General features: G+C 73.7%; 108 protein-coding genes and 4 pseudogenes (1 of these 112 cut by a window edge). 91 read left to right on the top strand and 21 right to left on the bottom strand.

All coding sequences use genetic code 11. The annotated features are described in order from the left end of the window. Positions 1–1,908 carry the 5' portion of a helix-turn-helix domain-containing protein gene (locus ACFOYX_RS34910; protein ID WP_322440546.1) on the bottom strand. 12 nt of this gene lie to the left of the window's left edge, so only the first 1,908 of its 1,920 coding nucleotides appear in the window; it begins with the start codon at positions 1,906–1,908; the stop codon falls past the left edge of the window. Positions 1,909–1,922: 14 nt separating this feature from the next. Then, a complete protein-coding gene (locus ACFOYX_RS34905; protein WP_109803166.1) occupies positions 1,923–2,705 on the bottom strand; it encodes a 3-hydroxybutyrate dehydrogenase in 783 nt (260 codons plus the stop codon). A gap of 221 nt (positions 2,706–2,926) precedes the next feature. Between ACFOYX_RS34905 and ACFOYX_RS34900 the strand changes: the two genes are divergently transcribed. The 9 genes from ACFOYX_RS34900 to ACFOYX_RS34860 all read left to right on the top strand — a co-directional run bounded on the left by ACFOYX_RS34900 (position 2,927) and on the right by ACFOYX_RS34860 (position 12,802). Next, a complete protein-coding gene (locus tag ACFOYX_RS34900) occupies positions 2,927–3,241 on the top strand; it encodes a DUF1905 domain-containing protein (protein ID WP_322440547.1) in 315 nt (104 codons plus the stop codon). A 119-nt stretch (positions 3,242–3,360) separates the two neighbouring features. Then, a complete protein-coding gene (gene ruvC / locus ACFOYX_RS34895; RefSeq protein WP_322440548.1) occupies positions 3,361–3,888 on the top strand; it encodes a crossover junction endodeoxyribonuclease RuvC in 528 nt (175 codons plus the stop codon). Further along, positions 3,885–4,487: a Holliday junction branch migration protein RuvA gene (ruvA, locus tag ACFOYX_RS34890; protein WP_322440549.1), complete on the top strand. Its 603-nt coding sequence runs from the start codon at positions 3,885–3,887 to the stop codon at positions 4,485–4,487. Before ruvC ends, ruvA begins: the two co-directional genes overlap by 4 nt. A 58-nt stretch (positions 4,488–4,545) precedes the next feature. Beyond that, positions 4,546–5,610, top strand: a complete 1,065-nt coding sequence (gene ruvB / locus ACFOYX_RS34885) for a Holliday junction branch migration DNA helicase RuvB (RefSeq protein ID WP_322440550.1) — start codon at positions 4,546–4,548, stop codon at positions 5,608–5,610. Positions 5,611–5,803: 193 nt separating this feature from the next. Continuing rightward, the gene (gene yajC, locus ACFOYX_RS34880; RefSeq protein WP_377534774.1) at positions 5,804–6,097 is read left to right on the top strand and encodes a preprotein translocase subunit YajC; all 294 of its coding nucleotides are present in this window, start codon (positions 5,804–5,806) and stop codon (positions 6,095–6,097) included. A 220-nt stretch (positions 6,098–6,317) separates the two neighbouring features. Further along, positions 6,318–8,237, top strand: coding sequence for a protein translocase subunit SecD (secD, locus tag ACFOYX_RS34875; protein ID WP_322440551.1), 1,920 nt, complete (start codon positions 6,318–6,320; stop codon positions 8,235–8,237). Between the two features lies 1 nt (position 8,238). Continuing rightward, positions 8,239–9,426 (top strand): protein translocase subunit SecF, encoded by a 1,188-nt coding sequence (gene secF / locus ACFOYX_RS34870; RefSeq protein ID WP_322440552.1) that lies wholly within the window; start codon positions 8,239–8,241, stop codon positions 9,424–9,426. Positions 9,427–9,527: 101 nt separating this feature from the next. Beyond that, positions 9,528–10,094, top strand: a complete 567-nt coding sequence (locus tag ACFOYX_RS34865; protein WP_322440553.1) for an adenine phosphoribosyltransferase — start codon at positions 9,528–9,530, stop codon at positions 10,092–10,094. A 218-nt stretch (positions 10,095–10,312) separates the two neighbouring features. Further along, the gene (locus ACFOYX_RS34860) at positions 10,313–12,802 is read left to right on the top strand and encodes a bifunctional (p)ppGpp synthetase/guanosine-3',5'-bis(diphosphate) 3'-pyrophosphohydrolase (RefSeq protein ID WP_109804312.1); all 2,490 of its coding nucleotides are present in this window, start codon (positions 10,313–10,315) and stop codon (positions 12,800–12,802) included. Positions 12,803–12,865: 63 nt separating this feature from the next. On the opposite strand, the gene ACFOYX_RS34855 is transcribed toward ACFOYX_RS34860, so the two are convergent. Together ACFOYX_RS34855 and ACFOYX_RS34850 are read right to left on the bottom strand one after the other, a co-directional pair. Further along, on the bottom strand, positions 12,866–13,702 hold the full coding sequence (locus ACFOYX_RS34855) for a peptidylprolyl isomerase (RefSeq protein WP_322440554.1): 837 nt from the start codon (positions 13,700–13,702) through the stop codon (positions 12,866–12,868). Between the two features lie 61 nt (positions 13,703–13,763). Next, a complete protein-coding gene (locus ACFOYX_RS34850; RefSeq protein WP_322440555.1) occupies positions 13,764–14,630 on the bottom strand; it encodes a peptidylprolyl isomerase in 867 nt (288 codons plus the stop codon). 260 nt (positions 14,631–14,890) lie between these two features. On the opposite strand from ACFOYX_RS34850, the gene ACFOYX_RS34845 reads away from it, so the two are divergent. The 3 genes from ACFOYX_RS34845 (at position 14,891) to ACFOYX_RS34835 (ending at position 17,996) form a co-directional block, all read left to right on the top strand. Continuing rightward, a complete protein-coding gene (locus ACFOYX_RS34845) occupies positions 14,891–15,610 on the top strand; it encodes an MBL fold metallo-hydrolase (RefSeq protein ID WP_322440556.1) in 720 nt (239 codons plus the stop codon). Between the two features lie 55 nt (positions 15,611–15,665). Next, complete coding sequence (gene hisS / locus ACFOYX_RS34840; protein WP_322440557.1) at positions 15,666–16,988, top strand: histidine--tRNA ligase; 1,323 nt, start codon at positions 15,666–15,668, stop codon at positions 16,986–16,988. A gap of 69 nt (positions 16,989–17,057) precedes the next feature. Continuing rightward, a complete protein-coding gene (locus ACFOYX_RS34835) occupies positions 17,058–17,996 on the top strand; it encodes an acyl-ACP desaturase (RefSeq protein WP_322440558.1) in 939 nt (312 codons plus the stop codon). Between the two features lie 119 nt (positions 17,997–18,115). Here ACFOYX_RS34835 and ACFOYX_RS34830 read toward each other — a convergent pair whose 3' ends face one another. Continuing rightward, complete coding sequence (locus ACFOYX_RS34830; RefSeq protein ID WP_322440559.1) at positions 18,116–18,631, bottom strand: PaaI family thioesterase; 516 nt, start codon at positions 18,629–18,631, stop codon at positions 18,116–18,118. 56 nt (positions 18,632–18,687) lie between these two features. On the opposite strand from ACFOYX_RS34830, the gene ACFOYX_RS34825 reads away from it, so the two are divergent. Beyond that, positions 18,688–19,164 carry a helix-turn-helix domain-containing protein gene (locus ACFOYX_RS34825; RefSeq protein ID WP_322440560.1) on the top strand — a complete coding sequence of 159 codons (477 nt, stop codon included), beginning with the start codon at positions 18,688–18,690 and terminating at the stop codon, positions 19,162–19,164. 70 nt (positions 19,165–19,234) lie between these two features. Here the strand turns inward: ACFOYX_RS34825 and ACFOYX_RS34820 are convergent, their stop codons facing one another. Then, a complete protein-coding gene (locus ACFOYX_RS34820) occupies positions 19,235–20,065 on the bottom strand; it encodes an SGNH/GDSL hydrolase family protein (RefSeq protein WP_322440561.1) in 831 nt (276 codons plus the stop codon). Between the two features lie 248 nt (positions 20,066–20,313). Between ACFOYX_RS34820 and ACFOYX_RS34815 the strand changes: the two genes are divergently transcribed. Continuing rightward, positions 20,314–21,372, top strand: a complete 1,059-nt coding sequence (locus ACFOYX_RS34815) for a S1 family peptidase (RefSeq protein ID WP_322440562.1) — start codon at positions 20,314–20,316, stop codon at positions 21,370–21,372. 206 nt (positions 21,373–21,578) lie between these two features. Next, positions 21,579–21,644: pseudogene (locus ACFOYX_RS34810) on the top strand (hypothetical protein); the annotation flags it as partial. Here the strand turns inward: ACFOYX_RS34810 and ACFOYX_RS34805 are convergent. After that, a complete protein-coding gene (locus ACFOYX_RS34805; protein ID WP_322440563.1) occupies positions 21,619–22,353 on the bottom strand; it encodes a DUF998 domain-containing protein in 735 nt (244 codons plus the stop codon). The pseudogene ACFOYX_RS34810 and the gene ACFOYX_RS34805 overlap by 26 nt on opposite strands. Before the next feature lie 155 nt (positions 22,354–22,508). Between ACFOYX_RS34805 and aspS the strand changes: the two genes are divergently transcribed. The 4 genes from aspS to ACFOYX_RS34785 all read left to right on the top strand — a co-directional run bounded on the left by aspS (position 22,509) and on the right by ACFOYX_RS34785 (position 27,281). Further along, entirely contained in the window at positions 22,509–24,314 is a 1,806-nt protein-coding gene (gene aspS, locus ACFOYX_RS34800; RefSeq protein WP_322440564.1) for an aspartate--tRNA ligase, read from the top strand. A 75-nt stretch (positions 24,315–24,389) separates the two neighbouring features. After that, positions 24,390–25,202 carry a sugar nucleotide-binding protein gene (locus ACFOYX_RS34795; RefSeq protein ID WP_322440565.1) on the top strand — a complete coding sequence of 271 codons (813 nt, stop codon included), beginning with the start codon at positions 24,390–24,392 and terminating at the stop codon, positions 25,200–25,202. Positions 25,203–25,290: 88 nt separating this feature from the next. After that, positions 25,291–25,890, top strand: a complete 600-nt coding sequence (locus tag ACFOYX_RS34790) for a helix-turn-helix domain-containing protein (protein ID WP_322440566.1) — start codon at positions 25,291–25,293, stop codon at positions 25,888–25,890. Next, positions 25,887–27,281, top strand: coding sequence for an MFS transporter (locus tag ACFOYX_RS34785; RefSeq protein ID WP_322440567.1), 1,395 nt, complete (start codon positions 25,887–25,889; stop codon positions 27,279–27,281). Before ACFOYX_RS34790 ends, ACFOYX_RS34785 begins: the two co-directional genes overlap by 4 nt. A gap of 64 nt (positions 27,282–27,345) precedes the next feature. On the opposite strand, the gene ACFOYX_RS34780 is transcribed toward ACFOYX_RS34785, so the two are convergent. Beyond that, entirely contained in the window at positions 27,346–28,086 is a 741-nt protein-coding gene (locus ACFOYX_RS34780; protein ID WP_322440568.1) for a GNAT family N-acetyltransferase, read from the bottom strand. 132 nt (positions 28,087–28,218) lie between these two features. Between ACFOYX_RS34780 and ACFOYX_RS34775 the strand changes: the two genes are divergently transcribed. From ACFOYX_RS34775 to ACFOYX_RS34725, 11 genes are all read left to right on the top strand, one after another. Beyond that, positions 28,219–28,431 carry a hypothetical protein gene (locus ACFOYX_RS34775; RefSeq protein ID WP_322440569.1) on the top strand — a complete coding sequence of 71 codons (213 nt, stop codon included), beginning with the start codon at positions 28,219–28,221 and terminating at the stop codon, positions 28,429–28,431. Positions 28,432–28,506: 75 nt separating this feature from the next. Further along, positions 28,507–30,009: a replication-associated recombination protein A gene (locus ACFOYX_RS34770; RefSeq protein WP_322440570.1), complete on the top strand. Its 1,503-nt coding sequence runs from the start codon at positions 28,507–28,509 to the stop codon at positions 30,007–30,009. Between the two features lie 2,564 nt (positions 30,010–32,573). Then, on the top strand, positions 32,574–33,191 hold the full coding sequence (locus ACFOYX_RS34765) for a hypothetical protein (protein WP_109802370.1): 618 nt from the start codon (positions 32,574–32,576) through the stop codon (positions 33,189–33,191). A 150-nt stretch (positions 33,192–33,341) separates the two neighbouring features. Then, a complete protein-coding gene (locus tag ACFOYX_RS34760) occupies positions 33,342–33,803 on the top strand; it encodes a DUF948 domain-containing protein (protein WP_109802369.1) in 462 nt (153 codons plus the stop codon). A gap of 16 nt (positions 33,804–33,819) precedes the next feature. Beyond that, positions 33,820–34,125, top strand: coding sequence for a hypothetical protein (locus tag ACFOYX_RS34755; protein WP_109802368.1), 306 nt, complete (start codon positions 33,820–33,822; stop codon positions 34,123–34,125). Beyond that, complete coding sequence (gene alaS, locus ACFOYX_RS34750; RefSeq protein WP_322440571.1) at positions 34,122–36,800, top strand: alanine--tRNA ligase; 2,679 nt, start codon at positions 34,122–34,124, stop codon at positions 36,798–36,800. The genes ACFOYX_RS34755 and alaS overlap by 4 nt, the downstream gene beginning before the upstream one ends. 69 nt (positions 36,801–36,869) lie before the next feature. Then, entirely contained in the window at positions 36,870–37,328 is a 459-nt protein-coding gene (gene ruvX / locus ACFOYX_RS34745; RefSeq protein ID WP_109802366.1) for a Holliday junction resolvase RuvX, read from the top strand. Next, entirely contained in the window at positions 37,328–38,545 is a 1,218-nt protein-coding gene (gene mltG, locus ACFOYX_RS34740) for an endolytic transglycosylase MltG (RefSeq protein WP_322440572.1), read from the top strand. The genes ruvX and mltG overlap by 1 nt, the downstream gene beginning before the upstream one ends. Beyond that, the gene (locus ACFOYX_RS34735; protein ID WP_322440573.1) at positions 38,542–39,345 is read left to right on the top strand and encodes a shikimate dehydrogenase; all 804 of its coding nucleotides are present in this window, start codon (positions 38,542–38,544) and stop codon (positions 39,343–39,345) included. The genes mltG and ACFOYX_RS34735 overlap by 4 nt, the downstream gene beginning before the upstream one ends. A 192-nt stretch (positions 39,346–39,537) precedes the next feature. Beyond that, positions 39,538–40,716 carry a chorismate synthase gene (gene aroC / locus ACFOYX_RS34730; RefSeq protein WP_322440574.1) on the top strand — a complete coding sequence of 393 codons (1,179 nt, stop codon included), beginning with the start codon at positions 39,538–39,540 and terminating at the stop codon, positions 40,714–40,716. Positions 40,717–40,735: 19 nt separating this feature from the next. Next, complete coding sequence (locus ACFOYX_RS34725; RefSeq protein ID WP_322440575.1) at positions 40,736–41,242, top strand: shikimate kinase; 507 nt, start codon at positions 40,736–40,738, stop codon at positions 41,240–41,242. On the opposite strand, the gene ACFOYX_RS34720 is transcribed toward ACFOYX_RS34725, so the two are convergent. Both ACFOYX_RS34720 and ACFOYX_RS34715 read right to left on the bottom strand, forming a co-directional pair. Beyond that, complete coding sequence (locus ACFOYX_RS34720) at positions 41,232–42,005, bottom strand: cytochrome c oxidase assembly protein (RefSeq protein ID WP_322440576.1); 774 nt, start codon at positions 42,003–42,005, stop codon at positions 41,232–41,234. The genes ACFOYX_RS34725 and ACFOYX_RS34720 overlap by 11 nt on opposite strands. Next, positions 42,002–42,526: a DUF2243 domain-containing protein gene (locus ACFOYX_RS34715; RefSeq protein ID WP_322440577.1), complete on the bottom strand. Its 525-nt coding sequence runs from the start codon at positions 42,524–42,526 to the stop codon at positions 42,002–42,004. The genes ACFOYX_RS34720 and ACFOYX_RS34715 overlap by 4 nt, the downstream gene beginning before the upstream one ends. Before the next feature lie 138 nt (positions 42,527–42,664). On the opposite strand from ACFOYX_RS34715, the gene aroB reads away from it, so the two are divergent. The 4 genes from aroB (at position 42,665) to nusB (ending at position 45,304) form a co-directional block, all read left to right on the top strand. Further along, complete coding sequence (gene aroB / locus ACFOYX_RS34710) at positions 42,665–43,741, top strand: 3-dehydroquinate synthase (RefSeq protein WP_322440578.1); 1,077 nt, start codon at positions 42,665–42,667, stop codon at positions 43,739–43,741. Continuing rightward, positions 43,738–44,178 carry a type II 3-dehydroquinate dehydratase gene (gene aroQ, locus ACFOYX_RS34705; RefSeq protein WP_109802358.1) on the top strand — a complete coding sequence of 147 codons (441 nt, stop codon included), beginning with the start codon at positions 43,738–43,740 and terminating at the stop codon, positions 44,176–44,178. Before aroB ends, aroQ begins: the two co-directional genes overlap by 4 nt. Positions 44,179–44,312: 134 nt before the next feature. Continuing rightward, positions 44,313–44,870, top strand: a complete 558-nt coding sequence (gene efp / locus ACFOYX_RS34700) for an elongation factor P (RefSeq protein WP_109802357.1) — start codon at positions 44,313–44,315, stop codon at positions 44,868–44,870. Between the two features lie 23 nt (positions 44,871–44,893). Beyond that, the gene (nusB, locus tag ACFOYX_RS34695; RefSeq protein WP_201749689.1) at positions 44,894–45,304 is read left to right on the top strand and encodes a transcription antitermination factor NusB; all 411 of its coding nucleotides are present in this window, start codon (positions 44,894–44,896) and stop codon (positions 45,302–45,304) included. An 89-nt stretch (positions 45,305–45,393) separates the two neighbouring features. Here the strand turns inward: nusB and ACFOYX_RS34690 are convergent, their stop codons facing one another. After that, a complete protein-coding gene (locus ACFOYX_RS34690) occupies positions 45,394–45,882 on the bottom strand; it encodes a transcriptional regulator (protein ID WP_322440579.1) in 489 nt (162 codons plus the stop codon). A gap of 284 nt (positions 45,883–46,166) precedes the next feature. Here ACFOYX_RS34690 and pyrR point away from each other — a divergent pair, with 284 nt between their 5' ends. The 20 genes and pseudogenes from pyrR (at position 46,167) to ACFOYX_RS34590 (ending at position 70,789) form a co-directional block, all read left to right on the top strand. After that, positions 46,167–46,751, top strand: a complete 585-nt coding sequence (gene pyrR, locus ACFOYX_RS34685; protein WP_322440580.1) for a bifunctional pyr operon transcriptional regulator/uracil phosphoribosyltransferase PyrR — start codon at positions 46,167–46,169, stop codon at positions 46,749–46,751. Then, positions 46,748–47,674: an aspartate carbamoyltransferase catalytic subunit gene (locus ACFOYX_RS34680; protein ID WP_322440581.1), complete on the top strand. Its 927-nt coding sequence runs from the start codon at positions 46,748–46,750 to the stop codon at positions 47,672–47,674. The genes pyrR and ACFOYX_RS34680 overlap by 4 nt, the downstream gene beginning before the upstream one ends. After that, positions 47,671–48,948 (top strand): dihydroorotase, encoded by a 1,278-nt coding sequence (locus ACFOYX_RS34675; RefSeq protein ID WP_322440582.1) that lies wholly within the window; start codon positions 47,671–47,673, stop codon positions 48,946–48,948. Before ACFOYX_RS34680 ends, ACFOYX_RS34675 begins: the two co-directional genes overlap by 4 nt. Next, positions 48,945–50,150 (top strand): glutamine-hydrolyzing carbamoyl-phosphate synthase small subunit, encoded by a 1,206-nt coding sequence (gene carA, locus ACFOYX_RS34670; protein ID WP_322440583.1) that lies wholly within the window; start codon positions 48,945–48,947, stop codon positions 50,148–50,150. Before ACFOYX_RS34675 ends, carA begins: the two co-directional genes overlap by 4 nt. Then, entirely contained in the window at positions 50,143–53,490 is a 3,348-nt protein-coding gene (carB, locus tag ACFOYX_RS34665; RefSeq protein WP_322440584.1) for a carbamoyl-phosphate synthase large subunit, read from the top strand. Before carA ends, carB begins: the two co-directional genes overlap by 8 nt. Next, on the top strand, positions 53,487–54,527 hold the full coding sequence (locus tag ACFOYX_RS34660; RefSeq protein WP_322440585.1) for a quinone-dependent dihydroorotate dehydrogenase: 1,041 nt from the start codon (positions 53,487–53,489) through the stop codon (positions 54,525–54,527). Before carB ends, ACFOYX_RS34660 begins: the two co-directional genes overlap by 4 nt. A gap of 171 nt (positions 54,528–54,698) precedes the next feature. Further along, positions 54,699–55,973 (top strand): adenosylmethionine--8-amino-7-oxononanoate transaminase, encoded by a 1,275-nt coding sequence (locus tag ACFOYX_RS34655; RefSeq protein WP_322440586.1) that lies wholly within the window; start codon positions 54,699–54,701, stop codon positions 55,971–55,973. Between the two features lie 133 nt (positions 55,974–56,106). Then, a complete protein-coding gene (gene pyrF, locus ACFOYX_RS34650) occupies positions 56,107–56,943 on the top strand; it encodes an orotidine-5'-phosphate decarboxylase (RefSeq protein WP_322440587.1) in 837 nt (278 codons plus the stop codon). 179 nt (positions 56,944–57,122) lie between these two features. Further along, entirely contained in the window at positions 57,123–57,440 is a 318-nt protein-coding gene (mihF, locus tag ACFOYX_RS34645) for an integration host factor, actinobacterial type (RefSeq protein WP_013285515.1), read from the top strand. Positions 57,441–57,465: 25 nt separating this feature from the next. Then, the gene (locus ACFOYX_RS34640; protein WP_109802346.1) at positions 57,466–57,999 is read left to right on the top strand and encodes a guanylate kinase; all 534 of its coding nucleotides are present in this window, start codon (positions 57,466–57,468) and stop codon (positions 57,997–57,999) included. Between the two features lie 45 nt (positions 58,000–58,044). Beyond that, positions 58,045–58,308: a DNA-directed RNA polymerase subunit omega gene (rpoZ, locus tag ACFOYX_RS34635; protein WP_322440589.1), complete on the top strand. Its 264-nt coding sequence runs from the start codon at positions 58,045–58,047 to the stop codon at positions 58,306–58,308. 14 nt (positions 58,309–58,322) lie between these two features. Continuing rightward, positions 58,323–59,531 carry a bifunctional phosphopantothenoylcysteine decarboxylase/phosphopantothenate--cysteine ligase CoaBC gene (gene coaBC, locus ACFOYX_RS34630; RefSeq protein ID WP_322440590.1) on the top strand — a complete coding sequence of 403 codons (1,209 nt, stop codon included), beginning with the start codon at positions 58,323–58,325 and terminating at the stop codon, positions 59,529–59,531. 99 nt (positions 59,532–59,630) lie between these two features. After that, positions 59,631–60,821, top strand: a complete 1,191-nt coding sequence (metK, locus tag ACFOYX_RS34625; protein WP_238453861.1) for a methionine adenosyltransferase — start codon at positions 59,631–59,633, stop codon at positions 60,819–60,821. Positions 60,822–60,880: 59 nt separating this feature from the next. Further along, a complete protein-coding gene (locus ACFOYX_RS34620; RefSeq protein WP_322440592.1) occupies positions 60,881–63,061 on the top strand; it encodes a primosomal protein N' in 2,181 nt (726 codons plus the stop codon). A 246-nt stretch (positions 63,062–63,307) separates the two neighbouring features. Continuing rightward, positions 63,308–64,291, top strand: a complete 984-nt coding sequence (locus tag ACFOYX_RS34615; protein WP_109802753.1) for an AAA family ATPase — start codon at positions 63,308–63,310, stop codon at positions 64,289–64,291. Between the two features lie 146 nt (positions 64,292–64,437). Continuing rightward, the gene (locus ACFOYX_RS34610; protein ID WP_377534782.1) at positions 64,438–65,679 is read left to right on the top strand and encodes a cytochrome P450; all 1,242 of its coding nucleotides are present in this window, start codon (positions 64,438–64,440) and stop codon (positions 65,677–65,679) included. 45 nt (positions 65,680–65,724) lie between these two features. Then, on the top strand, positions 65,725–66,282 hold the full coding sequence (gene def / locus ACFOYX_RS34605; protein ID WP_109802755.1) for a peptide deformylase: 558 nt from the start codon (positions 65,725–65,727) through the stop codon (positions 66,280–66,282). 7 nt (positions 66,283–66,289) lie between these two features. Then, positions 66,290–67,216: a methionyl-tRNA formyltransferase gene (fmt, locus tag ACFOYX_RS34600; RefSeq protein ID WP_322440594.1), complete on the top strand. Its 927-nt coding sequence runs from the start codon at positions 66,290–66,292 to the stop codon at positions 67,214–67,216. Further along, positions 67,213–68,844 (top strand): RsmB/NOP family class I SAM-dependent RNA methyltransferase, encoded by a 1,632-nt coding sequence (locus ACFOYX_RS34595; RefSeq protein ID WP_377534761.1) that lies wholly within the window; start codon positions 67,213–67,215, stop codon positions 68,842–68,844. The genes fmt and ACFOYX_RS34595 overlap by 4 nt, the downstream gene beginning before the upstream one ends. Positions 68,845–69,061: 217 nt before the next feature. After that, positions 69,062–70,789, top strand: a pseudogene (locus ACFOYX_RS34590) (M28 family peptidase). Between the two features lie 40 nt (positions 70,790–70,829). On the opposite strand, the gene ACFOYX_RS34585 reads toward ACFOYX_RS34590, so the two are convergent. Then, positions 70,830–71,720: a septum formation family protein gene (locus tag ACFOYX_RS34585; RefSeq protein WP_109802757.1), complete on the bottom strand. Its 891-nt coding sequence runs from the start codon at positions 71,718–71,720 to the stop codon at positions 70,830–70,832. Between the two features lie 85 nt (positions 71,721–71,805). Then, on the bottom strand, positions 71,806–72,693 hold the full coding sequence (locus ACFOYX_RS34580; protein WP_322440595.1) for a septum formation family protein: 888 nt from the start codon (positions 72,691–72,693) through the stop codon (positions 71,806–71,808). 257 nt (positions 72,694–72,950) lie between these two features. Here ACFOYX_RS34580 and rpe point away from each other — a divergent pair, with 257 nt between their 5' ends. From rpe to argH, 28 genes and pseudogenes are all read left to right on the top strand, one after another. Continuing rightward, positions 72,951–73,631, top strand: coding sequence for a ribulose-phosphate 3-epimerase (gene rpe / locus ACFOYX_RS34575; RefSeq protein WP_109802759.1), 681 nt, complete (start codon positions 72,951–72,953; stop codon positions 73,629–73,631). Position 73,632: 1 nt separating this feature from the next. Next, on the top strand, positions 73,633–74,589 hold the full coding sequence (locus tag ACFOYX_RS34570) for a response regulator (RefSeq protein ID WP_109802760.1): 957 nt from the start codon (positions 73,633–73,635) through the stop codon (positions 74,587–74,589). A gap of 423 nt (positions 74,590–75,012) precedes the next feature. Beyond that, positions 75,013–76,074, top strand: a complete 1,062-nt coding sequence (gene ribD, locus ACFOYX_RS34565; protein WP_109802761.1) for a bifunctional diaminohydroxyphosphoribosylaminopyrimidine deaminase/5-amino-6-(5-phosphoribosylamino)uracil reductase RibD — start codon at positions 75,013–75,015, stop codon at positions 76,072–76,074. 1 nt (position 76,075) lies between these two features. Beyond that, positions 76,076–76,702, top strand: a complete 627-nt coding sequence (locus tag ACFOYX_RS34560; protein ID WP_322440596.1) for a riboflavin synthase — start codon at positions 76,076–76,078, stop codon at positions 76,700–76,702. Continuing rightward, the gene (pnuC, locus tag ACFOYX_RS34555; RefSeq protein WP_322440597.1) at positions 76,702–77,397 is read left to right on the top strand and encodes a nicotinamide riboside transporter PnuC; all 696 of its coding nucleotides are present in this window, start codon (positions 76,702–76,704) and stop codon (positions 77,395–77,397) included. The genes ACFOYX_RS34560 and pnuC overlap by 1 nt, the downstream gene beginning before the upstream one ends. Further along, a complete protein-coding gene (locus tag ACFOYX_RS34550; RefSeq protein WP_322440598.1) occupies positions 77,394–78,659 on the top strand; it encodes a bifunctional 3,4-dihydroxy-2-butanone-4-phosphate synthase/GTP cyclohydrolase II in 1,266 nt (421 codons plus the stop codon). The genes pnuC and ACFOYX_RS34550 overlap by 4 nt, the downstream gene beginning before the upstream one ends. A 2-nt stretch (positions 78,660–78,661) precedes the next feature. Next, on the top strand, positions 78,662–79,162 hold the full coding sequence (gene ribH, locus ACFOYX_RS34545) for a 6,7-dimethyl-8-ribityllumazine synthase (RefSeq protein WP_109802765.1): 501 nt from the start codon (positions 78,662–78,664) through the stop codon (positions 79,160–79,162). Positions 79,163–79,576: 414 nt separating this feature from the next. Further along, the gene (locus ACFOYX_RS34540) at positions 79,577–79,840 is read left to right on the top strand and encodes a phosphoribosyl-ATP diphosphatase (RefSeq protein WP_109802766.1); all 264 of its coding nucleotides are present in this window, start codon (positions 79,577–79,579) and stop codon (positions 79,838–79,840) included. 45 nt (positions 79,841–79,885) lie between these two features. Continuing rightward, positions 79,886–80,731 carry an ATP phosphoribosyltransferase gene (gene hisG / locus ACFOYX_RS34535; protein ID WP_322440599.1) on the top strand — a complete coding sequence of 282 codons (846 nt, stop codon included), beginning with the start codon at positions 79,886–79,888 and terminating at the stop codon, positions 80,729–80,731. Then, positions 80,728–81,549, top strand: a pseudogene (locus ACFOYX_RS34530) (DMT family transporter); the annotation flags it as partial. The gene hisG and the pseudogene ACFOYX_RS34530, both read left to right, overlap by 4 nt. Positions 81,550–81,699: 150 nt before the next feature. After that, positions 81,700–82,158, top strand: a complete 459-nt coding sequence (locus ACFOYX_RS34525) for a PH domain-containing protein (protein WP_109802770.1) — start codon at positions 81,700–81,702, stop codon at positions 82,156–82,158. Between the two features lie 355 nt (positions 82,159–82,513). Further along, positions 82,514–83,164 (top strand): translation initiation factor IF-3, encoded by a 651-nt coding sequence (infC, locus tag ACFOYX_RS34520; protein WP_089015062.1) that lies wholly within the window; start codon positions 82,514–82,516, stop codon positions 83,162–83,164. 19 nt (positions 83,165–83,183) lie between these two features. Next, on the top strand, positions 83,184–83,378 hold the full coding sequence (rpmI, locus tag ACFOYX_RS34515; protein ID WP_109801027.1) for a 50S ribosomal protein L35: 195 nt from the start codon (positions 83,184–83,186) through the stop codon (positions 83,376–83,378). Positions 83,379–83,410: 32 nt separating this feature from the next. Continuing rightward, positions 83,411–83,803 carry a 50S ribosomal protein L20 gene (gene rplT / locus ACFOYX_RS34510; RefSeq protein ID WP_109801026.1) on the top strand — a complete coding sequence of 131 codons (393 nt, stop codon included), beginning with the start codon at positions 83,411–83,413 and terminating at the stop codon, positions 83,801–83,803. 29 nt (positions 83,804–83,832) lie between these two features. Next, positions 83,833–84,672, top strand: coding sequence for an RNA methyltransferase (locus tag ACFOYX_RS34505; RefSeq protein ID WP_322440600.1), 840 nt, complete (start codon positions 83,833–83,835; stop codon positions 84,670–84,672). A 219-nt stretch (positions 84,673–84,891) separates the two neighbouring features. Further along, entirely contained in the window at positions 84,892–85,965 is a 1,074-nt protein-coding gene (gene pheS / locus ACFOYX_RS34500; RefSeq protein WP_322440601.1) for a phenylalanine--tRNA ligase subunit alpha, read from the top strand. A 38-nt stretch (positions 85,966–86,003) separates the two neighbouring features. After that, a complete protein-coding gene (pheT, locus tag ACFOYX_RS34495) occupies positions 86,004–88,550 on the top strand; it encodes a phenylalanine--tRNA ligase subunit beta (RefSeq protein ID WP_322440602.1) in 2,547 nt (848 codons plus the stop codon). A 227-nt stretch (positions 88,551–88,777) separates the two neighbouring features. Then, positions 88,778–89,989, top strand: coding sequence for a nucleotide sugar dehydrogenase (locus ACFOYX_RS34490; protein WP_322440603.1), 1,212 nt, complete (start codon positions 88,778–88,780; stop codon positions 89,987–89,989). Beyond that, entirely contained in the window at positions 89,986–90,786 is an 801-nt protein-coding gene (locus tag ACFOYX_RS34485; RefSeq protein WP_322440604.1) for a glycosyltransferase family 2 protein, read from the top strand. The genes ACFOYX_RS34490 and ACFOYX_RS34485 overlap by 4 nt, the downstream gene beginning before the upstream one ends. Before the next feature lie 8 nt (positions 90,787–90,794). Then, a complete protein-coding gene (locus tag ACFOYX_RS34480; RefSeq protein WP_322440605.1) occupies positions 90,795–91,820 on the top strand; it encodes an NAD-dependent epimerase/dehydratase family protein in 1,026 nt (341 codons plus the stop codon). A gap of 171 nt (positions 91,821–91,991) precedes the next feature. Beyond that, positions 91,992–92,993: an N-acetyl-gamma-glutamyl-phosphate reductase gene (gene argC, locus ACFOYX_RS34475; protein ID WP_322440606.1), complete on the top strand. Its 1,002-nt coding sequence runs from the start codon at positions 91,992–91,994 to the stop codon at positions 92,991–92,993. After that, positions 92,990–94,162, top strand: coding sequence for a bifunctional glutamate N-acetyltransferase/amino-acid acetyltransferase ArgJ (gene argJ, locus ACFOYX_RS34470; protein WP_322440607.1), 1,173 nt, complete (start codon positions 92,990–92,992; stop codon positions 94,160–94,162). Before argC ends, argJ begins: the two co-directional genes overlap by 4 nt. Further along, on the top strand, positions 94,159–95,046 hold the full coding sequence (gene argB / locus ACFOYX_RS34465) for an acetylglutamate kinase (protein ID WP_109801018.1): 888 nt from the start codon (positions 94,159–94,161) through the stop codon (positions 95,044–95,046). The genes argJ and argB overlap by 4 nt, the downstream gene beginning before the upstream one ends. After that, a complete protein-coding gene (locus ACFOYX_RS34460) occupies positions 95,043–96,323 on the top strand; it encodes an acetylornithine transaminase (RefSeq protein ID WP_322440608.1) in 1,281 nt (426 codons plus the stop codon). Before argB ends, ACFOYX_RS34460 begins: the two co-directional genes overlap by 4 nt. After that, positions 96,320–97,249 (top strand): ornithine carbamoyltransferase, encoded by a 930-nt coding sequence (gene argF / locus ACFOYX_RS34455; protein WP_322440609.1) that lies wholly within the window; start codon positions 96,320–96,322, stop codon positions 97,247–97,249. The genes ACFOYX_RS34460 and argF overlap by 4 nt, the downstream gene beginning before the upstream one ends. Beyond that, positions 97,246–97,761, top strand: a complete 516-nt coding sequence (locus ACFOYX_RS34450; RefSeq protein ID WP_109801015.1) for an arginine repressor — start codon at positions 97,246–97,248, stop codon at positions 97,759–97,761. Before argF ends, ACFOYX_RS34450 begins: the two co-directional genes overlap by 4 nt. After that, positions 97,758–98,960 (top strand): argininosuccinate synthase, encoded by a 1,203-nt coding sequence (locus ACFOYX_RS34445; protein WP_109801014.1) that lies wholly within the window; start codon positions 97,758–97,760, stop codon positions 98,958–98,960. The genes ACFOYX_RS34450 and ACFOYX_RS34445 overlap by 4 nt, the downstream gene beginning before the upstream one ends. 17 nt (positions 98,961–98,977) lie before the next feature. After that, complete coding sequence (gene argH / locus ACFOYX_RS34440) at positions 98,978–100,441, top strand: argininosuccinate lyase (protein WP_322440618.1); 1,464 nt, start codon at positions 98,978–98,980, stop codon at positions 100,439–100,441. Positions 100,442–100,482: 41 nt separating this feature from the next. On the opposite strand, the gene ACFOYX_RS34435 is transcribed toward argH, so the two are convergent. Next, positions 100,483–100,836 (bottom strand): MmcQ/YjbR family DNA-binding protein, encoded by a 354-nt coding sequence (locus ACFOYX_RS34435; protein WP_109801012.1) that lies wholly within the window; start codon positions 100,834–100,836, stop codon positions 100,483–100,485. Between the two features lie 59 nt (positions 100,837–100,895). Further along, a complete protein-coding gene (locus ACFOYX_RS34430) occupies positions 100,896–101,330 on the bottom strand; it encodes a DNA-binding protein (protein WP_236647405.1) in 435 nt (144 codons plus the stop codon). A gap of 83 nt (positions 101,331–101,413) precedes the next feature. On the opposite strand from ACFOYX_RS34430, the gene ACFOYX_RS34425 reads away from it, so the two are divergent. The 5 genes and pseudogenes from ACFOYX_RS34425 to ACFOYX_RS34405 all read left to right on the top strand — a co-directional run bounded on the left by ACFOYX_RS34425 (position 101,414) and on the right by ACFOYX_RS34405 (position 105,068). Further along, positions 101,414–102,040 carry a DNA-3-methyladenine glycosylase gene (locus tag ACFOYX_RS34425; RefSeq protein ID WP_109801011.1) on the top strand — a complete coding sequence of 209 codons (627 nt, stop codon included), beginning with the start codon at positions 101,414–101,416 and terminating at the stop codon, positions 102,038–102,040. A gap of 151 nt (positions 102,041–102,191) precedes the next feature. Next, positions 102,192–103,277: an exo-alpha-sialidase gene (locus ACFOYX_RS34420; RefSeq protein WP_322440610.1), complete on the top strand. Its 1,086-nt coding sequence runs from the start codon at positions 102,192–102,194 to the stop codon at positions 103,275–103,277. Continuing rightward, positions 103,278–103,553 carry a ubiquitin-like small modifier protein 1 gene (locus tag ACFOYX_RS34415; protein ID WP_322440611.1) on the top strand — a complete coding sequence of 92 codons (276 nt, stop codon included), beginning with the start codon at positions 103,278–103,280 and terminating at the stop codon, positions 103,551–103,553. A gap of 235 nt (positions 103,554–103,788) precedes the next feature. Further along, positions 103,789–104,445: pseudogene (locus tag ACFOYX_RS34410) on the top strand (LLM class flavin-dependent oxidoreductase); the annotation flags it as partial. Beyond that, positions 104,442–105,068, top strand: coding sequence for an FMN reductase (locus ACFOYX_RS34405; protein ID WP_109801006.1), 627 nt, complete (start codon positions 104,442–104,444; stop codon positions 105,066–105,068). The pseudogene ACFOYX_RS34410 and the gene ACFOYX_RS34405, both read left to right, overlap by 4 nt. Positions 105,069–105,222: 154 nt before the next feature. On the opposite strand, the gene ACFOYX_RS34400 is transcribed toward ACFOYX_RS34405, so the two are convergent. Together ACFOYX_RS34400 and ACFOYX_RS34395 are read right to left on the bottom strand one after the other, a co-directional pair. Continuing rightward, on the bottom strand, positions 105,223–106,104 hold the full coding sequence (locus ACFOYX_RS34400; protein WP_322440612.1) for a universal stress protein: 882 nt from the start codon (positions 106,102–106,104) through the stop codon (positions 105,223–105,225). Between the two features lie 309 nt (positions 106,105–106,413). Then, positions 106,414–106,716: a hypothetical protein gene (locus ACFOYX_RS34395; protein WP_322440613.1), complete on the bottom strand. Its 303-nt coding sequence runs from the start codon at positions 106,714–106,716 to the stop codon at positions 106,414–106,416. Between the two features lie 164 nt (positions 106,717–106,880). On the opposite strand from ACFOYX_RS34395, the gene ACFOYX_RS34390 reads away from it, so the two are divergent. From ACFOYX_RS34390 to ACFOYX_RS34380, 3 genes are all read left to right on the top strand, one after another. Beyond that, positions 106,881–107,384, top strand: coding sequence for a GNAT family N-acetyltransferase (locus ACFOYX_RS34390; RefSeq protein WP_322440614.1), 504 nt, complete (start codon positions 106,881–106,883; stop codon positions 107,382–107,384). Between the two features lie 10 nt (positions 107,385–107,394). After that, positions 107,395–108,021, top strand: coding sequence for a hypothetical protein (locus tag ACFOYX_RS34385; protein WP_236648484.1), 627 nt, complete (start codon positions 107,395–107,397; stop codon positions 108,019–108,021). 131 nt (positions 108,022–108,152) lie between these two features. After that, positions 108,153–109,475 carry a hemolysin family protein gene (locus ACFOYX_RS34380; protein ID WP_322440615.1) on the top strand — a complete coding sequence of 441 codons (1,323 nt, stop codon included), beginning with the start codon at positions 108,153–108,155 and terminating at the stop codon, positions 109,473–109,475. Positions 109,476–109,525: 50 nt separating this feature from the next. Here ACFOYX_RS34380 and ACFOYX_RS34375 read toward each other — a convergent pair whose 3' ends face one another. The 4 genes from ACFOYX_RS34375 to ACFOYX_RS34360 form a co-directional block, all read right to left on the bottom strand. Further along, positions 109,526–109,843: a PRC-barrel domain containing protein gene (locus ACFOYX_RS34375; protein ID WP_322440616.1), complete on the bottom strand. Its 318-nt coding sequence runs from the start codon at positions 109,841–109,843 to the stop codon at positions 109,526–109,528. After that, positions 109,830–110,201 carry a hypothetical protein gene (locus ACFOYX_RS34370; protein ID WP_109805180.1) on the bottom strand — a complete coding sequence of 124 codons (372 nt, stop codon included), beginning with the start codon at positions 110,199–110,201 and terminating at the stop codon, positions 109,830–109,832. Before ACFOYX_RS34370 ends, ACFOYX_RS34375 begins: the two co-directional genes overlap by 14 nt. After that, complete coding sequence (locus ACFOYX_RS34365; protein WP_322440617.1) at positions 110,198–111,424, bottom strand: divalent metal cation transporter; 1,227 nt, start codon at positions 111,422–111,424, stop codon at positions 110,198–110,200. The genes ACFOYX_RS34370 and ACFOYX_RS34365 overlap by 4 nt, the downstream gene beginning before the upstream one ends. An 88-nt stretch (positions 111,425–111,512) precedes the next feature. Beyond that, the gene (locus ACFOYX_RS34360) at positions 111,513–111,896 is read right to left on the bottom strand and encodes a PaaI family thioesterase (protein ID WP_201749965.1); all 384 of its coding nucleotides are present in this window, start codon (positions 111,894–111,896) and stop codon (positions 111,513–111,515) included. A 108-nt stretch (positions 111,897–112,004) separates the two neighbouring features. Between ACFOYX_RS34360 and tyrS the strand changes: the two genes are divergently transcribed. After that, positions 112,005–113,288: a tyrosine--tRNA ligase gene (tyrS, locus tag ACFOYX_RS34355; RefSeq protein WP_109805184.1), complete on the top strand. Its 1,284-nt coding sequence runs from the start codon at positions 112,005–112,007 to the stop codon at positions 113,286–113,288. Positions 113,289–113,827: the final 539 nt, after the last annotated feature.

Below are 113,827 nucleotides of genomic sequence, written 5' to 3'. Positions count from 1 at the left end.
CGTACGCAGGCGGTGCAGGCGCAGCGCCAACTGCACCTCGAGGGCCCGCTCCGGCTTCTGCCAGTCCGCGCCGAGCAGCTGCCCGACCCGCTCCAACCGTTGGGTCACCGTGTTGACGTGCACGTGCAGCAGCTCCGCCGCCCGGGCCAGGCTGCCGCCCACCCCGAAGTACGCCTCCAGCGTCTTCACCAGCGCGGTGCCCCGCCGGGCGTCGTAGTCCACCACCGGCCCCACGGTGGTGCTGAGGAAGCGGGCCACGTCCCGATCGCCGGAGTCGCCGACCGCGCCCAGCAGCAGCCCGACGAAGCCCAGCTCCGCCGTGCTGGCCCCCTGCCCCGAGCGGCCCAGCGCGCCCAGCGCGGTCAGGCAGCGCTCCGCCTCGGCGAAGGTGGTGGCCAGCGACGTCGGACCGGCCGACGGCCCGCTGGCGCCGGCGGTCACCGGGCGACCGGTCACCCGGGACAGGTCCCGGGCCACCGCCCGGGCGCTGCCCCCGGCGTCCCGCCCGGGCAGCATCAGCACCACCCGGCCGTCCCGCGCCGCCGCCAGCCCACCCCGGGTGGAGGCGTACGTGGTGGCCCAGGAGAGCACCCGCTGCCGGGCGGAGCCGGTCGCGGCGATCGCGTCGTCGCCAACGGCGACCAGCACGTGCGGGGCGTCCAGGTCCACCCCGAGCCGGCGGGCCCGGCTGCGCAGCGCGTCGGCGTCGCGCAGCGGCCGGGCGATCAGGTCGTCGAGCAGCTCACCCCGGACCCGCCCCTCCGCCTCGGCGACGGTCCGGCGGAACAGCAGCAGCAGCGCGGTGACCAGCGCGGCGCGCTCCAGGATCCGCTGGTCCGCGTCGACCAGCTCGCCGTCGGGGCGCAGCACCAGCGCGCCCAGGTTTTCCGCGCCGGCCACCACCGCGGCGTACCAGAGCGGGCCGCGGCGCACGCTGCGCCCCTCGGTACGCGACGCGGCCACCGCCTCCACCATGTCGGCGCGGTCCGGCTCGGCGATCTGCCCGACCCGGGCGAGCTGACGGCCCTCGGCGTCCAGCGCCAGCAGCGCCCCGCCGAGCACGTCGGTCACCGCGGCCGCCACGTCCTCCACCCCGCCGCCCCGCAGCACCAGCGCGGTCATCCGGTCGTGGGCCGCCGCGGCCCGCTCCACCGAGCTGCTGTGCGCCCGGATGGTGCTGTTCGCCGCGGACAGCTCCGCCAACGCCGAGCGGGTCTCCGCGAGCAGCCGGGCGGTGTCGATCGCCACCGCCGCGTGGGCGGCGAGCGACACCAGCAGCGACACCTCCTCGCGGGCGAACGGTCGGGCCGACCGGTTCGCCGCGTACAGCACGCCGATCACACTGGAGCCCAGCCGCAGCGGCACGCCGAGGATGGCCACCAGGCCCTCCTCGCCGACCCCGCCGTCGATCTCCCCGGTGTGCTTGAACCGTTCGTCCTCCTGATAGTTCGAGGTGACGTACGGCGTGCCGGTCTGCGCCACCAGACCACCCAGCCCGTCGCCCATCTCCAGGCGCAGCCGCTGGAAGCGCGCCGAGATCGACCCGTCGGTGACCCGCATGTACGTGTCGCCGCGCTCGTCGTCGTTGAGCGTCATGTACGCCACGTCGGTGCCGAGCAGGATCCGCGCCCGATGCACGATCGCCCGCAGCACGTCGTCCAGGTCGCGCAGTCCGGCCAGGTCGCTCGCCGTGTCGTACAGGCCGGAGAGCTCGATCTCCCGGCGGCGCCGGCGCTCCAGCAGCGCGCGGACCCGCAGCGCCACCACCTTCGCCTGCTCCAGCTCGGCGAGCCGCTCGGCCGGCAGGCCGGCGGCCCGGGCGGCCACCAGCGGCCCCTCGAACTCGACCGCGGCGGCCTCCCGGGCCAGTAGCTCAAGGAACTCGACCGGCGACGACATGAGCGACATTGTGCGCGACGCCACTAGTTGGCCGTCCAGCCCCCGTCGAGGGCGATCGAGGCGCCGGTGATGAAGGCCGCCGGCGGGGAGCACAGGTACGCCACCAGCTCCGCCACCTCCTCCGGCTCGATCAGCCGCTTGATCGCCGCCCGGGCCAGCATGATCTTCTCGACCACCTCGTCCTCGTCGATCCCGTGGCTGGCGGCCTGGTCGGCGATCTGGCTCTCCACCAGCGGCGTGCGGACGTACGCCGGGTTGATGCAGTTGGCCGTCACCCCGTGCGCGGCGCCCTCCAGCGCGACCACCTTCGACAACCCCTCCAGGGCGTGCTTGGCGGACACGTACGCCGCCTTGTACGGCGACGCGCGCAGCCCGTGCACCGAGGAGATGTTGACGATGCGGCCCCAGCCGTTGGCGTACATGTGCGGCAGCATCCGCCGGATGAGCAGGAAGGGCGCTTCCACCATCACCCGCTGGATGTACTCGAAGCGCTCGGTGGGAAAGTCCTGCACCGGCGCGACGTGCTGCAGCCCGGCGTTGTTGACCACGATGTCCACGTCGGCGTCGAGCCGGTCCACCGCCGCCGCGTCGGCCAGGTCGATCCCCTCGGCCCGACCCCCCGCCTCGGCGGCCACCGCCTTGGCCGCCTCCACGTTGCGGTCCACCACCAGCACGCTCGCGCCGGCCGCCGCCAGGCGCAGCGCGCAGGCCCGGCCGATGCCGCTGCCACCACCGGTCACCAGGGCGCTACGACCGGAGAGGTCGACGCGTACGACGTGGGGGACCGCCACGGGTTCTGCCGTCATGGCGCAAGAAGTTACGAGCTGTGTGGCCGGTGGCACATGGGGCGGCGGCACATACTCCACCGTCGTTCTGTGTGGGAGTGGGGAGACGCCGCGGGCCCGGACGGGCCGGGGGACGACCCGGCGGGCGGACGGGAGTGTCCGACCGGCGTGGCACAGTCGGCGGCGGGACGTCACCGCGCCGACCATCCACCCGGTCGGCCCCGACCGGACGGAGCGTGCAGATGTCGACAGTCTCGCGTCCGGGCGGCGGCTCCGGCGAGGGAGCGCCGGTGGCCTTCGAGGCGACGCTGGTCCGCTGGCCGGGTCCCGGCGGCTGGGTCTTCGCCCCGGTGCCCGACGAGTACGCGCCACCCACCGCCGGTCCGTTCGGCCGCGTGCCGGTGACCGCCACCGTGGACGCCCGCACCTGGTCGACCAGCGTCTGGCGCGACCGGACGGCGGGCTGGCTGCTGGCGGTGCCGGCACGGATCCGCGCCGGGAAGGACCACGGGGACGTCGTCTCCGTCGCCATCGAGATCGACCACGCCCGGCTGTAGCGGTGACCGCGGCGGTGCCGTCGGCCGACGGGGGCCGGCGTGTCCCGCCGGGTGCCGGCGCGAGCCGACCAGTAGGGTGTCGAACACACGTACTGCTGGCGGCTGGGGGAGGAGGCGGCGTGCGGGTGCTCGGCGTCGACCCGGGGCTGACCCGGTGCGGGGTCGGCGTGGTCGAGGGGGTGCCGGGCCGGCCCTGCGCGCTGGTCGCCTACTACGTCGTCTACACCGACCCGGGCGACGAGCTGCCGCTGCGCCTGCTGCACCTGGACCGGTCGCTGACCGACCTGGTCGCCGAGCACCGGCCGGACGCGGTCGCCGTCGAGCGGGTGTTCAGCCAGCACAACGTCCGCACCGTGATGGGCACCGCGCAGGCCAGCGGGATCGCCGTGCTCGCCGGGGCACGCGCCGGGCTGCCCGTGCAGACGTACACCCCGAGCGAGGTCAAGGCGGCGGTGACCGGTTCCGGTCAGGCCGACAAGGCACAGATGACCGCGATGGTGACCCGGCTGCTGCGGCTGCCCGAGCCGCCGAAGCCGGCCGACGCCGCCGACGCCCTGGCCCTGGCCATCTGCCACGTGTGGCGCGGCGGCACCCGGTCCAAGCTGGCCGCCGCGGCCGAGCGGGCCCGACGAGGAGGAGCGCGATGATCGCCAGCGTGCGCGGCACGGTGACCGCAACCGGTCCGGACCATGCGGTGGTGGAGGTCGGCGGGATCGGCCTGGCGGTGCAGTGCGCCCCCGGCACCCTCGCCGAGCTGCGGGTCGGCCAGCCGGCCCGGCTCGCCACCAGCCTGGTCGTCCGGGAGGACTCGCTCACTCTGTACGGCTTCCCCGACGACGACGCCAAGCAGCTCTTCGAGCTGCTGCAGACCGCCAGCGGCGTCGGCCCCCGGCTGGCCCAGGCGGTGCTCGCCGTGCACACCCCGGACGCGGTCCGCAAGGCCATCGCCAACGCCGACACCGCCGCGCTGACCCGGGTGCCGGGCATCGGCAAGAAGGGCGCCGAGCGGCTGGTCCTCGAGCTGCGGGACCGGATCGGCCCGGTGCCGGTCGGCGTCGACGGCGCGGCCGGGGTGACCGGCGGCGCCTGGCCCGAGCAGGTCCGCCAGGCGCTCGTCGGGCTCGGCTGGTCCAGCGCCCAGGCCGAGCAGGCGGTGGCGACGGTCGCCGAGACAGTCGACGGGCAGACCCCGCCGGTGCCGATCCTGCTCAAGCAGGCCATCCGCCTCCTGGGCCGGACGCGGTGATGAGCGCGAGGAGTGAGCCGGGTTTGCGAGCCCCGCAGTCGCGAATGAAGGAACCCTCATGACCGGGGAGAACCTGGTCTCGGCGTACGTCAGCGACGCCGAACTCGACGCGGAGGCGAGCGTCCGGCCGAAGCGGCTCGACGAGTTCATCGCCCAGCACCGGGTCCGCGACCAGCTCGACCTGCTGCTCCAGGGCGCGATGCGGCGCGGCTCCCCGCCAGACCACATTCTCCTCTCCGGGCCGCCTGGCCTCGGGAAAACGACGTTGGCCAATATCGTCGCGGCCGAGCTGGGCTCGGGCCTCCGGGTGACCAGCGGCCCGGCGATCGAGCGCTCCGGCGACCTGGCGGCCATCCTGACCAGCCTCGCCGAGGGCGACGTGCTCTTCATCGACGAAATCCACCGGATTGCCAAGCCGGCCGAGGAGCTGCTCTACAGCGCGATGGAGGACTTCCGGGTCGACGTGGTGGTCGGCAAGGGCCCGGGGGCCACCGCCATCCCGCTCGACGTGGAGCCGTTCACCCTGGTCGGCGCGACCACCCGGTCCGGCCTGCTCACCGGGCCGATGCGGGACCGTTTCGGATTCGTCGCCCACCTCGACTTCTACGCCCCGGCCGACCTGGAGGTGCTGCTGCGCCGCTCGGCGCGGATCCTCGGCGTGCCGATCACGGAGGAGGGCGCGGCCGAGATCGCGGGCCGGTCCCGGGGCACCCCGCGGATCGCCAACCGGCTGCTGCGCCGGGTGCGGGACTTCGCCGAGGTCCGGGCCGACGGCGTGGTCAGCCTGGAGACCGCCCGGGCAGCCCTGACCGTGTACGACGTCGACGCGCTGGGCCTGGACCGGCTGGACCGGGCGGTGCTGACCGCGCTGGTCGACTCGTTCCGGGGCGGCCCCGTCGGGCTGTCCACCCTCGCGGTGGCGGTGGGGGAGCAGCCGGACACCGTCGAGGAGGTCTGCGAGCCGTTCCTGGTCCGGGCCGGGCTGCTGGCGCGTACGCCGCGGGGCCGGGTGGCGACCGAGGCGGCCTGGCACCATCTGGGGCGTACACCGCCCAATGGTACATTTGGCACGGATGCCCCTACCGTGCCCGATCTCTTCTCCGCACCGCCGGAAGAGCCGTGATCCGAACGTGATCTGTGCCGCATTCGGTGTTCTCAGGTGCAGGGATTAGACTTCGCCGCGGTCTGTACAGGACGTGAGATTCCGCCTCCGCTCCGGCACCCCTCGTGCTGGTCGGAGGCCAATGGGAAGGTCGACAACCGTGCTTTACCTTGCAGCGGGTGGTGGAGGAGCCGGCGGTCTGACGCCGATCCTGATGATCGCCCTGCTCTTCGGCGTCATGTACTTCATGATGATCCGCCCCCAGCAGAAGCGGCGCCGCGAGGCCGAGCAGATGCAGTCCCAGCTCGGCCCGGGCGACGAGGTGGTGACCATCGGCGGCCTCTATGGCACGGTCACCGAGGTGGACGACGACATCGTCCTGCTCGAGGTCGCCCCGGGCGTCCAGACCCGGTACGCCCGGCCGGCCATCGCGCGGGTGACCACCCGGGCCGAGCGCCCCGAGGCGACCGAGCCGGTGGCCGAGGAAGCCGACGCCGTCAAGGAGTGACCGATCGCCCCGACGGGGCAGCGGATTCATCCCGACAAGTGGATAGTTGGGTCGGCGCCCGACGCCGACACGCGGAACTCCCCCCGACGCCGCCGCGTCGTGACCCGGAGGCGTGTCGACCGGCGGCGTCGACCCGCCAGAGCAGTCGGCCGGACACCCCCGGCCCGACTTTCGTCGCCGCTGCGCAGGCGGCGCGACCGTACAGGGAGACAGGACAGCCGTGGCACCACCTCAGGGACAGATGCGCCCCGGGCGGCAACTAGCCGTTCTCGGGCTCATCTTCGTCGTCCTCTATCTTTTGGTGTTCTTCTCGGGCGGCGCCAGTGGTGGCTGGAAGGACCGGCTGGAGCCGCGGCTCGGCCAGGACCTGATCGGCGGCACCCGGGTGGCGCTCGAGGCCACCAACAGCGTGGACGGCAAGCCTCCGACGGCCGAGAACCTCGAGGAGGCGCGCCAGATCATCGAGAACCGGGTCAACGGCTACGGCGTGGCCGAGGCCGAGGTGGTCACCGAGGGCAACCGGAACATCGTCATCTCCCTGCCCGGTGTGAACCGGGACCTGACCGACGTCGGCAGCGCCGCCGAGCTGCGGTTCCGCAAGGTGCTCAAGGCGACCGACGGCAGCGGCGCGACCGCCGCCCCGGCGCCGCCCCCCACCGCCACCCCCGCCCCGACCGGCAGCGCGACGCCGAAGCCCTCGGGCAGCGCCTCGCCGCAGCCGTCGGCGAGCGCCCCGAAGGTCACCGCCTCGCCGAGTGCCGGCGGGCAGGGCGGCATGGCTCCGACGCCGAGCGCCAGCGTGGCCGCCCCGACGCCGTCGGCCTCGCCGAGCGCCGCCGCGCCGTCGCCGAGCGCCACCGCCGCGCCGGTGCCGCAGAGCGTCGAGCAGCAGCGCAAGGCCGTCGAGCAGAAGGTCGGGCCGGCCGCCTGGGCCGCCGCCACCGGCCTGAAGGCCCCGGCCGACGTCTCCGCCGATCCGTCACTGGCCGAGAAGCTCAAGCCGTTCGGCACGCTCTCCCCACAGGAGATCGCGGTGCTGCCGGTGGACATGCAGTTCAACGTCCCGACCATCACCTGCGCCCAGCTCGACAAGCGGCCACCGGCGTCGATCAAGGACGAGAAGCAGCGGGCCGTCGCCTGCGAGTCGGGCGCGAAGTACCTGCTCGACGTGGCGAAGGTGGTCGGCACCGACGTCAAGGACGCCTCCGCCCAGCTCGACCAGACCAGCGCCTGGGTGGTCAGCCTGAACTTCACGGGCAAGGGGCAGGAGCACTGGACCAACCTGACCCGCGAGGCGTTCAACAACGAGGGCCAGGCCTGCGACCAGACCGCACTCGGTCAGGACGGCAAGTGCCGGGTGGCGGTGGTCCTGGACAACCAGATCGTCTCCTCCCCCGAGATCCAGGGCGTGCTCACCGGTGACTCGCAGATCACCGGCAGCTTCGACAACAAGACGGCCAACGCGCTGGCCAGCCAGTTGCGCTACGGCGCCCTGCCGGTGACCTTCGTGCAGCAGGAGAAGCAGAACGTGACGGCCACACTGGGCGAGAGCCAGCTGCGGGCCGGTCTGCTCGCCGCCGGCATCGGCATGCTGCTGGTCATCATCTACTCGTTCTTCTACTACCGGCTGCTCGGCTCGGTGATCTTCCTGAGCCTGGTGCTCTCCGCGCTGCTGGTCTTCGGCGCCCTGGTGGTGCTCGGCCGGTCGATCGGATTCACCCTCACCCTCGCCGGCATCGCCGGCATGATCGTCTCGCTCGGCGTGGCGGCGGACTCGTTCGTCATCTACTTCGAGCGCCTCAAGGACGAGATCCGCGAGGGACGCAGCCCGCGCAGCGCGGTGCCACGCGCCTGGATCCGGGCCCGCCGGACAATCATCTCGGCGAACTCCATCACCCTGATGTCCGCCGTGGTGCTCTACATCGTCTCGGTCGGCACGGTGAAGGGCTTCGCCTTCGCCCTAGGCCTGGCGACCGTGCTCGACCTGGTGGTCGTCTTCCTCTTCCGTCACCCGATCATGACGATGTTCGCCCGGAGCCGGGCGTTCCTGTCCCCGCGGGTCAGCGGCCTCGGCCGGGCCCTGCCGGCCCGTTCGACCGAGCAGGGCACCGCCCGTAACCCGCGCGTCAAGGAGGCCTGAGATGGCTAAGAGTGGTCTGGCGTCCCGGCTCTACCGGGGCGAGGCCGATCTCAACATCGTCGGCCGGCGCAAGCTGTGGTTCGGCGTCGCCGCCGCGCTGGTGCTGCTCGCGGTGCTCAGCTTCGCCGTGCGCGGCTTCAGCCTCGGCATCGAGTTCGCCGGCGGCACCTCGCTCCAGGTGCCGGCCAGCGTCGGCACCCTGGACGAGGCCGAGCAGCAGGTGAACGACGTGCTGCGGACCAAGGGTGGCGGCGCCGAGGTGGCCACCGCGCAGAAGGTCGGCGGCACCAGCCGCGACTCGTACGAGATGCGCACCTCGGAGCTGACGCCTACGCAGTCGAACGAGGTGAAGACCGAGATCGCCCAGAAGTTCGGGCTCAAGTTCGAGCAGGTCGGCGCGAACCAGGTCAGCGCGTCGTTCGGTGGCCAGGTGACCGAACGTGCGTTGCTCGGCCTGCTCATCTTCCTCGCGGTGGTGGCGATCTACCTGATCCTGCGCTTCGAGTGGCGGATGGCCGTCGCCGCGATCAGCTCGCTGTTCATGAACCTGATCCTCACCGCCGGCATCTACTCGCTGGTCGGCTTCGAGGTCACGCCGTCGACGATCATCGGCTTCCTCACCATCCTGGGCTTCGCGCTCTACGACGTGGTGGTGGTCTTCGACAAGGTCCAGGAGAACACCCGGGGCATCACCGCGAACAACAACCTGACCTACGGCGAGGCGTCGAACCTGGCGCTGAACCAGAGCCTGATGCGATCGCTGAACACCTCGGTGGTCGCCCTGCTCCCGGTCGGCGGCCTGCTCTTCATCGGCGCCGGCCTGCTGGGCGCGGGCACGCTGAAGGACCTCGGTCTGGTGCTCTTCGTCGGTATGGCGGTGGCGTTCCTGACCTCGATCCTGCTGGCCACCCCGCTGCTGGTGCTCCTGAAGAACCAGGACCCGCGGATCAGCGCGCACAGCAAGCGGGTGCTGGCCCGCCGGGGCGCCATCGCCCGGGGCGAGGTGACCCCGAAGGGCGCGCCGCGGTCCGCCGAGGCCGGCGAGCCGGCCATCGACCAGGAGGCGGCGGCGCTGGCCGGCTCGGCGCCGAAGGTGGGCGCCCGACCGGCCGCCAAGCGTCCGACCGGTGCCCGGGGCGGTCGTCCCGGCGGCGGGGGCAACCGTCCGGGCGGCGCCAAGCGCCGCTGACCGGTCCACCGGACCCGGTAGCGATCGACCTGACGGCGTCCGCCATGCTGTGCGAGCAGCATGGCGGACGCCGTCGTCGTCGGAAGGGAAGCGGGACAACCGTGACGGAGACCCACAGCACCGGGGTACGGGGAGACAGCGGCCCGGAGGTGGCCCGGCTGGTGGCCAGCCGGGTACTGGACGTGCCGGACTTCCCGAAGCCCGGCGTCATGTTCAAGGACCTGATGCCCCTCTTCGCCGACGGTGCCGTGTTCCGCGAGGTGATCGACGGGATCGTCGCGTACCACGGGCGTGACTCGTTCGACGCGGTGGTCGGCATCGAGGCGCGCGGCTTCGTCATCGCCGCCGCCATCGCGTACGCGACCGGGGTGGGTGTGGTGCCGGTCCGCAAGGCCGGCAAGCTGCCCCGTCCGGCGTACTCGGCCTCCTACGACCTGGAATACGGCGAGGCGACCCTGGAGGTGCACCAGGACGCCTTCACCGCCGGCCACCGGGTGCTGGTCGTCGACGATGTGCTCGCCACCGGCGGCACCGCCGAGGCCACCCTCGACCTGGTGGAGCGGGCCGGCGGCACGGTCGCCGGTTTCACCGTGCTGCTGGAGCTGGCCTTCCTCAAGGGCCGGGAGCGGCTGGCCCCGCGCCCGGTCCATGCCCTGCTGACCGTTTGATGCCACGCCCGTCGGGCGGAGCCCGCGGGGACCGTCCGGCGGAGCGGCGGGGCACCCTGCGTGCGGGTAGCATTGCCCTTTGCTGACCGGGCGGGCGACCGTCCGGTGGCGGAAGGACCGCCGGTCGCGGCCGGCGCGGAACAACACCGGCCCCACAGCCGGTTGATACGAACGTCGGCCGTACGGCCGGCGCACCCCGGCGAGCGGTGAGGAGGCCGGTGTCCCACGATGTCGTCCCTCCGGTGGAGGGCACGGTGCACCCGACAGGCGACGCGGACGGCTCGGTGACCGAGCGGAGCGGCAACCCGCCGGCCCGGGTGACGGGCTCTGGCAACGGCGTCGCCCCCGACGCCGGCACGGCCGACGGCACGTCGCCCGGCGGCGCCGTCGTGGTGCCGTTCCCGACCGATGGCTCGACCGATCCCGCGCCGACCGGTGGCTTCGCGCTGTCCAACGCGCCGACCGGCCGGCGGGTTCGCGCCCGGCTGGCCCGGTTCAACGCGCCCTGGCAGACCTCGCAGGTCAGCGAGGTGCTCGAACCGCTGATCTCCACCCACCGGGAGAACCACCCCAAGGCCGACGCCCGGCTGCTCCAGCGGGCGTTCGACACGGCGGCGCGCTGGCACTCCGGTCAGTACCGCAAGTCCGGTGACCCGTACATCACGCACCCCTTGGCCGTGGCGACCATCCTGGCCAACCTGGGCATGGACACCACCACCCTGGTCGCCGCGCTGCTGCACGACACCATCGAGGACACCGAGTACACCCTCGACCAGATGCGGGCGGACTTCGGCCCGGAGGTGACCCTCCTGGTCGACGGCGTGACGAAGCTGGACAAGGTCAAGCTGGGTGACGCCGCCAAGGCGGAGACGATCCGCAAGATGGTCGTGGCGATGGCCAAGGACCCGCGGGTGTTGGTGATCAAGCTCGCCGACCGGCTGCACAACATGCGTACCCTCACCTTCCTGCCCCGCCCCAAGCAGGAGCAGAAGGCGAAGGAGACGCTGGAGATCCTGGCTCCCCTGGCCCACCGCCTGGGTATGAACACCATCAAGTGGGAGCTGGAGGACCTCGCCTTCGGCACCCTGTTCCCGAAGCGGTACGAGGAGATCAACCGCCTGATCGGGGAGCACCAGCCGCAGCGGGAGGCGCTGCTGCGCCAGGTGACCCAGAAGGTGTCGACCGACCTCAAGGCCGCCAAGATCAAGGCGGAGACCACCGGCCGGCCGAAGCACCTCTACTCGATCTACCAGAAGATGATCGTGCGGGGTCGCGACTTCAACGACATCTACGACCTGGTCGGGGTGCGGATCCTGGTCGACACGGTGCGGGACTGCTACGCGGCGCTGGGCGTCATCCACGCCAACTGGCAGCCGGTGCCGGGCCGGTTCAAGGACTACATCGCGATGCCCAAGTTCAACATGTACCAGTCGTTGCACACGACGGTCATCGGGCCCACCGGCAAGCCGGTGGAGATGCAGATCCGCACGTACGCCATGCACCGCACCGCCGAGTTCGGCATCGCCGCGCACTGGAAGTACAAGGAGCACAAGGGCACCCAGATCGTCGGCCCGCCGGCGCACATCGACGAGATGACCTGGCTGCGTCAGCTGCTGGACTGGCAGCGGGAGGCGGCCGACCCGAGCGAGTTCCTCGACGCGCTCCGCTTCGACCTGTCCAGCCAGGAGGTGTACGTCTTCACCCCGAAGGGTGACGTCATCCCGCTCCCGACCGGGTCGACGCCGGTGGACTTCGCGTACGCGGTGCACACCGAGGTCGGGCACAAGTGCATCGGCGCCCGGGTCAACGGGAAGCTGGTGCCGCTGGAGTCGACGCTCTCCAACGGCGACGTGATCGAGATCTTCACCTCGAAGTCCGACACGGCCGGCCCGACGCAGGACTGGCTCGGCTTCGTCAAGAGCCCACGCGCCCGCACCAAGATCCGCCAGTACTTCAACAAGGAGCGGCGCGAGGAGGCGATCGAGGCCGGCAAGGACTCGATCGTCAAGGCGATGCGCAAGCAGGGCATGCCGTTGCAGCGGATGCTCACCTCCGACGCGCTGATGGCGATCGCCCGGGACCTGCACCTGGCCGACGTCGCCTCGCTCTACGCGGCGGTCGGCGACAGCCAGGTCTCCGCCCAGTCGGTCGTGCAGAAGCTGATGGCCACCTACGGCGGCGAGGAGGGCGCGGCGGAGGACATCGCCGAGACCGCCGTCGCCACCCGGCCGCCGCGCAGCCGGCAGAGCAGCAGCGACCCGGGCGTCGTGGTCCGGGGCGTCAGCGACGTCTGGATCAAGCTGGCCCGCTGCTGCACCCCGGTGCCGCCGGACGCGGTCTTCGGCTTCGTCACCCGCTCCGGTGGGGTGAGCGTGCACCGGGACGACTGCGCCAACGCCGAGGACCTGCGGGCGCAGAGCGAACGGGTGGTCGAGGTCAGCTGGAAGCTCACCTCCGCCTCCACCTTCCTCGTCGCCATCCAGGTCGAGGCGCTGGACCGGCACAAGCTGCTGGCCGACGTCACCCGGGTGCTGTCGGAGGAGCGGGTGAACATTCTCTCCGCCACCGTCACCACCACCCGGGACCGGGTGGCGGTGAGCCGGTTCAGCTTCGAGATGGCCGACCCGAAGCACCTGGGCCACCTGCTGGCCGCGGTGCGGAAGGTCGACGGCGTCTTCGACGCGTACCGGGTCACCTCGGGCGCCTGAGGCACGGACGCGGAAGCGCCCGCCGGCTGCGGCCGGCGGGCGCTTCGTCGTCGTACGGGGCGGTCAGCCCTGGATGCCGCTCATCGCCAGCTTGTTGATGACGATCTCCTTCTTGGGGTGGCCGCCGCCGGCCTGCTGCGCGAAGGCCTTGTCGTCACCGGCCGCCGCGACCTGCTTGACCACGTCCATGCCGCCGGTGATGGTGCCCAGCACCGTGTAGTTCGGGTCGAGCTGCGAGTCGCCGTACACGATGAAGAACTGGCTGCCGGTGCTGCCCGGCTGGCCGGAGTTGGCCATCGCGATGACGCCCTCCGGGTACGGCGGGCGCTTGTCGGTCGGCAGGTTCTCCTCGGCCAGGTTGTAGCTCGGGCCGCCGGTGCCGTCGGTCTCCCGCCAGCCCTTGCCGGTGGCGCTCGGGTCGCCGCACTGCAGCACCTTGATGCCCTCGGTGACCAGGCGGTGGCACTTGGTGTTGTCGAAGAAGCCCTTGCTGGCCAGGTGGGTGAAGCTGCCCGCGGTGCACGGCACGGCCGCCCGGTCGATCTTCGCGGTGATCGGCCCCAGGTTGGTGTCGATCGTCATGGTCTGGGTGCCGGTGTTCTGCTGCTGGGCACCGGGCAGGCCGACGTCCTTGATCTGCTTGGTGCGCCCCTCCTTGGGGACCTCGGTGTAGGCGCACTGGGCGGCACCCGCCGACGTGGCGGTCTGCTTCTTGTCGTCGTCGCCACCGAGGGTGGTGGCCAGCCAGACGGTGCCGGCGACCACGAGCAGCAGGACCGCACCGGCCCCGACGATCGCCTGCGTCTGCCGGCGCTTGCGGGCGCGGGCCGCGCGCTCGGCCATCTCCCGCTCGAGTCGGGCCCGCGCCGCCGCGCGCTGCCGCTCTCTCGTGGACGTCACGGTCACTCCTTCGAAACTTCTCGGGCGCGGACGAAGCCGCTGCGGTGGGTGGGCGGCCGGGTCAGCCGGCGCTGGGGCCGGCCGTGGGCGCGCCGGTGGCGGCCGGTGCCGTGGTCGGCTCGCCGACCGTCAGGCTCTGGATCACCACGTCGGTCTTCGGCTTGACCTTGGCCCCGCTCCCATTGTCCACGGTCGGCAGGGCGCCGATCTTCTCCACCACGTCGAGGCCGGCGGTGACCCTGCCGATGACCGGGTAGACCGGCTTGGCCGGGTTGAAGTCCTTGAAGAAGACCAGGAACTGGCTGCCGTTGCTGCCCGGCGGGTTCGCGATCATGGCGACCGTGCCCTTCGGGTACGCCGGGGGCTGCCCGGCGGCGGGCTTGCCGGACGCACTCGGTGCCGGGGTGGGCACGTTCTCGTCGTAGAACGAGTACGCCGGGCCGCCGATGCCGCTGCCGCTCGGGTCGCCGCAGCGCAGCGCGCCCTCGGTGGTGATCTCGTGGCACTTGGTGTTGTCGTAGAACGACTTGCCGGCCAGGTGGGCGATGCTCGCCCCGGCGCACGGCGCGGACGCCAGGTCGAGCTCGGCGGTGATCGGGCCGCCCTGGTTCGTGGTGATCGTCATCGCCCGGGTGCCGGAGGTCGGCAGGCCGGTGGTGGCCGGGGTGCCGACGTCCTTGAGGTTCGTGTTGGCGCCGGCGTCCTGCGGGGTCCACACGCAGACGTCCTCGGCGGCCTTCTTCTCCGGCTCGGAGTCGAACGCGCCCAGCGCCCAGGCCGAGCCGACCACGATCAGCGCGAGCACCACGGCGGCGCCCACGCCGGCCTGGATCTGCCGGCGGCGCCTCGCGGCCGCGGCCCGCCGGGCGAGCTGCCGGTCGAGCTTGGCCCGCGCCAGTTTGCGCTGCCGGTCCCTGCTGGAAGCCACCCGTGCTCCCCTTCCTCTGCCCTGGTCGTCGCCGGCGCCCGGGCGTCGTCCGCCCGTCCGGCGGCAGTGCGCCACGCCACACGCCCGCCAGAGTGTACGGGTAGCCGCTGGGAAAGTGGTGTACGAGGTCCGGCCACGGTTTATCGGAAGATGTCACTGTGCCAACCGGGACGGGTGGGACCGCTGGGTCGGAACAATGCGCTCGCCCGGCCGACTAGGCTGCTGGACGGAGACGACGACTCGACGGAAGGGGAGCGGACGTGCTCGTGGCCGGCTTTCCCGCGGACGCCTTCGGCACCAACTGCTATGTGGTGGCGACCGCGCCGGGGGAGCAGTGCGTGGTGGTCGACCCCGGCATCGGGGTGCTCGACCGGCTCGACGCCCTGCTCGCCGAGCACCGCCTGCACCCGGTCGCCGTGCTGCTCACGCACGGCCACCTCGATCACACCTTCTCGGTGGCGCCGGTCTGCGGCGCGCGCGGCATCCCCGCGTACGTCCACCCGGACGACCGCGAGCTGCTGGCCGACCCGTCGAAGGCGCTGTCGATGGACGTTACCCAGCTCTTCGGTGGCCGGCTGCCGTACGCCGAACCGGACGACGTGGCCGAGCTGATCGACGGCGCGACCCTGGCCCTCGCCGGGTTGGAGATCACCGTCGACCAGGCCCCCGGCCATACCGGCGGGTCGGTGCTGTTCCGGATGCCCGGCGCCGGCTCGCCCTGGGAGGCCGAACAGATCTGCCTCTCCGGTGACGTGCTGTTCGCCGGCTCGATCGGCCGCACCGACCTGCCGGGCGGCAGCATGCCCCGGATGCTGTCCAGCCTGCGGGAGAAGGTCCTCCCGCTGGCCGACGACACGGTCGTCCTGCCCGGCCACGGCCCCGCGACCACCATCGGCCGCGAGCGCGCGAGCAACCCGTACCTCCTCGAGGTGGCGGGCACCGGCGGCCCGCGCCCGGCCGCGCCCACCCGCGGTCTCTGACTCACCGCACCCACGACCTCCCCGCGCGGCCCGCGCGGGACGCAAGGAGTACGCCATGAGCAAGCCCACGCCCATCTCCGGCTTCCCGGAGTGGACGCCCGCGCAGCGGATGATCGAACAGTTCGTCCTCGACCGGATCCGCGCCACCTTCGAGCTGTACGGCTTCGCCCCCCTGGAGACCCGCTCGGTCGAGCCCCTCGACCAGCTCCTGCGCAAGGGGGAGACCTCGAAGGAGGTCTACGTGCTGCGCCGGCTCCAGGCCGACACCGACGGCCCGGCCGGCGACGACTCGCTCGGCCTGCACTTCGACCTGACCGTGCCGTTCGCCCGCTACGTGCTGGAGAACGCCGGCAAGCTCCAGTTCCCGTTCCGGCGCTACCAGATCCAGAAGGTGTGGCGGGGCGAGCGCCCGCAGGAGGGGCGCTACCGCGAGTTCCTCCAGGCCGACATCGACATCGTCGACCGGGACACCCTGCCGGCCCACTACGAGGCGGAGATGCCGCTGGTGATCGGCGACGCGCTGCGCTCGCTGCCGATCCCGCCGGTGCGGATCCAGGTCAACAACCGCAAGATCTGCGAGGGCTTCTACCGGGGCATCGGGCTCACCGACCCGGAGGCGGCGCTGCGCGCGGTGGACAAGCTCGACAAGATCGGCCCGGCGGGGGTCGCCGAGCTGCTGGCCGAGACCGCCGGGGCGAGCGAGGCGCAGGCCAAGGCGTGCCTGGCCCTGGCCGAGATCTCCGCGCCGGACGCCTCCTTCGGCGACGCGGTGCGCGCCCTCGGCGTGAGCGACCCGCTGCTCGACGAGGGCATCGCCGAGCTGACCGCCGTGGTGGAGACCGCCGCCGCGCACTCGCCCGGCCTCTGCGTGGCCGACCTGCGGATCGCCCGTGGCCTGGACTACTACACCGGCACCGTCTACGAGACGCAGATGCTGGGCTACGAGCGGTTCGGCTCGGTCTGCTCCGGCGGCCGGTACGACAACCTGGCCAGCTCCGGCAACGTCCGCTTCCCGGGGGTGGGCATCTCCATCGGGGTGACCCGGCTGCTGGGCCTGCTCTTCGGCGCCGCGGCGCTGACGGTCTCCCGCAGCGTGCCGACGTGTGTCCTGGTCGCCGTCAGCACCGAGGAGGACCGCCCGGCGAGCAACAAGGTGGCGGAGGCGCTGCGCTCCCGGGGCATCCCGACCGAGGTGTCGCCGAGCGCGGCCAAGTTCGGCAAGCAGATCCGCTACGCCGAACGGCGGGGCATCCCGTACGTCTGGTTCCCCGGCGCCGAGGGCGACGAGGTGAAGGACATCCGCTCCGGCGAGCAGGTAGCCGCGGCGGCGGGCGAGTGGACGCCACCGCGCCCGGACCTGAAACCACTGGTCAGCTGAGTTCGTACTGGCGCGTACGGGGTAGAGGACCTACGGTGGCGTAAGTTACGCCACCGTAGGGAGACCCGTATGACCACCCCGATGAGCCAGACCGCCCTGCTCCTCGAACTCGAAGCCGTGGTGGAGAAGAACCTCGACCGGCACCTGTCGATGGCCAAGGAGTGGTTCCCCCACGAGTACGTCCCGTGGAGCGAGGGCCGCACCTTCGACGGCCCGCTCGGCGGCGAGGCGTGGGCGGAGTCCGACTCCACCATCCCCGACGTGGCCCGGACGGCGCTGATCGTCAACCTGCTCACCGAGGACAACCTGCCCTCGTACCACCACGAGATCGCCACCCTGTTCGGCCGGGACGGCGCGTGGGGGAACTGGGTGCACCGGTGGACCGCCGAGGAGGGGCGGCACGGCACCGCGATCCGCGACTACCTGACGGTGACCCGGGCGGTCGACCCGGTGGCCCTGGAGCGCGCCCGGATGACCCACATGTCGGCGGGCTACACCAACGCGCACGGCGACGAGGTGCTGCACTCGCTCGCGTACGTGTCGTTCCAGGAGTTGGCGACCCGGATCTCACACCGCAACACCGGACGGGTAACCGGCGACCCGGCCTGCGAGGCGCTGCTGGCCCGGGTGGCCGCCGACGAGAACCTGCACATGGTCTTCTACCGCAACCTGCTCGCCGCGGCCTTCGAGCTGGCCCCGAGCCAGGCCATGCGGGCCGTGGCCGACGTGCTGGCCGACTTCCAGATGCCCGGTGTCGGCATCGACGGCTTCGCCCGCAAGTCCGTGGCGATCGCCCTGGCCGGCATCTACGACCTGCGCCAGCACCGCGACGACGTGGTCGTCCCCGTGCTGCGCCAGTGGGACGTCTTCTCGGTGACCGGCCTGAACGGCGACGGCGAGGCCGCCCGCGACCAGATCGCCCGCCACCTCGACGACCTGGAGCAGGCCGCCGCCCGCTTCGAGGAGAAGCGCGCCGCCCGCTCCGCCCGCCTCGCCACCCTCCGCTGACCCCGCCCCGACTCCGCCTCCGCCCCGGCCCCCGCGATCTTGCACTTCGTGCCCCGGCAAAGCCATAGCTTGCCCCTATCGAGGGCCCCAGGTGCAAGATCAACCGGGATTGGGAGGGGTCAGGCTGGTTGGTCGAGGGGGAAGAGCAGGCAGGTCGAGGTGGCGTGGGCGATGAGGCGGCCCTGGGCGTCCGTCAGCCTCGCCTCGGCGAGGGCGGTGCGGCGGCCGCGTTGGAGGACGGTGCCCTCGCAGCGGAGGGTGCCGCTGGCGACCGTCACCGGGCGGAGGAACTTCACGTTCAGGTCCAGCGAGGTGTAGCCGACGCCGGCGGGCAGGGTGGTGTGCACCGAACAGGCGGCGGCGGTGTCCAGCAGGGTGGAGATGACCCCGCCGTGCACGGTGCCGAGCGGGTTGTAGTGGAACTCCTGCGGCACCAGTTCCACCGCGACCCGGCCCTCCTCGGCCTCCATCCGGGACATGTCGATCAGGTGCATGATCGGCGGCGCGGCCAGCTCACCGGCGATCATCGCGCGGAGCAGCTCCAGGCCGCTGCGCCGGCCGACGTGCGCCGCGCCCGCGACCGGGTCGGACCAGGAGAAGGTGCGGCTGCGCGCCGGATCCTGCGTCTGAGTCATGGACTCAGCCTGGCAGCGCGTTGCTGAGTCTGTCAATCAGACCTAGCCTGGTCGGCATGAGACCCTCGGCACTGGACTGGTCGGTGGAGAACTGCACCATCGCCCGGGCGATGGCGATCCTCGGCGAGCGGTGGACCCTGGTCGTGCTCCGTGAGGTCTTCAACGGCATCCGCCGCTTCGACGACATGCGGGTGCGGACCGGCATTCCCCGACAGGTGCTCACCAACCGGCTCGCCACCCTGGTCGAGCAGGGGGTGCTGCGCCGGGAGCCGTACCGGGAGCCGGGCAGCCGGGTGCGCCACGAGTACCGGCTCACCGAGAAGGGCCTCGACCTCTGGCCGGTGCTGGTGGCCGTGCTCGGCTGGGGCGACCGCTACCTCGCCGACCCGGAGGGCCCGCCGCTGCGGGTCACCCACCGGGACTGCGGCGCCGAGGTCCACGCCGAGCTGCGCTGCGCCGCGGGGCACGAGGTGACGGACCCGCGCGACGTGCTGCCCCGGCCGGGCCCCGGGGCGCGCCGTCGGGTCGACTGACCGGCGGGGTTCTTCCCGGGTACGCGGGCCGGCGCGCGGACGGCCGGCCGCCCGCGCGCCGCGGGAGCGCCTACCAGCCGAAGCCGTTGGCGTACGAGACGCTGGCCAGCACCCCCTGGCCGCTGGTGTTCGGGTGGAAGTAGTCCCAGGTCGACACCTGGCTGAGCACGAACGGGTAGTTGAACACGGCGTTGTCGTCGAAGTCGCAGTTCGCGCCGTACGCGGCGCAGGCCTGGGCGAGCTGGCTGTTGTAGTCGATCACCCGCTGCCGGACCCGGGCCCGCCGGTCGATGTCGGCCTGGGCGGTCGAGGTGGGGTTGGCCAGCATCGACTGGCAGATGCCGAACGCCGACCAGGCGCTGCGGGCGCTGCCGCTGCCCTTGCCGATGAACCAGAGGCGGTGGATGTCCGGCACGCTCATCACCGCGACCCGGGCGTTGGGCAGGCCGGCGCGGATCCGGTTGAGCGCGCTGTCGATGTTGGCCCGGAACGTGGCCACCGGGGTCATGGTGGCTTCCGAGCTGGTGCAGGCGTCGTTGGCGCCGATGAGCATGGTGACGTACTCGACGCCCTGGCCGACCGCGGTGCCGGCCTGGCCGTACATGTCGGCCGACTTGGCGCCGCTGCGCGCGTCGTTGAGGTTGCGGCCCTGGATGGCCGGGTTGACCGCGCGGATGCGCAGGTAGTGACTGTTCACCGTGGAGTAGTCGCCGGTGCTGAACGACCGCGAGGTGCAGTCGACGTACCAGCCGCAGGCGTTAAAGCCGCGGGTGATGGAGTCGCCGAGGCTGGCCATCGAGGCCGGGGGTGGGGTGGTGGCGGCGGTGGCCGGGTCGGCGGCGAGCAGGACGAGGGCGGTCAGGCTGGCGAGAGCGGCCAGCACGCGGCGGGGGATGGTCATCGTGGCCTCCGGATCACGGGTGCCGGGAATGCGACGGTGACCGGATGGTATAGATGACAGTCTGTGTCCACAATGTTGCGAAGCAGTTACTTGTGGCCGCCGGGTGAATTCGGGCAAACCACGGTCTTGCTTACGATCTTAAACATGTGAATACTTCACTCAGCTCGGCCGGTTCCCCCAGCTCGGCCGGGTCGGTCCAGGCCCTCGCCACGAGTTGGGCCCCCCATCCCCCATCCGGGAGGCTGTTCATGCGACCCACGAGGTCATCGCTCCGCCGCGCCGTCACCGTCGCCGTCGCCGGAACCCTGGTAGCCGGCTCGCTGCTCGCCGCGCCCGCCCAGGCGGCACCCGCCGCGCCCGCTTCGCCCGACGCCGCGGCCGGCCTGGCCGCGCAGCTCGGCGACCGCGCCGCCGGCACGTACGCCGACGCCAGCGGCAAGATGGTCGTCGCGGTCACCGACGACGCCGCCGCCCGCCAGGTCCGCGCCGCCGGCGCCACCCCGAAGCTCGTCGCCCGCGGCGCCGCCGAGCTCAACCGGGCCACCGCCGAGCTGGAGAGGTCCGCCAAGATCCCCGGCACCGCCTGGTGGACCGACCCGGTCACCAACCAGGTCGTCATCTCGGTCGACAGCACCGTCACCGGCGCCAAGCTGGACAAGGTCAAGGCCGCCGTCGCCCGCACCAACGGCGCGGTCCGCCTCATCTCCGAGTCCGGTGTGCTGAGCACCCGGCTCAACGGTGGCCAGGCGATCTACGCCGGTGGCGGCGGTCGCTGCTCCCTCGGCTTCAACGTGCGCAACAGCGCTGGCACCTACTACTTCCTGACCGCCGGGCACTGCACCAACATCTCGGCGAGCTGGTACACCAACTCCAGCCAGACGACCTACATCGGCCCCCGCGTCGGCACCAGCTTCCCGGGCAACGACTACGGCATCGTCCGGTACGACAACACCGGCCTGTCCCACCCCGGCACCGTCTACCTCTACAACGGCACCTCGCAGGACATCACCGGTGCGGGTAACGCCTACGTGGGCCAGTCGGTCAAGCGCAGCGGCAGCACCACCGGCGTGCACAGCGGCAGTGTCACCGCCACCAACGCCACGGTGACCTACGCCGAGGGCAGCGTCTACGGCCTGATCAAGACCACGGTCTGCGCCGAGCCGGGCGACAGCGGCGGCTCGCTCTTCGCCGGCAGCACCGCGCTGGGCATGACCTCCGGCGGTAGCGGCAACTGCTCCTCCGGCGGCACCACCTACTTCCAGCCGGTCACCGAGGCGCTCAGCGTCTACGGCGTCAGCGTCTACTGAGCCACCCCATGGGAGCGGGCCGCCGGGTGACCGGCGGCCCGTTCCGTGCCGCTTCCCCGCGATCAGCGGACTGGGCGGCCCGGCCCGGGGTGCCTCCCGCCCGGTGAGCGCCCCCGTGACGGCCGGTCCCGACGGCGGACCGGGGCGGTGCGCTGGGGCTGTTCCGGGCCGGGGAGCGGGCGCACGGCGTCGTCGAGGTCTACCAGGTGCCGTCCTGGGAGGAGCACCCGCACCACGGCGGCCGGCTCACGGGAGCCGACCAGGCCGTCGAGGAGCGGGCCCGCGAGCTGGTCGACGGTGCTCCGCAGGTGCGGCATCTGCTGTCCGCCGACTCGGACTGACGGGCGGGCCGGGGTCGGCGGATCGCGCGAGCTGCGCCCGCCGGGCGGAGAGCACCGCCAGCAGCGGCCAGAGCGCGACCGCCACCGCCGTCACCCGCTCGGCCAACCCGGTCCGGGACCCTCCGGTGACCTCGAACGCGAACCAGCCGAACAGGCTCAGCAGCAACGCGGTGACGCTGAGCGCCACCGGTCGGCGGAACGCCCAGGGCGGCTCCGGGCGGGCGGGGTGCCCGGCGTCCGGGCCACGCGGCAGCCACAGCGCCGAACAGGCCGGCCAGAGCGCCAGGGCGAGCACGGCCACGGTCGCCACGGTGCCGTGGCCGGGGGAGCCGCCGACCTTCGGTCGCGGGAAGGCGACCAGCGCGATGGTGGCCACTCCGCCGATGGCCAGCACGAACCGGCTGGGCAACCCGGCCGCGTGCAGCACGGCGGCGGTCGCCAGGTAGCAGCAGCCGAGCAGCACCAGACAGCCGACCATGATCCAGGCGTCGGTGGCGCCCTGCCCGGCCAGCTCGCTGATGGTGTCCCGGATCGGGTCGTAGCCGGTGGGCTGCCGGGCGCCCGCGACCGTCGCGCCGGTCACCAGCAGCACCGGTGCCGCCCCCGCCATGACCACGGCCCACGTCGGTACGGCACGCATCCGGTCACGGTAACCGGCCGGGTGGTCCATCCGTCGTGGTTCGCCCGTTGGTCCGGCGACGAATCGCACCCGCGTGCCGGGTGCCCGGGAGGAAGGGCGGCCGCCCCTGACAGAATGACCGGTGAGGACTGTTCCACGATGAGGAGTTGCCAGCCGTGATCCGTACCCACAATGCCGGAAGCCTGCGCGCCGCGGACGCCGGCTCGACGGTGACGCTCGCCGGGTGGGTGGCCCGCCGGCGCGACCACGGCGGGGTCATCTTCGTCGACCTGCGCGACGGCTCCGGCGTGGTCCAGGTGGTCTTCCGCGAGGAGGACGCGCACGCGCTGCGCAACGAGTTCTGCGTGCAGGTCACCGGCGAGGTGACCCGGCGTCCCGCCGGCAACGAGAACCCGGACCTGCCCACCGGCGAGGTCGAGGTGACCGCCGCCGTGCTGGAGGTGCTCTCCGAGGCGGCCCCGCTGCCGCTGCCCGTGGACGACCAGATCGAGGCCGGCGACGACATCCGGCTCAGGTACCGCTACCTCGACCTGCGCCGCAGCGGCCCGGCCAACGCGATGCGGCTGCGCTCGCGGGCCAGCCAGCTCGCCCGGGGCGTGCTGCACGAGCGCGACTTCCTGGAGATCGAGACGCCGACGCTGACCCGCTCCACCCCGGAGGGCGCCCGCGACTTCCTGGTCCCGGTCCGCCTCCAGCCGGGCAGCTGGTACGCGCTGCCGCAGTCGCCGCAGCTGTTCAAGCAGCTGTTGATGGTCGGCGGCATGGAGCGGTACTACCAGATCGCCCGCTGCTACCGGGATGAGGACTTCCGGGCCGACCGCCAGCCCGAGTTCACCCAGCTCGACATCGAGATGTCCTTCGTCACCGAGGACGACGTGATCGACCTCGGCGAGGCGATCGTCTCGGCGCTCTGGAAGGACCTGGCCGGTCACGAGATCTCCCGGCCCATCCCGCGGATCACCTGGCACGACGCGATGGCCCGGTACGGCTCGGACAAGCCGGACCTGCGCTACGGCGTCGAGCTGACCGAGCTGACCGACTACCTGCGCGGCACCGAGTTCCGGGTGTTCGCCGGCGCGATCGACGCGGGCGGCTACGTCGGCGCGGTCGTCATGCCCGGCGGCGCCGCGCAGAGCCGTAAGGAGCTGGACGGCTGGCAGGACTGGGCCAAGGCGCGCGGCGCGCGCGGCCTGGCGTACGTGGTGCTCGACGCGGAGACCGGCGAGGCGCGTGGGCCGGTGGCGAAGAACCTCTCCGCCGAGCACCTGGGTGGGCTCGCCGACGCGGTCGGCGCGAAGCCGGGCGACGCGGTCTTCTTCGCCGCCAGCGCCACCACGCGGGAGGCGCAGGAGCTGCTCGGCGCGGCCCGGATCGAGATCGCCAAGCGGGCCGGCCTGATCGACGAGAGCGCCTGGGCGTTCTGCTGGGTGGTGGACGCGCCCATGTTCGAGCGCACCGACGAGGGCGGCTGGACGGCCGTGCACCACCCGTTCACCTCGCCGAACGCCGAGTGGGTCGACCGGTTCGAGGAGGCCCCCGACCGGGCCCTGGCGTACGCGTACGACATCGTCTGCAACGGCAACGAGATCGGCGGCGGCTCCATCCGTATCCACCGGGGCGACGTGCAGAAGCGGGTCTTCGACCTGCTCGGCATCACCCCGGAGGAGGCGCAGGACAAGTTCGGCTTCCTGCTGGAGGCGTTCAAGTACGGCGCCCCGCCGCACGGCGGCATCGCGTTCGGCTGGGACCGGGTCTGCATGCTGCTCGCCGGCGCGGACTCGATCCGCGAGGTGATCGCCTTCCCGAAGACCCGCGGTGGCTTCGACCCGCTGACCGGCGCGCCGACGCCGATCACCGCGCAGCAGCGCGCCGAGGCGGGCATCGACGCCAAGCCGAAGGCGCCGACCGGGGTGCACGCCGGCACCGCCGGTCCGGTGGCTCCGGTCGCCGACCCCACCTGAGCCGTCCCCACGTGATCGAGCGGTCCGCGTCATGATGACGCGGACCGCTCGACCTTTTCGGGAACGGGGAACAGGATGACACTGCTCGTGGTGGGGGCCAGCGGCTTCCTCGGCGCCGAGATCTGCCGGCAGGCGGTGGCCGCGGGGCAGCGGGTGGTCGGGACGTACCACTCGGCCGCCGTCGCGGTGCCGGGCGTCGAGGCGCGCCGGCTCGACGTCACCGAGCGGTCCGCCGTGCGCGCGCTGGTCACGGCGGTACGCCCCGACGCCGTCATCGGCACCCCCTACCGGTACGACGACTGGGCGGTGACCGCGGACGGGGCGGCCCACGTGGCGTTCGCCGCCGCCGAGCTGGGGGCCCGCCTGGTCCACCTGTCCAGCGACGCGCTGCACGCCGGCCGGTCGGCGCCCTATCCGGACGACGAGCCGCCCACCCCGGTGTTCCCGTACGGGGCGGCGAAAGCGGCGGCGGAGACCGCGGTCCGGGCGGTCGACCCGGGCGCGGCGCTGGTGCGCACGTCGCTGATCCTGGGGAAGGGGAGCAAGCAGATCCAGCTCTGCCGGGACGGGCTCGCCGGCCGGGCCGCCCTTTTCACGGACGAGCTCCGCTGCCCGGTGGACGTGGTCGACGTGGCCGCCGCCGTCCTCGAACTGGTGCCGTCGGGGTACGCCGGGCCGCTCAACGTGGCCGGCCCGGACGCGGTCAGCCGCGCCGAGCTGGGCCTGCTGGTGGCCCGCCGGGAAGGGCTCGACCCGGCCGGGATGAAGACCACCACCAGCGCCGCGTCCGGCCTGCTCCGGCCCACCGAGGTACGCCTCGACTCCACCCGCGCCGCCGGTCTGCTGCGCACCCGGCTGCGCGGGGTCCGCGAACTTCTCGCGGCCTGACCCGTTCATCGCCGCTGGCGTCGGATCATGCACACTTCCTGTGCATAACTATTGTGCACAGGAAGTGTGCACGGATATTGTGCAAGGCGTGGAGAACGAAAATCCGGGGACCCGGCCCGAGCCCCGTGCGGTGCGGATCGACCACCGCCAGGTGCGGGTGCTCGCCCACCCGCTGCGCATGCGCCTGGTCGGCGCCCTGCGCGTGAAGGGCCCGGCCACCGCCACCGCCCTCGCCGAGCTGCTCGGCACCAACACCGGCGCCACCAGCTACCACCTCCGCCAGCTGGCCGAGGTCGGGCTGGTCGTCGAGGACACCGACCGGGGCACCGGCCGGCAGCGCTGGTGGCGGGCCGCGCACGACGTCACCAACTGGGAGCCGACCGACTTCGACGACGACCCGGACGCCCGGGCGGCCATCGAGTGGATCCAGGGCGACCAGGTGCGTCTCCTCGTGGAGCACGCCGAGCGGTGGTTCGCCATCCAGCACGAGTGGTCGCCCGCCTGGCGGGACGCCCTCGGCATGGGCGACATCTTCATGACGATCCCACCGGCCCGCCTGGAGGAGCTCAAGGCTGAGCTGTGGCAGGTCCTGGAGCGCTACCGCGCCGAATCGGATCCCGCCGAGCCGGACGCCGCGCCGGTGCAGGTCTTCCTCGCCGCCTACCCGCTGATCCAGGAGATGCGATGAGCGCCCTGTCCGTACGCCAGGTCCGGTTCCGCTACCTCACCCTCTACGGCCTGCGCTGGCTCCCCGCCGGCCTGATGATCCCCGTGATGATCCTGCTGATGCAGGAACGCGGGCTGTCGCTCACCCAGATCGGCCTGGTCGGCACCGCCCAGGGCCTGATCGTGCTCGCGCTGGAACTGCCGACCGGTGGCTTCGCCGACGCGCTCGGCCGCAAGCCGGTGCTCGTGGCCGCCTGGATGGTCTGCCTGGTCTCGCTGGCCATCTTCGCGGTGGCCGACTCGTTCTGGCTCTTCTTCCTGTCCTGGGCTCTGCAGGGCGTCTACCGGGCGCTGGACAGCGGCCCGCTGGAGTCCTGGTACGTCGACGCCACCCTCGCCGCCGACCCGAAGGCCGAGTACGAGCGGGGCCTGGGGTACGCCGGCACCGTCATCGGCGTCGCCATCGGCGCCGGTGCGCTGCTCAGCGGCGGCCTGGTCGCGCTGGGTCCGGTCGGGCCGATCAGCGCGCTGACCCTGCCCGTGCTGGTGGCCATCGCCCTCCAGACGATCGCCCTGGTCGTCCTGCTGCGTCTGCTGGTCGAGACCCGGCCGGCCAGGGGCGCCGGCGCGCTGCGGGCCTCGATGGTCGAGGCGCCCCGGATGGTCGGGCAGGCGGTCGGACTGCTGCGCCGCTCCCGGGTGCTGCTCGCCCTGGTCTGCGTCGAGCTGTTCTGGGGCTTCGGGATGGTGACCTTCGAGTCGCTGCTGCCGGTCCGCCTCGCCGAGGTGGTCGGGGACGCCGACCGGGCGGCGGCGCTGCTCGGCCCGGCCAGCTCGGTGGCCTGGCTCGCCAACGCGGCGGGCGCCGCGCTGACCCCGCTGCTGCTGCGCTGGCTCGGCGCCGCGCCCAGCGCGGCCCTGATGCGGATCCTGCAGGGCGTGACGGTGGTCGGGATGGGTGTCTTCGCCGGGCCGGTCGGGGTGCTCATCGCCTACCTGGCCTGCTACACCGTGCACGGTGCGTCGAACCCGCTGCACATGGGGCTGCTGCACCGCCAGGTCGACGGGCCGTACCGGACCAGCGTGATCTCGCTGAACTCGATGATGGCCCAGCCGGCCGGGGCACTCGGCATGGTCGTCCTGACCACGCTGGCGGACCGCAGCAGCGTCAGCACCGCCATGTTCGTCGGCGCGGTGGTGCTCGCCCTGGCCGCCCCGCTCTACCTGCCGGCCTGGCGCGCCGGGCGGGCCGCGACCGCCGACGGGAGCGGGACCCCGCCGGTCGGCCCGGGCGCGCCGGTCGCCGAGCCCGAGCTCGCCTCGGGGCTGGCCGATCCCGCGGCACCGGCCACCGGAGCCGTCTCTCCCGAGGCCGTTCCGACCGCCGATGTGACCGCCACCCGGAGCCGCTGACCCGCTGCCGCCACCACCCGATCCGCCGGTCTCCGCCCGGTGGGTCGGGTCGCCGGGGATGCGGTCAGCCGAGGTGGACCGAGCTGCGGTGCTCGGTGCCGGTGTAGCCGAGCCGGCGGTAGAGCCGGATCGCCCCGACGTTGTCGGTGTAGACGCCGAGCGCGACGTGGTCGTACCGGGCGACCAGGGCGCGGGTCATCCCGGCGGTCAGCGCCGCGCCGAGACCCCGGCCCCGCCGGTCGATCGCCACCGTCAGGCCGGCCAGGAAGCCGATGTCGCCCCGGCTGCGGTCCGCGCCGCAGGCGACCAGGCGGTCACCGTCGCGGATGCCGTACCAGTCGACGATGCGCGGGTCGCCGGGCCGGGAGGTGGTGGTCGGGAAGGACTCCTCGATCAGCGCCGCCAGCGCCGGGTGGTCGGCCTCGGTGAGGCGTACCACCCGCTCCTCCTCAGGCTGGGGCGGCGGGGGCGTGGTGGTCCAGAGGAAGTCCCACTCGTCGAGCCGGGCGATGGTCAGCCGCCCGGCCAGTTTCTCCGCCGTGGTGCGGGGCAGGTGCAGCCACTGGCCCGGCCGCAGCACCCCGTCCGCCAGGAGACCGGCGAAGACGTCCACCGCCGGAGCGGCCGGCCCCAGTGCCCCACCCGCCGGGCCCTGCTCCGGGGGGAGGAGCCACCCCACCGCCCCGTCCCGGCGCCAGCCCCGCGGCTGGTGGTCCCGCCAGAGCGCGTGCCGGGCGTACGGGTGGTGTCCGGTGGCGGCCAGGAGTGCGTCCCGTCCCACCAGGACCTGGTCGGCAGTGATCATGCGGCCAGCCTAGAACGCCGACCGGGGCGTCGACGGAGCCCGGGGGTGGGCCGGTCCACGGTGGAGATTGGCGAAGAGACCGATTGGGTACATCACGTGCCGACCTACTGGGACCCCCACCGGAGGAACGACATGCTCGCCATTCTCGCGGCCATCGTGTTCGGCTTCGCGCTGCTGCTCGATTTCCTGAACAGCAACCTCGGCGCCCCCGACCTGTTCAACAACTGGACCCTGGCCCTCATCGGTTTCCTGCTGCTCTCGCTCTACCTGGCCGGGGTCGGCTCCGGCCTGCGCGGCGCTGGCGGCGGCCGCTGGTACCGGGGTCGCCGCCCCGGTCGGGGCTGACCGGATCCGATCACCGCTGGCCGGGCCGGCGGCGCGATTCCAGCGCCGTCAGCCCGGCCCGGTACTGTCTTCGTGATGGAGTCCGACGCCCTTTTCACCTTCGGCGAACCCGCCGGGGCGCCCAGCGCCCCCGCGGGTTCCGGTGGCGTCGACGCGTTCACCGCCGCCGGCGCGGATTCCCCGCTGCCGGTCCGGATGCGGCCGGCCAGCATCGACGAGCTGGTCGGGCAGGATCATCTGCTCGCGCCGGGCGCGCCCCTGCGGCAGTTGGTCGGCGGCGCGGCGCCCATGTCGGTGATCCTGTGGGGGCCGCCGGGCAGCGGCAAGACCACGATCGCCCACCTCGTCGCCCGGGCCACCGACCGTCGCTTCGTCGCCATGTCGGCCCTCTCCGCCGGGGTGAAGGACGTCCGGGCGGTGATCGAGACCGCTCGCCGGCAGCGCCGGGCGGGCGGCCCGCAGACCGTGCTCTTCATCGACGAGGTGCACCGGTTCAGCAAGACCCAGCAGGACTCGCTGCTCGCCGCGGTGGAGGACCGCACGGTCACGCTGCTGGCGGCGACCACCGAGAACCCGTACTTCTCGGTCATCTCGCCCCTGCTGTCGCGGTGCGTGCTGCTCACCCTCCAGCCGCTGGACGACGACGCCGTACGCGGCCTGCTGCGCCGCGCGGTCGCCGACGAGCGCGGCCTGCGCGGCGCGCTCACCCTGGCCACCGACGCCGAGGACCATCTCGTACGCCTCGCCGGCGGGGACGTCCGCAAGGCGCTGACCGCCCTGGAGGCGGCCGCCGCCACCGCCACCGCGCTCGGCACCGGCCGGATCGACCTGGCGACCGCCGAGCAGGCGGTCGACGTCGCCGCGGTCCGCTACGACCGCGACGGCGACGCCCACTACGACGTGACCAGCGCGTTCATCAAGAGCATGCGCGGCTCGGACGTGGACGCGGCACTGCACTGGCTGGCTCGGATGCTGGTGGCCGGCGAGGACGCCCGGTTCATCGCCCGCCGCCTGGTGATCTTCGCCAGCGAGGACGTGGGAATGGCCGACCCCACCGCGTTGAGCGTGGCCACCGCCGCCGCCCACGCCGTGGAGTACGTGGGCCTGCCCGAGGCACAGCTCAACCTGGCCCAGGCGGTGATCCACCTGGCCACCGCCCCGAAGTCGAACTCGGCCACCACCGCCATCGGCGCCGCCATCGCCGACGTGCGGGCCGGTCGCGGCGGCGCCGTCCCCCGCGCCCTGCGCGATGCGCACTACTCCGGCGCGCGGGGCCTCGGGCACGGCGCCGGCTACCGCTACCCGCACGATGACCACCGCGGTGTGGTCACCCAGCAGTACGCTCCGGACGACCTCGTCGGGACCGACTACTACCAGCCCAGCGGGCACGGGGCCGAGCGGTCGGTGGCCACCCGGCTGCCGCTGCTGCGCCGGATCGTCCGGGGGCTGCCCGTACCGGCGGGGCGGGCGGAGCAGCCCGCACCGGTCGCCGTGAACGGCCGGCACCCGGCGGGTCCGGAGCAGGTCGGCGGGGCGGATGAGGGCGGCAGCGACGCCGTCGGGGAGGGTCAGCAGTGATGGCGCGTGGTCCGGAGCGGCCGGAGGACGGCCCCGACGAGCGGCGGGACCCTCGTGCCAAGGGCCGCCGGTGGGGGCGGGGCAGGGCCGACGCCGAGCCGGAGGACGCGGTCGCCGGCGAGGAGTTCGGCTGGATCGACGACCTGCGGACGGCCAAGCAGCAGCGGGCGGAACTCGGACCGGAGGGTGCCGGCCCGGGCCCGGCGGCGCCGCCCGCCGCGGTGCCGCCGCGCGGTCCGCTGCCGCCCGCCGGTCCGCCGCCGCGCACCGCATCCCCGGCGCCCGAGCCCGGCCGGGGCGCCCGGCCCGCAGCCGCGCCTCCGCCCGGCGCGGGCCGCCCCGGTCCCGACGGGCCGCCCGTGCGGCGCAACCGCGCAGAGGCGGGCCCGGCGGCGCCCCCGGTGCGTCCGGGCGGGCCAGATCCGGCCGCCGTCCGGTCGCGCCCGGTCGACGGGCCCTGGCCCGGGTCGCCCGAGCCGGCCACGCCCGTCCGCCGCCCGGCCCAACCGTCCCGACCCCCGCGCCGCGACGGCGAGGGGCCGGCCGGCGCGCACGCCGCGGTTCCGCCGACCGCCGGCGCCCCGCACGGTCCGAGCGGCCGGCCGAACACCGGCCCGGCCGGCGGCGGTCTCCCGCGCGGCGGGCAGCCCCCGGCGACCGGCTGGCCGGCGCCCGGCCCGGGCGGTCCCTCCGACGGCCCGCGTTCCGCGCCGCCGCCCGGCCGGCGCGGCCCCGAGGGGTCCGGCACCCCGGTGACCGCCCCGTCCTCGGGCGCCGGCCGGCGTGCCGCGCCCGAGGGCCCCGAACCCGGGGTTCGTCCGGTCTCGGGCGCCGGTCGTCGCGGCGTGCCCGCCGGCACCGATCCCGGACTTCGCCCCGTCTCCGGCGCGGGCCGGCGTGGCGTGCCCGACGGCGGAGATCCGGGTGCCCGTCCGGTCTCCGGCGCGGATCGGCGGGGGATGCCCGAGGGCGGCGATCCCAATGTCCGTCCGGTCTCGGGCGCGGGTCGGCGCGGCATGCCCGACGGCGGCGACCCCGGTGCCCGCCCCGTCTCGGGCGCGGGTCGTCGCTCCGCTCCGGCGGGTGCCGAGACCGGTCGCCGCGGCGTACCGGCCGGGGATCCGTCCCGCGGGTCGGCGGCTGCGCCCGGCGCGCCCTACCCGACCGTCGACCCGGCCACCGACGCGCCGCGCCCCGGCGCGGGTGGACCCGAGGGGCGTCGCCGGCGTGGTCCGGCCCAGCCGGGGCCCGCGGACCGGGCCGGCGCCGGTGTGCCGCCCGTGGTGGACGGCCCGACCGGGCCCGGCGTGCCGCGCGCGGGCGGTCGTCGCCGCGCCGGTGAGCCCGACCAACCGGTCGTGCCGAGGAGCGGCAACGCACCGTCGCTGCCGGGGGACGTGCCGTCGCCCGGTGCCGCCCGCTCCGCACCCGGCACCGACCCCGGACCGGGGACTGATCGTCGGCGCCCCCGACCGGAGCCGGCCGGCCCGGCCGCGACCGGTCGTCGCGCCGCCCCCGACGCCCCGCCGACCGGTGGCCGCCCGGCCGCGCCGGAGGTCACCGGACCGCCGACCGGTCGTCGGGTTGCCGCCGGCGGTAGCGATCTGCCGACCGGTCGTCGCGCCGCCGCCGAGGGCGACGAGAGCCCGCCGGCTCGTCGTGCCGCGGCGGACGCACCCGCCACGCCCACGCCCACCCCGCGCCGCCCCGGGCGGGACGGCGGCGACGGGCCGCGAGGCGACCGCCCCGCGCGGCCGGCGGACTGGCTGCGCCAGGCCGGCCGCGGACACCGCAGCGACCCGGCCATGCCGGTGGTCGACCCGGCGGCGCCGGCCGGGCCCCCGGTCGAGGCGACGCCCGGTCCACGACGCGGCACCCCGGCCGGCCCCGGTCGGGCCGCGACCGGCCGGTCCGGTGCCGCCGCCGTGCCGCCGCCGGTACCCGATCAGCCCACCGGCGCCCGTGGGGCGGCGCGCCCCGGCGGCGCCCCCGCCCCGACCGGCCGGGCGGGAGCCCCACCGGCGGGCGTCGAGGGCGGCCGCCCCGGTCCGGCGCCCGGCGGTCGTTCCGCCGGGTCCCCGGCCGTCGGCGACGGCCGCCCGACCGGACCGGCGCGCGGCGCGGCCCGCCCGGGCGGCGCACCCGACGGTCCCGTCCCACCCCGGTCGCCCGCGGCGGACCGGTTCGGCCCCCCGCCCGGCGGTGCCGAGCCCGGCCCCCGCACGGCGGCCGGGCAGCCGGCGGTGGCCCGGGCGGCCGCACCGGTGGCCCGCCCCGGCGGAACCGACGAGCCGTCGGCCGGCCGGTCGACCGCACCGCAGCGGGAGCCGGGCCACCCGGAACCGCGCGGCGCGGCCTCCGTACCGCCGCCCGGTCGCCCCGGGAACGCGCCCGCGGTGGCGCGGGCGGCCGCGGTCGTACCGCAGGGGGAGCCGGTCGGTCCGCGACCGCAACCGGCGGACCAGGCCGGACCGGCGCTGCGGCGGGCCGGTTCGGAGCCGCCGGAGGACGACCCGACGCCGGCCGGTGGCCTGCGCGGCGCCCGGTCCGAGCTGCGCCGGCAGATGCGCGAGCGGCGTCGCCTGCGGATGGGCATCCTCGCGCTGGTCAGCCTGCTGCTGCTCGGCGCGGTGCCGCTCTACTTCGGCCTCCGCACGCTCAGCCGGGACCCGGTCTTCGACTCCCTCGACGCGCTCGACGTGCCGAGCTGGGCGACCGTGAAGACCGTCGACAACGTCAGCGGCAGCCGCTGGTGCCTGCAGGACTGCCGGCTGCGGGAGCGGACCGTGGAGTCCGAGCGGGCGCCGAAGGAGACGGCCCAGGCCTACGAGGCGGCGCTGGCCCGGGACGGCTGGCGGCGGTGGAAGGTGACCCGCTGCCCGGAGCAGCCGGCCAAGGGCAGCTACACCTGCTGGCGCCGGGACGAACTCACCCTCGACCTCTGGGTACGCGAGCCCACCTGCGCCCTGCCGCCGGTCAACGGTCAACCGGCGCCGTCTTCGGCGCCCTCGCCCGCAGCGGGGAAGTGTGCCGGCTCGTTGGTGTCGGTGAAGGTGCGCAACGCGATCGACGACGAGCGGACCCGACCACAACCCAGCACTGACCCGTCACTCACCGGTGAGGATCCGTTCCCCACCCTCACCGACGATCCACTGGGCGAACTCACACCCTCACCGTCCTGAGCCGGTTTCCATCACGGACGGTAGGGTCTGGGGCTGGCGGGCCCGCGGGCGCCCGTCGACCGGTGGTGGGTCGACGTGGCGCGAGTGGGCGGGACGGTCGCGCGTTCCGGGAGTCGGATCCCGGAACGCCTGCTTGAGGAGGACATGCGCGTGGATGGTGGACAGATCGCTGCGCTGATCGCGGCCGGCGCGTTCCTGATGCTGGTGCTCGTGCTGGCGGTGCCGATCCTGCGGCTGCGGCACACCGTGGACGCGACGACCCGCATGATCAACGACCTGAACGAGCGCACCACGCCGCTGCTCGGCGACGTCAACACCACCGTGAAGAACGTCAACGTCGCCCTGGAGCAGGTGCAGACCTCCCTCGACGGGGTCAACCTCCAGCTCGCCAAGGTGGACACCATGACCACCCACGCGCAGAACGTCACCGCCAACGTGGCGAACCTGGCCACCGTGGTGTCCGCCGCCGCCGCGAACCCGCTGGTGAAGGTGGCCGCGTTCGGCTACGGCGTGCGCCGGGCGGCCTCGGCGCGCCGGCACGCGGAGACCGAGCGCGAGGTACGCGACACCATCAAGCAGCAGCGCCGGGCCGCCAAGCGCGGCAACCGCTGACCAGGAGGATGAGAGCATGAGGCGGTTGTTCTGGCTGGGCGTCGGGCTGGCCGTGGGCGTGCTGGTGGTGCGCAAGGCGACCCGCACCGCGCAGGCGTACACGCCGGCCGGCATCGCCAGCGGCCTGTCGGAATCCGCTGGCGGCCTCGTCGAGTCGGTGCGTAGCTTCGTGGAGGACGTCCGGGTCGGGATGGCCGAGCGCGAGCAGGAGATCCACGAGGCGTTCGCCCGCGGCGAGACGTTCGACGATCAGTTCGCCGAGCTGCGGGAGGACCCGCGCATCGGCGACCGAGAGATTTTCCCGGAGGAGCACCAGCGATGAAGACGGCGGAGATCAAGCGGCGGTACCTCGCCCACTTCGAGGCGAATGGCCACGCCGTGGTGCCGTCCGCTCCGCTGCCCGCCATCAGCGACCCGAACCTGCTGTTCGTCAACGCCGGCATGGTGCAGTTCGTCCCCTACTTCCTGGGTCAGCAGACCCCGGCGTACCGGCGGGCGGTCAGCGTGCAGAAGTGCATCCGCACCCCGGACATCGACGAGGTCGGCAAGACCAGCCGGCACGGCACGTTCTTCCAGATGAACGGCAACTTCTCCTTCGGTGACTACTTCAAGGACGGGGCGATCCCGCTCGCCTGGGAGCTGATCACCAAGCCGCAGGACCAGGGCGGCTACGGCCTGGACCCGGAGCGGATCTGGCCGACGGTCTACCTGGACGACGACGAGGCGTTCGAGATCTGGCGCTCGATCGGCGTGCCGGCCGAGCGGATCGTCCGCCGGGGCAAGGCGGACAACTTCTGGTCGATGGGCATCCCCGGCCCGTGCGGTCCGTCCTCGGAGCTGTTCTACGACCGAGGCCCGGAGTACGGCCGCGAGGGCGGCCCGGCGGTCGACGAGGACCGTTACATGGAGTTCTGGAACCTCGTCTTCATGCAGTTCGAGCGGGGCCCGGGCACCACCAAGGAGGACTACCCGATCCTGGGTGACCTGCCGGCGAAGAACATCGACACCGGCATGGGCCTGGAGCGGATGGCCTCGATCCTGCAGGGCGTCGACAACCTCTACGAGATCGACGAGGTCCGGCCGATCCTGGACCGGGCCGCCGAGCTGACCGGCAAGCGGTACGGCGCGCGCTCCGGCCATGTGGCCAGCGAGTCGCACCCCGACGACGTCCGGCTGCGGGTGATCGCCGACCATGTGCGCACCGCGTTGATGCTGATCGGCGACGGGGTGACCCCGTCGAACGAGGGCCGGGGCTACGTGCTGCGCCGGATCATGCGCCGGGCGATCCGTGCGGTCCGGCTGCTCGGCTACCAGGACCGGGCCCTGCCCGAGCTGCTGCCGGTGGCCCGGGACTGCATGTCCCCGTCGTACCCCGAGCTGGCCGCCGAGTTCGGCCGGATCTCCCAGTACGCGTACGCCGAGGAGGACGCGTTCCTCGCCACGCTGCGCGCGGGCACCACGATCCTGGACACCGCGATCGCGGAGACGAAGTCGGCGGGCAAGCCGGCCATCTCCGGCGACAAGGCGTTCCAGCTGCACGACACGTACGGCTTCCCGATCGACCTGACCCTGGAGATCGCGGCCGAGCAGGGGCTGCAGGTCGACGCGGAGGGTTTCCGCCGGCTGATGGCCGACCAGCGGAGCCGGGCGAAGGCGGACGCGCAGGCGCGCAAGACCGGGCACACGGACGTGTCGGCGTACCGGTCGGTGCTCGACGGCGGTGGTCCGGTGGAGTTCACCGGCTACACCGAGCTGAACCGGGAGTCGCGGGTGCGGGCGCTGCTCGCCGGCGGCGCCGAGGTGGGCGCGGCGGTCGAGGGCGACACCATCGAGCTGGTGCTCGACACCACGCCGTTCTACGCCGAGGGCGGCGGCCAGCAGCCCGACCAGGGCCTGATCACGGTCGGCGCTGGCCAGCTCGAGGTCTTCGACGTGCAGCAGCCGGTGCCGGGGCTGATCGTGCACCGGGCCCGGGTGATCCGGGGTGAGGTGCGCGCCGGGGAGACCGGGTACGCCGAGATCGACGTGTCCCGGCGGCGGGCGATCTCCCGGTCGCACACCGCGACCCACCTGGTGCACCAGACCATGCGCAACTTCCTCGGCGAGTCGGCCACCCAGGCGGGTTCGCTGAACGCGCCGGGCCGGCTGCGGTTCGACTTCAACACCCCCACCGGGGTGGCGCCGAGCGTGCTGCACGACGTGGAGCAGCAGGTCAACGAGGTGCTCCTGGCCGACCTGGAGGTGCACGCCTTCATCACCACCCAGGAGGAGGCCCGCCGGATCGGCGCGATGGCACTGTTCGGCGAGAAGTACGGCGAGCGGGTCCGGGTCGTCGAGGTCGGCGACTACGCCCGGGAGCTGTGCGGTGGCACGCACGTGGCCCGGTCGGCGCAGCTCGGCCTGGTGAAGATCCTCTCCGAGGCCTCGGTCGGCTCCGGCGTGCGCCGGATCGAGGCCCTCGTCGGCATGGACGCGTTCGGCTTCCTGGCCCGCGAGCACCTGCTGGTCTCCCGGCTGGCCGAGCTGTTCCGGGTCCCCGGCGACCAGGTCGCCGACCGGGTGGAGCAGACCGTCACCCAGATGCGGGACGCGGAGAAGGAGCTGGAGAAGCTGCGCGCCCAGCTGGTGCTCGGCGGCGCGGCGGCGCTCGCCGCGCAGGCGAAGGACGTGCGCGGGGTGGCGTACGTCGGCACCGAGGCGCCCGAGGGGGCGGCCGGCAACGACGTGCGGACGCTGGCCCAGGAGATCCGTGGCCGGATCGACCCGGCCCGGCCGGCGGTGGTCGCCGTGGCGGCCCGGGCCAACGGCAAGTCGTCCCTGGTGGTGGCGGTCAACCAGGCCGCGCGTGGGCGCGGCCTGACCGCGAAGGACCTGGTCAAGGCGGCGTTCTCCGGCCGCGGTGGTGGCAGCGACGACCTCGCCCAGGGTGGTGGCCTGCCCGCGGCCGAGGCGCCGAACCTGCTGGCCACCGTGGAGAAGGCGATCGCCGAGGCGTGATGACGCACCGACTGCGGCCAGGGCGGACCATTCCGGTCCGCCCTGAGCCGTCCCGGGGGGTGTCCGATTATGGGTGAGCTGTCCCGTGGGGTCCGGCTCGGGGTGGACGTCGGGCAGGTTCGGGTCGGCGTCGCCCGCTCCGACCCGCACGGCATCCTGGCCACCCCGTTGGTCACCCTCGCCCGGGACCTGACCGCCGCCGCCGACGCGGTGCCCGCTGACATGGCGGCGCTGGTCGACCTCATCGCGGAACACGAGGCCGTCGAGGTGATCGTCGGTCTTCCGGTCAATCTTTCCGGCAAACACGGTCCGGCGGCGACGAACGTCTCGGCGTACGCTGCCCGTCTGGCCGATGTAATAGCGCCGGTTCCGGTGGCGCTGACGGACGAGAGGATGTCGACCGTCGTGGCGAGTCGTAGGCTGGCCGAACGTGGCGTCCGGGGAAAACGCCAACGGGCGGTGGTCGACCAGGCCGCCGCGGTGGAGATTCTGCAGAGCTGGCTGGACGCGCAGCGGAGGCGGACGTAATGATCGACGATCTGGATCTGGGGTTCGACGAGGCGGAGAGGGGGGAGAAGGGCCGGCACCGGCGCGGCGCCGTGGCCAAGCGCAACGGCAAGTCGGGCGGTCGGGGCAAGACGGTCTTCGCCCTGCTGATGGCCCTCGTGCTGCTCGGCGGCATCGGCGGCGGCGCGTACGTCGGCTTCGACCGGATCCGCAACCACTTCGTCACCCCGGACTACGACGGCCCCGGCTCCGGTGAGGCGCTGGTCGAGGTGAAGGCCGGCGACACCCTCACCGACATCGGTGACTCCCTCTACGACGCCGGGGTGGTGAAGAGCACCAAGGCGTTCATCGAGGCCGCGGACGCCAACTCCCGCAGCAAGAACATCCAGGTCGGCCGGTACAAGGTCAGGAAGCAGATGAAGGCCGCCGACGCGGTGAACCTGCTGCTCGACCCGAAGAGCCGGGTGGTGAGCGGGGTGACCATCCCCGAGGGCACCATCAGCCTGGCGATCTACGACATTCTCTCCAAGCAGACCAAGATCCCGGTCGCCGACTTCAAGGCCGCCGCGAAGGATCCGGTCAAGCTGGGCGTGCCGGCCTACTGGTTCAACCGCGGCGACGGCAAGAAGGGCCCGAAGAGCATCGAGGGCTTCCTCTTCCCGGCGACCTACGAGATCCCGCCGAAGGCCACCGCCGAGCAGATCCTGTCGATGATGGTGGACCAGTTCCTCACGGTCACCAAGGAGTTGAACTTCGTCGAGAAGGCGCAGCAGGAGCGGAAGATCTCCCCGTACGAGGCGCTGATCACCGCGTCCATCGCGCAGGCCGAGTCGGTCAACCACGTGGACCTGCCGAAGGTGGCCCGGGTGATCTACAACCGGGTCTACACCGACAAGTACCACTGCAAGTGCCTGGAGATCGACAGCGCGATCAACTACTGGAAGCGCCTGCAGGGCAAGGCCCCGAAGGACTCCGACGTCCTCACGCAGGCCGAGCTCAACGACCCGAAGAACCCGTACCGCACGCACGGTGCCGACGGGCTGACCATCACCCCGATCAGCAACCCGGGCGAGGAGGCGCTCAAGGGCGCGGTGAACCCGCCGCCGGGTGACTGGATCTACTTCATGACCATCGACCAGAAGGGCACGATGGGCTACGGCTCCAACGACGCCGACTTCCGGAAGCTGCAGAAGCAGATGTGCGACAACGGTGTCCTGAGCGGGACGAACTGCGGGTGAGAGCCGCTGTCGTCGGCAAGCCGATCGCCCACTCGCTCTCCCCGGTGATCCACGAGGCGGGGTACGCGGCGGCCGGGTTGACCGGGTGGTCGTACACCCGGTTGGAGTGCGCGGCCGACGAGCTGGCCGGCCTGGTCGCCGGGCTGGGCCCGGAGTGGGCCGGGCTGTCGGTGACCATGCCGGGCAAGGAGGCGGCGCTCGCGCTGGCCGACGAGGTCTCGCCGGTCGCCGCCGCCGTCGGCGCCGCCAACACGCTGGTACGCCGACCTGACGGCGCCTGGTACGCCGACAACACCGACGTCACCGGCATGGTCGACGTGCTCGCCGGGGTGGCGGTGGGGGCGACGGTCACCGTGCTGGGCGCGGGTGGCACCGCCCGGGCGGCCCTCGCCGCGGCGGCCCGGCTCGGCGCGGCCGAGGTCACCGTGGTGGCCCGCCGCCCGGAGGCCGTCCACGAGCTGCGGCCGGTGGCCGGCGCGGTGGGCGTGCCGCTGACCGGTGCGGCCTGGGACGGGGCGCCGAGCCACGCCCGGGCCGACGTGGTGATCTCCACCGTGCCGAAGGGCGTGGCCGACCCCCTGGCGGAGAACTTCGACTGGCGGCCGGGGACGGTCTTCTTCGACGCCCTCTACGACCCCTGGCCCACCCCGCTCGCCGCCGCCGCGCTCGCCGCCGGCTGCCGGGTGGTCTCCGGGCTGGACCTGCTGCTGGCCCAGGCGGTCGGCCAGTTCGAGCAGTTCACCGGCGTCCCGGCGCCGGTCGACGCGATGCGCGCCGCGCTCACCACGGCGCGCGCCTGAACCACCGCCGGCCGGGGCCGACGGACCACCCTCCCGCGCCGACCGTTCCGGGGCCGCTCCGGCGGTCCGCGCCGGCCGGACCGGAGCCTCGCCGACGGCACGGACGGCCGGACCCGGGTCGGGTGCGTCCGTAAGGCGGGACGCGGTGGGCACGGCGTTGGCGCGGCCACCTGGCGTGACAGACTGAGCGCTGTGTTGCGCTGGCTGACTGCAGGTGAATCGCACGGACCCGCCCTCGTCGCGATGCTGGAGGGGGTGCCCGCCGGGATCGAGCTGACCACCGGGGAGATCGCCGGTGAGCTGGCCCGGCGCCGGCTCGGCTACGGCCGGGGCGCCCGGATGTCGTTCGAGCAGGACGAGGTCGAGATCATCGGTGGGCTCCGGCACGGGGTCACCATCGGCAGTCCGGTGGCGATCCGGGTGGGCAACTCGGAGTGGCCGAAGTGGCGGACCGTGATGGCCGCCGACCCGGTCGACCCGGAGGAACTGGCCGCGCAGGCCCGCAACGCGCCGCTCACCCGGCCGCGGCCGGGCCACGCCGACCTGGCCGGCATGCAGAAGTACGGCCACGCCGACGCCCGGCCGATCCTGGAACGGGCCAGCGCCCGGGAGACCGCCGCCCGGGTCGCCGTCGGCACCGTCGCCAAGGCCCTGGTGAAGCAGGCGCTCGGCATCGAGATCGTCTCCCACGTGGTGGAGCTGGGCCCGGTCGCCGCCAAGCCGGGGCTGCGGCCCACCCCCGCCGACGCCGAGCGGATCGACGCCGACCCGCTGCGCTGCCTCGACCCGGAGGCGAGCGCCCGGATGGTCGCCGAGGTCGACGCCGCGAAGAAGGCCGCCGACACCCTCGGCGGCGTGGTCGAGGTGCTGGCGTACGGGGTCCCGCCGGGTCTGGGCAGCCACGTGCAGTGGGACCGCAAGCTCGATGCCCGGCTCGCCACCGCGCTGATGTCCATCCAGGCGATCAAGGGTGTGGAGATCGGCGACGGCTGGCAGCAGGCCCGCTCCCGGGGTTCCGAGGCGCACGACGAGATCATTCCGACCGCCACCGGGGTGCGTCGGGTCACCGACCGGGCCGGCGGCCTGGAGGGCGGCATCACCACCGGCGAGCCGGTGCGGGTGAAGGCGGCGATGAAGCCGATCTCGTCGCTGAACCGGGCGCTGTCCACCGTCGACGTGACCACCGGCGAGCCGGCCACCGCGATCAACCAGCGCTCGGACGTCTGCGCGGTGCCCGCCGCGGCGGTGGTCGCCGAGGCGATGGTCGCCCTGGTGCTCGCCGAGGCGGCGGTGGAGAAGTTCGGCGGCGACTCGATCGTGGAGATGCGCCGCAACCTGGCCGGCTACCTCGACGCGCTGGTGATCCGGTGACCGCGGGGAGCGTGACCCGGTGAACCGGCCGGTCTGCGTGCTGGTCGGGGCGCCCGGCTCCGGCAAGAGCACCATCGGTCAGGCCCTCGCCGCCGCGCTGGGCGTCGAGTTCCGGGACACCGACCTCGACATCGAGCAGCTCGCCGGCAAGCCGATCCCGGAGATCTTCGTCGACGAGGGGGAGGACCACTTCCGTACCCTCGAACGGGCGGCGGTGGCGGCGGCGCTGGCCTCGCACGGCGGGGTGCTTGCCCTCGGCGGCGGCGCGATCCTCGCCGAGGAGAACCGCGCCGCGCTGATCGGCCACACCGTGGTGCACCTGTCGGTGGAGCTGCCCGACGCGGTGAAGCGGATCGGCCTGGGCGCCGGGCGACCACTGCTGGCGATCAACCCGCGGGCCACCCTCAAGCACCTGATGGACCAGCGCCGCCCGCTCTACGCCGAAGTGGCCACCGCGACGGTGGTGACCGACGGGCGGACCCCGGAGGAGATCGCCGCCGAGATCGCCGCGCTGCTCAAGCCCTGACCGGCGCGGGCTTGGCGGCACGCTCGGGACGCCAGGAGACCAGGAGTGCAAGGGCGAGCAGGATCTCGGCGAGGTCGCCGCCGTAGTACATGACGGTGGCGGCGTCGCGTAGCTCGTCGCCGGCCGCCGGAACGTCGACGAGCAGGTCGGCGTAGAGGAGCTGGGCGATCGCGGCATGCGCGGCCACGGCAACGCCGAGCACGAGCAGGCGCACGGGAACGCGGGGGCGGTGCGGACCGGGATCGGGGCCGGCTATCGACCAGGCGAAGAGGTAGCCGGCGAGCACGAAGTGCAGGTGCACCAGACCGTGCAGTGCGAGGCTCGTCAGCGTGGCCCGGTAGAGCGGGGTCAGGTACAGCAGGTACAGGCCGCCGGCGGTGAGCAGCAGGCCGGTCACCGGGTGTGCGGCTACCCGGGCAACCGGGTGCCGCACCAGCCGGACCGCCGCCCGGCCGGCGCGCCGGTCCAGCGTGCGCAGCGCGAGCGTGCCCGGCGCGCCGAGCACCATGGCCAGTGGTGCCAGCATGCCGAGCAGCAGGTGCTGCCACATGTGCCCGGGCAGGTCGCCCGCGGGCCAGGCCAGCCCGGCCGCGAGCAGCGCCGCGCCGAGACCGAAGCTCGCCGTCCGCCGGTGGTTCCACCCGGGCCGGCCCGCGTCGCGCTGGCGCAGGGCCGCGGCCAGGTAGAGCCAGAACATCCCCAGCGGTACGAGAGCGACGGGCGGGAAGCCGCCGGCGGTGTGTCCGGCGTGGGCCGGCGTCACCGTTGGTCAGCGGCGCAGACGTCGAACGTCCCGGCCCGCCGCTGCACCAGCCAGCCGACCGCGACCAACGCCGCCCCGAGGGCGAGGAAGCCGACATCCCAGGCGGTCTGGTGCGGCCCGGTCCGGACGTGGTGGATGCCGAGCAGGTGGTGGTCCACGATCCCCTCCACCAGGTTGAACAGTCCCCAACCCGTCAGCGCCCAGCCCCACAGCGCCGGGGAGCGCCAGAGCCGGCCCCGGGACCGGGTCACCCGCCCGTAGAGCAACGCCAGTCCGGCCAGCACCGCGACCCAGGTCACCACGTGGAAAAGCCCGTCCCACAGGGTGTTCATCCGCAGCCCCGGCACGGTGTCCACCGGGTACGTCCGGATCCCGACGTGGTCGTTGTCGGTGCTGCTGAGCATGTGGTGCCACTGGAGGACCTGATGCAGCAGGATGCCGTCGACGAACCCGCCCAGCCCGACCCCGAGGATCGTCGCGGCGACCCGGATGTCCGTCCCGTCGATGGTGTGTCGGGCCATCGCCACTACCTCCGCGGCCGGTGGTTGGTCCCCGGCTCGGTGCCCCGGACCTCACCGGTCAAACGTCGCAGCGCCCGTGACGGTCACGGAGTGGACACTCGCCGCCCCGAGACCCCCGGCTCGGCTAGGCTGCCGGCGATGGACGAGGTAACCCGAATTCCGGTCGGCGGCGAACGGCCGTACGACGTGCTGGTGGGACGCAACCTGCTCGACCCGCCGCCGCGACTGCTGCCCGGCGCGAACCGGGTCGCGGTGCTGCACGCCGCCCCGCTCAAGGCGCTGGCGGAGTCGCTGGCTGCGCGGGTCCGCGCGGTCGGGGTCGAACCGCTGCTGATCGAGGTGCCCGACGCCGAGGCGGGCAAGCAGATCAACGTCGCCGCCGCCTGCTGGGATCGGCTCGGCGAGGCCGGGTTCACCCGTACCGACGCGGTGGTGGGGGTGGGCGGCGGCGCGGTCACCGACCTGGCCGGCTTCGTGGCGGCCTGCTGGCTGCGCGGGGTGCGCTGGGTGCCGGTCGCGACCTCGCTGCTCGCCATGGTCGACGCGGCGGTGGGCGGCAAGACCGGGGTCAACACCGCCGCCGGCAAGAACCTGGTCGGCGCCTTCCACCCGCCGGCCGGGGTGATCTGCGACCTCGCCACCCTGGACGGCCTGCCCGCGGCCGACCTGGCCGCCGGGATGGCCGAGGTGGTCAAGTGCGGTTTCATCGCCGACCCGGTGATCCTCGACCTGGTCGAGCGGGATCCCGCCGCCGCGCTCGACCCGACCGGGCCGGTGACCCGCGACCTGATCGAGCGGGCGATCCGGGTGAAGGCCGACGTGGTCTCCGGCGACCTGCTCGAGTCCGGGGTACGGGAGGTGCTGAACTACGGGCACACCCTGGCTCACGCGATCGAGAAGGTGGAGGGCTACCGATGGCGGCACGGGCACGCCGTCGCCGTGGGCCTGGTCTACGCCGCCGCGCTGGCCCGGCTCGCCGGCCGGCTGGACGCGGCGACCGCCGAGCGGCACCGCGCCGTGGTGGCCGCGCTGGGCCTGCCGACCAGCTATCCGGCCGACGCGTGGCCGCGGCTGCTCGCCGCGATGCGGGTCGACAAGAAGGCCCGGGGCAGCACGTTGCGCTTCGTGGTGCTCGACGGGCTGGCCCGGCCGGCGATCCTGGAGGGCCCCGACGACGAGCTGCTGCACGCCGCGTACCGGGAGATCGCCTCGTGAGGGTGTACGTGCTCAACGGCCCGAACCTGGGCCGGCTCGGCACCCGGCAGGTCGACGTCTACGGGGTGACCAGCTACGCCGACCTGGTCGACATGTGCGTGGACGTCGGCCGCGAGCTGGGCCTGGACGTGGTGGTCCGGCAGACCGACGCCGAGCACGAGCTGCTCGGCTGGCTGCACGCGGCGGCCGACGAGGGCGCGCCGGTGGTGCTCAATCCCGCCGCCTGGTCGCACTACTCCCTCGCCGTACGCGACGCCTGTGCGATGCTGCGGGGGCCGCTGGTGGAGGTGCACATCTCCAACATCCACGCCCGCGAGGAGTTCCGGCACCACTCGGTGGTCTCCGCGGTGGCCACCGGGGTGATCTGCGGGCTGGGCGTGGACGGCTACCGCCTCGCCCTGCGGCACGTCGCCACCCGGCTGGCGGCCGCCGACTGAACCGGTAGCGGGGGCGGTCGACGCCGGGTACCCGGGGTGACGTTCGGGCGGGCGGGACCGCGGCCGGCGCTGTCGGCTCGACACAGCTAGTAGACTTGCCAGGTCTGTCCGCCAATTGATGATCAAGGCAGGAAATGGCCACCACCAACGAGCTCAAGAACGGCCTCGTACTCAACCTCGACGGGGAGCTCTGGGCCGTCGTCGAGTTCCAGCACGTCAAGCCCGGTAAGGGTGGCGCCTTCGTGCGCACCACGCTGAAGAACGTGCTGTCCGGCAAGGTCGTCGACAAGACCTTCAACGCGGGCACCAAGGTCGAGACCGCGACCGTCGACAAGCGCACCATGCAGTACCTGTACGCCGACGGCGAGGACTACGTCTTCATGGATCTGGAGACGTTCGACCAGATCACCGTCCCCGGCGGCACCGTCGGTGAGGCGGCCAACTACCTCCTGCCGGAGGCCGAGGCGACCGTCGCGACGCACGAGAGTGTCCCGCTCTACATCGAGCTGCCGACCTCCGTCGTGCTCGAGGTCACCTACACCGAGCCGGGTCTGCAGGGCGACCGGTCGACCGGCGGCAACAAGCCGGCCACCGTCGAGACCGGCGCGACCGTGCAGGTGCCGCTCTTCATCACCACCGGCGAGAAGATCAAGGTCGACACCCGCGACGGCCGTTACCTCGGCCGCGCCTGATGGCCGAGGGTCCCAAGCAGCAGATGCCGGCGCGCCGCAAGGCGCGCAAGCGGGCGCTGGACGTGCTCTTCGAGGCGGACCTGCGCGACCGGCCCCCGGTCGAGGTCCTCGCCGGCTACCTCGAGCGGATCGAGAAGCCCCGGCCGGAGCACCTGGGGTACGCGGTCAGCCTGGTCGAAGGGGTCGCCGACCACCTCGACCGGATCGACGAGCTGATCGCCAGCTACGCCGAGGGCTGGACGCTCGACCGGATGCCCGTGGTCGACCGCAACCTCGCCCGGATCGCCGTCTACGAGCTGCTCTACGTCGACGAGATCGACGACGCGGTGGCGATCAGCGAGGCCGTCGAGCTGGCCCGGCAGATGTCGACCGACGACTCGCCGCGCTTCCTCAACGGGGTGCTCGGCCGGATCGCCGAGTACGCCACCCGCTGAGTCGCGGCCGGCGCGCCGCGGCGACCGCACTGATACGACGAAAAGGGCCCGTGCCGGACGGCACGGGCCCTTTCGGTTGCTGCTGCGGGTCAGGACGCGAAGAACGCCCGCGGGTCGGCGACCAGCACACCGTGCTCGGTGAGCCGCTCGATCAGGCCCGACGGCGAGGCGTCGTAGACGATGGCGAGGGCGCGCAGGTCGTCGGCGCGGATGGAGAGCACCCGGCCGTTGTAGTCACCGCGCTGCTGCTGGATGGCTCGGGCGTACCGGGCGACGTAGGCGAGGTCCTCGGAGACCTCGTCGTAGAGCCGCTCCAGGTCCAGGACGATCTTGCTGGTCGGCTCATGGCGCACCCCGCTGCCGTCGGGCAGCAGCTCCGCGACGGGAACGCGGTAGAAGTCGGCCAGCTCCGCCAGGCGGGACACGGTGACGGCCCGGTCGCCGCGCTCGTACGAGCCGACCACCACGGCCTTCCACCGCCCGTTCGACTTCTCCTCCACACCCTGCAGGGACAGGCCCTGCTGCTGGCGGATGGAGCGCAGGCGGGCGCCCAGCGACTTGGCGTATTCAGAGGGCATTCGGACACTCCCAGTGCTGCTCGGGGTTCTCCCAGCTATCGCTACGGAGCGTGACGGTACGGGGATTGCGACACCTGGTCAAGTGGTCGTGACGTTGCCGTTGGGGGGCACGGGGGGAGTTATCCCCATTTCGCCACCCTGATCCTGGGGTCAGTACCGGCCGCGGTCGGCCCGGTGACCGCTGGTAACGTGGCGTGAAGCCCCGGTCCGGCCGTTCGCGGCCGGGCCGGCAACCCAGACGTCCTTTAACGACCCGTCCCGTGAGGCGGGGAAGGAGGTCCGCCGTGGCCTACCCACCGGCTGCCCCGTCGTCGCCGCCGCGACAACCCTCGGTGAAGGTGATCCTCGCCGCCGCCGACGTGTCGCGGGTGGTCGACCGCATCGCCCATCAGATCCTCGAGAAGACCCAGGGTGCCGCCGAGACCGTGCTGCTCGGCATCCCCACCCGGGGTGCCCCGCTGGCGAAGCGCCTCGCCGCCCGGATCAGCACCTTCGAGGACGTGACCGTCCCGGTCGGCGTGCTCGACATCACCCTCTACCGCGACGACCTGCGCCGGCACGCCACCCGCGCGGTCGGCCCGACCGAGCTGCCGCCCGGCGGGATCGACGGCAAGCGCGTCATCCTCGTCGACGACGTGCTCTTCTCCGGCCGCACCGTGCGGGCCGCCCTGGACGCGCTCAGCGACGTCGGCCGCCCCGCCTCCGTGCAGCTCGCCGTCCTGGTCGACCGCGGCCACCGCGAGCTGCCGATCCGCGCCGACTACGTCGGCAAGAACATCCCCACCGCGCTCGCCGAGAGCGTGAAGGTCACCCTCGCCGAGACCGACGGCGCCGACGAGGTCAAGCTGTACGGAGGTGCGCCCGCATGATCCGGCACCTGCTCTCCGGGGCCGACCTGGACGCGGCCACCGCCACCCAGATCCTGGACACCGCCGCCGAGATGGCCACGGTCGCCGGCCGCGAGGTCAAGAAGCTCCCCGCGCTGCGCGGCCGGACCGTGGTGAACCTCTTCTACGAGGACTCCACCCGGACCCGGATCTCCTTCGAGGCGGCCGCCAAGCGGCTCAGCGCCGACGTGATCAACTTCTCCGCCAAGGGCTCCAGCGTGACCAAGGGCGAGAGCCTGAAGGACACCGCGCTCACCCTCCAGGCGATGGGCGCGGACGCGGTGGTCGTCCGGCACCCCGCCTCCGGAGCCCCGCACCGGCTCGCCAACTGGGTGGACGGGTCGGTGGTCAACGCCGGCGACGGCACCCACGAGCACCCGACCCAGGCGCTGCTCGACGCGTACACCATGCGCTCCCGGCTGGGCCGGCTCGCCGGCCTGCACGTGGCGATCGTCGGCGACGTGCTGCACTCCCGGGTGGCCCGCTCCAACGTGCTGCTGCTCTCCACCCTCGGCGCCAAGGTCACCCTGGTCGGCCCGCCCACCCTCATCCCCGTCGACATTTCGGGGGCGCTCGCGCCGGGCACCGACGTCTCGTACGACCTCGACGCCGTTCTTCCCGGTGTGGACGTGGTGATGATGCTGCGGGTGCAGCGGGAACGGATGAACGACTCCTACTTCCCCTCCGCCCGCGAGTACGCCCGCCGCTACGGGCTGGACGGTCCGCGGATGCGCCGGCTGCCCGAGCACGCGATCGTCATGCACCCCGGCCCGATGAACCGGGGCATGGAGATCACGCCCGAGGTCGCCGACTCGCCCCGCTCCACCATCGTCGAACAGGTCGCCAACGGGGTCTCCGTGCGGATGGCCGTCCTCTACCTGCTGCTCGGAGGGAACAACCGGTGACCGCGTACCTGATCAAGAGCGTGAGCGTGGTCGGCGCGGCGCCGACCGACCTGCTGATCCGCGACGGCGTCGTGGCCGAGGCCGGCGCCGGACTGACCGCGCCGGACGCCACGGTGCTGGACGGCACCGGGCTGGTGGCCCTGCCCGGCCTGGTCGACCTGCACACCCACCTGCGCGAGCCGGGCCGGGAGGACGCCGAGACCGTGGAGTCCGGCTCCCGGGCGGCGGCCCTCGGCGGGTACACCGCGGTCTGCGCGATGGCCAACACCTCCCCGGTCGCCGACACCGCCGGCGTGGTCGAGCAGGTCTGGCGGCTCGGCCGGGAGGCCGGCCTGGTCGACGTGCAGCCGATCGGCGCGGTCACCGTCGGCCTGGCCGGCGGGCAGCTCGCCGAGCTGGGCGCGATGGCCGACTCGGCGGCCCGGGTGCGGATCTTCTCCGACGACGGGCACTGCGTCGCCGACCCGAAGCTGATGCGCCGGGCGCTGGAGTACGTCAAGGCGTTCGACGGGGTGATCGCCCAGCACGCGGAGGAGCCGCGGCTCACCGAGGGCGCGCAGATGCACGAGGGCGAGGTTTCCACCCGGCTCGGGCTGACCGGCTGGCCGGCGGTCGCCGAGGAGGCGATCATCGCCCGGGACGTGCTGCTCGCCGAGCACGTCGGCAGCCGGCTGCACGTCTGCCACGTCTCCACCGCCGGCAGCGTGGAGGTGCTCCGGCACGCCAAGGCGCGCGGGGTGAAGGTCACCGCCGAGGTGACCCCGCACCACCTGCTGCTCACCGACGCCAAGGCCGAGACGTACGACCCGGTCTACAAGGTGAACCCGCCGCTGCGTACCGCCACCGACGTCGCCGCGCTCCGCGCCGCGCTGGCCGAGGGTGTGATCGACATCATCGCCACCGACCACGCCCCGCACGCCGTGGAGGACAAGGAGTGCGAGTGGGCGTACGCCCGGCCGGGCATGCTCGGCCTGGAGACGGCCCTCTCCATCGCCCTCGACGTGCTCGGCCCGCAGTGGGACCTGATCGCCGAGCGGATGTCCCGCGCCCCGGCCCGGATCGCGGGCCTGGACGGGCACGGCGCCGACCCGGCCCCCGGCGTGCCGGCCAACCTGACCCTGGTCGACCCGGCCGCCCGCCGCACCATCGAACCGGCGGAGCTGGCCAGTCGCAGTCGCAACACCCCGTACGCCCGGATGGCGCTGCCGGGTCGCATCGTGGCGACCTTCCTGCGCGGCGAGCCGACGGTCCTGGACGGAAAGGCAACCAAGTGACCCGCAGACCTTCCGCGATCCTCGTGCTCGAGGACGGCCGGACGTTCCACGGCGAGGCGTACGGCAGCGTCGGGGAGACCTTCGGCGAGGCGGTCTTCAACACCGGCATGACCGGCTACCAGGAGACCCTGACCGACCCGTCCTACCACCGGCAGGTGGTGGTGCAGACCGCCCCGCACATCGGCAACACCGGCGTGAACGACGAGGACGACGAGTCGGGCCGGATCTGGGTCGCCGGCTACGTGGTCCGCGACCCGGCCCGGATCGGCTCCAACTGGCGGGCCACCGGTGGGCTGGAGGACCGGCTGGCCGCCGAGGGCGTGGTCGGCATCAGCGGCGTCGACACCCGGGCGCTGACCCGGCACCTGCGCGAGCGGGGCGCCATGCGGGTGGGCATCTCCAGCGTCGACGACGACCCGCGCGCCCTGCTGGCCCGGGTCCGCCAGTCCCCGCAGATGGTCGGCGCGGACCTCTCCGCCGAGGTGACCACCGAGAAGCCGTACGTGGTCGAGGCGGTCGGCGAGCACCGGTTCACGGTCGCCGCGCTGGACCTGGGCATCAAGCGCAACGTGCCGCGCCGGCTCGCCGCCCGCGGCGTCACCACCCACGTGCTGCCCGCCGGCTCCAGCATCGAGGACCTGCTGGCCACCGGCGCCGACGCGGTCTTCTTCTCGCCCGGCCCGGGCGACCCGGCCACCGCCCACGGCCCGGTCGCCCTCGCCAGAGAGGTGCTGCGCCGGCAGGTGCCGCTGTTCGGCATCTGCTTCGGCAGCCAGATCCTCGGCCGGGCGCTCGGCTTCGGCACCTACAAGCTCGGCTACGGCCACCGGGGCATCAACCAGCCGGTGCTCGACCGAGCCACCGGCAAGGTCGAGGTGACCAGCCACAACCACGGCTTCGCCGTCCAGGTCCCGGGCGCGCAGGCCGGGGTGGTGGTCCCCGACGAGGTGATCGAGACCGAGTTCGGCGGTGTCCAGGTGTCGCACGTCTGCCTCAATGACAACGTGGTCGAGGGGCTGCGGGCCAGGGACGTGCCCGCCTTCACCGTCCAGTACCACCCCGAGGCGGCGGCCGGCCCGCACGACGCGGACTACCTCTTCGACCGCTTCGCCGAACTGATCGAGGGTCGCGGCCTCGACCGGAAGCGCAGCGAGGGCCGCGGCCTCGACCGACAGCAGAGTGAAGGCGGCAAGAATGCCTAAGCGGACCGATCTCAAGCACATCCTGGTGATCGGCTCCGGGCCGATCGTGATCGGACAGGCCTGCGAGTTCGACTACTCCGGCACCCAGGCCTGCCGGGTGCTGCGCAGCGAGGGGATCCGGGTCAGCCTGGTCAACTCCAACCCGGCGACGATCATGACCGACCCGGAGTTCGCCGACGCCACCTACATCGAGCCGATCACCCCGGAGTTCGTCGAGCTGGTCATCGCCAAGGAGCGCCCCGACGCGCTGCTGCCCACCCTGGGCGGGCAGACCGCGCTGAACACCGCGGTCGCCCTGCACGAGGCCGGCGTGCTGGAGAAGTACGGCGTGGAGCTGATCGGCGCGAACATCGAGGCGATCAACCGCGGCGAGGACCGGCAGCTGTTCAAGGACATCGTCGCCAAGGCCGGCGTACGGCTCGGTCTGAACGACCCGACCGGCCTGGTGCCCCGCTCGCGGGTCTGCCACTCGATGGCCGAGGTCGAGGCCACCGTCGGCGAGCTGGGCCTGCCGGTGGTCATCCGGCCGTCGTTCACCATGGGCGGCCTGGGGTCCGGCATGGCGCACACGCCCGAGGACCTGGCCCGGATCGCCGGCGCCGGTCTGGCCGCCAGCCCGGTGCACGAGGTGCTCATCGAGGAGAGTGTGCTCGGCTGGAAGGAGTACGAGCTCGAACTGATGCGCGACCGCCACGACAACGTGGTGGTGGTCTGCTCGATCGAGAACGTCGACCCGATGGGCGTGCACACCGGCGACAGCGTCACCGTGGCCCCGGCCATGACGCTCACCGACCGGGAGTACCAGCGCCTGCGCGACCTCGGCATCGCGGTGCTGCGCGAGGTCGGGGTGGACACCGGCGGGTGCAACATCCAGTTCGCGGTCAACCCGGCCGACGGCCGGATCGTCGTGATCGAGATGAACCCCCGGGTGTCCCGTTCCTCGGCGCTCGCCTCGAAGGCCACCGGCTTCCCGATCGCCAAGATCGCCGCGAAGCTGGCCATCGGCTACACCCTCGACGAGATCCCCAACGACATCACCCTGAAGACCCCGGCGGCCTTCGAGCCGACCCTCGACTACGTGGTGGTGAAGATCCCCCGGTTCGCGTTCGAGAAGTTCCCCGGCGCGGACCCGGAGCTGACCACCACGATGAAGTCGGTCGGCGAGGCGATGAGCCTCGGGCGCAACTTCACCGAGGCGCTCAACAAGGCGATGCGGTCGATGGAGACCAAGGGCGCCGGGTTCTGGACCCAGCCCGACCCGGACGGGGCGACGAGGGAGAACACCCTCGCCGCGCTGCGGATGCCGCACGACGGCCGGCTCTACACGGTGGAGCGGGCGCTGCGGCTGGGCGCCTCCGTCGCCGAGGTCGCCGCGGCCTCCGGCGGGATGGACCCCTGGTTCCTGGACCAGATCGCCGGCCTGGTCGAGCTGCGGGCGGAGATCGTGGACGCCCCGGTGCTCGACGCCGAGCTGCTGCGCCGGGCCAAGCGGGCCGGCCTGTCCGACCGGCAGCTCGCCGCGCTCCGCCCGGAGCTGGCCGCCGAGGACGGCGTCCGCACCCTGCGGCACCGGCTCGACGTCCGCCCGGTCTACAAGACGGTGGACACCTGCGCCGCCGAGTTCGAGGCGACCACGCCGTACCACTACTCGACCTATGACCAGGAGACCGAGGTCGCGCCCTCGGGCCGGCCCAAGGTGCTCATCCTGGGCTCCGGGCCGAACCGGATCGGCCAGGGCATCGAGTTCGACTACTCGTGCGTGCACGCGGTGATGGCGCTGCGCGAGGTGGGCTACGAGACCGTGATGGTCAACTGCAACCCGGAGACCGTCTCCACCGACTACGACACCGCCGACCGGCTCTACTTCGAGCCGCTGACCTTCGAGGACGTGCTGGAGGTCTGGCACGCCGAGGACTGCTCCGGCAGGGCGGCCGGGGGTCCCGGCGTGGTCGGGGTGATCGTGCAGCTCGGCGGGCAGACGCCGCTCGGCCTGGCCCAGCGGCTCAAGGACGCCGGGGTGCCGGTGGTCGGCACCTCCCCGGAGTCGATCCACCTGGCCGAGGAGCGCGGCGCGTTCGGCGCGGTGCTCGCCCGGGCCGGGCTGCGCGCCCCGGCGCACGGCATGGCCACCTCGTACGACGAGGCGAAGGCGATCGCCGACGAGATCGGGTACCCGGTGCTGGTGCGGCCGTCGTACGTGCTCGGCGGGCGGGGCATGGAGATCGTCTACGACGACGCCACGCTGCGCGACTACATCGGCCGGGCCACCGACATCTCCCCGGACCACCCGGTGCTGGTCGACCGGTTCCTCGACGACGCCATCGAGATCGACGTGGACGCGCTGGTCGACGCCGACGGCGAGGTCTACCTCGGCGGCGTGATGGAGCACATCGAGGAGGCCGGCATCCACTCCGGCGACTCGTCCTGCGCGCTGCCGCCGATCACCCTGGCCGGCTCCCACCTGGTCCAGGTGCGCCGCTACACCGAGGCGATCGCCCGGGGCGTGGGCGTGCGCGGCCTGCTCAACGTGCAGTACGCCCTCAAGGACGACATGCTCTACGTGCTGGAGGCGAACCCGCGGGCGTCCCGGACGGTCCCGTTCGTCTCCAAGGCGACCGCCGTGCCGTTGGCGAAGGCGGCGGCCCGGATCGCGCTCGGCGCCACCATCGCCGAGCTGCGCGCCGAGGGCCTGCTCCCGCCGAGCGGGGACGGCGGCGCGATGCCGGCCGACGCCCCGATCGCGGTGAAGGAGGCGGTGCTGCCGTTCAAGCGGTTCCGCACCCCGGCCGGCAAGGGGATCGACTCGCTGCTCGGCCCGGAGATGAAGTCCACCGGCGAGGTGATGGGCATCGACACCAACTTCGGGCACGCCTTCGCCAAGTCGCAGTCCGCCGCGTACGGCTCGCTGCCGACCGCGGGGAAGATCTTCGTCTCGGTGGCCAACCGGGACAAGCGCGGCATGATCTTCCCGATCAAGCGGCTGGCCGACCTGGGCTTCGAGATCGTCGCGACCACCGGCACCGCCGAGGTGCTGCGCCGGCACGGCATCGCCTGCGAGCAGATCCGCAAGCACTACGAGGCCGGCGAGGGCGAGGACGCGGTCTCGATGATCCTCGGCGGCGACGTGGCCCTGGTGGTCAACACGCCGCAGGGCTCCGGCGCCAGCGCCCGCTCCGACGGTTACGAGATCCGCAGCGCCGCGGTGACCGCGGACATCCCCTGCATCACCACGGTCCCCGGCGCGGCGGCGGCGGTGATGGGCATCGAGGCCCGGATCCGGGGCGACATGCGGGTCCGCCCCCTCCAGGAGCTGCACGCCGCCCTGCGGGCCCGGCAGTGATCTTCGAGCGGGTGGTGCGCCCGCAGCTGTTCCGGATCGGCGGCGGCGACGCGGAGCGGGCGCACGAGTGGACGCTGCACCGGCTGGCGGGGCTGTCCCGCCGGCCGGCGGCCCTCGCGGCGCTGCGCGCGCGGTACGCCGTGGCCGCGCCGCGGACGGTGTTCGGGGTGGACTTCCCGAACCCGGTCGGGTTGGCCGCGGGGATGGACAAGGATGGCCGGGCGCTGCCGGCCTGGCCGGCGCTCGGCTTCGGCTTCGTCGAGGTCGGCACGGTCACCGCGCACGCCCAGCCGGGCAACCCCCGGCCCCGGCTGTTCCGGCTCCGGGACAGCGAGGCGGTGGTGAACCGGATGGGGTTCAACAACGCCGGCGCCGCGGCCCTGGCCGACCGGCTGGCCGCGTTGCCCCGCCCGATCGGCGTACCGCTGGGCATCTCGCTCGGCAAGTCCAAGGTGACCCCGCTGGACGCGGCGGTCGAGGACTACCTGGCCTCGTACCGGGCGCTGCGGGAGCACGGCGACTACTTCGCCGTCAACGTCTCCTCGCCGAACACCCCGGGGCTGCGGGCGCTCCAGGACAGATCCCACCTGGACGCGCTGCTGGCGGCGCTGGTGGGGGAGAAGCCGGTGCTGGTGAAGATCGCGCCGGACCTCACGGAGCCGGCCATCGCGGAGCTGCTGGAGGTCTGCCTGGACCGGGGTGCGGCCGGGGTGATCGCCACCAACACCACCCTGGCCCGGGACGGGCTCGCCCCGGCCGACCGGGAGCGTGGCGCGGAGACCGGGGGCCTCTCCGGCCGTCCGCTGGCCGGACGCGCCCGCGAGGTGGTCGCCTTCGTGCACCGGGAGACCGGCGGCCGGCTGCCGGTGATCGGCGTCGGCGGCATCGTCGACCCGGACGACGCGGCCCGGATGTTCGACGCCGGAGCGAGCCTCGTCCAGCTCTACACCGGATTCATCTACCGCGGCCCCGCCCTGGTCCGCCGTGCCGCCCGCGTGGCGTCCGGCACGGCGGCGGCACCGGCCGGCCACCCGTGAACCAGGGCCGGGCGACGTTCCCCGGCACTCCCTTTGCTCTGCTTCACCCAGCGCAACGGCCAACGTCCGATATCCGGACAACCGGTGTTGCCGTCGCTGCAGCAGAGCAAAGCGGGTGCGGGAGCATGGTCCGTCCGGTGCGCACCCGCGCGAGGAGATGAAGGAGACCCCATGACGCCTGAGGAGATCCTCGCGGCCGATCGGGCCCACGTCTGGCACCCGTACGCGGCGCTGCCGCCGGCCAGCGCGCCCCACGTGGTGGCGAGCGCGGCGGGCGTACGGCTGCGGCTGGCCGACGGCCGGGAGCTGGTCGACGGGATGTCGTCGTGGTGGGCGGCGATCCACGGCTACCGCCACCCGGTGCTCGACGCGGCGGTCACCGACCAGCTCGGCCGGATGAGCCACGTGATGTTCGGCGGGCTCACCCACGAGCCCGCGGTGCGGCTGGCGACCACCCTGGTCGAGCTGGCCCCCGACGGCCTGGAACACGTCTTCCTGGCCGACTCCGGCTCGGTCAGCGTCGAGGTCGCGGTGAAGATGTGCCTGCAGTACCAGCGGGCCACCGGCCGGCCGGAACGCCGCCGGCTGGGCACCTGGCGGGGCGGTTACCACGGCGACACGTTCCACCCGATGAGCGTGTGCGACCCCGAGGGCGGCATGCACCACCTGTGGGGGGACGTGCTGCCCCGGCAGGTCTTCGCGCCGGTGCCGCCGGGTGGCTTCGACACCCCGCCGGACCCGGCGTACGAGCAGGCCCTGGTCGACGCGGTGGAACGGCACGCCGACGAGCTGGCGGCGGTGATCGTGGAGCCGGTGGTCCAGGGCGCCGGCGGGATGCGCTTCCACCACCCGCACTACCTGCGGGTGCTGCGCGAGGTGACCCGGGCGCACGGCATCCTGCTCATCTTCGACGAGATCGCCACCGGCTTCGGCCGCACCGGCACGATGTTCGCCGCCGAGCACGCCGGCGTCGCCCCGGACGTGCTCTGCGTCGGCAAGGCGCTCACCGGCGGTTACCTGTCCCTGGCCGCCGCGCTCTGCACGCCCGAGATCGCCCGGGGCATCTCGGCGGGCGGGGTGCTGGCGCACGGTCCCACCTTCATGGGCAACCCCCTCGCCTGCGCGGTCGCCAACGCCTCGCTGGACCTGCTGCGGGCCGGGGACTGGGCCGCGCGGGTGGCGGGGATCCAGGACGGGCTGCGGGCCGGGCTGGGGCCGCTGCGTGACGCGCCGGGGGTGGCGGACGTGCGGGTGCTGGGGGCGATCGGCGTGGTCCAGCTCGACCACGAGGTGGACCTGACCCGGGCGACCGCGGCCGCGGTGGCGCAGGGGGTGTGGCTGCGCCCGTTCCGCGACCTGGTCTACACCATGCCGCCGTACGTCACCGACGACGCGGACGTGGCGCGGATCGTCAGCGGCGTCGAGGCGGCGGTCAAGGCCGGCTGAGGCGGCCCGGGGGAGCGGGCCGACGCCCGCCCCGCCGCCCGGCCGGAGGCCGGCCGGCGACGAGGAGCGGCGGACTTCCGCCGCCGTACGACCACCGCGGCGTGGCGCCGCGCGAGGGAGAGGGAGAGTGGCGATGGAGAGCTTCGGCGCCCGCCTGCACCGGGCCGTGGCCGAGCGGGGACCGCTCTGCGTGGGGATCGACCCGCATCCGGGTCTGCTGGCGCGCTGGGGGCTGCGCGACGACGTCGACGGGCTCGACCGGTTCGCCCGGACCGCGGTCGAGGCGCTCGGTGACCGGATTGCGGTGGTCAAGCCCCAGTCGGCCTTCTTCGAGCGGTTCGGCGCCCGGGGTGTCGAAATTCTTGAGTCAACTATCCGACAGTTGCGCGATGCGGGCTCGCTCGTTCTGCTCGACGTCAAGCGTGGCGACATCGGCTCGACGGTCAGCGCGTACGCCTCGGCCTACCTCGATCCGTCAAGCCCGCTGTGTGTCGACGCGCTCACGGCCAGCCCCTATCTCGGGGTCGGATCGCTCGCGCCGATGTTCGAGCTGGCCGCCGCGCACGGGGGCGGCGTCTTCGTCCTGGCGCTCACCTCCAACCCGGAGGGCGCGGCGGTGCAACGCGCCGTCACGGCCGACGGGCGGACCGTCGCGCAGACCGTGATCGACGAGATTTCCCAGCTCAACAGGGGTGCCGAGCCGGTCGGCAGCTTCGGCCTGGTGGTCGGCGCGACGATCGGCGACACCGGCCACGACCTCTCCGGGGTGAACGGTCCGCTGCTCGCGCCGGGGCTCGGCGCCCAGGGTGGCACCGCGGCCGACCTGCGGACCGTGTTCGGCGCCAGCCTGCCGTCGGTGCTGCCCTCGTACTCCCGTGAGGTCCTGTCCGCGGGACCGGACGTGGCCGCCCTGCGGGCCGCCGCGGACCGGGTCCTGGCCGACTGCCGGGCCGCGCTGGCCACCTCCTGACTGACTGACGGCTCGGTCACTTTGCGCTGATCCTGGCGCGCCCACGTTGCTGAAAACGCCGTCGACCGCTAGTTTTCCCCGCGCTGGGAACCACGGACCCCTTTGGTTGCCAGCGACACCACGTTTCACAGATGCGGCGGTGCGCCCCGCCCGTCGCGATAGGGACCTGAGGAGAACTGGTGCCGCTCCCGTCACTGACCCCCGAACAGCGCGCTGCCGCGCTGGAGAAGGCCGCGGAGATCCGCAAGGCCCGTGCTGAGCTGAAGGAGCAGCTCAAGCAGGGCAAGACCACCCTCGCCACCGTCCTCGAGCGGGCTGAGTCCGACGACGTCGTGGGCAAGCTGAAGGTTTCGGCCGTCCTGCAGGCGATGCCGGGCATCGGCAAGATCCGGGCCACCCAGATCATGGAGAAGCTCAAGATCGCCGACAGCCGCCGCCTGCGTGGCCTGGGCGAGCAGCAGCGCAAGGCTCTGCTTGGAGAGTTCGCCGCCAACTGAACGCCGCACCGTGTAGAAACAAGCGGTGAGCACGGATGACGAGGCGCGCCCGGCGGCTCGGCTCACTGTCCTGGCCGGACCTTCGGGGGCCGGCACGGAGAGTGTCGTCGAGCTGGTCCGGGCGCGTTTCCCGTCCGCCTGGGTGCCCGTGGTGGCCACCACCCGGCCGCCCGGCGCGGGCGAGCTGGACGGCGTCGACCGGCTCTTCCTCGCCCCGGCCGAGTTCGAGCGGATGATCGCCGGGGACGAACTGCTGGAGTGGAGCCGGATCGGGCCCTACCGGCGCGGGGTCCCGCGCGCGGGGATCCGCTCCCGGCTGGCCGCCGGCCTGCCCGTGCTGCTCCCGCTGGACCTGCCCGGCGCGCTCGCCGTCCGGGCCGTCGCGTCGGACGCGCAGCTGGTGCTCCTCGCCCCGCCCGGGTACCGGCCGGACCCCGCCGTGACGGCGGCCTTCCCGCACGCCGTGACGCACGACCGTACCGAGCGCGCGGCCGACGAGCTGGTAGGCTTGCTCGGTTCTTCCTTCCTGGCTCCGGCCCAACCGCGCCCGAGCGGTTGAGAGACCACCGCTTCCGTGCGGTGCTTAAGACGCAGAGGTTAATTCGTGGGATCCATCGCCAACCCCGAAGGCATCACCAACCCGCCGATCGACGAGCTCCTCGAGAAGACGACCTCGAAGTACGCGCTGGTGATCTTCGCCGCCAAGCGCGCGCGCCAGGTCAACGCCTACTACAGCCAGCTCGGTGAGGGCCTGCTGGAGTACGTCGGCCCGCTCGTGGAGACCACCCCGCAGGAGAAGCCGCTGTCGATCGCCATGCGCGAGATCAACGCGGGCCTGCTCAGCGCCGAGCCGACCGACCAGCCGTAAGCCCGCCCGCGTCGATGTCCGCCGAGATCGTCCTCGGGGTCGGCGGTGGCATCGCCGCCTACAAGGCGTGTGAGCTGCTCCGGCTCTTCACCGAGTCGGGTCATCACGTCCGGGTCGTGCCGACCGCGTCGGCGCTCCGCTTCGTCGGGGCGCCGACCTGGGCCGCGCTCTCCGGTCGGCCGGTCGCCGACGACGTCTGGTCCGACGTGCACGAGGTGCCGCACGTCCGCCTCGGTCAGCACGCCGACCTCGTCGTGGTCGCGCCCGCCACGGCCGACCTGCTCGCCAAGGCCGCCCACGGGCTCGCCGACGACCTGCTCACCAACACCCTGCTGACCGCCCGCTGCCCGGTCCTGCTCGCCCCGGCGATGCACACCGAGATGTGGGAACACCCCGCCACCGTCGCCAATGTCGCGACCCTGCGGTCCCGGGGCGTCCGGGTGATCGAGCCCGCCGTCGGGCGGCTCACCGGCGCCGACACCGGCAAGGGCCGGCTGCCCGACCCGACGGAGATCTTCGCCGTCGCCCGCCGCGCCCTCGCCCGAGGGGTCTCCGCCCCGGCCGACCTGGCCGGCCGGCACGTGGTGGTCACCGCCGGCGGCACCCGCGAGCCGCTCGACCCGGTCCGGTTCCTCGGCAACCGCTCCTCGGGCAAGCAGGGGTACGCCTTCGCCCGCGCGGCGGTGGCCCGCGGCGCCCGGGTCACCCTGATCTCGGCCAACGTCTCGCTCGCCGACCCGGCCGGCGCCGACCTGGTCCGGGTGGGCACCACCGAGGAGCTGCGCAAGGCGACCCTGGAGGCGGCGGCCGGCGCGGACGCCGTGGTGATGGCCGCCGCTCCCGCCGATTTCCGTCCCGCGACGTATGCGTTTGGCAAAATCAAGAAGACGGACGACGGCAGCGCGCCGACGATCGAGCTGGTCACCAACCCGGACATCGCCGCCGAGCTGGGCCGTCGCCGTCGACCCGAACAGGTGCTGGTGGTGTTCGCCGCCGAGACCGGCGACGCCGAGGCCAACGGCCGGGCCAAGCTGGCCCGCAAGCGGGCGGACCTCATCGTCATCAACGAGGTCGGCCCGGACAAGGTCTTCGGCGCCGAGACCAACGCAGCGACCGTCATCGGCGCGGACGGCTCGGTCGCCCGGCTGCCCGAGCGGTCCAAGGAGGACCTGGCCGACGACGTCTGGGATCTGGTGGTGGCCCGACTGGCCGGCGGGTCCTGAACACTGGTCACCTTCGCATTGCCTGAGTCACCCTCGAGGCACGGTGACTAAACTGCCGCGGAGCGACCGTTCAAGAGTTTTCACATGCTTAGGAGTGCCGTGACACGTCTCTTCACGTCCGAATCGGTCACGGAAGGCCACCCGGACAAGATCGCCGACCAGATCAGCGACGGCATTCTGGACGCCCTGCTCAGCCAGGACCCGCACAGCCGGGTCGCGGTCGAGACCATGATCACCACCGGCCAGGTGCACGTCGCCGGTGAGGTCACCACCAAGGCGTACGCCGACATCCCGACCATCGTGCGGGACACCATCCTGGAGATCGGCTACGACTCGTCGAAGAAGGGCTTCGACGGCGCCTCCTGCGGCGTGAGCGTGTCCATCGGCGCCCAGTCGCCGGACATCGCCCAGGGCGTCGACAACGCCTTCGAGCTGCGTACCGGCTCGTCGGAGAGCGCGCTGGACGCGCAGGGCGCCGGTGACCAGGGCATGATGTTCGGCTTCGCCTGCTCGGAGACGCCCGAGCTGATGCCCCTGCCGATCGCGCTCGCGCACCGGCTGGCCCGCCGGCTCGCCGCGGTCCGCAAGGACGGCACCATCCCGTACCTGCGGCCGGACGGCAAGACCCAGGTGACCATCGAGTACGACGGACTGCGCCCCGTCCGGCTGGACACCGTGGTGGTCTCCAGCCAGCACGCCGCCGACATCTCGCTGGAGTCGCTGCTCACCCCCGACGTGCGCGACCACGTCATCGCCCCCGAGCTGGAGAGCCTCGGCCTGGACACCGAGGGCTACCGGCTCCTGGTCAACCCGACGGGGCGGTTCGAGATCGGCGGCCCGATGGGCGACGCCGGCCTCACCGGCCGGAAGATCATCGTCGACACCTACGGCGGGTACGCCCGCCACGGCGGCGGCGCCTTCTCCGGTAAGGACCCCTCCAAGGTGGACCGCTCGGCCGCGTACGCCATGCGCTGGGTGGCCAAGAACGTGGTCGCCGCCGGCCTGGCCGAGCGCTGCGAGGCGCAGGTCGCGTACGCGATCGGCAAGGCCCACCCGGTCAGCCTCTTCATCGAGACCTTCGGCACCGAGACCGTGCCGGTCGCCTCGATCGAGAAGGCCGTCGCCGAGGTCTTCGACCTGCGCCCGGCCGCGATCATCCGGGACCTCAACCTGCTCCGCCCGATCTACCAGCAGACCGCCGCGTACGGCCACTTCGGCCGCGAGCTGCCGGACCTGACCTGGGAGAGCACCGACCGGGCCGCCGACCTCAAGTCGGCCGCGGGAGCCTGACCGGCACCAGGCGCAGCGACCGGCGACCCGCGCAGCGGTCGCCGGTCGCTCGTGTCTGCGTGGACGTGCCCCTGGCGCACCTGGACCGCCCCTTCGACTACCTGGTCCCGGCCGAGCTGGACGCCGAGGCGGTCCCCGGCGTCCGGGTCAAGGTGCGCTTCGCCGGCCAGCTCGTCGACGGCTGGCTGCTGGAGCGGGCCGACGCCTCCGACCACCCCCGGTTGGCGTACCTGGAGAAGGTCGTCTCACCGGTGCCGGTGCTCGCGCCGGAGGTCGCCCGGCTGGCCCGGGCGGTGGCCGACCGGTACGCCGGCAGCCTCGCCGACGTGCTCCGCCTCGCCGTGCCGCCCCGGCACGCCCGCGTCGAGAAGGAGTCCGAGCCCGCACCGCCGTCGGCCGACCCCGTCCCGCCCGCTGACCCCGCCGCGGCCGGCGACCCCGCCTTGGCCGGTGCGACTGCCGGCACGGCCGGCGGGACTGCCGGCACGGCCCCCGCCGGCCCGACCGTCGCTGACGCAGCCCCGGCCGCCGACCCCGCCCCGGCCGGCGGGACTGCCGACCTGGCCTCGGCCGCCGCCCCGGCCGCCCCGGACGGCGCGACCGCCGCCGGCCCTGTGGGCACCGCCCCGACCGCGGCCGCCCCCACCGCCACCGGACCGACGGGGGCTGGCGGCGGCGCGGTGCACGTCGACCCGCGCGGCTGGCGGGACTACCCGGCCGGGCCCGCGTTCCTGCGCGCGGTCACCGACGGGCGGGCGCCGCGCGCGGTCTGGTCGGCGCTCCCGGGGGAGGACTGGGCCGCCCGGTACGCCGACGCCGTCGCCGCCACCGTGGCCGGCGGCCGGGGCGCGCTGGTCGTGGTGGCCGACGCCCGGGACCTGGACCGGCTCGACGCCGCGCTGACCGGCGCGCTCGGGCCCGACCGGCACGTCTGTCTCTCCGCCGCGCTCGGACCGGCCCGCCGCTACCGCGCCTTCCTCGCCGCCCGGCGCGCCCCGGCGCCGGTGGTGATCGGCACCCGCGCGGCGATGTTCGCCCCGGTGGACCGGCTCGGCCTGGTGGCGATCTGGGACGACGGGGACGACCTGCACGCCGAGCCCCGGGCGCCGTATCCGCACGCCCGGGAGGTGCTGCTCACCCGGGCCCAGCTCGGCGGGGCGGCGGCCCTGGTCGGCGGGTACGCCCGGACCGCCGAGGCGCAGCTGCTGGTGGAGACCGGCTGGGCCCGGGAGGTGGTGGCCGACCGGGCGACCGTGCGGGCGCGTACCCCGGCGATCGCGCCGACCGGCGACGACCCGCAACTGGCCCGCGACCCCGGCGCGGCGACGGCCCGGCTGCCCAGCCTGGCCTGGACCACGGCCCGGGACACCCTGCGCGCCGACGCTCCGGTGCTGGTGCAGGTGCCGCGCCGGGGCTACCTGCCCTCGGTGGCCTGCGCCGACTGCCGGACCCCGGCCCGCTGCCCGCACTGCGCCGGCCCGCTCGCGCTGCCCTCCGCCGCCGGGACGCCCGCCTGCCGCTGGTGCGGCCGGGTCGCCGCCGCGTACGCCTGCCCGGAGTGCGGCGGGCGGCGGCTGCGCGCCTCCGTGACCGGCGCCCGGCGCACCGCCGAGGAGCTGGGCCGGGCCTTCCCCGGGGTGCCGGTGCGCACCTCGGGCCGGGAGGAGGTGCTCACCACCGTGCCCGCCGGGGCCGGCCTGGTGATCGCCACCCCCGGTGCCGAACCGGTCGCCGAGGGCGGCTACGGGGCCGTGCTGCTGCTCGACTCGTGGGCGCTGCTCACCCGGGCCGACCTGCGGGCCGGCGAGGAGGCGCTGCGCCGGTGGCTGGCCGCGGCGGCCCTGGCCCGTCCGGGCTCGGCCGGCGGCCGGGTGGTGGTGGTCGCCGACGGCGCGCTCGCCCCGGTGCAGGCCCTGCTGCGCTGGGACGCCGCCTGGTTCGCCGCCCGGGAGCTGGCCGAGCGGCGGGAGCTGGGCTTTCCGCCGGCGGTGAAGATGGCCAGCGTCACCGGCCCGGCCGACGCCGTGGCCGACCTGCTGGCCGGGGCCCGGCTGCCCGACGGCGCGGAGGTGCTCGGTCCGGTGCCCGCCGACGAGGGCCGCGAACGGATGCTGGTGCGGGTTCCCCGGGCCCGGGCGGCCGCGCTGGCGGAGGCGCTGCACACGGCCGCCGGGCAGCGCGCCGCCCGCAAGGCCGCCGACCCGGTCCGCCTCCAGGTCGACCCGCTGAGCCTCTTCTGACCCCGCCCGCCGCAGGTGGCGGGGGGTGTGGCGGGGTGCCCGTCGCACACCGCGTGCGGTAAAGCGCTGGCGGCTGCGTGATAGCATCGCCCGTCATGCCCGGGCGTACGACGGCTCGAGGTCGCGGCGCGGCGTCAGGCGCGCCGAGCTGGAGCTGTCGGAGAATGGCCCAACGAAGGCGGGAGCGCGTCGATCCGACGCCAGATCGATGCTGTCAAGCAGCCGGTGAGCAGGGGTGGACCAGTCGTGACCGTTCGTCAATCGATCGTCTTCAACGGTGACCTCGGTAGCGGCAAGAGCACCGTCTCCGTCGAGATCGCCAAGCGGCTGGGGCTGCGCCGGGTCAGCGTCGGCGACCTCTACCGGCAGATGGCGCAGGAGCGGCAGATGACCGCGCTCCAGCTCAACCTGCACGCCGAGCTGGACCAGGCGGTCGACGGCTACGTCGACCAGCTCCAGCGGGACATCGCCGCCTCCGGCGAGTCGCTGGTGATGGACTCCCGGCTGGCCTGGCACTTCTTCACCGACGCGCTCAAGGTGCACATGATCACCGAGCCGACCGAGGCGGCCCGCCGGGTGCTGGCCCGCCCGTCCGGCCCGGCCGAGAGCTACAGCTCCCTGGAGGAGGCGAGGGCCAAGCTCCGGGAGCGCAGCGAGAGCGAGCGCAACCGCTTCATCGTCCGGTACGGCGTCGACAAGGCCCGGCTGCGCAACTACGACCTGATCTGCGACACCACCCGGGCCGACCCGGAGCAGGTGATCGCGCACATCATCGACGTCTACGAGGGCCGCCTCGGCGCCGACGTGCTGGCCGACGGCCAGCCGCTGCTGCTGCTCGACCCGGCCCGGGTCTACCCGACCGAGGACATCACCACCCTGCGCGGGCTCTGGGACTCCGAGTTCGTCGGCGAGGTGGCCGGCGCCGGTGACGAGGCCCTGGAACCGCTGCGGATCGGCTACACCGGTGAGTACTTCTTCGTCGTCGACGGGCACCGCCGGCTCAGCGCCGCCATCCAGAGCGGCTTCCCCCTCGTCCCGGCCCGGCTGGTGGCCGAGGTGGAGGAGCCGGTGGTCGGCGGGATGAGCGCGGTCGACTACTTCACCGCCCAGGTCCGTCCGAGCATGATCCACGACTGGGAGGCGGCCCACGGAATCGCGCTGCCGCTGCCCGAGCACGCCCTGCTCGGTGGCGATGCGGTGCTGGCCGGGGAGCCCGGCAGCGGCGCCTGAGCCGACCCGGGCGGCGGTCACCGGCCGGCGCCTGGACCGGCGCGGGGCGGCGGGGGATCGCCGGATCGGGCGAACGGGCGCATGATGTAGGTCGCCGATCTCCCGGGAGGCTGACCGTGGATCCTGTCGACGCCCTCGCGCTGCTGATGTCCCCCGAGGGGCGGGTGAACCCGTACCCCACCTACGAGCGGTTGCGGGCGCACGGTCCGGTCGTCCAGGCCGGGCCGGTCTTCTACGCGGTCACCGGCTACGCCGAGGCCGACGAGATCCTCCGCGACCCGCGGTTCGGGGTGCTGGACGACGAGCTGCGCGACCAGTTCCTGCCCGGCTGGCGGGAGAGCCCGGCCGTGGCCTCGATCTCCCGCTCGATGCTGCGTACCAACCCGCCGGACCACAGCCGGATGCGGCGGCTCGCCGCGGGCGCCTTCACCCCGCGCCGGATCGCCGCGATGCGGGACGTGGTGGTCGCCCAGGCCGACGAGCTGGTCGACGCCATGCTGGAGCGGGGCCGGGACGGGCGGCCGGTCGACTTCCTGGCCGACTTCGCGTACCCGCTGCCGGTCGGGGTGATCTGCGCCCTGCTCGGCGTGCCGGCGGCGGACCGGCCGCTGTTCCGGCGCTGGGCGGCGGACCTGACCGGGGTGCTGGAGCCGGAGATCACCCCCGAGGAGCTGGCCGTCGCCGACCGGGGCGCCACCGAGCTGCGCGACTACTTCGCCGAGCTGGTGCGGGCCCGCCGCCGCGCGCCGGCCGACGACCTGACCACGGCGCTGGTGCAGGTGCACGACGCCGACGGCGGGCGGCTCTCCGGCGACGAGCTGCTGGCCAACCTGGTGGTGCTGCTGGTGGCCGGCTTCGAGACGACCACCAACCTGCTCGGCAACGGTCTCGTGGTGCTGCTGGAGCACGCCCGGGCGGCCGGCGCGCTGCGCGGGCACCCCGAGTTCGCCGCCGACTACGTCGACGAACTGCTGCGCTACGACTCCCCGGTCCAGCTCACCTCGCGGATGAGCACCGCCCCGGCCGACCACGGCGGGCTGCACCTGCCTGCGGGCAGCTGGCTGCTCGTGCTGCTGGGCGCCGCGAACCGGGACCCGCGGCGGTACCCGGAGCCGGCGCGGTTCGACCCGTGGCGGCCGCAGATCCACCCGCTCTCCTTCGGCGCCGGCCCGCACTACTGTCTCGGCGCGGGGCTGGCCCGGTTGGAGGCGCAGGTCGCCTTCCCGTTGCTGCTGCGCCGGCTGCCCGGGCTGGCCCTGGCCGGCGAGCCGGAGCGGCGGGTCCGGCTGACCCTGCGCGGGTACGCCACCCTGCCGGTGACCGTGGGTGAGGAGTCCCCGCTCACCGATCGCGGTACGCCGGCCGGGGCGGCTCCGGTCACTCCGTAGACTGGTACGGCAGAGTTCGTCCCGCCGTCGAAGGAGCCACCCCGCGTGACCGTTCAGCCCATCCGTCTGTTCGGGGATCCGGTGCTGCGCACGCCGGCCGATCCGGTGGTCGACTTCGACGCCGAGCTGCGCAAGCTCGTCGCCGACCTGACCGACACGATGCGCGAGCAGAGCGGCGCCGGACTGGCCGCGCCCCAGCTCGGCGTGGGCCTGCGGGTGTTCACCTTCGACGTCGACGACGTGCTCGGCCACCTGGTCAACCCGGTGCTGGAATTCCCCGACGAGGAGGAGCAGGACGGCCCGGAGGGCTGCCTGTCCATCCCCGGCCTCTACTTCGACACCAAGCGCCGGCAGAACGTGATCGCCAAGGGGTTCAGCGCCTTCGGTGACCCGGTGCAGATCGTGGGCAGCGGCCTGATGGCCCGCTGCGTGCAGCACGAGACCGACCACCTGGACGGGGTGCTCTTCGTCGACCGGCTGGATCCCGAAGGGCGCAAGGAGGCCATGAAGGCGATCCGCCAGGCCGAGTGGTACGACCAGGCCGCCCCGCCGGTGGTCAAGCTCAGCCCGCACCTGAGCAATCCGTTCGGTCTGGGTCGGTGAGCCGCCGGTGCGCCTGATCTTCGCCGGCACCCCGGCCGTCGCCGTTCCCGCCCTGGACGCCATCGCCGCGTCCGGCCACGAGCTGCTGGCCGTGGTCACCCGTCCCGACGCGCCGGCCGGTCGCGGCCGGGGCCTGGTCCGCTCGCCCGTCGGCGCCTGGGCCGACGCGCACGGCGTCGAGGTGCTCACCCCGGCCCGGCCCCGCGAGCCCGAGTTCCTGGACCGGCTCCGCGAGCTGGCCCCGGACTGCGTGCCGGTGGTCGCGTACGGCGCGTTGGTGCCGCCGGTCGCCCTGGAGGTCCCCCGGTACGGCTGGATCAACCTGCACTTCTCGCTGCTGCCCGCCTGGCGGGGCGCGGCGCCGGTGCAGCACGCCGTGCTGCACGGCGACGAGCTGACCGGGGCCAGCGTCTTCCAGCTCGAGCAGGGGCTGGACACCGGCCCGGTGTACGGCACGCTCACCGACGAGATCCGGCCGACCGACACCTCCGGCGACCTGCTGGAGCGGCTCGCCCACTCCGGCGCCGGCCTGCTGGTGGCGGTCCTCGACGCGATCGAGGCCGGCGCCGCGCGGGCCGAGCCGCAGCCGGCCGACGGGGTGTCCCTGGCCCCGAAGCTGACCGTCGAGGACGCGCGGGTGCGCTGGAGCGACCCGGCCTTCGCCGTCGACCGGCGGATCCGCGCCTGCACCCCGGCCCCCGGCGCGTGGACGACCTTCCGGGGCGAGCGGGTCAAGCTCGGCCCGGTGGTCCCGGTGGCGGACGGCCCCGAGCTGAAGCCCGGTGAGCTGCTGGCCGAGAAGGCCCGGGTGCTGGCCGGTACGGCCACCGTCCCGGTGCGGCTCGGCGAGGTCCGGGCGGCCGGCAAGAAGGCGATGTCGGCGAGCGACTGGGCGCGCGGTGCCCGGGTCGCCGCCGGGGAGGTGCTCGCGTGACCGGGCCGTCCGAGCCCCGGGGTGAGCGCTTCTCCGACGAGGGCCGACGCGGCCCGTCGACCGGACGGCCGTCCGGCGGCGCGCGGGGCGGGTCCGGCCGTGCCGACGACGGCGGCCGCGGCGAGCGGTCCGGCGACCGGGGCCGGTCCTTCGGGGCCGAGCGCGGCGACCGGTACCCGCGCGGTGCGCGACCGGGGCAGGGCGGGGACCGCCCGCGCGGCGGCCAGTTCGGCGCGGACCGGCGTGGCGCCGGCCGGCGGCCGGTCCGGCCCGCCGTCGACCTGCCGCGGCAGGTCGCGTACCAGGCGATCGCGGCGGTGCACCGGGACGACGCGTACGCCAACCTGGTGCTGCCGGCGATGCTGCGGGAGGAGGGGCTGGTCGGTCGGGACGCCGCCTTCGCCACCGAGCTGACCTACGGCACGCTGCGCCAGACCGGCACCCTCGACGCGATCATCACCGACGCCGCCGGGCGGGACGTGCAGCGGATCGACCCGCCGGTACGCGACGCGCTGCGGCTCGGGGCGTACCAGCTCCTGCACACCCGGGTGCCGGCGCACGCGGCGGTCTCCTCCACCGTCGACCTGGTGCGGTCGGTGGGCCCGGGCGCCACCGGCTTCGCCAACGCGGTGCTCCGCGAGATCACCACCCGGGACCTCGACGGCTGGGTGGCAAAGCTCGCCCCGGCGACGGAGACCGACCCGGTCGGCCATCTCGCGCTGGCGTACAGCCACCCGCAGTGGATCGTCCGGGCGTTCGCCGAGGCGCTGGGCGGCGATCTCGGCGAGACCGAGCGGCTGCTGATCGAGGACAACGAGCGGCCGCCGGTGCACCTGTGCGCCCGGCCGGGCCTGGCGGACCCGGTGGAGCTGGCCGACGAGGTGGGCGGCGCCCCGGGCGCCTTCTCGCCGTACGCGGTCTACCTGTCCGGCGGCGCGCCGGGTGACCTGCGGGCGGTGATCGAGGGGCGGGCGCACGTCCAGGACGAGGGCTCCCAGCTGGTGGCGAACGCCCTGGCGGTGGCGCCGTTGGACGGCCCGGACGCCCGCTGGCTCGACCTCTGCGCGGGACCGGGCGGCAAGGCCGGCCTGCTCGGCGCCCTGGCGGCGCAGCGCGGCGCCCGGCTCACCGCGGTGGAGGTGGCCGAGCACCGGGCCCGGCTGGTCGAACAGGCCACCCGGGGCCTGCCGGTGACTGTGCTCGCCACCGACGGGCGGACGGTCGGCGGGGACCCGGAGCTGCCCGAGGGGCACTTCGACCGGGTACTGGTGGATGCCCCCTGCACCGGGTTGGGCTCGTTGCGCCGGCGACCGGAGTCCCGCTGGCGCCGCCAGCCCTCGGACCTGCCGCCGCTGACCCGGTTGCAGCGGGAGCTGCTCACCGCGGCGCTGCGCGCGGTGCGCCCGGGCGGCCTGGTCGCTTACGTCACCTGCTCCCCGCACACGGTGGAGACGCACGTGACGGTGACCGAGGCGGCCCGCCGGTGCGGCCTGCCGGTGGACTTCGTCGACGCCCGGCCGCTGCTGCCGGCCGGCATGCCGGGCCTGGGCGACGGGCCGACGGTGCAGCTCTGGCCGCACCGGCACGGCACCGACGCGATGTTCCTGGCGGTGCTGCGCCGGGGCTGAGCCAGCCCAAGACGCCGAAGCCGGCGTGACCCCACCCGACCCGGGGCACGACTCGTGCCCCGGGTCGGCCCGTTCCGGTGTGACACCCCGTTGACTACTCAATCGATACATGTAACTGTTCCGATTACCGGTCCGTCGGACGCCGAGCTCCACCGGACTCCACGGGTCGGCCGCCACCCCCCGACGTACGCTCCGCCGACCCCCACGAGGAGTCTCGATGAGACGTCGTACCCCGATCGCGGGCCTCGCGCTCGCCCTCTGCGCCGGCATGACGGCGACGCTGACCGCGACGACGGCCAGCGCCGCGCCCGCGGCCGCCCCCGCCCTGGCCGCCACCGCACCGGACATCTCGGTGACCAACGTCCAGGCCCACCTGACCCAGCTCAACACGATCGCCACCAGCAACGGCGGCACCCGCCGGGCCGGCTCCGCCGGCTACACCGCCTCGGTCGGCTACCTGAAGGGCAAGCTCCAGGCCGCCGGCTACACGGTCGCCGAGCAGTACTGCTCCACCTGCACCTACCCGTCGAACAACCTGATCGCGGAGTGGCCGCAGGGCCCCGCCGACCAGGTCGTCATGTTCGGCGCCCACCTGGACAGCGTCTCCGCCGGTCCCGGCATCAACGACAACGGCTCCGGCTCGGCCACCCTGCTGGAGAACGCGCTGGTGCTGGCCGCCCAGAACCCCACCATGACCAAGCGGGTGCGGTTCGCCTGGTGGACCGACGAGGAGCAGGGGCTCAACGGCTCCGAGTTCTACGTCAACTCGCTCAGCGCCACCCAGCGGGGCTACCTCAAGGGCTACTACAACTTCGACATGGTCGGCTCGCCCAACGGCGGCTACTTCATCAACCGGATCACCTCCACCACCGCCGCGCCGCTCAAGGCGTACTGGGACTCGCTGAGCATCCAGCCCGTGGAGAACGTCGAGGGGCAGGGCCGCTCCGACGACTACTCGTTCCAGCAGGCCGGCATCGCCACCTCCGGCTACTCGGCCGGCGCCAGCGCCCGCAAGACCACCACCCAGGCCGGCAAGTGGGGCGGCACGGCCAACTCCGCGTACGACTCCTGCTACCACCGGTCGTGCGACACCACCGGCAACATCAACCCGACCATCCTCAACCGCAGCGCCGACGGCGTCGCGTACGCGATCTGGCAGCTCGCGGTCGGCGGCACCCCGACCAACGACTTCGCCGTGGCGGTGAGCCCCACCGCCGGCAGCGTGGCCCGGGGCGCGACGACCACCGCGACGGTCAGCACCACGACCACCAGTGGCAGCGCGCAGACGGTGAACCTGTCGGCCACCGGCGCGCCGAGCGGGGTGACGGTGTCGTTCAGCCCGTCCTCGGTGACCTCCGGCGGCTCGGCCACCATGACGGTCAGCGCCTCGGCGACCGCCGCCACCGGCACCTTCACCGTCACGGTCACCGGCACCGGCTCGGTCAGCCACAGCGCGACGTACGGCCTCACCGTGACCGGCACCGGCGGCTGTGCCGGCGGCTAGCTGATCGGCAACAGCAGCTTCGAGTCCGGCACCACCGCGTGGACCGCCACCTCCGGAGTGATCACCAACTCGACCGGCCAGGCGGCCCGCACCGGCTCCTACAAGGCCTGGCTGGACGGGTACGGCAGCACCCACACCGACACGCTGTCCCAGTCGGTGACCGTGCCGGCCGGGTGCGCCAGCTACACGCTGGCCTTCTGGCTGCACATCGACACCGCCGAGACCACCAGCTCGACGGCGTACGACAGGCTGACCGTCCAGGTCGGCACCACCACGCTGGCGACGTACTCGAACCTGAACGCCGCCACCGGCTACGCGCAGCGCACGTTCAACCTGGCCGCGTACGCGGGCCAGACCGTGACGCTGAAGTTCACCGGCGTCGAGGACTCGTCGTTGCAGACCAGCTTCGTGGTCGACGACGTGACGCTGCAGGCCGGCTAGCCGGGACCGGTCAGCGGGGCGGGCGAGCGGCCCGCCCCACTCACTGGATCGGCAGGCTCCTGGTCCCGGCGCCCTTCAACGACCGGGTCAACGTGCGGTCGTCGATCCAGAGGAAGCACTGCACGCCGTGGTTGCCGTCCCGCCACTCCTCCTCGAAGGGGTGGTAGATGACGGTGCCGGCGCGGTACTGCAGATCGCTGTTGTTCGGCACCTTGACGTACTTGGCGATCAGGCCCCGGCAGGCCTTGTGCGCCCGCAGTGAGGTGCGCCGGAACTCGGCGTAGCTGATGTCCGGCGCCTGCCACACGCCGACGAACTCGGCGTGGTGCTTGGCGGTGCAGGCCACCGGCCGCATCTCGTCGATGTCGTCCTTGACCAGCTTCGGGTTGAAGCAGCCGTAGGCGAGCGGGGAGCCCGGGGCCAGCGCGCCGCGCAACGAGGCGCGGCGCGGGATGATGCTGCCGTCGTCGAGGCTGGCCACCTCGGAAACGTCGCAGCGGAACCAGCGGGCGCCGCCCGTCCAGGCCACCGCGGACGGGAACACCACCGAGACCAGCAGTCGCCCGGACCGCCAGTCCGCGCCCACCGCCTTGCCGACCTGCTTGTCGCACTCGACGCGGGCGGTCCGCGCGCCGGCCGAGCCGGTTCGCGGGGGAGCGCCCCGCTCGGCGTCCGGCCCGGTCAGCGTGCCGACGTGCAGGGTCTCCGCCCGGTGGGAGGCGGTGCACTCGACCGGGTTGTAGCCGCTGAGGTAGCCGATGTCCTGGACCGTGGGATGGCAGGCGCCGTTCTGCGGGACGAAGCCCTTCGCCGGCGCGAGGGCCGGCCAGTCGTCGGCCAGGTTTCGGTCCACCCCGGCGGGCGCGCCGCAACCGGCGAGCACCAGCACCGCCGTCCCGGCCACGGCGACCGCCGTCCACCACCGCCGCATTCGCCGACCTCCCCGTCGTCCGTCGTCGCGCCGGCCGGCTGGCACCGCCGGTACGCCACGGCGCAGCAGCATACGGCACCCGGGCTCAGATGACGGGTAGTCCCTGCGGGCCGACGCCGCGCATCGAGCGGGTGAGCCTCCGGTCGTCGCTCCACAGGAAACAGCGCACCCCCCGGTCGCCCTCCTCCCACTCCCGCTGCGACGGCGGGTAGAAGATCGATCCGGCCCGGTACGGCAGGTCGCTGTTGTCGGGCACGTTGGCGAAGACGGCGATGAGCGCCATGCAGCGCCGGTGCACCTGCTGGCTCGACCGGGTGAAATCCGCCCAGCTCATGTCGCGTTCCACGTAGACGCCGACGAACTCGGCCCGGTGCGGCTCGGTGCAGAGCACCGGCGCCATGTAGTTCAGGTTGTTGCCGATCAGCTTCGGGTCGAAGCACCGGTGCACCAGCGGGTTGTCGCCGACCATCGCGCCGCGCAGGCTGCCCACCCGGTTGGCCGGCCGGGTGTTGTCGATGCTGTCGGTCTCCGCCAGGTCGCACCGGTACCAGCGGGCGCCGGCGAGCCAGGCGGTCACCGAGGGCACCGCGATGTTCATGGTGAGCCGGGCGGAGTGCCAGTCCCCGCCGATCACCTCCCGGGCCCGCTGGTCGCATTCGGCCCGGGCGGTACGCAGCGCGGCGGACCCGGGTTCGGGACGGGCGCCGGCCGCGGCCGGCCCGGTGAACGCGCCGACGTGCACGGCCTCGGCCAGGTGGCTGCGCCCGCAGGCCACCGTCTCGTAGGTGCCGGCCTGCACGACCGCGGTGATCCGGGGCAGGCAGGCGTCCGTGGCGGGGATGAACAACTTGGGCGCCGGCAGGGCGGGCCAGTCGTCGATCAGGTCGCCGTCGGCCCGGTGCGGCGGGACGCAGCCGCTCAGCACCGCCGTCGCCGTGCCGGCCAGCGCCAGCGCCACGAGCCACCGTCGCATCGTCCGCCCCTTCCGGGAGATGGCAGCCGGTCGCCGCGGCCCGTACGGCGCCCCGCCGCCGGGCGTGCAGCATATGTGACCGTCCCCGATGGAGTGTTGCGGTGTTTCCGCCGATCGGCCAGTCGCGGCTGGCTTTTCGTCCGGGTTTTCGGGTCCGGGAGGGCCGATTCTGCACCATCGGTCACGGCCGGGTCACAGCGGGTCCGGGTTGGTGCCGTGCCGCGAGCGGCGGGTGACCGCGTTCGTACACTGGCCCCGTGACCGTACCGCCGCCCATCGTCGCGCCGAGCATCCTGGCCGCCGATTTCGCCCGCCTCGCCGACGAGGTCCGCGCCGTAGAGCATGCCGCCGACTGGTTGCACGTGGACGTCATGGACAACCACTTCGTGCCGAACCTGACGATCGGGCTGCCGGTGGTGCAGAGCCTGCGCGCCGTGACCGAGCTGCCCTTCGACGTGCACCTCATGATCGAGGATCCACGCCGCTGGGCGCCCGGGTACGCCGACGCCGGGGCGTACAACGTGACGTTCCACGCCGAGGCGTGCGACGACCCGGTGGCCCTGGCGAAGGACCTGCGCTCGGCCGGGGCGAAGGCCGGGCTGGCGATCGACCGGGACACCCCGATCGAGCCGTACCTCGACCTGCTGCCCAGCTTCGACACCCTGCTGATCATGACGATCAAGGCCGGGTTCGGCGGCCAGCGGTTCATCCCGCAACTCCTCGACAAGGTGCGGACCGCCCGCGGGCACGTCGACAGCGGCCACCTCGAGTTGCGCATCGAGGTCGACGGCGGGATCGGCGCCGACACCATCGAGCAGGCCGCGGCCGCCGGCGCGGACGCGTTCGTCGCCGGCACCGCCGTCTACGGGGCCGACGACCCGGCCGAGGCGGTGCGCCGCCTGCGCGCCCTGGCGGAACGCGCGGCCAGCGGGGCCTGAGGTGGACCCGGCCGGCGAGCGACCCGACGTCATCCTGGTCGTCGACGACGACGAGGACATCGCCCGTTTCGTCGAGTTCAACCTGCGGCTGCACGGCTTCGAGGTGATCCACGCCGGCGACGGCCAGGAGGCGCTCGAGGTGATCGAGCGACAACGACCGGACCTGGCCGTGGTCGACCTGATGATGCCGCGCATCGACGGCCTGGAGCTGACCCGCCGGCTGCGCGCCGACCCGATGACCGCCGCCCTGCCGGTGATCATGCTGACCGCCAAGGGAATGACCGTGGACAAGGTGCACGGCCTCAGCGCCGGCGCCGACGACTACCTGGTCAAGCCCTTCGACACCGCCGAGCTGGTGGCCCGGGTCAGCTCCACCCTGCGCCGCAACAAGGAGTTCCGGGAGGTCTCGCCGCTGACCGGGCTGCCCGGCAACAGCCGGATCCGGCGGGAGATCAGCGACCGGGTCCGCAACGGCGTCGACTACGCGGTCGGGTACATCGACATCGACCGGTTCAAGAGCGTCAACGACCGGTACGGCTTCGTCCGCGGCGACGAGTTCATCTCGGCCCTGGCCCGCAGCCTGCACCGGGCGGTGGTCTCGATCGGGCTGCCGCCGGCCTTCCTCGGCCACGTCGGCGGCGACGACTTCGTCATCGTCTGCACCCCCGGCCAGGTCCGGCCGCTGACCAGCCGGGCGGTGGTCGACTTCGAGAAGGCCGCGGACGCCCTCTACGACCCGACCGACCGGGAGCGCGGGTTCGTCGAGCTGAAGGACCGGCGGGGCAACATCCGGCGGGCCGCGCTGGTCACCCTCTCCATCGGCGTCTCCCTCTCCGACTCCGGGAAGCGCTTCTCGGACCCGCTGGAGGCGATCGCGGTGGCCTCGGAGATGAAGACGGTCGCGAAGAGCCAGCCCGGGTCGTACGTGGCGGTCGACCGGCGGCGCGGAGTCACCTGACCGTAACCGGACATCTGTGAGCTACCTCGCCTCCGTGGCGACGGGGGCGGTCCGGCGTGTAAGACTTCCGGTGTACCCACCACGCGCTGGCGGGGCTCGGTGAAATTCCGAACCGGCGGTGATCCACGGTCCGACCGTGGTAAGCCCGCGACCCGGACGGCTTCGGCCGGACGGTGGACCTGGTGAGAATCCGGGGCCGACGGTGGGGAGCGGTCCGTCCGCCCCCCGACAGTCCGGATGGGAGACAGCGCGCGGGACGGGGAGGGCCCCCTGCTGGCCGCTGACACCCTCAGCGCCGCGTGGGCTCCCCGGGGCCGGCCGTGCCGTCCCCGGATCTCCGCCGCCGCCTGCCTGCGGCACGCCGTGCCGTCACCTCCCGCCCCGCCCGCGCGCGACCGGCGAGTGAGAGGGCAGGGGCTGGCGATGACGAGCGTCTCCATCGACGAGGCGATGCGTCGCGCGATCGCGCTGGCCGCCCGCGGGCTGGGCACCACCAGCCCCAATCCGGTGGTCGGCTGCGTGCTCCTGGACCCGGACGGCGAGGTCGTCGGCGAGGGCTTCCACGCGTACGCGGGCGGGCCGCACGCCGAGATCGTCGCGCTCGCCCAGGCCGGCCGGCGGGCCCGCGGCGGCACCGCCGTGGTCACCCTGGAACCCTGCGACCACACCGGCCGCACCGGACCCTGCAGCCACGCGCTGATCCAGGCCGGCGTGGCCCGGGTGGTGGTCGCCGTCGGCGACCCCAACCCGGTCGCCTCCGGCGGGGCCGCCACCCTGCGCGCCGCCGGGATCCAGGTCGATTTGGGGGTACGCGCCGAGGAGGCCGAGGCCGGCAACGTCGCCTGGCTCACCTCGATGCGCCGGGGCTGGCCGTACGTCATCTGGAAGTACGCCGCCACGCTCGACGGGCGCTCCGCCGCCGCCGACGGCACCAGCATGTGGATCACCTCGGAGGCGGCCCGGATCGACGTGCACGCGCTGCGCGGCACCGTCGACGCGGTCATCGCCGGGGTCGGCACCGTGCTCGCCGACGACCCCCGGCTCACCGCCCGCAACCTGCGCGACGGCACCCTCGCGATTCGGCAGCCGCTGCGTGTGGTGGTGGACAGCGCGGGGCGTACGCCCCCGGCGGCCCGGGTCCGCGACGGCGCCGCGCGGACCTGGATCGCCACCGCCGCGGAGGTCGGGGCCGGCCCGGACGGCCGGGTCGACCTGCCGGCGCTGCTGGCCGAGATGCATCACCGCGGCGTGCGGGCGGCCCTGCTGGAGGGCGGCCCCCGGCTGGCCGGCGCGTTCCTCGCCGCCGGGCTGGTCGACAAGGTCGTCGGGTACGTCGCGCCGAAGGTGCTCGGCGCCGGCCCCACCGCCCTGCTCGACGCGGGTGTCGGGACCATCGCCGACGCCATCGAATTGGAACTCACCGACGTTACGCAGGTCGGACCCGATCTGCGGATCACCGCGCTGCCCCGGAAGAGGGAGGCCTGACATGTTCACCGGCATCGTCGAGGAACTGGGCGAGGTCGTCCGGACCACCGAGACCGGGGGTGACTCCGCGCTGGTCGCCATCCGCGGCCCGCTGGTCACCTCGGACGCCCGGCACGGCGACTCCATCGCGGTCAACGGGGTCTGTCTGACCGTGGTCGACGTCGACGGCGGCGTCTTCAGCGCCGACGTGATGGGCGAGACCCTGCGCCGCTCCGCGCTGGGCGCGCTCCGCCCGGGCGACCCGGTCAACCTGGAGCGGGCCGCCGCGCTCGGCAGCCGGCTCGGCGGGCACCTGGTCCAGGGCCACGTCGACGGGGTCGGCGAGCTGATCTCCCGGGAACCTGCCGCGCAGTGGGAGACCGTCCGGTTCCGGCTGCCCGCCGCGCTGTCCCGGTACGTGGTGGAGAAGGGCTCGATCACCATCGACGGCGTCTCGCTGACCGTCGCCGAGGTCGGCGACGACTGGTTCGGCGTCGGGCTGATCCCCACCACCCTCAAGCTGACCACGCTCGGCGCCAAGGGCGTCGGCGACCCGGTCAACCTCGAGGTGGACGTGCTGGCGAAGTACGTCGAGCGGCTGCTCGGCGACCGCCTCGCCGGGGGCGCCCTGCCCGGTGGTGACCGCTGATGGGCCCGCTCGGCTGGCTGGTCGACGCCCAGGTCCAGGTGGCCGGTTCGCCGGTCCTGGTCCGGGAGATCGTCGGCAACGTCTTCGGCCTCGCCTCGGCGCTGTTCGGGCTGCGCCGGCTGGTCTGGGCCTGGCCCGTCGGCATGATCGGCAACGCGCTGCTGTTCACCGTCTTCCTCGGCGGTGTCTTCGCCACCCCGCAGGCGCACGACCTCTACGGCCAGGCCGGCCGGCAGGTCTTCTTCTTCGCGGTCAGCGTCTACGGCTGGTGGCGCTGGTCGCGCAACCGCCGCGCCGGGGCGGGGGAGCAGCCCGCCGTGACGCCTCGCTGGGCCACCGGCCGGGAACGCCTGGGCCTGCTCGCGGCGGCGGCGGTCGGCTCCGCGGCCGGGTACCCCGCGCTGGCCGCGCTCGGCTCGTGGGGTCCGCTGCCGGACGCCTGGATCCTGGTCGGCAGCCTGCTCGCCACCTACGGCATGGCCCGCGGGTGGGTCGAGTTCTGGCTGATCTGGATCGCCGTCGACGCGGTCGGCGTGCCGCTGCTGCTGCGCGGCGGCTTCTACCCCTCCGCCGCCATGTACCTGGTCTACGGCGCGTTCTGCGTCTGGGGCCTGGCCGCCTGGTGGCGGGCCTCGCGGGCCGCCCCGCCGGCTCCCACCCCGATCCCGCCCACCTACTCGGAGGCAGTGGCATGAGCGCCTTTGGCAGCATCGAGCAGGCGGTGGCGGACATCGCCGCCGGCCGGCCCGTCGTCGTGGTCGACGACGAGGACCGCGAGAACGAGGGTGACCTGATCTTCGCGGCCGAGCTGGCCACGCCCGAACTGGTGGCCTTCATGGTCCGCTACACCTCGGGCTACATCTGCGTGCCGCTGACCGAGAGCGAGTGCGACCGGCTGGACCTGCCGCCGATGCACCACACCAACCAGGACCGGCGCGGCACCGCGTACACGGTGACCGTGGATGCCCGGGAGGGGGTCAGCACCGGCATCTCGGCGGCGGACCGGTCGCACACCATCCGGCTGCTCGCCGACGCCGCCACCGACCCCACCGACCTGGCCCGCCCCGGGCACGTGGTGCCGCTGCGGGCTCGCGAGGGCGGGGTGCTGCGCCGGCCCGGGCACACCGAGGCGGCGGTCGACCTGACCCGGCTGGCCGGGCTGCGCCCGGCCGGGGTGCTCTGCGAGCTGGTCAACGACGACGGCACCATGATGCGCCTGCCCGACCTGGAGAAGTTCTGCGCCGAGCACGGGCTCACCCTGGTCACCATCGCCGACCTGATCGCGTACCGGCGGCGGAATGAGAAGCAGGTGGAGCAGGTCGCGGACGCGCGGATGCCCACCCCGTACGGGGTCTTCCGGGCGCTCGGCTACCGCAGCGACTACGACTCCGCCGAGCACATCGCGCTGGTCATGGGCGACCTCGGCGACGGGCGGGACGTGCTGGTCCGGGTGCACTCCGAGTGCCTCACCGGCGACGTCTTCGGCTCGCTGCGCTGCGACTGCGGCCCGCAGCTGCAGGCCGCCCTGGCCCGGGTGGCCCAGGAGGGGCGCGGGGTGGTCCTCTACGTGCGCGGGCACGAGGGACGCGGCATCGGCCTGCTGCACAAGCTCCAGGCGTACCAGCTCCAGGACCTGGGCCGGGACACCGTCGACGCGAACCTCGACCTGGGGCTGCCCGCGGACGCCCGGGACTACGGCACCGGCGCGCAGATCCTCTACGACCTCGGCGTCCGCTCGATGCGGCTGCTCACCAACAACCCGGCCAAGCGGGCCGGCCTGGAGGGCTACGGCCTCACCGTGAGCGGCCGCGAGGGGCTGCCGATCCGGTCGAACCCGGAGAACGTGCGGTACCTGCGCACCAAGCGGGACCGGATGGGGCACCTGCTGGACGAGTTGGACGAGGTGACCGAGGCGCCGATGGGCCGCCCGGTCGACGGCGACGAGATCGGAGCGTAGACATGGCGGGTTTCGGCGAACCGGGCGTGACGGCGGTGGACGCCGCCGGGTTGACCGTCGGCGTGGTCGCCGCGCGCTGGCACGGCGACCTGACCGACCACATGGTCGACCGGGCGGTCGCCGCCGCGCAGGCGTGCGGCGCCCGGGCGGTGGTGGCCCGGGTCGCCGGCTCGGTGGAGCTGCCCGTGGTGGCCCAGGCGATGGCCCGCCGGTACGACGTGGTGGTCGCCCTCGGCGTGGTGGTCCGCGGCGCGACGGCGCACTTCGACTACGTCTGCCGTTCGGTCACCGACGGGCTGACCCGGGTGGCCCTGGACGAGGGCAAGCCGGTCGCGCACGGGGTGCTCACGGTGGAGACCATCGAGCAGGCCCGGGACCGGGCCGGGCTGCCCGGCTCGGCGGAGGACAAGGGCTGGGCGGCGACCGTGGCGGCGCTGGACGCCGCGCTGGCGATCCGCGGCCTCGCCGCGGCCAACGGCCAGCGGGTCGGCTTCGGCGGCTGACCGGACCGCCCGGGGTGTGGGCGTCGCGGTCGCCCCGGCCAGGCCGCCGCGAGTAGTCCGGTTGCCCACTACGAAGCTGATGTCGCGGATGACTCACCAGCCCGGACCGGGCGCGGCGGCGACCGGACATCCTGCCCTTCTCGTCCCGTAATAGTCCGGCGGCGTACCGGGACACCGGGAGCAGCGCAGGATTTCGCCACCGAGCACAGTCGCCCGACCACGATTCGCGTATCGCCGGATGAATCGTTGACGTCATCAGCTTCGTAGCGTCCGAGCGGCCCACCTGCGGGCCGCTGCGGGCGCGGTCCCGACGCTCGGCGCCGGCAGGACCGCCCGTCCGGAATGTGGTCGGGGTTCCGCCGCGCCGGACCCGGAGCGTATGGCGACGACGGACGGCTGGAAGAATCGCGTCCCGTGAAGACGTTCGAGGAGCTGTTCGCCGAGCTGCAGGCCAAGGCCGCCGCCGGCACCCCGGGCTCGGGCACCGTAGAGGCGCTGGAGCGGGGGGTGCACTTCATCGGCAAGAAGGTCGTCGAGGAGGCGGCCGAGTCGTGGATGGCCGCCGAGCACGAGGGCCCGGAGCGGGCCGCCGAGGAGATATCCCAGCTGCTCTACCAGGCCCAGGTGCTGATGCTCGCCACCGGTCTCGAGCTCAAGGACGTCTACCGACATCTCTGAGTGCCCCCACCCGTTGATCAATCCCGATCGAAGGAGCACTCCGTCATGCTGCGTGTCGCCATACCCAACAAGGGCACCCTGGCCGAGCCGGCCGCCCAGATGCTGCGCGAGGCCGGTTACCGGCAGCGCCGCGACCCCAAGGACCTGGTCTGCCGCGACGAGGCCAACGACGTCGAATTCCTCTACCTGCGGCCCCGGGACATCGCCACCTACGTCGGCTCCGGCGACCTGGACCTCGGCATCACCGGCCGGGACCTGCTGGTCGACTCCGGCGCCCCGGCCGAGGAGATCGTCGACCTCGCCTTCGGCGGGGCCACGTTCCGCTTCGCGGCCAGCCCGGACACCATCGACTCGCCGAAGGAGCTGGGCGGGCACCGGATCGCGACCGCGTACCCGGGGGTGGTCCGCCGCTACCTCGACGACAACGGGTTGACCGCGGACGTCATCCGGCTCGACGGCGCGGTGGAGAACGCGGTCCGCCTGGGCGTGGCCGACGTGGTGGCCGACGTGGTCTCCACCGGCGCCACCCTGCGCCAGGCCGGCCTGCAGATCATCGGCGAGCCGCTGCTGGTCTCCTCGGCGGTGCTGGTCCGGCGCGTCGGTGCGCCCGGCTGCGCCCAGTCCGGGCAGCTGCTCCGCCGGCTGCACGGCGTGCTGGTCGCCCGGCGCTACGTGATGCTCGCCTACGACGTGCCGGCCGGCCTGCTCGACCGGGCCAGCTCGCTGACCCCCGGGATCGAGTCGCCGACCGTCTCCCCGCTGCACCGGGAGGGCTGGGTCGCCGTGCAGGCGATGGTGCAGCGCGACGACGTGCACCGGATCATGGACGAGCTCTACGAGCTGGGCGCCCGGGCGATCCTGGTCACCAACATCCACGCCTGCCGGCTGTGAGGCCGCTCCCCTCGTCGGCCGCCCTCGCCCTGGTGGTGCTGGGCGGGGCGGCCTCGGCGGCCCAGGGCGTGGTCAACGCCGACCTGGGCGAGCGCGCCGGCAACCCGGTGCTCGGCGCGGTGGTCAACAACCTCGGCGGCAGCCTGCTCGTCGTGCTGGGGCTGTTCGCCGTCCCGTCGATGCGCGCCGGACTGGCCGTGCTGCGCCGGTCCGGGCTGCCCTGGTGGTCGTACCTGGGCGGGCTCGGCGGCGCGGCGATCGTGGTGATCGGCACGTACGTCGTCCCGGTGCTGGGGGTGGCGGTCTTCACCATCGCGCAGGTCGCCGGGGGCAGCGTCGGCGGGCTGGCGGTGGACCGGGCCGGCCTGGCCCCGGTGGGGCGGCTGCCGTTCACCCTGCCCCGGGTGGCCGGGGCGCTGCTCGGCGTCGGCGCGGTGACCCTGGCCCAGCTCGGCCGGCCGGTCGGCGACCTGGCGGTCGGGCTGGTGCTGCTCGCGGTGGCGGGTGGCTTGGCGGTCGCCCTCCAGTCGGCGCTGAACGGGCGGGTCTCCGCCGCCAGCACCACCGCGGCCGGCATCGCGGTCAACTTCGCCGTGGGCACCCCGGTGATCCTGGCGGTCGCGGCGCTGGTCGGCGCGTTCGCCACCCGCCCCGGCTGGCCGGGGCAGTGGTGGTTGTACGGGGGCGGCCTGCTCGGCGTGGGCATCGTGCTCTCCCTGCTGGTCGGGGTACGCGCGGTCGGCGTGCTGCGGACCGGGCTGGCGTTGGTCGCCGGGCAGCTCGGCGGCGCGCTGCTGCTGGACGTGCTGCTGCCCGGTGGAGCCGGCGCCCGGCTGCCGGTGCTGGCCGGCGCGGCGCTCACCCTGGTCGCGGTCGTGGTGGCCGGTGGGCGGCGACGCGACCGCGATCGGTGTGGCACCGGACCGGAGCCCGGAGCCGGATGGCAGACTGGTCGGGTGAGCGATGCACTGGTGACCGTGCGGCCGCGGCGGATCCGGGTGGTCTGCTGGGCCTCGGCGGCGACCCTGCTGGTGGTCTTCAGCCTGGTGGCGACCTCGCTGACCGGCCGGACCGGCGACGGCTACGGCACGTTCCAGCGCGGCGACCAGCTGGCCATGATCGGGCTGGGCGTCTTCGGCGCGCTCGGCATCCTGCTCTTCACCCGGCCGCGGGTGGTGGCCGACGCCCGGGGCGTCCGGGTGCGCAACGTGATCGGCTCGTACGAGCTGCCCTGGGAGGTCGTCCGCGGGGTCCGTTTCGACCGGGGCGCCCCGTGGGCCAGCCTGGAGCTGCACGACGACGACCTGCTGCCGATGGTCGCCCTCCAGGCGGCCGACAAGGAGCTGGCGGTCGAGGGCGTGCGCGCCCTGCGCCGGCTGCACCAGGCGCACCTGGCCGCCCTCGCCGGCGACCCCGCCCCCCGCTGACCCGGAAATCCGCAGGCCGGGGCGCAAGGGGACGGGTGGGCCGAGTTGGGGATGGCCGGGGCGAGGGTGTAGTCTTGCGAGGTCGACCAGACTGCCCCCGTTCCGACGTGCGGGCGGTCTTGAAGCGGAGCGCCTGCTCCCACCCGAGTCGCCCCTGACGGTGGCCGGGTCCGGTCACCGGTTCCGGGGACATCCCGGTTCCGGATGCGCGATCATGTGATCGTGCCGACCGGTCGAGCGGGCCCTGGCATGCGCCGGGGCCTTCTGCTTTCCGGGCGGCTCCCACCCGGGGGCCCGCGGGGTCGGACACGCAGGAGAACCGACTCGAGGAGGCCCCATCAGCGTCGAACCACGCGTGAACGAACAGATCCGGGCACGTGAGGTCCGACTGGTCGGCCCTGAGGGTGAGCAGGTGGGCATCGTCCCGCTGGAGCGCGCCCTGCAGCTGGCCGCGGACGTCGACCTGGACCTGGTCGAGGTTGCGCCGATGGCGCGCCCGCCGGTGTGCAAGCTCATGGACTTCGGCAAGTTCAAGTACGAGAGCGCACTGAAGGCGCGCGAAGCGCGGCGTAACCAGCAGCAGACCGTCATCAAGGAGATGAAGCTCCGGCCGAAGATCGACCCGCACGACTACGAGACCAAGAAGGGTCACGTGGTGCGGTTCCTCAAGGCGGGCGACAAGGTCAAGGTGACGATCATGTTCCGCGGTCGCGAGCAGAGCCGCCCGGAGCTGGGTTACCGGCTCCTGCGCCGGCTCGAGTCCGAGATCACGGACCTGGGATACGTCGAGGCCGCTCCGAAGCAGGACGGCCGAAACATGATCATGGTTCTCGCCCCGCACCGGGCCGTGAAGGCCTCCGCGGTCGCCGCCACGGCGTCCCGCGGTGGACCTCGGGAACGGGCCGCGGAGGAGGCCGGTGCTCCGGAGGCCGGCGAGACCCCGGAGGCCGGCGAGACCGCCGCAGCCGGCGAGACCGGCCCGACCGCTGACACCAGCGGCCAGTAACAGGGAGAAGACGTTCCACATGCCGAAGATGAAGAGCCACACGGGTACGGGCAAGCGGGTCAAGGTGACCGGCACGGGCAAGATCGTTGCCCAGCAGGCCGGCCTCCGCCACAAGCTGGAGAAGAAGTCCTCCACCCACACCCGGCGGCTGACCGGCACGGTCGAGCTGGCCAAGGCCGACGTCAAGCGAATCAAGAAGCTGCTCGGCCGCTGACGCGCGCCACCTGAACCGAAGAAGGAGTTGAGATGGCACGCGTCAAGCGGGCTGTGAACGCCCACAAGAAGCGTCGTACCCTGCTGGAGACCGCGAGCGGTTACCGCGGTCAGCGCTCCCGGCTGTACCGCAAGGCCAAGGAGCAGGTGCTGCACTCGATGCAGTACGCCTACCGGGACCGTCGTGACCGCAAGGGCGACTTCCGGCAGCTCTGGATCCAGCGCATCAACGCTGGCGCCCGGGCCAACGGCATGACCTACAACCGGCTGATCCAGGGCCTGCGCCTGGCCGGCATCGAGGTCGACCGCAAGATCCTGGCCGACCTGGCCGTCAACGACGCCGCGGCGTTCGCCGCGATCGTCGAGCTGGCCCGCGCCGCCGTGGCGGCCGAGGGCACCGGTGGCGCCGCGGCCCAGGCCGCCTGATCCACCCACCGCAGATCGAGGCGTCTCCCATGCAGTCACCATCGCGCGGGAGGCGCCTCGACGCTGTCTCCGGCCCGTTCACCCCGCGTACCCCCAGGGTGGTCGCGGCTCGCCGGCTGCAACGCCGCCGGGACCGCGAGGCCACCGGCCGGTTCCTGGCCGAGGGTCCGCAGGCGGTCCGCGAGGCGCTGGCCCGCGCCGGGACGGTCACCGAGCTGTTCGGCACGCCCGCCGCCCTCGACCGGTACGCCGACCTCGCGGCGCAGGCCGCCCGCGCGGACGTACCCGTCTCCGAGGTGACCGAGGAGGGGCTCGCCGCGCTCGCCGAGACCGTCGCCCCGCAGGGCCTGGTAGCCGTCTGCCGGCACCTCGACGTCCCCCTGGAGACCGCCCTGTCCCGGGGCCCGCGGCTGGTCGCGGTGCTCGCCGAGATCCGCGACCCGGGCAACGCCGGCACCGTGCTGCGCACCGCCGACGCCGCCGGCGCCGGGGCGGTGGTCTTCGCCGGCGACGCCGTCGACCCGTACAACGGCAAGTGCGTGCGCTCCTCGGCCGGCAGCCTCTTCCACGTCGACGTGGTCCGCGCCCCCGACCCGCTCGACGTGGTGGCGGCCCTGCGGGCCGCCGGGCTCACCGTCCTCGCGACGACCGGGTACGGCGACAGCGACCTCGACGACCTCATCGACTACGGGCGGCTCGCGGCCCCCACCGCCTGGGTCTTCGGCTCCGAGGCGCACGGGCTGCCCGAGGAACTGACCGCGGCCGCCGACGCCCGGGTCCGGGTGCCGCTGCACGGGCGCGCCGAGAGCCTGAACCTGGCTGCGGCCGCCGCCGTCTGCCTGTACGCTTCAGCCAGAGCGCTGCGCTGACCGGTACCCGGTCCCGCGCCACATACAGCAGGGGAGTCGTCCACGTGATGAACGCGCCACGGCGTTCGTTTAGCCAGCCCGCCGGTGTCGGCGGGCGGCGGGCCTGACCCTTCCTCCTGCGCGTACTCCCACCGGCGGGCTGCGGCACAGCCGCGCGTCCGTAGACTCGCCTAGCCACCCGTGAGGGTCGGCGCCGCCGTGAGGGAGTGCCCGTACGCCATGAGCTACCGCAACGATCCGTACGACCCGAAGCAGGTCGCCCTGCTCGACCCGGACGCCCTGGCCGCGGCCGTGGCCGACGCCGAGAAGGCGTTCGCCGCCGCCGCCGACCCGGACGCGTTGACCGCGCTGCGCCCCGCGCACCTCGGTGACCGGTCCCCGGTCTCCCTGGCGCGGCGGGAGATCGGCGCGCTGCCGCCGGCCGCCAAGTCCGACGCCGGCAAGCGGGTCAACGAGGCCCGCCGCGCGATCGAGGCCGCGTACGCCGCCCGGCAGGAGATTCTGGAGCGCGAGCAGGCCGAGCGGGTGCTGGTCGAGGAGCGGGTCGACGTGGCCCTGCCGTACGACCGCCGGCCGCGCGGCGCCCGGCACCCGTTGAGCACCCTGATGGAGCAGATCAGCGACTTCTTCGTCGGGATGGGCTACGAGGTGGCCGAGGGGCCCGAGGTCGAGCTGGAGTGGACCAACTTCGACGCGCTCAACATCCCCGCCGACCACCCGGCGCGCGGCCTGATGGACACCTTCCACATCGCACCGCCGGAGGGCGCCGAGAGTTCGGGCCTGGTGCTGCGTACGCACACCTCGCCGGTGCAGGCGCGCACCATGCTCACCCGCAAGCCGCCGATCTACGTGATCGTGCCCGGTCGGGCCTACCGCACCGACGAGCTGGACGCCACCCACGCGCCGGTCTTTCAGCAGGTCGAGGGCCTGGTGGTGGACAAGGGCATCACGATGGCCCACCTGCGCGGCACGCTGGACCACTTCGCCCGGGCGATGTTCGGGCCGGAGGCGAAGACCCGGTGGCGGCCGCACTACTTCCCGTTCACCGAACCGTCGGCCGAGTTCGACGTCTGGTTCCCGGAGCACCGCAGGGGGCCGCAGTGGGTCGAGTGGGGCGGCTGCGGCATGGTCAACCCGCGGGTGCTGCGTGCCTGCGGCATCGACCCGGAGGTCTACTCCGGATTCGCCTTCGGCATGGGCATCGACCGGACGGTGATGGTCCGGCACGGGGTCGGCGACATGCGGGACATGGTCGAGGGGGACGTGCGGTTCACCCGCGCGTTCGGGGTCTAGACGGCGCCACGAGCTACGGAGACGGTGGTTTAAGAGTCATGCGAGTTTCTGTCAGTTGGCTGCGGGAGTACGTCGACCTCCCCGCCGACCTGCCCACCGGCGACCTGGAGCAGGCGCTGGTCGACCTCGGCATCGAGGTCGAGTCCATCGTCGACCTGCGGGAGACCGTCACCGGGCCGCTGGTGGTCGGCGAGGTACGCGAGATCGAGGAGCTCACCGGCTTCAAGAAGCCCATCCGCTTCTGCCTGGTCGACGTCGGTGACGCCAACGGCACCGGCGAGCCGCAGGAGATCGTCTGCGGAGCGACGAACTTCGCCCAGGGCGACAAGGTGGTGGTGATCCTCCCCGGCGGCGTGCTGCCCGGCAACTTCGCCATCGGGGCGCGCAAGACGTACGGGCGCAACTCCAACGGCATGATCTGCTCGGCCAAGGAGCTGGGTCTGGGTGACGACCACGCGGGCATCATCGTGCTGCCCGAGGACACCCCGGCCAAGCCGGGCGACGACGCCCGCCCGGTGGTCGGCCTCGACGACACCGTGGTCGAGATGGAGATCACCCCGGACCGCGGGTACGCGCTGAGCGTGCGCGGCATCGCCCGGGAGCTGTCGCACGCCCTCGGCGTGCCGTTCCGCGACCCCGCCCTGGTCCCGGCGCCCGGCGCCACCGAGCGGCCGGCGTACCCGGTCGAGGTGCGGGACACGGTCGGCTGTGACCGGTTCGCCGCCCGGATGGTCCGTGGGATCGACCCGACGGCGGAGACCCCCGGTTGGCTGTCCCAGCGGCTCACCGTCGCGGGCATCCGCAGCATCTCGCTGCCGGTCGACATCACCAACTACCTGATGCTCGAACTCGGCCAGCCGATGCACGCCTTCGACGTCGACCGGGTCAGCGGGCCGCTGGTGGTCCGCCGCGCCGAGCCGGGGGAGAAGCTGACCACCCTGGACGGGGTGACCCGCACTCTCGTCCCCGAGGACATGGTGATCTGCGACGACACCGGGCCGATCTCGCTCGCCGCGGTGATGGGCGGCGAGACCAGCGAGGTCCTCGCCGCCACCACCAACGTGCTCTTCGAGGCCGCGCACTGGGACCCGGCGATGGTGGGCCGGACCGCCCGCCGGCACAAGCTGTTCAGCGAGGCGGCGAAGCGCTGGGAGCGCGGTGTCGACCCCGCCCTCCCGCTGGTCGCCCTGGAGCGGGCGGTGCGGCTGCTCACCGAGCACGCCGGCGGCACGGTCGGCGCGGAGATCCTCGACATCGACCACGTCCGGCCGCGTACCCCGGTGACCCTGCCGGCGGAGCTGCCGTCCCGGCGGGTCGGGGTGGCGTATCCGCCGGAGCGGGTGATCGAGCTGCTGGAGCAGGTCGGCTGCACCGTCACCCGGGGCCCGGACCGGCTGGGCGAGGACCCGGGCGAGGTCGGGGTGGCCGCCGGTAGCGGCGACGTGCTCACCGTCACCCCGCCGAGCTGGCGGCCCGACCTGACGGACCCGGCCGACCTGGTCGAGGAGGTGGTCCGCCTCGACGGGTACGACCGGGTGCCCTCGCTGCTGCCGACCGCGCCCGCCGGCCGTGGCCTGACCTGGCAGCAGCAGCGCCGCCGGGCGGTGGCCCGCTCGCTCGCCGAGCGCGGGTACGTCGAGGTGCTCGCCCACCCGTTCGTCTCCGCCGAGCTGGCCGACCAGCTCGGCCTGCCGGCGGACGACCCGCGGCGGCGGACGGTGCGGGTGGCCAACCCGCTGTCCGAGGAGGAGCCGCTGCTGCGGACCACCCTGCTCGGCCCGCTGCTCGGCATCCTCAAGCGGAACGTCGGCCGGGGCCTGCGGGACATCGCGATCTACGAGATCGGCACGGTGTTCCACCCGCGCCCGGGCGCCGGCGCGCCGCCGGCCATGGGCGTGGACCGCCGGCCCACCGACGCCGAGTTCGCCGCCGCCGACGCGGTGGTGCCGGACCAGCCGCGGCACGTCGCCGTGCTGCTCGCCGGCGACATCGAACCGGCCGGCTGGTGGGGCGCGGGCCGGGCGGCCGGCTGGGCGGACGCGGTGGAGGCCGGCCGGGCCGTCCTCGCCGCCGCCGGCATCCCCGCCGACCGGGTGACCGTCCGGTCCGCCGAGTACGCCCCCTGGCACCCCGGCCGCTGCGCCGAGCTGCTCGTGGACGACGCGGTGGTCGGGCACGCCGGTGAGCTGCACCCGGCCGTGGTGGCGACGCTGGAGCTGCCCCGCCGGACCAGCGCCATGGAGCTGAACCTGGACGCGGTGCCCGCCGCGCCGGTGGTGACCGGGCCGGCCATCTCCACCTTCCCCCCGGCGCTCATCGACGTGGCCCTGGTGGTGGACGACCCGGTTCCCGCGGCCGAGGTGCAGCGGGCCCTCACCGAGGGGGCCGGCGAACTGCTGGAGGACGTCCGGCTCTTCGACGTGTACGCCTCCGACCAGCTCGGCGCGGGCCGCAAGTCGCTCGCGTACAAGCTGACCTTCCGGGCCCCGGACCGGACGCTGACCGTGGACGAGGCGGTGGCGGCCCGGGACGCGGCCGTGGCCGAGGCGGCCCGCCGCTTCGGCGCCACCCTGCGCGGCGCCTGACCGGCACCTGCTCACGGCCCCGATCCGGCGCGTCCGGGTCGGGGCCGGCTGGCCACCGCCGTCTCTCGCCCCTCGTGATCCGGCCGCTGCGCAGCGTCACGGATCGTCCGAAAGGCCAGCGGTGACGGCATCTTCGGCTACCCACGGCTCACCTGCGAGCGATTAGCCTGCTTGGATTCCGGCCATCGCCGGGATCACACCCCCGCCACCCCCACGGGAGTCCAGCCATGTCCGAGGATCCGGCTCCGCCGCCCATCTCCGTCGACGTCTGCATCGTCGGCGGCTGCGGTCGGGTGGGTCTGCCGCTGGGCATCGCGTTCGCCTCCCGCGGCCTGTCCGTCGTGCTGTACGACATCAACGCCGACGCGGTGGCCACGGTGAACGCCGGCATCCTGCCCTTCGCCGAGCCGGGCGCCGCCGAGGCGCTTGCCGAGGCGGTGACCGCCGGCCGGCTCCGGGCCAGCACCGACCCGGTCAGCGTGGGTGCCTCCGAGCACCTGGTCGTGGTGGTCGGAACCCCGGTCGACGAGCACCTCAACCCGGACCTGGGTGCGGTGCCCCGGGCGCTGGAGCGCTGCGCCGAGCACCTGCGCGACGGGCAGCTGGTGGTGCTGCGCAGCACCGTCTACCCGGGGGTGACGGCGCTGACCGAGAAGCTCCTGGGCGGCAAGGGCATCCGCGCCGACGTGGCGTTCTGCCCGGAGCGGATCGCCGAGGGCCGGGCGATGACGGAGCTGTTCACGCTGCCGCAGATCGTCGCCGCCCGTACGCCGCACGCCCTCGCCCGGGCGGAGAAGCTCTTCCGGCACCTGACCGAGGAGATCGTGCCGCTCGAGCCGGAGGAGGCCGAGCTGGCGAAGTTGTTCACCAACACCTGGCGGTACATCAAGTTCGCCACCGCGAACCAGTTCTGGATGATGGCCAACGACTTCGGGCTCGACTTCGCCCGGATCCGGCACGCGGTCGCGCACGACTACCCGCGTGCCGCCGATCTGCCGATGCCCGGTTTCGCCGCCGGCCCCTGCCTGTTCAAGGACACCATGCAGCTGGCCGCGTTCAACCGGAACAACTTCGTGCTCGGCCACTCCGCGATGCTGATCAACGAGGGGCTGCCGCTCTACCTGGTGTCCCGGCTGGAGGACCGGTTCGATCTGGCGGACCTGACCGTGGGCATCCTCGGGATGGCCTTCAAGGGCGGCAGCGACGACCCGCGGGAGAGCCTGGCGTACAAGCTGCGCAAGATCCTGGCGTTGAAGACCCGGGAGACGCTCTGCACCGACCCGTACGTCGCCGACGACCGCCTGGTCGAGCTGGACGAGGTGCTGCGTCGGGCGGACCTGTTGGTGATCGCCGCTCCGCACGAGCAGTACGCCCGGCTGGAGACCGACCTGCCGGTCATCGACATGTGGGGCCTGACCGGGACCGGGGTGCGGGTGTGACGCCGCGGGTGTCGGTGATCGTGCCGGTCTACAACGAGGGCGAGGCGATCCTGCGCTGCCTGGAGCGGATGCTGCGCGAGACGCTGCTGCCGGCCGAGGTGCTGATCGTGCACGACATGCCGGAGGACATCACCGTCCCGTACGTGGAGCAGATCGCCCGCACCGACCCGCGGGTGCGCGCGGTGCTCAACACCTACGGCCGGGGCCCGGCGAACGCCATCCGGTTCGGCATCGACGTGGCCCTCGCCCCGGTCGTGGTGGTGACGATGGCCGACGGCTGTGACGACCCGCGCCAGATCGACGAGCTGGCCCGGCTGGTGGACCGGGGCGTGGTGGTCGCGGCCGCGTCCCGCTACATGCCGGGCGGCCAGCAGGTGGGCGGGCCGCGGCTGAAGCGGATGATGTCCCGCTGGGCGGGGCGCAGCCTCTACACGTTCGCCCGGGTCGGCACCCGGGACGCCACCAACAGTTTCAAGGCGTATGACACCGCATTCGTCCGTGAGGTGGGCATCGAGTCGCGGACCGGCTTCGAGATCGGGCTCGAGCTGACCGCCAAGGCCAACCGGCTGCGCCTGCCGGTCGCCGAGATACCCACGATCTGGTTGGACCGGCCGCTCGGGGAGTCCCACTTCGACCTGGGCCGGTTCCTCCCCGGTTACCTGCGCTGGTACTTCTTCGCCTACGGTCGACGGCTGAGCCGGGAGAGGCTGGCGGCCCGGGCGGCCGGCTTGCGGTCGTCCGCGACGCCGACGCCCCGGGCGCCGCAGGACAGCACCGAGTACGAGAAGACCGCATAGGAGCGCACGTGGCGAAAGTCCTGGTAACTGGTTCGGCCGGCTTCATCGGCGGCTATCTGGTGCAGGAGTTGCTGGGCCGGGGCCACGAGGTCGTCGGGATCGACAACTTCTCGAAGTACGGCCCGGTCACCCACAGCTACGACGACCACCCCCGGTTCCGGTTCGTCGAGGGCGACGCGCGGGACGTGGACCTGCTGACCACGCTGCTGGACGGCTGTGACCACCTGGTCGCGGGCGCGGCGATGATCGGCGGCATCTCCTACTTCCACGCGTACGCCTACGACCTGCTCGCCACCAACGAGCGGATCATGGCGGCCACCTGCGACGCGGCCATCCGCGCCCATCGGGACGGCCGGCTGGCAAAGGTCACCTACCTCTCCTCCTCGATGGTCTTCGAGTCCACCGTGCACTGGCCGAGCAGGGAGGGCGACGAGCGGCGCATCCCACCGCCGCTGTCGTCGTACGGGTTCCAGAAGCTGGCCGTGGAGTACTACGCCCGGGCCGCCTGGGAGCAGTACCGGCTGCCGTACACGATCGTGCGGCCGTTCAACTGCGTCGGCGTGGGGGAGGGGCGCGCGCTGGGCCAGGTCGAGGTGCTCTCCGGTAACGTCAAGCTGGCGATGTCGCACGTGGTGCCCGACCTGGTGCAGAAGATCGTCAAGGGGCAGGACCCGCTGCACATCCTCGGCGAGGGCGGCCAGGTGCGGCACTACACCTACGGCGGGGACCTGGCCCGGGGCATCGCCACCGCGATCGAGCACCCGGCGGCCCACAACGACGACTTCAACCTCTCCACGGCCGAGTCGACCAGCGTGCTGGAGCTGGCGGAGCTGATCTGGCGCAAGATCAAGGGCCCGGACGTGCCGTTCCGGCACGTTTCCGACGAACCCTTCCGCTACGACGTGCAGAAGCGGGTGCCGGACGTGACGAAGTCCCGCGAGGTGCTCGGCTTCACCGCCACCACCTCGCTGGACGAGATGCTCGACGAGGTCATCCCGTGGGTGACCCGGGCGGTCGAGGAGGGCCGCCTCTGACGTCCGCCGTTCGTCCCCGCACGGCCCGTGCCGCTCGCCGCGGCGCGGGCCGTCGGCGTCTCTGCCGGGGTGATCGCGATCACGTCCTCATTTCCATGCAATGGGACGCATGAACTTGCAGCGCAGCCTCCGGCAGACTAGCCTTCAGTGCATAGTCATGCGGAGGTGGGTATGGGCATCCGAGTCGCGGTCGCCGGGGCCAGCGGTTACGCCGGTGGCGAGCTGCTGCGCCTGGTCGCCGGGCACCCGGAATTCGATCTGGTCACCGCCACCGCCCACGCGCAGGCCGGCCGGCCCGTCACCGCCGTACACCCGCAGCTCGCGGGCCTGGACCTGGTGCTCGGGGCGACCGACCCGACCGCCCTGGCCGACGCGGACCTGGTCTTCCTGGCCCTGCCGCACGGCGAGTCGGCGGCGCTCGCCGCCGCCCTGCCGGAGACGGTCAAGGTGGTCGACCTCGGCGCCGACCACCGGCTGCGCGACGCCGCCGCCTGGGTCCGGTACTACGGCGGCCCGCACGCGGGCGCCTGGACCTACGGCCTGCCCGAGCTGCCCGGCCAACGGGCCGCCATCGCCGCCGCCACCCGGGTGGCCAACACGGGCTGCTACGCCGTCGCCACCACCCTCGCGCTCGCGCCGCTGATCGCCGCGGGCGCGGTCCACCCCACCGACGTGGTGGTGGTCGCCGCCTCCGGGTCCTCCGGCGCCGGCCGGGCCGCCAAGGCCCACCTGCTCGGCAGCGAGGTGATGGGCGACCTGTCGCCCTACAAGGTCGGCGCCCACCAGCACGTGCCGGAGATCAAGCAGGCCACCGGCGCGACCAGCCTCTCCTTCACCTCGGTGCTCGCCCCCATGCCGCGCGGCATCCTCGCCACGGTCACCGCCGTGCCCACCGGCGACGCCGACCCGCACGCGGTGCTCACCGCGGCGTACGCGGACGCCCCCTTCGTGCACGTGCTGCCCGAGGGGACGTGGCCGCACACCGCGGCCACCGCCGGCGGGAACTCCTGCCACCTGCAGGCCGCGGTGGACCTCGACTCCGGCCGGGTGATCGTGGCCAGCGCCGTCGACAACCTCGGCAAGGGCGCGGCCGGCCAGGCCGTGCAGAACGCCAACCTGATGTTCGGCCTCCCCGAGACCACCGGACTCTCCGTTTGGGGGATCGCCCCGTGACCGTCACCGTTCCCCGGGGCTTCCGGGCGGCCGGGGTCGCCGCCGGCCTCAAGACCAGCGGCGCCGCGGACATCGCCCTCGTCGTCAACGACGGCCCAGACGCCGGCGTGGCCGGCGTCTTCACCGCCAACCGGGTCAAGGCCGCGCCGGTGCTCTGGAGCCAGCAGGTGGTCCGGGGCGGCGTGGTCCGCGCCGTGGTGCTCAACTCCGGCGGCGCGAACGCCTGCACCGGGCCGGCCGGATTCCAGGACACCCACGCCACCGCCGAACACACCGCCGCCGCGCTCACCGCCGGCAGCCCCCGGCTGATGCTCGGCGCCGCCGAGGTGGCGGTCTGCTCCACCGGGCTGATCGGCGAGCGGCTGCCGATGCGGAAGCTGCTGCCCGGGGTGCGCAGCGCCGTCCGCGGGCTCGCCCGTGACGGCGGCGCGGCGGCGGCCGAGGCGATCATGACCACCGACACCCGGCCGAAGACCACCGTCGCCAAGGGCAGCGGCTGGACCGTCGGCGGGATGGCCAAGGGCGCCGGGATGCTCGCCCCCGCCATGGCCACCATGCTCTGCGTCCTCACCACCGACGCGGTCGCCGGGCCGGAGACCCTCGACGCCGCGCTGCGCGCCGCCACCCGGGTCACCTTCGACCGGATCGACTCCGACGGCTGCATGTCCACCAACGACACCGTGCTGCTGCTGGCCAGCGGCGCGTCCGGCATCGAGCCGACCGGGGCCGAACTGACCGCCGCGGTCACCGCCGCCTGCCACGACCTGGCCCAGCAGCTCATCGCCGACGCCGAGGGCGCCACCAAGCAGATCGCGATCGACGTGGTCGGCGCCGCCGACTCCGACGACGCCGTCGAGGTGGGCCGCTCAGTGGCCCGCAACAACCTGGTCAAGACCGCGCTCTTCGGCAACGACCCGAACTGGGGCCGGATCCTCGCCGCCGTCGGCACCACCTCGGCCGCGTTCGAGCCGGACGGCGTGGACGTCGCGGTCAACGGCGTCTGGGTGTGCCGCTCCGGCGCCGCCGCGGAGGATCGGTCCAAGGTGGACCTGACCGGGCGGGACGTCACCATCCGGATCGACCTGCACGCCGGCGACGCGGCCGCGACGATCTGGACCAACGACCTGTCGCACGCGTACGTGCACGAGAACTCGGCGTACTCCACATGAGTCTCTCCGCGGACCTCACCCGGGCCCAGGCCAAGGCCGAGACGCTGATCGAGGCCCTGCCCTGGCTGGCGAACTTCTCCGGCGCGACCGTCGTGGTCAAGTACGGCGGCAACGCCATGGTCGACCCCGAACTCCAGCGCGCCTTCGCCGCCGACATGGTCTTCCTCCGGTACGCCGGCCTCAAGCCCGTCGTGGTGCACGGCGGCGGGCCGCAGATCTCCGCCATGCTCGGCCGGCTCGGCATCGCCAGCGAGTTCAAGGGCGGGCTGCGGGTCACCACCGCCGAGGCGATGGACGTCGTCCGGATGGTGCTCGTCGGCCAGGTCGGCCGGGAACTGGTCGGGCTGATCAACGCGCACGGCCCGTTCGCCGTCGGCCTCTCCGGCGAGGACGCCGGGCTCTTCACCGCCGTGCGCCGCCCGGCGTACGTGGACGGGGAGCCGGTCGACGTCGGGCAGGTCGGCGACGTGGAGTCGGTGGACGTCTCCGCGGTGGCCGACCTCATCGCGGCCGGCCGGATCCCGGTCATCTCCACCGTCGCGCCGGACGTCGACGGGGTGCTGCACAACCTCAACGCCGACACGGCCGCCGCCGCCCTCGCCGCCGCCCTCGACGCCCGCAAGCTGGTCGTCCTCACCGACGTCCCCGGCCTGTACGCGGACTGGCCGGACACTGCCAGCCTGGTCAGCGAGATCAGCACCGACGACCTGGCCAAGCTGCTGCCGTCCCTGGAATCGGGGATGGTCCCGAAGATGGAGGCCTGCCTGCGGGCGGTGCGCGGGGGAGTGCCCGCCGCGCACGTCGTCGACGGCCGGGTCGCCCACTCCACGCTCCTCGAAGTGTTCACCTCGGAAGGATTCGGCACGATGGTGGTTCCGTCATGAGCACGCTGGTGGAGCGCTGGTGCGCGGCCATGATGGACAACTACGGCACCCCGCCGCTCGCGCTGGTCTCCGGCTCCGGCGCGGTGGTCACCGACGAGGCCGGCCGGGAGTACGTCGACCTGCTCGGCGGCATCGCGGTCAACGCCCTCGGCCACGCCCACCCGGCCGTGGTGGCCGCCGTGTCCAGGCAGGTCGCCACCCTCGGTCACGTCTCGAACCTCTTCGTCGCCGAGCCGCCGGTGGCCCTGGCCGAACTGCTGCTGGCCCTGGCCGGGCGCCCCGGGCGGGTCTTCTTCGCCAACTCCGGCGCCGAGGCCAACGAGACCGCGTTCAAGCTCTCCCGGCTCACCGGCCGCACCCACGTGGTCGCCGCGCGGGGCGGCTTCCACGGCCGCACCATGGGTGCGCTGGCGCTCACCGGCCAGCCGGCCAAGGCCGATCCGTTCCGCCCGCTCCCCGGCGAGGTCACCCACGTCGCGTACGGCGACGTGGCGGCCCTCGAAGCGGCCGTGACCGACGCGACCGCAATGGTGATCCTGGAGCCGATCCAGGGCGAGAACGGCATCGTGGTCCCGCCCGCCGGCTACCTCGCGGCGGCCCGGCGGATCACCGCCCGGCACGGCGCGCTGCTGGTGCTCGACGAGGTGCAGACCGGCGTCGGCCGGACCGGGCACTGGTTCGCCCACCAGGCCGAGGGCGTCGAACCGGACCTCGTCACGCTCGCCAAGGGGCTCGGCGGCGGCCTGCCGATCGGCGCCTGCCTGGCCTTCGGCCGGGCCGCCGAACTGCTCGGTCCCGGCTCGCACGGCACCACCTTCGGCGGCAACCCGGTCAGTTGCGCGGCCGCCCTCGCCGTGATCGCCACCATCGCCAACGAGGGGCTGCTCGATCACGTCAAGCGGGTCGGCGAGCGGCTGCGCCGGGGGATCGAGGCGCTCGGACACCCCCTCGTGACCGACGTCCGCGGCGCCGGGCTGCTGCTCGGCATCGTGCTCGCCGAACCGGTCTCCGGCCCGGTGGCGACCGCCCTGCGTGACGCCGGCTTCCTGGTCAACCCGGTGCAGCCCGGCGTGGTCCGGCTCGCCCCGCCGCTGATCCTCACCGCTGGGCAGGCCGACGCCTTCCTCGCCGCCCTCCCGGCGGCGCTCGACGCGGCCACCCCCGCCGCCCCGGGCGAGGCGGGACCTGCTGGCAAGCAGCGCCTGGCGGGGCCGGCCGCGACCGGCATCTCGACCCGGGCACCGACGACCACGAGCAGCGCGGAGGTCAGCGCATGATCCGGCACTTCCTGCGGGACGACGACCTGACCCCGGCCGAACAGGCGGTGGTGCTCGACCTGGCGGCCCGGATGAAGGCCGACCGGTTCGCGTACCAGCCCCTCGCCGGGCCGCGGTCGGTGGCGGTGCTCTTCGACAAGCAGAGCCTGCGCACCCGGATCTCCTTCGACGCCGGCATCGCCGAACTGGGCGGCCACCCGCTCGTGGTGGACACCCAGGTCACCCACTTCGGCCGGGGCGAGACCCTCGCCGACGCCGGCCGGGTGCTCTCCCGCTACGTCGCCGCGATCGTGCTGCGCACCCACGGCGACGACCGGATCGCCGAGGTCGCCTCGCACGCCACCGTGCCGGTGGTCAACGCGCTCACCGACGACTACCACCCCTGCCAGCTCCTCGCCGACCTGCTCACCGTCCGCGAACGGTTCGGCGCCGTCACCGGGCGGACCCTCGCGTACGTGGGGGACGCGGCCAACAACATGGCCCACTCGTACCTGCTGGCCGGCGCCACCGCCGGGATGCACGTCCGGATCGCCGGCCCGGTCGGCTTCCAGCCCGATCCCGAGATCGTGGCCCGGGCCGAGAAGATCGCGGCCGGCACCGCCGGCTCGGTCCGGCTGCTGACCGACCCGGTCGAGGCCGCCCGCGGCGCCCACGTGCTGGCCACCGACACCTGGACCTCGATGGGCCAGGAGGACGACGGGCTGGACCGGATCACCCCGTTCCGGCCGTACCAGATCAACGCGGCGCTGCTCGGCCCCGCCGCGCCGGACGCGATCGTGCTGCACTGCCTGCCCGCGCACCGGGGTGAGGAGATCACCGACGAGGTGCTCGACGGGCCGCGGAGCGCGGTCTTCGACCAGGCGGAGAATCGCCTGCACGCCCAGAAGGCGCTGCTCACGTTTCTCCTGGAGGCATCGACATCATGACCGCCCCGCTGACCCGTACCGCCCGGCACGCCCGGATCGTCGAGCTGATCCGCGAGAAGGCGATCCACTCGCAGACCGAGCTGGCCGACCTGCTCGCCGGCGACGGCATCCAGGTCACCCAGGCCACCCTCTCCCGGGACCTCAAGGAACTGGGGGCGGTCACCGCGCGCGGCGGCGACGGCCGGGGCGTCTACCTGATCCCCGAGGACGGCCGCCGGCCGCTGCGCGACGCCGAGGCCGCCCCGGCCCGGCTCGTCCGGCTGCTGCACGAGCTGCTCAACGGGGTCGACTCCAGCGGCAACATCGCCGTGCTGCGTACCCCGCCGGGCGCAGCCCAATACCTGGCCAGCGCGTTGGACCGAGCGGGCCTGCCCGAGATCGTCGGCACCATCGCCGGCGACGACACCATCCTCGTCGTGGCCCGCGAGGCCCTCGGCGGGGCCGCGCTCGGCGACAAGCTCGCCGGCTGGGCCCGCCGCGAAGACAACGTTGAAGGGAGCACAAAACCATGACCGAGCGGGTCGTCCTGGCGTACTCCGGGGGTCTCGACACCTCCGTCGCCATTCCCTACCTGGCCGAGCGGACCGGCGCCGAGGTGATCGCGGTCGCGGTCGACGTCGGGCAGGGCGGCGAGGACCTGAACGCCATCCGGCAGCGCGCCCTGGACTGCGGCGCCGTCGAATCCGAGGTGGTCGACGCGCGCGACGAGTTCGCCGCCGACTACTGCCTGCCGGCGATCCGGGCCAACGCCCTCTACATGGACCGCTACCCGCTGGTCTCCGCGCTGTCCCGGCCGCTGATCGTCAAGCACCTGGTCGCGGCGGCCCGCAAGCACGGCGGCACCATCGTGTCGCACGGCTGCACCGGCAAGGGCAACGACCAGGTCCGCTTCGAGGTCGGCCTGGGCGCGCTCGCCCCCGACCTGAAGATCGTGGCCCCGGCCCGGGACTTCGCCTGGACCCGGGACAAGGCGATCGCCTTCGCCGAGGAGAAGGGGCTGCCGATCGACGTGTCGGCCAAGTCCCCGTACTCCATCGACCAGAACCTGTGGGGTCGCGCGGTGGAGACCGGCTTCCTCGAGGACATCTGGAACGGCCCGATCGAGGGCCTCTACTCGTACACGTCCGACCCGGCCGAGCCGCGGGACGCCGACGAGGTCGTGATCTCCTTCGACGCCGGCAACCCGGTCGCGATCGACGGCGAGACCGTCACCCCGTACCAGGCGATCCTGGAGCTGAACCGGCGCGCCGGCGCGCAGGGCGTGGGCCGGCTCGACATGGTCGAGGACCGCCTCGTCGGCATCAAGAGCCGCGAGGTGTACGAGGCCCCCGGCGCGATCGCGCTGATCACCGCCCACCAGGAGCTGGAGGCGGTCACCGTCGAGCGCGACCTGGCCCGGTTCAAGCGCGGCGTCGACCAGCGCTGGGGCGAGCTGGTCTACGACGGCCTCTGGTTCTCGCCGCTGAAGAACTCCCTCGACGCGTTCATCGCCGACGCCCAGCAGCACGTCTCCGGCGAGGTGCGGCTGACCCTGCACGGCGGCCGGGCCACCGTCACCGGCCGGCGCTCCGAGTCCAGCCTGTACGACTTCGGCATGGCCACCTACGACACCGGCGACACCTTCGACCAGTCCCTGGCGAAGGGCTTCGTGCAGCTGTGGGGCCTGCCGAGCAAGATGGCCGCCGCGCGGGACGCCCGGTTGGGCGGCTGAAGATCGTGGGCACCACAATGGGCGGGGTGGACGACAAGAGCCTGACCGAGAACAGCGCCGCCACCAACCGGACGAGCCTGTGGGGCGGTCGGTTCGCCGGCGGCCCCTCCGAGGCCCTCGCACGGCTGTCGGTGAGCGTCCAGTTCGACTGGCGCCTCGCCCCGTACGATCTCGCCGGGTCCCGGGCGCACGCCCGGGTCCTCGCCGGCGCCGGCCTGCTCGACCCCGAGGAGCTGGGCCGGATCCTGGCGGCGCTGGACGACCTGGAGGCCGCCTGCGCCTCCGGGCAGTTCCGCCCGACCGTCGACGACGAGGACGTGCACACCGCCCTCGAACGCGGCCTGCTGGAGCGGCTCGGCAGCCTCGGCGGCAAGCTGCGCGCCGGGCGGTCCCGCAACGACCAGGTCGCCACCGACCTGCGGCTCTACCTGCGCGACCACGCCCGCGGCGTGGCCGCCCGCCTGGTCGAACTGGCCGAGGCGCTGGTCGAGCAGGCCGGGCGGCACGTGGACACCGCCGCGCCCGGCATGACCCACCTGCAGCACGCCCAGCCGGTCACCTTCGGGCACTGGCTGCTCGCCCACGTGCAGCCGCTGCTGCGCGACCTGGAACGGCTGCGGGACTGGGACCACCGAGCGGCGATCAGCCCGCTCGGCGCGGGCGCGCTCGCCGGCTCGGGCCTGCCGCTGGACCCAATGGCCGTCGCCAAGGAGCTGGGCTTCCGCACGTCCTTCGCCAACTCGATGGACGCCGTCGCCGACCGGGACTTCGTCGCCGAGTTCCTCTTCGTCACCGCGATGATCGGCGTGCACCTGTCCCGCCTCGGCGAGGAGGTGGTGCTCTGGACGTCGCACGAGTTCGGCTGGGTCGAGCTGGACGACGCCTTCGCCACCGGCTCGTCGATCATGCCGCAGAAGAAGAACGCGGACATCGCCGAGCTGGCCCGGGGCAAGTCCGGCCGCCTGGTCGGCGGGCTGATGAGCGTGCTCACCATGCTCAAGGGCCTGCCGATGACCTACGACCGGGACATGCAGGAGGACAAGGAGCCGGCCTTCGACGCGGTCGACACCCTGGAGCTGCTGCTGCCGGCCCTCGCCGGGATGATCTCCACGATGACGGTCCGGGTCGACCGCCTGGTGGCCGCCGCGCCGGTCGGCTTCTCCCTCGCCACCGAGGTGGCGGACTGGCTGGTCCGCAGGGGCGTGCCGTTCCGCGACGCGCACGAGATCACCGGCAAGCTGGTCGCGCTCTGCGTGGCCCGGGACTGCGCCCTGGACGAGGTCTCCGACGCCGACCTGGCGACGGTGAGCGAGCACCTCGACCCGTCGGTGCGCGACGTGCTGTCGGTCCGCTCCGCCCTCGCCGCGCGCACCACGCCCGGCTCGACCGGCCCCGGACCGGTCGCCGACCAGCTCGCCGCCGCCGCCGACAGGCTGTTCGGCTGGCGGGAGTGGGCCGCCGAGCGGGTCGTCCCCCGCTGAGGTCGCCGGGTCGGCGCGGGTGGCCCCACCCGCGCCGACCCTCAGCCCGTCGGGCGCTCCCGCTTCGGCAGCTTCGCCACCACCGCGTCGTACGACCCGTCGACGGCGTCGATCAGTTCCTCGTCGCCGATCCCGGCGTCCAGGCGCAGCGTGTTCCAGCCGGACCGCCCGATGTACGGCGATGCTGTCGCGTCCTCCGGGAACCGGTGCAGCCACTCGTCGGCGACGTCCCGGTTCGGGCCGCACTTCACGCCCACCCGCGCCTCGCCGTCGGGGGAGCCGAGGAACGCGAAGATCCGGCTCCCCACCTTGACCACCTCGTCGCCCTCCCACGGCTGGTCCAGCCAGGCGCCCGGCTTGGCCAGGCAGTACGCCAGCATCTCCTCGCGCGTCATCGCGTCCTCCCGTCGCCCGCTTGCGGGCCCAGTCTCGCGCATGCCTGCGACGCCGCCGCTCAGTCGCCGGTGCCGGTCCGGACGGTCAGCCGCTCGTAGCGCTGGCGGGCCGCCTGGGCGCTGCCCAGCCCGAGCCCGAAGGCGATCGCCTGCCAGGTCAGGCCGCGGCCGCGGGCGACCTGCAACAGACCCGCCTCCAGGGCGTCGACCTCGGCGCGGACGTGCGGGATCAGGGTCAGCGCGGCCATCAGGTCGGCCTGGTCGACCGGCTCCTCGCCGGGCTCCAGCTCGGCCCCGCCGGCGAGGGCCATCACCAGCGTCGCCGCCTCGTAGGCGTCCGGCACGTCCGGGTGGGCGTACCGACGGCGGCGGGCGTCCGTGCCGGCGTGCCGCTCGGCGATCCGCAGCAGCGCCGCGTAGTTGCGGTGCGCGCGGGCCTGGGCAGCATCCGGAGCGGTGAACGGGTCGTTGTCCAGCGTGACCATGTGTTCCATCAGAGCCGCTTGAACACCCCTTTGTCAACAGTTTGTTGAAAGCAAGTCGTGCTCATCTCCGCGGCGCCGACTAGGGTCGAGCCATGACCGCCGCTGACCCCGTGACCACCGCCGACCTCGTCGAGCTGCTCGCCGGCCCGGTCGTGCCGGCGGCGCGCGGGCTGCTCGGCTGCCGGCTCGCCGCGGGCGGGGTCACCGTCCGGATCACCGAGGTCGAGGCGTACGCCGGCACGGCCGGGGACCCGGCCTCGCACGCCCACCGGGGGCGCACCCCGCGCAACGCGGTGATGTTCGGGCCGGCCGGGCACGCCTACGTCTACTTCACCTACGGCATGCACTGGTGCGTGAACGTGGTGACCGGCCTGGACGGGGAGGCCTCGGCGGTGCTGCTGCGGGCCGGCGAGGTGGTCGACGGCCTCGACGCCGCCCGGGCCCGGCGCCCCGCCGTACGCCGGGACGTGGACCTCGCCCGTGGGCCCGCCCGGCTCTGCGCGGCGCTCGGCATCGACCGCTCCGCCTACGGCCTCGACCTGCTCGGCGACGGCCCGGTGCGGCTGCGACCGCCCCTCGAGCCGGTGGCCGAGGCGGCGATCGAGGCCGGCCCGCGGGTCGGCGTCACCGGGGCGCACGACGTGCCGTGGCGGTTCTGGATCTCCGGCGATCCGACGGTGAGCGCCTACCGGCGGCACGTGCCCAGGGTGCGACGCTGAGCCCCGGCGTGGCCGGGCGGAAATGTGTCGGAGGGCGTGGCCATAATCACTGGGCCCGAGTCCACGGGTGGCGGCTTCCGAATGTCCCGGCTTTTCGCCGGATCGCCGCCCGGACCCGGCCATCTGCCCGCCGACGGATCGGAGGACCGTCATGGCAACGCTGCTCGCGATCGGCACCGGCAAAGGTCTCTTCCTCGCCACCAGCAACGACGGTCGACGCGGCTGGGAGGTGAGCGGGCCGCACTTCCCGATGACCGGCGTCTACGCGGTGGCCGTCGACAAGCGCCCCGGCACGCCCCGGGTGCTCGCCGGCACGACCAGTTCGCACTTCGGGCCGAGCGTGGCCAGCAGCGACGACCTGGGCGCCTCCTGGCAGGAGCCGGACCAGGCGCCGGTGGCCTTCCCGGCGGACACCGGCGTCAGCCTCGGTCGGGTCTGGCAGCTCACCCCGGCCGGCGCCGATCAGCCCGACGTGGTCTGGGCCGGCACCGAGCCCTCGGCGCTGTTCCGCTCCGACGACGGCGGCCGCAGCTTCGCCCTGGTCCGGGCGCTCTGGGACCACCCGCACCGGGAGCGGTGGGGCGCGGGCTTCGGCGGCCAGGCGGTGCACAGCGTGCTGCCGCACCCCCGTGACCCGGCCCGGATGGCGGTGGCGATGTCCACCGGCGGGGTTTACCGCACCGAGGACGGCGGGGCGAGCTGGGCGCCGGGCAACACCGGCATCCGGGCGTACTTCCTGCCCGACGAGTGGCCCGAGTTCGGGCAGTGCGTCCACAAGATCGCCCGGGACGCCGGCGACCCCGAGCGGCTCTACGCGCAGAACCATCACGGCGTCTACCGCTCCGACGACGACGGTCGCACCTGGACGTCGATCGCCGCCGGCCTGCCCAGCGACTTCGGCTTCCCGATGGTCGCCCACCCGTCCCGGTCCGGCACGATCTACGCGTTCCCGCTGACCGCCGACGCGCAGCGCTACCCCGTCGATCACCGCTGCCGGGTCTACCGCTCCACCGACGCCGGCGACAAGTGGGAGCCGCTGACCGTCGGGCTGCCCGAGGGGCCGTTTCACCCGTCCGTGCTGCGCGACGCGATGTGCGTGGACGACGCCGACCCGGCCGGGGTCTACTTCGGCACCCGCTCCGGCGAGGTCTACGCCAGCCGGGACGAGGGGGACTCCTGGTCCCTGGTCGCCGCCCACCTGCCCGACGTCCTCTGCGTCCGCGCCGCGGAGCTCTGAGTGGTCACCGTGCTGCTGCCGGGCCCGCTGCGCGGCGAGGCCGGCGGCGCGAGCCGGCTCACCGTGGCCGCCACCGGCACCCTGCGGGGGGTCCTCGACGAGCTGGCCGGGGCGTGGCCCCGACTGGCCCGCCGGATCCGCGACGAGCGGGGCGAGCTGCGCCGGTACGTCAACGTCTACGTCGACGGCGAGGACTGCCGGCACGTCGGCGGACTGGACACCCCGGTCGGCGACGGCGCCGACGTGCAGGTGCTTCCCTCGGTGGCCGGCGGCTGACCGGTCCGCCGGGGTCCCGCGTCCCGCCATGATCCGCTAGGGTCGGCGGCTCCGGCGGACGAGGGGAGCGGCGCGGTGACGTCCTACGAGTGAGGGCGATTGATCGGACGACTGATGTGCCAGTCCCTGATGCTGGCGCTGATCGTCGGCGCGATCGTGCTCGTCGTGATCCGGCAGCGACGCCGGCGCCGCCCGCCGGTCCCGCCCCACCCGGCGCACGGCTGGCAGCAGCCGGTGGAAGGGCCGCTTCCGTACGGCGCTGCAGTCGTTCACCGCGACGCCGCGCCCACTCGACGGCGTGCCGCCGTTCGTGTGGCACGGCTCGATCCGCAGCCCCGAGATCGCCGAGCAGGCCGCGTACTACGGTGACGGCTTCTTCGCCAACCACATCTTCTGGCCGAAGGAGCACACCCAGCGGATGGTCGGCCTCTACCGCCAGCGGTTCGCGCACTACGGCCACGGCACCCCGGAGCAGGCCATCGTCGGGCTCGGCGGGCAGGTCTTCATGCGGCGCAACTCCCAGGACGCGGTCCGCGAGTTCCGGCCGTACTTCGACAACGCCCCGGTCTACGGGCACGGGCCCTCGCTGGAGGAGTTCACCGCCCAGACGCCGCTCACCGTCGGCAGCCCGCAGCAGGTCATCGACCGTACGCTCGGCTTCCGCGAGTACGTCGGCGACTACCAGCGCCAGCTCTTCCTGATGGACCACGCCGGTCTGCCGTTGAAGACGGTGCTCGAACAGCTCGACCTGCTCGGCGAGGAGGTCGTCCCGGTGCTCCGCAAGGAGTTCGACGCGCTGCGTCCCGCCCACGTACCCGAGGCGCCCACCCACGCCTCGCTGGTCGCGGCCCGCGACGCGGCGGACCTGACCGGCGCGGAGGGCGGCCGATGACCCGGCGCACCCTGGCCGTGGTCTCGGCCGGTCTCGGCCGGCCCTCCTCGACCCGGCTGCTCGCCGACCAGCTCGCCGCGGCCACTCGCGACGAGCTGGACCGGCGCGGCGCCGCCGTCGAGCTCCACCCGATCGAGCTGCGCGAACACGCCCACGACGTGGTGAACCACCTGCTCACCGGCTTCCCCTCGCCGGCGCTGCGGGAGGTGCTGGACGCGGTGGCCGGCGCCGACGGGCTGATCGCCGTCACGCCGATCTTCAACGCCTCCTACAACGGACTGTTCAAGTCCTTCTTCGACGTGGTCGACTCCGACGCGCTGGCCGGGCGGCCGGTGCTGATCGGCGCCACCGGCGGCACCGCCCGGCACTCGCTCGCCCTGGAGCACGCGGTCCGGCCGATGTTCGCCTACCTGCGCGCGCTGGTCGTGCCGACGGCGGTCTTCGCCGCGCCCGAGGACTGGGCCGGCGAGGGAGCCGACGCGGCCCTGCGCGCCCGGATCCGGCGGGCCGCCGGCGAACTCGCCGACCAGGTCGACCGCCGCCCGGCCGCGATCGGTCCCGCCGACCCGTTCGCCCTCACCACCAGCTTCGAGGACCTGCTCGCCGGCCGCGACCCCGCCTGAGCCGGATCGCGACCCGACCTGAGCCGGGGCCGCGGCCACGCCCGGGCAGGCCCCGGTCCGGGGCCAGAGCCACCGCTACCCGGCCTGAGCGGGCAGCCACCTGGGCCCGATCCGGCCGCCACCCGCCGTGCCCGCGCCCACCACGGGCGCGGGCTCAGTCGGTCGGCTCGTACGGGTGGGCGACCAGCACCGGGCAGTGGGCGTGCTGCACCAGCGCATGGCTGACCGAGCCGAGCAGCAGCCCGGCGAAGCCGCCCCGGCCCCGGGAGCCGACCACCACCAACTCGGCCTCCCCGCTCGCCTCGAGCAGCGCCTGCTCCGGCTTGGCGGCCCGCACCGGTCGCTCGGTCACGGTCAGCCCGGGATGGTCGGTCCGTACCCGGCCGGCCACGCCGGCCAGCAGGTCGGCCGATCCGGCCTGCTCGGCCGCACCCGACTCCGCCACCTCCTCGGGCAGACCCCCGGGCCGGCCGTCGGGTCGTACGTGCATCAGCACCAGGGCCCTGTCCCGGCGTACCGCCTCGTCGGCGGCCTGCCGGACGGCGAGCGCCGCCGACTCGGAGCCGTCCACCCCGACCACCACCGGCCCGCCCGCCGGGATCGGCTCGTCGGCCGGCCGGACCACCAGCACCGGGCAGTGCCCGTGCTGGGCGACCTGGCCGCTGACCGAGCCCAGCAGCAGGCCGGCGAACCCGCCGTGCCCGCGGCTGCCGACCACCACCAGCTCGGCCCGGCGGGACTCCGCGACCAGCGCGGCGCCCGGCCCGCCGGCCACCTGGCGCACCTCCACGCGCAGGCCGGCACGGCGCTCGGCGAGTTCCGCGGCCACCTGCTCCAGCATCTTCTGCGCCGCCTCGGTCGGCGCCGGCACCCCGATGTCGTACGGGTTGAGCGGCACGCCGTAGCCGAGCGGGTGCAGGTAGCCGTGCACCAGGTGCAGCGGCCGGGACCGCTGGACCGCGGTGCGCGCCGCGTGTTCCGCGGCGACCAGGCTGGACGGTGATCCGTCGACGCCCACCACGACAGGTCTATTCATCAGCTCCCCCAGAGGTCGATCAGGCCATTGTCGACCTACCCGGCGCCGCCGGTCCGCATTTGTCCCGCGCGGCCCCGGGAGCACTCCCGACTCGCACGATCGTCGGAGCCGGCCGGCGACGCGGCCGACGCGGGCGGGGTGTGCGGCCGGTCAGGCGGAGTCGCTACCCCCGTGGTGCCGGACGACGGCGGAGCGGGCTGCGCGCGTGGTGCGGCACGGCGTGGCTGACGGAGCCGAAGGTGCAGCGCAGCACACCGGGGTCGAGTTCACCGCAGCAGGGGTGCGCCAGCTGATGGCGTCGGACGAACCCTAGCGTCCGTCGCTGCCGGCGGTGGCCGGCCCGGCCAGGGCGTACCGGCGGACGACCAGCTCGTCCACCTCGAGCCGGCCGATGCGCAGCTCCCGGATGGCCGCCCGGCGGACCGCGAGCCGGCCGATCGCCAGCGCACCCACCGCCACCGCGCCGAGCGCGGCCGCGGACAGCGCCAGCGACCCGGCCGCCGTGGCGCCCAGGGCCCGCGCGCCGGCCAGGTGCGCGCCGGTGGCCGAGGCGGCCCGGGGCCGGGCGGCTGCCGCGCCGGCGCGGACCCGCCGGAGGCGAGGTGTGGTCATCTGCCGATCCTCCGATGTCACCGGGCGGGCCGGGCCCGTCCTGGCTCGGCGTCCACCGCCCGGGTGACCGCTCCCGGACTTTGCGCGGGCCGGCCGGGCTGACGCCGAGGGTCACCGGGCCGGAGGTGCCGAGTGCGTCGGTGGGCCTGCGTATCCTCCGGCGGGTGACCTCCGTTGTGCGCCTCCGTCCGGTACGCGACGCCGACCTGCCCGAGTTCTTCGCCCACCAGCAGGATCCGCAGGCCAACTGGATGGCCGCCTTCGGGCCGGCCGACCCGGCCGACCGGGCGGCGTTCGACGCGCACTGGGCACGCATCCGCGCCGACCCGCGCATCGTCACCCGGACCGTGCTGGTCGACGACGAGGTGGTGGGGCACGTGGCTGCCTTCCCGGTCGACGGGCGCACCGAGGTCAGCTACTGGATCGACCCGCGCCGGTGGGGCCGGGGCCACGCCACGGCCGCGCTGGCCGCGCTGCTGCGCGAGCTGCCGCGCGGCCCGGTGCACGCCCGCGTCGCCAAGGACAACCGCGCCTCCCTGGCCGTGCTGCGCAAGTGCGGCTTCGTCGTCGTCGGCGAGGACTCCGGGTACGCCGACGGCCGCGGCGCCGAGGTCGAGGAATGGGTGCTGGAGCTGCCCGCCGACGGCACTGAGCTGGGCGACCACTAGTCTCCCCGGGGTGAACTGGCTGGAACTCGTCGGCTGGGCCGGCTCCGCGCTGCTGGTCTGGTCCCTGCTGCAGACGCGCATCCTGCGGCTGCGCGCGCTGAACCTGCTCGGCTGCCTGATCCTGATCGGCTACAACGCGGCGGTGCACGTCTGGCCGATGGTCGGCCTCAACGTGGTGCTGGCCGTGGTCAATGTCTGGTACCTGCGGAAGATGCTGGCCACCCGGCACGACGAGCAGACGTACCAGGTGGTCGAGGTGGGCACCGGCGACGCGTTCCTGGCCCACACGCTGCGGGTGCACGCGCCCGACATCGCCCGGTTCAACCCGGATTTCCACTGGGACCCCGAAGACCGCCGACGCTCCGCCTTCCTGGTGGTCCGCGCCGACGAGGTGGTCGGCGTGGTGGTGTCGCACGCCGAGGCCGGCGGGGTCGCCCAGATCGACCTGGACTACGTCACCCCGCCGTTCCGCGACTTCACCCCGGGCGAGTTCGTCTACCGGCGCAGCAGCCTCTTCACCGACCGCGGGTTCCGCCGGGTGGTCAGCCCGCCCGGCATGGTCGCCCCCTACTACCACCGGCTCGGCTTCCGCCCGGAGGGCGACGCGTACGTCCTCGACCTGCCCGCGCCGGCCTGACGGCCCGCCGCCACCGGGAGGATTCAGCCACCCCGCCGCTGGGCACAGTGGGGCCTACGCCGACCGGGTTCCCGGCCGGCGGCGTCGGCCGGGCCGGCCGACGCTGGGCGCGGTGAGGGAGAGAACCGGGCGTGCAGAGCTACTGGAGCCAACTGGCCCTGGTCGGAGTCCTGGTCATCGTCAACGCGGCCTTCGCCGGTAGTGAGATGGCCCTGGTCTCGCTGCGGGACAGCCAGCTCCAGCGGCTGGAGCGGACCAGCCGCGCCGGCCGGACCCTGGCCCGGCTGGCCAAGGACCCGAACCGGTTCCTGGCCACCATCCAGATCGGCATCACGCTCGCCGGTTTCCTCGCCTCGGCCGCCGCGGCGGTCTCCCTGGCCAGGCCGCTCGTACCGCTGCTCGGGGTGTTCGGCGACGCGGCCGGGACGGTCGCCATCGTGGCGGTGACCCTGGCCCTGACCTTCGTCACCCTGGTCTTCGGCGAGCTGGCCCCGAAGCGGATCGCCATGCAGTCCGCCGAGCGGTGGGCGTTGGTGGTGGCCAGGCCGCTCGACCTGCTGGCCACCTTCACCCGGCCGGCCGTCTGGGCCCTCGGCGCCACCAGCGACCTGGTGGTACGCCTCTTCGGGCTGAACCCCGGGCACCAGCCCGAGGAGATCGGCCCGGACGAGCTGCGCGACATCGTCGCCGGCAACCACGGCTTCACCAAGGAACAGCGGACGATCATCGCCGGCGCGGTGGAGATCGCCGACCGGCAGCTGCGGGCGGTGCTCGTACCCCGGCTCCAGGTCTTCACGCTCGACAGTGGGACCACCGCGGAGGCCGCCCGGCTGGTGCTGGCCGCGACCGGCCACTCGCGGGCCCCGGTGGTCCGACACGGCGGCCTGGACGACGCGGTCGGCGTGATCCACCTGCGCGACCTGGTCGGCGTGCCGGACGACCGGCCGGTCGACGAGGGCACCCGACCGCCGATGCTGCTGCCCGACTCGCTGCCGGTGGTCGACGCGCTGCGCCAGTTCAAGGCCGAACGGCAGCACATCGCCCTGGTGGTGGACGAGCGCGGCGCGGTCGACGGGATCGTCACCCTGGAGGACATCCTCGAGGAGATCGTCGGCGAGATCTACGACGAGACCGACCGCGACCTCAGCTCCGTCCGCACGGAGGAGGACGGCACGCTGCTGCTGCCGGGCACCTTCCCGGTGCACGACCTGGCCGACCTGGGCGTGGCGCTGCCCGGCCGGCCGGCCGGCGACTACACCACCATCGCCGGGCTGGTGCTGACCTGCCTCGGGCACATCCCCACCGTGGCGGGGGAGAGCGTCACCGTCGACGGCTGGGAGCTGGTGGTGGCCGACATCGACCACCGGGCGATCACCGAGGTGCGGATCCGCCGCGACGCCGGCACCGACGGGGCGACCGACGCCGACGCCCCGCTGCTGGAGGCCCGCAGCTGACCGTCGCGCCGGCGCCCGGCCGGCCCGCACCGCCGCCCCGGGGCCGGCCGTCAGTCCGTGCCGCCGGGCGGGCCGAACGGGAAGCCGGGTACCGGCGGGGAGAGCCGCACCTGGTCGGCGGGCAGTTGGTGGGTGCTCCGCCCGAGCACCCGGGCGATGACCCGGAGCAGCCACGGCCCCGACGGGTGCAGCTCCGGGCCGATCAGGCGGCTGGTGACCCGGGTCCACCAGTGACCGGCGACGATCACGTCGGTCAGCCGCAGCCGGTCGGGCGGGAAGCCACCCCGGACCACCACGTCCACCACCCGCCCGAGCCGCCGCCCGTGCAGGTCGTGCGCGGTCCTCCCGAGCAGCTCACCCGCTCGCACGGTTCGCTCCCGGGATCCGGTCGATGAGGTGCCGGCGCAGCCAGCCCTCGACCGGCGGCGGCGGCAGGTCGGCCGCCCGGACGCGCAGCCGTACGGCGGTGTCCACCCGGTCGATCAGGGCGACCGGGATCCGTACCGGCGGTTCGTCGACGAACCGGTCGGCGAATCCGACCAGGAAGCGCCCGACCCGGCCGCCCATCCGCTGCCCGAGCGCGCCCTGCGCGGTGAGCAGGCAGTCCACGTACGGGAACCCCTCGTCGTCCACGGCGAAGGCGATGTCATCGACCCGGCCGACCAGCCGGCCGTCCCGGTCGACGATCTGCCGGTCGAGCAGTTGCTTGGCGAGCTGGACCCTCACTGTCCCATCCTCGTGATGATCGCCAACGGGATCGCCGCCATCGACGCGACGACGATGAGCAGCAGGAACAGCGCGCCGAGCAGGTTGTTCCAGCGGCCGTTCACCCGGTCGCCCAGGTAGTTCCGGTCGTTCGCCACCACCAGGATCGGCAGGTACGTCAGCGGCAGCACCACCGCGCTGAGGACCAGCATGTACTCGGTGAGCCGGACCGGGTCGATCGTGGTCAGCAACAGCAGCACCCCGAGCAGCACGCTGACCAGCAGCACGGCGTGGAACCGGGCCGCCTCGCGCGGGCTGACCCGCTTGCCCCACTGCCAGCCGAAGTACTGCGACGCCGCGTACGCGGCCGACAGCCCGGTCTCCAGCGCGGCGCCGAAGGTCACCGCGAAGAACGCCAGCACGGCCGCCGCCAGCCCGATCCCGCCGAACGCCCGCACCACCGGCTGCGCCACCTGGTCGAGGGTGTCCAGCGACTCCCCGCCGGGGTGGTAGACCACCGCCGCGGTGGCGATCAGCGACAGCGCGAGGAACCCGCCGACCGGGAAGCCGATCAGCACGTTCGAGCGGGCGTGGGCCAGGTCGGCGGCGCTCCACCGCTCCTCCACCCCGCCGGAGGAGAAGAAGAAGACCTCGTACGGGCTGACCGTGGAGGCGAAGAGCGCCACCGCGAGGAACCAGTAGGCGCTCCAGCCCTGCCCGGCGGCGCTGAGGTGCACCGCCTGGTGGCCGAGCCGCCCCCAGTCGGTGGGCAGGGCGAACAACGCCACCGCGAAGACCAGCAGGGCCATCCCGGCGAGCCCGAAGACCCGTTCCATCAGCTCGAAGCGCATCCGCCACAGCACCAGCCAGACGGCGAACGCGGCCACCGGCACCCACAGCAGGTAGCTGACCCCGGTGGCCAGCTGCACCACCAGCGCCACCCCGCCCAGTTCCGCCGCCAGGGTGACCACCGTGACGAGGTAGGACGCGACCAGGTTGAGCAGCGCCACCCGCGGCCCCAGCCGCTCCCGGACCAGGTCGAACACCGCCCGGCCGCTCACCGCCGCGATCCGTCCGGCCATTTCGGCGTACGCGCAGATGCCGAGCACACCGACGAGCAGCACCCAGGCGTGGGCCATGCCGAACCGGGCGCCGGCCTGGCTTGCCGCCACCAGGTCGCCGATGTCGACGAAGCCGCCGATGGCGGAGAGCACGCCGAGGGTGGCGGCGAGGAGCTTCCTCACGTCGGCGGGGCAGCGGCGGGTCTCATCGACGCGACGATATCCGCGTCAGCCCCTCAATTCAGGTCGAATCGGGCGCTCCGGCCCCGGGTCAGCGGGCGGTGAGGTTCTGCAGGCGCACCTGGCCCCGGGAGACCAGTCGCCCGTCGCCGTCGGTGATCTCCACCTGCCAGAGCTGCTGGCTGCGGCCCTGGTGCACCGGCGTGCCCACCGCGGTCAGCTCACCCTCGCGGACCGCCCGCAGGAAGTCGGTCTGGTTGGACACCCCGACCACCTGGCCCTTGTCGCCCAGCCAGAGCGAGCCGCCGATGCTGGCCGCCGTCTCGACCACCGAGCAGTAGACCCCGCCGTGCTGGATCCCGAACGGCTGGTGCAGCTCCGGGCGCACCTCCCAGCGGATGACCACCTTCTCGCTGCTGACCTCGTCGAACTTGAGCCCGAGCAGGGCGACGAAGCCCCCGGTCAGGTCCGGCATCTCCACGGCAGCCCCTCCTCGCCTCGTACGGAGCCGCCAGCCTAGCCGCCCCGCCGAGAGGCAAACCCGGTACGGCCCGGGGGGTGTGATGGGGGAGAATCGGTGACCGTGACCGACAGCAACCTCCCGCACGGGCGGGACTCCCTGACCGAAGACCTGCGGTGGCGGGGCCTGATCCAGGACTCGACCGGCCTCGACGAGCTGCGCGAGCTGCTCGACGGCGAGAGCGCCACCTTCTATGTGGGCTTCGACCCGACCGCGCCGAGCCTGCACGTCGGCCACCTCATGCAGGTCACCACGGCTCGCCGGCTGCAGCTCGCCGGGCACCGCCCGCTGCTGCTGGTGGGCGGCGCCACCGGCCAGATCGGCGACCCGAAGGAGAGCGCCGAGCGGACCCTCAACCCGCCCGAGGTGGTCGAGGGCTGGGTGCGGCGGATCCACGACCAGCTCGCGCCGTTCGTCTCGTACACCGGGGAGAACGCCGCCCGGCTGGTCAACAACCTGGACTGGACCGGCGAGATGTCGGTGGTCGAGTTCCTGCGCGACGTGGGCAAGCACTTCCCGGTGAACAGGATGCTGGCCCGGGAGGTGGTCAAGGCGCGGCTGGAGACCGGCATCAGCTTCACCGAGTTCAGCTACCAGCTCCTGCAGTCGCACGACTTCTTCGAGCTGCACCGCCGGTACGGCTGTCAGCTCCAGTACGGCGGCTCCGACCAGTGGGGCAACATCACCGCCGGCGTCGACTACATCCGCCGCCGGGGCGCGGGACCGGTGCAGGCCTTCACCACGCCGCTGGTCACCAAGTCCGACGGCACCAAGTTCGGCAAGACCGAGGGCGGCGCCGTCTGGCTCGACCCGGAGATGACCAGCCCGTACGCCTTCTACCAGTTCTGGCTCAACGCCGACGACCGCGACGTCGTCCGCTACCTGCGCTACTTCAGCTTCCGCTCCCGCGAGGAGCTGGAGGAGCTGGAGAAGGCGACGGCCGAGCGTCCCCAGGCCCGGCTCGCCCAGCGCGCCCTCGCCGAGGAGCTGACCAGCCTGGTGCACGGCGAACGGGAGCTGGCCCAGGCGGTCGCCGCCAGCCAGGCGCTCTTCGGCCGGGGGGCGCTGGACGAACTGGCCCCGGAGACGCTGCGGGCCGCCCTCATCGAGGCCGGCCTGGTGCACCTCACCGAGCTGCCGGACGTGGCCGGCCTGCTCAAGGAGTCCGGGTTGGTGCCCAGCACGAAGGAGGCCCGGCGGGTGATCGCCGAAGGCGGCGCCTACGTCAACAACACCCGGATCTCCGAGGTGGACGCCACCGTCGGCCCGGAGGACCTGCTGCACGGCCGGTACCTGGTGCTGCGCCGCGGCAAGCGTTCCTTCGCCGGGGTTGAGCTGCGCAGATAGCCGTACGTCGAGAGTGTGACGCGGGACGCGCCCAGCGGATTTGACGATCAATCCGCTGGGCGCGTAACTTTCTCTCTGCCAGCGCGGAACGGACGAAACAGGCGAAAGACCTGACAGGCCGGAGCGCGGGAATGACCCCCAGGGTCGGATGGTTACACTCATCAGGAACCTGGGACCGGGCGGTGCCCCGGATTCGCCGAGAGGCGGATTTGGCGAGGCGGAACCGACCGGGTAAGGTTATCGGCCGGCAGGGAAACGGGCGAGCGTGCGGGAGACCGCAGCGGCCGTCCTGCCGAAACCCACGAAGCGCCCGGCGCGAGCCGGTCGAACAGTGGTGCCCGGCAAAAGGGTTGACGTACGTCAAACCGCGAAACACCGGTTTGACACGGCAAAAACCCCCGGGTAACGTAGTAAAAGTGCCCGGCGCGAGAGCGGCGGGTGCGGACGGACGAAATGCCCCGGATGGGGGTCCTACCGGGTAGGGCTTCTGGATGGTGTGTGGTTGTTCTTTGAGAACTCAACAGGGTGCTTGATAAGCC

This window comes from Micromonospora sp. GCM10011541, from assembly GCF_042650725.1.
Taxonomy (GTDB): Bacteria; Actinomycetota; Actinomycetes; order Mycobacteriales; family Micromonosporaceae; genus Micromonospora; species Micromonospora sicca.
The sequence above is the reverse complement of the archived record's forward strand: the minus strand, read 5'-3'. Positions and strand labels throughout refer to the sequence as shown.

Coding starts and splice junctions, on each gene's coding strand:
- ACFOYX_RS34765 (WP_109802370.1), top strand. CDS start 32,574: ATGCGCGAGCGGCGTCGCCTGCGGATGGGCATCCTCGCGCTGGTCAGC.
- pnuC (WP_322440597.1), top strand. CDS start 76,702: ATGGGCCCGCTCGGCTGGCTGGTCGACGCCCAGGTCCAGGTGGCCGGT.
- ACFOYX_RS34490 (WP_322440603.1), top strand. CDS start 88,778: ATGTCCGAGGATCCGGCTCCGCCGCCCATCTCCGTCGACGTCTGCATC.
- argC (WP_322440606.1), top strand. CDS start 91,992: ATGGGCATCCGAGTCGCGGTCGCCGGGGCCAGCGGTTACGCCGGTGGC.
- ACFOYX_RS34820 (WP_322440561.1), bottom strand. CDS start 20,065: ATGACCATCCCCCGCCGCGTGCTGGCCGCTCTCGCCAGCCTGACCGCC.
- ACFOYX_RS34715 (WP_322440577.1), bottom strand. CDS start 42,526: ATGGCCCGACACACCATCGACGGGACGGACATCCGGGTCGCCGCGACG.
- argF (WP_322440609.1), top strand. CDS start 96,320: ATGATCCGGCACTTCCTGCGGGACGACGACCTGACCCCGGCCGAACAG.
- ACFOYX_RS34445 (WP_109801014.1), top strand. CDS start 97,758: ATGACCGAGCGGGTCGTCCTGGCGTACTCCGGGGGTCTCGACACCTCC.
- pheT (WP_322440602.1), top strand. CDS start 86,004: ATGCGAGTTTCTGTCAGTTGGCTGCGGGAGTACGTCGACCTCCCCGCC.
- ACFOYX_RS34785 (WP_322440567.1), top strand. CDS start 25,887: ATGAGCGCCCTGTCCGTACGCCAGGTCCGGTTCCGCTACCTCACCCTC.
- ruvX (WP_109802366.1), top strand. CDS start 36,870: ATGGGTGAGCTGTCCCGTGGGGTCCGGCTCGGGGTGGACGTCGGGCAG.
- pyrF (WP_322440587.1), top strand. CDS start 56,107: ATGGAGAGCTTCGGCGCCCGCCTGCACCGGGCCGTGGCCGAGCGGGGA.
- hisG (WP_322440599.1), top strand. CDS start 79,886: ATGCTGCGTGTCGCCATACCCAACAAGGGCACCCTGGCCGAGCCGGCC.
- ACFOYX_RS34815 (WP_322440562.1), top strand. CDS start 20,314: ATGCGACCCACGAGGTCATCGCTCCGCCGCGCCGTCACCGTCGCCGTC.
- ACFOYX_RS34460 (WP_322440608.1), top strand. CDS start 95,043: ATGAGCACGCTGGTGGAGCGCTGGTGCGCGGCCATGATGGACAACTAC.
- ruvB (WP_322440550.1), top strand. CDS start 4,546: ATGACCGGGGAGAACCTGGTCTCGGCGTACGTCAGCGACGCCGAACTC.
- ACFOYX_RS34580 (WP_322440595.1), bottom strand. CDS start 72,693: ATGCGACGGTGGCTCGTGGCGCTGGCGCTGGCCGGCACGGCGACGGCG.
- ACFOYX_RS34560 (WP_322440596.1), top strand. CDS start 76,076: ATGTTCACCGGCATCGTCGAGGAACTGGGCGAGGTCGTCCGGACCACC.
- alaS (WP_322440571.1), top strand. CDS start 34,122: ATGAAGACGGCGGAGATCAAGCGGCGGTACCTCGCCCACTTCGAGGCG.
- ACFOYX_RS34505 (WP_322440600.1), top strand. CDS start 83,833: ATGCAGTCACCATCGCGCGGGAGGCGCCTCGACGCTGTCTCCGGCCCG.
- ACFOYX_RS34450 (WP_109801015.1), top strand. CDS start 97,246: ATGACCGCCCCGCTGACCCGTACCGCCCGGCACGCCCGGATCGTCGAG.
- coaBC (WP_322440590.1), top strand. CDS start 58,323: ATGTCCGCCGAGATCGTCCTCGGGGTCGGCGGTGGCATCGCCGCCTAC.
- mltG (WP_322440572.1), top strand. CDS start 37,328: ATGATCGACGATCTGGATCTGGGGTTCGACGAGGCGGAGAGGGGGGAG.
- ACFOYX_RS34690 (WP_322440579.1), bottom strand. CDS start 45,882: ATGCCCTCTGAATACGCCAAGTCGCTGGGCGCCCGCCTGCGCTCCATC.
- hisS (WP_322440557.1), top strand. CDS start 15,666: ATGAGCAAGCCCACGCCCATCTCCGGCTTCCCGGAGTGGACGCCCGCG.
- ACFOYX_RS34805 (WP_322440563.1), bottom strand. CDS start 22,353: ATGCGTGCCGTACCGACGTGGGCCGTGGTCATGGCGGGGGCGGCACCG.
- ACFOYX_RS34435 (WP_109801012.1), bottom strand. CDS start 100,836: ATGACGCGCGAGGAGATGCTGGCGTACTGCCTGGCCAAGCCGGGCGCC.
- ribH (WP_109802765.1), top strand. CDS start 78,662: ATGGCGGGTTTCGGCGAACCGGGCGTGACGGCGGTGGACGCCGCCGGG.
- ACFOYX_RS34420 (WP_322440610.1), top strand. CDS start 102,192: ATGGCAACGCTGCTCGCGATCGGCACCGGCAAAGGTCTCTTCCTCGCC.
- ACFOYX_RS34775 (WP_322440569.1), top strand. CDS start 28,219: ATGCTCGCCATTCTCGCGGCCATCGTGTTCGGCTTCGCGCTGCTGCTC.
- ACFOYX_RS34430 (WP_236647405.1), bottom strand. CDS start 101,330: ATGGAACACATGGTCACGCTGGACAACGACCCGTTCACCGCTCCGGAT.
- ACFOYX_RS34835 (WP_322440558.1), top strand. CDS start 17,058: ATGACCACCCCGATGAGCCAGACCGCCCTGCTCCTCGAACTCGAAGCC.
- ACFOYX_RS34550 (WP_322440598.1), top strand. CDS start 77,394: ATGAGCGCCTTTGGCAGCATCGAGCAGGCGGTGGCGGACATCGCCGCC.
- ACFOYX_RS34900 (WP_322440547.1), top strand. CDS start 2,927: ATGTCGACAGTCTCGCGTCCGGGCGGCGGCTCCGGCGAGGGAGCGCCG.
- ACFOYX_RS34825 (WP_322440560.1), top strand. CDS start 18,688: ATGAGACCCTCGGCACTGGACTGGTCGGTGGAGAACTGCACCATCGCC.
- ACFOYX_RS34780 (WP_322440568.1), bottom strand. CDS start 28,086: ATGATCACTGCCGACCAGGTCCTGGTGGGACGGGACGCACTCCTGGCC.
- ACFOYX_RS34655 (WP_322440586.1), top strand. CDS start 54,699: ATGACGCCTGAGGAGATCCTCGCGGCCGATCGGGCCCACGTCTGGCAC.
- ACFOYX_RS34680 (WP_322440581.1), top strand. CDS start 46,748: ATGATCCGGCACCTGCTCTCCGGGGCCGACCTGGACGCGGCCACCGCC.
- ACFOYX_RS34395 (WP_322440613.1), bottom strand. CDS start 106,716: ATGACCACACCTCGCCTCCGGCGGGTCCGCGCCGGCGCGGCAGCCGCC.
- pheS (WP_322440601.1), top strand. CDS start 84,892: ATGAGCTACCGCAACGATCCGTACGACCCGAAGCAGGTCGCCCTGCTC.
- ACFOYX_RS34755 (WP_109802368.1), top strand. CDS start 33,820: ATGAGGCGGTTGTTCTGGCTGGGCGTCGGGCTGGCCGTGGGCGTGCTG.
- efp (WP_109802357.1), top strand. CDS start 44,313: ATGGCCACCACCAACGAGCTCAAGAACGGCCTCGTACTCAACCTCGAC.
- ACFOYX_RS34400 (WP_322440612.1), bottom strand. CDS start 106,104: ATGAATAGACCTGTCGTGGTGGGCGTCGACGGATCACCGTCCAGCCTG.
- ACFOYX_RS34905 (WP_109803166.1), bottom strand. CDS start 2,705: ATGACGGCAGAACCCGTGGCGGTCCCCCACGTCGTACGCGTCGACCTC.
- secF (WP_322440552.1), top strand. CDS start 8,239: ATGGCTAAGAGTGGTCTGGCGTCCCGGCTCTACCGGGGCGAGGCCGAT.
- rpmI (WP_109801027.1), top strand. CDS start 83,184: ATGCCGAAGATGAAGAGCCACACGGGTACGGGCAAGCGGGTCAAGGTG.
- ACFOYX_RS34830 (WP_322440559.1), bottom strand. CDS start 18,631: ATGACTCAGACGCAGGATCCGGCGCGCAGCCGCACCTTCTCCTGGTCC.
- argH (WP_322440618.1), top strand. CDS start 98,978: ATGGGCGGGGTGGACGACAAGAGCCTGACCGAGAACAGCGCCGCCACC.
- ACFOYX_RS34405 (WP_109801006.1), top strand. CDS start 104,442: ATGACCCGGCGCACCCTGGCCGTGGTCTCGGCCGGTCTCGGCCGGCCC.
- ACFOYX_RS34360 (WP_201749965.1), bottom strand. CDS start 111,896: ATGCCGGACCTGACCGGGGGCTTCGTCGCCCTGCTCGGGCTCAAGTTC.
- ribD (WP_109802761.1), top strand. CDS start 75,013: ATGACGAGCGTCTCCATCGACGAGGCGATGCGTCGCGCGATCGCGCTG.
- ACFOYX_RS34585 (WP_109802757.1), bottom strand. CDS start 71,720: ATGCGGCGGTGGTGGACGGCGGTCGCCGTGGCCGGGACGGCGGTGCTG.
- ACFOYX_RS34770 (WP_322440570.1), top strand. CDS start 28,507: ATGGAGTCCGACGCCCTTTTCACCTTCGGCGAACCCGCCGGGGCGCCC.
- ACFOYX_RS34425 (WP_109801011.1), top strand. CDS start 101,414: ATGACCGCCGCTGACCCCGTGACCACCGCCGACCTCGTCGAGCTGCTC.
- aroB (WP_322440578.1), top strand. CDS start 42,665: ATGGACGAGGTAACCCGAATTCCGGTCGGCGGCGAACGGCCGTACGAC.
- ACFOYX_RS34610 (WP_377534782.1), top strand. CDS start 64,438: ATGTCCCCCGAGGGGCGGGTGAACCCGTACCCCACCTACGAGCGGTTG.
- argB (WP_109801018.1), top strand. CDS start 94,159: ATGAGTCTCTCCGCGGACCTCACCCGGGCCCAGGCCAAGGCCGAGACG.
- carB (WP_322440584.1), top strand. CDS start 50,143: ATGCCTAAGCGGACCGATCTCAAGCACATCCTGGTGATCGGCTCCGGG.
- rplT (WP_109801026.1), top strand. CDS start 83,411: ATGGCACGCGTCAAGCGGGCTGTGAACGCCCACAAGAAGCGTCGTACC.
- nusB (WP_201749689.1), top strand. CDS start 44,894: ATGCCGGCGCGCCGCAAGGCGCGCAAGCGGGCGCTGGACGTGCTCTTC.
- ruvA (WP_322440549.1), top strand. CDS start 3,885: ATGATCGCCAGCGTGCGCGGCACGGTGACCGCAACCGGTCCGGACCAT.
- ACFOYX_RS34795 (WP_322440565.1), top strand. CDS start 24,390: ATGACACTGCTCGTGGTGGGGGCCAGCGGCTTCCTCGGCGCCGAGATC.
- yajC (WP_377534774.1), top strand. CDS start 5,804: ATGATCGCCCTGCTCTTCGGCGTCATGTACTTCATGATGATCCGCCCC.